Source organism: Streptacidiphilus melanogenes, from assembly GCF_000787835.1.
Taxonomy (GTDB): domain Bacteria; phylum Actinomycetota; class Actinomycetes; order Streptomycetales; family Streptomycetaceae; genus Streptacidiphilus; species Streptacidiphilus melanogenes.
In genome coordinates this window covers 73,315-188,657 of sequence record NZ_BBPP01000005.1, presented here as the reverse complement: position 1 = coordinate 188,657, position 115,343 = coordinate 73,315, and the positions used below count along the sequence as shown (strand labels likewise).

Here is a 115,343-nt window from a genome sequence, read left to right as displayed (position 1 = left end):
CCGCGCAGGGCCTCGGGGGCATGGCGGTTCCGCGCGGATCGGTGGACGTGCGGACCGGCGACAGCCTGCGGGCGGACGCCTTCGGCCGTCCGCCGCACGCGCCAGGGGCCGACGTCGTACTGTGCCACCCGCCGTTCAACGAGCGGAACTGGGGCCACGAGGAGCTCGCCTACGACTCCCGCTGGGAGTACGGCCTGCCGCCGCGCACCGAGTCCGAACTCGCCTGGGTGCAGCACGCGCTGGCGCATGCCCGCGAGGGCGGCACCGTCGTGGTGCTGATGCCTCCGGCCGCCGCATCCCGGCGGTCCGGCCGCCGCATCCGTGCCGACCTGCTGCGCCGCGGCACACTACGGGCCGTCATCGCCCTCCCGGCCGGAGCCGCCCCGCCGTACGGGATCCCGTTGCACGTCTGGATCCTGCGTCGCCCGACCGCCGCAGGCACCCCCACCGGGCAAGGCCTGCTGCTCGTCGAAACAGCCGCTCTCTCCTGGCCGGAGGCCCGCCACGCCGCGCTGACAGCCTGGCACGCGGCGGAGCAGGCGGCCGATGCCGGGGGCACGACCCACACGGGGCAGGCTGCACCGACCGGCGGCTCCGTCGCCCAGGCGGTGGCGCAGGCGGCCGGAGGGGCGGCACAAACCGGGGGCACGGCGCAGACCCAGGGCGCGACGCGCGCTCAGGACGCGGCGCAGGCCCAGGGCGCGACGCAGGCCCGGGGCCGCCGGGCACAGGTGCAGGGGACGGAGCCGACCGAGACGATGGGGGCCGCACCCGGGGTCGGGGCAGGCGCAGGTGCCGAACGACCGGGCGTCGAGCGGCCCGGCGTGAGCCGGGTGGTGCCCGTCGTCGAGCTGCTGGACGACGAGGTCGACCTCACGCCGGCCCGTCATCTGCCGCCGACCGCCGTGGACGGCGGGGCCGTCGGGCTCGACGGGCTGCGCGAGCAGCTCGTCGACGCGCTCGGGCGGGCGTCGCTGCTGCCCGCCACCGGTGAGGTCGTCGAGGCCGCCGTCGGCGGTGCGCGCCCCGGCGGGTGGCCCGCTACCAGCGTCGGCGAGCTCGCCCGCGCGGGCGCGCTCTCCCTGCTCACCGCCGGAGGCGGCACCTCCGGCACCGCCGCCGGCAACGCGCCGCTGACCCGCGCGGGGGACGTGGTCGTGCCGGTGCACGGCCAGGAGGGCGGCGGCATCCGCGTCGTGGCCGAGGCCGAAGCCGGGGTGCCCTTGGAGCGCGGCCACCAACTGCTGCGCCCGGCACCCGACGTGGTCGACCCGTGGTTCCTCGCCGGCTTCCTGCGTTCCACCGCGAACAGCCGCCAGGCGTCGACCTTCACGGGCACGTCCACCCGCCTCGACGCCCGCCGGCTCCAGCTGCCGCGCCTGCCGCTGTCCGAGCAGCGACGCTACGGCGCGCGCTTCCGCGCCGTCGCCGAGTTCGAGCAGGCGCTGCACCAAGCCGCGCGGCTGGGAGAGCAGTTCGCCCAGGGCCTCTACGACGGCCTGGCGGAGGGCGGTCCGGGCGGGGCGTGAACGCGGCGTGGGCCAGGCGTGGGCCAGGCGTGGGCCAGGCGTGGGCCTGGGCCAGGCGTGGGCCAGGCGTGGGCCTGGGCCAGGCGTGGGCCAGGCGTGAGTAGCAGCGCCCGACGAGGCGGAACCGGCCACGTGACGTGGCCAGGAGAGCCACCGGAGAGGCCTGCCGGGCCGGGCCCGGGCGACGGTACGCTACCGACGACCCGCGCCCGATCACAGGAGCTGCACATGTACGGCCCCGCCACCGGCCCGACGCCGCCGTACACGCCGCCCGCCACACCGCAGCCCTACGCGTACGGGTACCCGGGGCCCGGCCCCCACGCCGCCGCCCAGCCGAACGCCTACCCTCCCCCGCCCGGGGGCTGGATCGCCTACGGGCACCCCGTGGTACCGCCGGAGCGGTCCACCGCGGCCCGCGTCGGCCTCTTCCTGCTCAGGGTCTTCCTCACCTGCCTCCCGACCGTCTCGATCGGCATGCTGCTCTGGGTGCCGCTGGTGCGTGCCGCGTTGGTCCGACGGCGACCGGTCGACTGGGTCGTCCTGGTGGCGACGGTGCTGCTGTGGGCCCTGGGCGCCTACATGGTCATCTCGACGCCGGACAACGTCGACACCGGCGAGTCCGACGCCGGGATCCTGATCCTGATGCTGCTGACCGTGACCTCCACCGTCTACTACCTCGTGGCCGAGCACCGGCAGCCGGTGGCGTACGCGTCCCCCGCCCCGCACTGGCCCACCTCGGATCCGGCGGGTCCCTCGGGTCCCTCGGCCCTGGCGGGTTCGGCTGGCTCGGCGACCCCGGCAGAGCCCGCGGCGCAGCTCGGGCCGCTCGTCCCGCTCGGCCAGGTCCAGGCGGAGCTCGACGAACTGAGCGCGCTGCTCCACCGGCACGAGCGGCCCGCCCCGTGACCGCACCGGCCCCCTTCCCGACCCCCCGACCCGGCACCGGTGCCCGCACCCTCGGCCGACGGTACGAGCTGACCGCGCTCGTGGGCCAGGGCGGCATGGGCCAGGTCTGGACGGCCCAGGACCGGCTGCTCGGCCGGGAGGTCGCGGTCAAGCTGCTGCGCGCCGCCACGCCCGGCGGGACGCACACCGACGAGCTGCGCCGCCGGTTCGAGCGCGAGTCGCGGGTCACCGCGCGCGTGGACCACCCCGGGCTGGTCACCGTGCACGACGCCGGAACGGACGCGGACGAGCTCTACCTGGTCATGCAGTACGTCCGTGGCACCGACCTGGCCGACCACCTCGCCGAGAACGACCCGTATCCGTGGCCGTGGGCGGTGGCCGTGGCGGCGCAGCTGTGCTCTGTCCTGGCCGCCGTGCACGAGGCGGGGGTCGTCCACCGGGACCTGAAGCCGCGCAACCTGATGCTGCGCCATGACGGCACGCTGGTCGTGCTCGACCTCGGGGTCGCCACGGTGCTGGGCGCGGACACGACCCGCGTCACGGCGACCGGCTCCCCGGTCGGCAGCCCGGCCTACATGTCGCCGGAACAGGCCATGGGCAACGCGGTCGGGCCGGCCAGCGACCTCTACTCACTCGGCGTCGTACTGCACGAACTGCTCAGCGGCACCGTCCCGTTCGAGGGCTCGTCGGCGCTCGGCACGCTCCACCGGCATCTGTACGAGCCGCCGACCCCGCTGGGTCGGCTGCGGCCGGAGACGCCGACGGCGCTGGAGTCGCTGGTGCTGCGGCTGCTGGAGAAGGATCCGGCGCAGCGGCCCGCCGACGCGCACGCCGTCTACCGGGCGCTGGCGCCGCTGCTCCAGCTACCACCGGGGAACTCGCCCACCGGGCAGGGCCCGTGCGATCCGACGCGGCCCTTCCGGCTGCCCTTCGCGCCCTGGCCGGACCGGACCGCGTCGCCGACCACAGCCGCAGTCCCACCGCGGCCGGCACCGGCGTCGACGCCGCACTGGGCACCACACGCGCCGCCGCACTCGGCACCGGCGTTCGCAGCTCCGCCGCCTCCGCCCCGTCCTGCCCCTGGTTCCGCATCCGGGCCCATCGCCGGGCCCGCGGCCGGTGCGCCGCTCCCCGGTCCCGAGGCCGACCTGCTCGCCGCGACGGTGGACGAGGCCCGCCGTCTGCTCGCCGCCGGGCGGATCAGCCAGGCGCTCGGGCTGCTCGGCAGCGCGCTGCGCACGGCGGAGGCACGGCACGGCGCCGACTCGCCGGTCGCCGCCGCGCTGCGCCGCCAGTACGCGGCACTCCAGCCGCACGCCCAGGCACACGGAACGGCCGGTGCGAGTCCGCACCGGCCGTCGTGACCTGCCGCCCGAGATCCGCGCTCAGGCCCGGTTCCGGTTGGTGGCTCAGCCGACCGTCGTCGGCAGCGCGCCCGCCGCGCTGCCCGACAGCCAGGAGGACCAGCTCAGCGTGAAGGCGGCGTAGCCGTTGTCACCGTCGACGGTGGCCCGCGAGGAGCCGCTGATGGTGACCGGGTCGCCGGGCTGCGTGAGGTTGTAGAACCACTTCGAGTCGGCCAGCGACAGGTGCACGCAGCCGTGCGAGCCGTAGCTGTGGCCCGGGTACGGGTCGCCGGTGGAGTAGTGCACGTAGGTGCCCGACTGGGTCAGGTGGACATCCCAGGGCAGGGTGATGTCGTAGTAGTTGGGGCTGCTCTTGTCGCAGCTGATGCCGACGCTGCAGGAGGTCATGCGGACCTCGGGCTGCTTGTCCATCACGGCCATGGTGCCGTTCCAGGACGGGAAGGTCGGGCTGCCCGCGTCGATCGGCATCGTCTTGATCAGCGAGCCGTTGCGGTAGACCTTCATCCAGTGGCCGGGAACGCTGACCTTGGTCTCGATGTCGGCGCCGATGGTGAAGCTGTGGTGGTAGTCGTGCGTGCCCCAGCGGCCGTTGCCGTCGGTGACGTTGTTCAGGTCGGCGTCGACGGAGACCTTGGTCCCGGACGCCCAGTAGTTCTGCGGACGCCAGTCGACGCGGCGGTCCCCGAACCAGTGCCACGCACCGGTCATCGGCACGGAGGTGGTCACCTTCAGGGCCTGCTCGACGGCCTTGCGAGCCGAGGCGGCGACGGAGTGGGTGAAGACGATGGATATGGGCTGCGCCACGCCCACGGTCTCACCGCTGAGGGGGTAGATCGAGTCCAGCTGGACCGGGGGGCCCGCCGGGTGGGTCGGCGAGGGGCTCGCTGACGGGCTCGCCTTCGCGCCCACCGACGGGTCGCCGCCGTTCGCGACCGGCGACGAGTCCGATCCCTTGGCGGCCGTCGCTGAGGCCGTGCCCCCGCAGCCGCTCGCACCGAAAGCGACCGCACCTGCCAGCAGTGCTATGCCAATGCCGTTCCTGATCCGCCCCACGCGCCCCACGCCACCTGCTCCGCTCGCGTCACTTCGTCATCACTGGACGTTTTCAACAAGTCCAGAGAGTCCGAACCCTACGCAAGCGGTTGCAGGCGTCATGTAAAGGCAAGGTCAAGATTAGGACTCGGCGGAGTCGCCGTCCTCGGCGCCGCCGTCGGCCTCGTCGCCGGCCTGCTTGTCGTCCACGTCCTTGACCAGGCCGAGGCGCTCGTTGATCCACTGGTTGAAGGTGACGGCAGCCTGAACCCAGTTCACGACCATGGCCGCGAAGTAGTTGATGTTCACGCCCATGCCGACGATCATCTGCGTCTCGCCGACGATGCGCAGCTCACCCTCGTCGGTGGTCTGCGTGTAGACCTTCGGCCACAGGGTCTCGCGGTTCCACTCGTCCAGCGCCTCGAGCAGCGCGGTCTTCGCGGCGAGCTCGTGCGCGTGCTGGTAGAAGGCACGGACCGCGAAGAGCTCCTTCTGCTCCCCACGGAACATGAAGTAGACCTGGAACTCCTCCCAGGGCGCGACGATGTCGCCCTCGGCGTCCACGCCGTGCTTCAGCTGCATCTGGTCCAGCAGCTGCTTCACCAGCTCCGCGTCCGGAACGATCACCGGCGGCGGCCCCTGCGGCTGCGGAGGCTGCGGGGACTGCCCGCCGAAGTTGGGGATGGCGGACGGGTCGATGCTCACGACAGGGGTTCCCTTCGGGGATTACGGCTTGCCACCTCTCATCCTGCCTCACCCGGGGGTGCCGCGCCCAGTGTCGCCGCCCTCGGGCGTGCACTCACGGGCCGCGCGCCGCACGGGTCGGGCCGGGCGGCGACGAGGCGACGCGACCGGCTTCCGGGACGGCTGCCGCGCCGCCCCGGAAGCCGTGCCGGGAGCCGTTCCGCGGGCCGCCCCGGGGCCGCACCGACTACGAGCAGTTGATCAGCAGCGAGGTGATCACGGTGCAGCTGCGGCTCGCCGAGTCGTTCGCCGGGTTCAGGTCGACCGGGCTGCTGGCCGAGCGGCCGACCGTCACCGTGTAGGGGAGCCCCAAAGTGAGCAGGCCGACCGGCACGGTGAACTGCCGGGTCGCGCTCGCACCCACGGCCAGGGGGCCGACGGAGCAGCTGACGCCGCGACCGCTGACCGCGCAGTCGCCGGAGCTGCCCGCCATCGGCGTGGGCAGCAGCGCGCTGACCGTGCCCGAGGTCAGCGCGGAGGGACCGTGGTCGGTGACCGTGACCGTGTAGACGATCGAGCCGCCGAGGAGGGCGGGACGGGGGGTGGCCGCCAGGGTGACACCCACGTCGGCGGCGGTGTAGGCGAACTGGTCCGCCTGGCTGGTGGCGCTGGTCCCGCCGGGGGTGGTGACCCGGACGTCCACGGTCCCCACCGCGCCGGGCGGGGAGACAGCCGTGCAGCTCTGGTCACCGCAGGAGAAGGAGGCGGCGGGCTTGCCCGGACCGAAGTCGATCCCGGTCGCACCGGAGAGGTGGCTGCCCGCGACGGTGACGGCGGTGCCGCCTCCGGGCGGGCCCGAGGCCGGGCTGACCCCGGTCACCACGGGCGCGGGCACGGTCAGGGCGACGGCCACACCGGCCGGGTCCGCTCCGACCGGGGTGGCGCCCACCACCTGGTCGTCGCCGGCGTCGATGGTGGAGACCGAGGCCGCGCCGAGGTCGGTGACCAGCACCCGAGAGCCGTCCGGGGTCACCGCGATGCCCTGCGGATCGCCGCCCACGGGGATCGTCGTGGTCGTCCCGGACGCGGTGTCCAGCACGGCCACGCTGTTCGCCGGACCGTCCGCGAGGTAGAGCCGGGATCCGTCCGGAGACAGCGCGAGGGCGTACGGTGCGGCGGGGACGGCGACGGTGTCGACGACGACGGCGGCCCCGGTGTCGACCACGGAGAGCGAGGCCGCTCCCTGCTCCGCCACGTACAGGCGGGAGCCGTCCGGGGTCGGCGCGACGGCCACCGGGACGCCGCCCAACGGCAGCGTCCCGGTCACCGCGTCCGTGGCCGTGTCGATCACCGACAGCGCGCCGCCTCCGCCGCTGTCCGCGACGAAGACCCGGCTCCCGTCCGGGCTGACCGCGAGGGCGTCCGGACCGGCGCCGACGGTGACCGTGCCCACCACGGCGTCGCTCGTGGTGTCGATCACGGAGACCGTGTCGGTCCCCTGGTTCGCCACGTAGACCCGCGAGCCGTCGGGACTCACGACGGCGGCGGTGGGGCTCGCGCCGACGGCGACGTCGGCCGCCAGGGTGTCGGTCTCGGTGTCGATGACGGCGACGTTGTTGGAGCCGATGTTCGGCACGTAGACGTGCCCGCCGTCCGGCGCCGCGGCCACGCCCTGCGGGCCGTAACCCACGTCGGCGACGGTGGCCTTGAGCGCGCCCGTGGCGACGTCGACCACCGAGACGGAGTTGCTCCCCGCGTCGGCCACGAAGGCGGTGGTCACGCCGCCCGGCGTGGACGGGGACGCGCTCGCGGCCTGCGCGGCCGCCACGTTGCCGCCGAGCGCTCCGGCCAGTGCCAGGCCGACGACCGCCGACAGCGCGACGGTCCTGCGATGGCCCGTCGGCACGGGCCCGGTCCGCCTCCGGAGCGGCCCCGGTGCGGATAACGCCCGCGCGGCAGGGCCGGAGGGCGGCAGCAAGGGATACGACGAGGACATGAAGAGGACTCCCCCCTCGGCGCGCCCGCCACGGCGGGCACCGGTCGGAGCCCTGGGACCTCGGCGGTGCGGCATGCTGCGGGCGCCGACGGGCCCCCGACCCCCGGCGACGCCGCCGGGCAACAGGATTCCGGAGGACCCCACCCGCCACAAGAGAACGGGAGATGACCATGCATCAGCGGCCCGGCTGCCCCATACTCCGCGCGGACGGAAGGGCCGGGACAACGGGACGCCGCCGAACACGGAACGACTGGGCCCGGGACGACGGCGAACACGGCGAACGGGCCCGGCACGCGTGCGTGCCGGGCCCGTTCAGGCGTCGGTCGGGACGTCGGTCCCAGGCCCAGGGACCTCAGTCGCCCTCGCGGGAGACGGTGAGCTGGTCCGCTCCCTCGTCGGCGTCGACCAGGACGGTGTCGCCGTCGCGGACGTCGCCGGCGAGGATGGCGCGGGCGAGCTGGTCCCCGATGGCCGACTGGACCAGGCGGCGCAGCGGGCGGGCGCCGTAGGCCGGGTCGTAGCCGGTGATCGCGAGCCAGTCGCGGGCGGCCTCGGTGACGTCCAGGGTGATCCGCCGGTCGGCGAGACGCCGGTCCAGCGCGGCGACCTGGAGGTCGACGATGCGGCCCAGCTCGGCCGTGGACAGCGGCTCGAAGACCACGATGTCGTCGAGGCGGTTGAGGAACTCCGGCTTGAACGAGGCCCGGACCACTTCGAGGACGCGGTCCTTCTTGGCGGAGTCCTCCACCGTCGGGTCGACCAGGAACTGCGAGCCCAGGTTGGAGGTCAGGATCAGGATGGTGTTGCGGAAGTCGACCGTCCTGCCCTGGCCGTCCGTCAGGCGCCCGTCGTCCAGGACCTGCAGCAGGATGTCGAAGACCTCAGGGTGGGCCTTCTCGACCTCGTCCAGCAGCACCACCGTGTACGGGCGGCGCCGGACGGCCTCGGTGAGCTGGCCGCCCTCCTCGTAGCCGACGTAGCCGGGGGGCGCGCCCACCAACCGCGCCACGCTGTGCTTCTCGCTGTATTCGCTCATGTCGATGCGGACCATGGCCCGCTCGTCGTCGAAGAGGAAGTCCGCGAGCGCCTTGGCCAGCTCGGTCTTGCCGACGCCGGTCGGGCCGAGGAAGAGGAAGGAGCCGGTCGGACGGTCCGGGTCGGCGATGCCGGAGCGGGCGCGCCGGACCGCGTCGGAGACGGCCTGGACGGCGGCGAGCTGGCCGACCAGACGGCGGCCGAGCTCGTCCTCCATCCGCAGCAGCTTCGTCGTCTCGCCCTCCAGCAGCCGCCCGGCGGGAATGCCCGTCCAGGCCGCCACGACGTCCGCGACGTCGTCCGGGCCGACCTCCTCCTTGACCATGGACGAGGTGGTGGACTCGGTCCGCGCCGCGTCCTGGGCCTCGGCGAGCTCCTGCTCGGCGGCCGGAATGTCCGCGTACATCAGCCGGGACGCCGAGGCGAAGTCGCCGTCGCGCTGGGCGCGTTCGGCCTGACCACGCAGGCCGTCGAGGCGCTCCTTGAGCTCGCCGACCTTGTTGAGGCTGCTCTTCTCCTGCTGCCAGCGCGCTGTCAGCGCGCCCAACTGCTCCTGCTTGTCCGCTAGATCGCGGCGCAGCCGGGACAGCCGCTCGACGCTGGCCGCGTCGGACTCCTTCGACAGCGCCATCTCCTCCATCCGCAGCCGGTCGACGGAGCGCTGCAGCTCGTCGATCTCGACCGGGGAGGAGTCGATCTCCATGCGCAGCCGGGACGCGGCCTCGTCGACCAGGTCGATGGCCTTGTCCGGCAGGAAGCGGGAGGTGATGTAGCGGTTGGACAGGGTGGCGGCCGCGACCAGCGCCGCGTCCGCGATCTGCACCTTGTGGTGCGCCTCGTAGCGGCCCTTGAGGCCGCGCAGGATCGCGATGGTGTCCTCGACGCTGGGCTCGCCGACCAGCACCTGCTGGAAGCGGCGCTCCAGCGCCGCGTCCTTCTCGATCCGCTCGCGGTACTCGTCGAGCGTGGTCGCGCCGACCATGCGCAGCTCACCGCGGGCCAGCATCGGCTTGAGCATGTTGCCCGCGTCCATAGCCGAGTCGCCGCCGGCGCCTGCGCCGACCAGCGTGTGCAGCTCGTCGATGAAGGTGATGACCTGGCCCTCGCTGGACTTGATGTCGTTCAGGACGGCCTTGAGCCGCTCCTCGAACTCGCCGCGGTACTTCGCGCCCGCGACCATCGCACCGAGGTCGAGCGCGACCAGGCGCTTGCCGCGCAACGACTCCGGCACGTCGCCGGCGACGATGCGCTGGGCGAGACCCTCGACGACGGCGGTCTTGCCGACGCCGGGCTCGCCGATCAGGACGGGGTTGTTCTTGGTGCGGCGGGAGAGCACCTGCACCACGCGGCGGATCTCGTGGTCCCGGCCGATGACCGGGTCGAGCTTGCCGTCGCGGGCGGCCTGGGTGAGGTCGGTGCCGTACTTCTCCAGCGCCTTGTAGCTGCCCTCGGGGTCCGGGGAGGTGACCCGGGCGCTGCCGCGCACCTCCTTGAAGGCGTCGAGCAGCGCCTTGGGCGTGGCGCCCTCGGCCTTGAGCGCCTCGGCGGCCGCGCCGCCCTCCGCGGCGAGGCCGACCATCAGGTGCTCGGTCGAGACGTACTGGTCGTCCAGCTCGGCCGCGCGGGCGGCGGCCTCGTTGAGGACGGCGACGGTCTGCCGCGCCAGCTGCGGCGCGGCGACCGTCGAACCCTGCGCGCTGGGCAGCGCGAGGGCGAGCCGCTCGGCCGCGCCGCGCAGGCGCGCCGGGTCGGCCCCGACCGCCTCCAGCAGCGGCCGGGCGATGCCCTCGGGCTGCTCCAGCAGGGCGAGGAGGACGTGCACGGGCGTCACGTCCGGGTTGCCCGCGCCCGAAGCCTGCCGGATCGCTGCGGACAAGGCCTCCTGGGCCTTGGTGGTGAGCTTGCTGGCATCCACGTGTGTTCGGTCCTCCTCCGGTCGCACCCGGGCTCGCCTGTGCCTGCGCTATGTCTGCTCCGTCAAGCATGACATAAGTTGAGTCTATTCCACTCAACCTTTCGCGCAGGCGTCGGTACGCATCGGCTCACACCTCGTGCGGGTGCTCCTCCGCGTGCATGTGGTCCACGCACACCGCGATCGAGAGCAGCAGCGGCACGTCCTCGTCGTCGGCCACGTCGATCGCGTAGGTGTCGCGGATCGAGAACCACTTCTTGCTGACCTGGGCGATCCGGCGCCCGTCCTGCTCCATGGTGAACTCGTGGTCGGTGAAGTTGCCGTGGATCTCGATCTCGCCGCCGCCGACGGCGTCCCCCAGCTCGGCCAGGTACTTGTCGCGGAAGACGGTGATCAGCTTCTTCTTCACCGTGGCGATGCGCTCGTCGTCCCGCTCGACCATCATCGTGTCGCGGACCGCGATCATCTTCTTCTTGATCACGGCGACGATCTCGCCGGTGTGGTGGTCCTTGAGCTCGAACGTCTCCCGGATGCGCAGGGCCTTTCCGTCGACGAGGAACGCCTTGTCGCCGTGCTCGGTGGTGATCCAGTGGTCGTCGCCGATACCGAAGACCCGCTCGCGCATCAGAAACTTCATCGTGCTTTCCCTCTCTCGCATGTGCCGGGGCGTCATCGCACATGCTGCCACCCGCGGCGGGCCCAGCCCATGCGCGACGGCACGACGTCAGCGCGAACGCGGGGTGACCGGCCGGCCGGTGGTGGTGTCGAAGAGGCGGCGGCCGCCGAGCGGGGTGTGGAGGGTCGTGGTCACTTCGACGAGGGTCACGTAGGGCGGGCAGATCCCCGGCGGGCGGGACATCGTCAGGGTCAACCGGACCTCCGTGGACGACTCCTGGGCCTGGAGGGCGAGCCGGCGGCAGCCGCCGCCGAGGGCCTGGACGCCGAGCCTCCGTCCGCCGTCCGTCACCGCGACGGCCTCGATCGGGAGGTGCACCGCTGCGGGCGCGCTCACCGTCGGAGGGCGCACCGGCGTCGGCGAGCCGGTCCCGGGGGTTGAACCCGGACCCGGACCCGAGCCGGAACCGCAGGATGTCAACAGCAGGCCCGCGAGGACGAACCCCGCGACACGCACCGCTCGCTCACGTCCCATGTCCCTTTGATGTCCGCGCGGGCATCCCGGTTCCCCGGCCGAAAAGCCCGGACGAAAGAGCCCTGCCCTGCGCATCATGACCCCATGGGAAAGACGTATGAACGCATCGACGGTCGGCTGCGGGAGTTCATCGAGGCGCAGCACATGTTCTTCACCGCCACCGCACCGCTCTCCGGCGACGGTACCGTGAACCTCTCCCCCAAGGGCCTCAGCGGCTCCTTCGCGGTGATCGACGAGCGGACCGTGGCCTACCTCGACTTCGCCGGCAGCAACGCCGAGACCATCGCCCACCTGCGGGAGAACGGCCGCATCACGCTGATGTGGTGCGCCTTCGACGGCCCGCCGAACATCGTGCGCGTGCACGGGCGCGGCGAGCCCGTCTTCCGTGACGACCCGCGCTGGCCCGCGCTGGTCGCCCACTTCCCCGCGATCGACCCCGCCCCGCACGGCCCGCGCGCGATCATCGTGGTGACCGCGGAGCTGGTCCGCGACACCTGCGGGTACGCCGTGCCGTTCATGACCTACGACGAGGACCGCCCGCTGCACCGGTCCCGCTTCGAACGCGAGACGGACGAGAGCCTCGACGCGTACTTCCACAAGAAGGAGCACATCGAGCAGAGCATCGACGGCCTGCCGGGCCTCCCGCTCCCCCTGCCGCCCCTGCCGCCCCTGCCCGCCACAGCGTAGGCACGGGGCTGACTGAGATCCCAGAGCGGTCGGTAGTAGCCGATCCGCTCCGGGTCGGGCTCGATTCCTGTACTGCCTTCGGCCACAAGATCTCGCTCCGCCGAGAGGCAGAGCGCGGGCGTACTGCCCGACATGGAACGGATCCGCATGGTGCGCGCTGCGCAACGGGAACACCGACGCGATGAGCACGGACAGCCCGGTCTGCCGCCCGTCGCGTGGACCGTCCAGCCCAGGCTACGGACGGGCGACCTTGATCTGCGGGCGCCCTGACGCCTCCACAAGCTTGCCGATGTCGCCGAGGTCGTCGGTGAGGATGGGCGCGTCGAGATTCTCGACGGCCGCGAGGACGACGCTCGCGTCCACCACGTCGTGGCTGCCCGCTCGGCGGCAGAGCTCGGAGGCCGCCTTGGCGCGTTCCTCCGTCAGGGGCAGGATCTCGCAGCCGCGCAGGACCCGATGCAGAACGGCCGCCGAGGGACGCGTGCTCCACGCCTGTGCCAGCACTCCCGCCGGCACCACTGGGCGAACCCTTGCGGCGAGCAGCGTCTCGTGCTGCGCGACGAACGCGCGGTCGTTCTTCTCGGCTGCGATCAGGGCACCGGTGTCGTAGACGATCGCGTTCACGCGCTCTGCCGTCCGGCACCGGACGTCCAGCCCATCAGCTCGTCGACCCGCTCCGACGCCGCCCTCCGCTCGTCGGCGGTGAAGGCGCCGTGCTCGTGCTGGTACTCCGCCATGGCGGCGAGGCCGTCGAGCCGCCGCTGCTCGTGGGCGAAGTAGTCGACCAGGGCGTGCGTGACCACCGTGGAGATCTGCTCCTGGCGCTGCGCCGCGATCGCTCGAAGCGTGGCGCTGAGCTCTTCGTCGATGCTGATGCTCAGCTTGGCCTTGTCGCTCATATTCCAACTGTAATACGGAGCGTTGCTCATCGCTGTCGATCCGGATGAAAAGCCTCGCAGCAGGCCGCTACTCGACCGCCCGTGTTCTTCGGATGCTGCCCGCAATCGTGACCGCGCCGACGACCGTGACCGCCGCCCCGGAGCCCGCGAAGCAGAGCCCGGGGGCAGCTTTCCCCGTCCAGGCGTTCGTTGCCCACTGGGCCGCGGTCGTGGAGGTCGAACGCCGACCGGGGACTGCGAAGGCGTACCACCGAGCGAACTACCTGGCCAAGCAACGTCCAGGGACTGACTGGAATGCACCGACAGCCCGATGGGGTTGGATGAAGGTATGGCATCACGTGCACGCGTTCGCGCCCCCGAGCTGGTCGGCAAGGGCGGATGGCTCAACACCGGCGGCAAGGATCTGACCCTCGCGGATCTGCGGGGGAAGATCGTCGTACTCGACTTCTGGAAGTTCACAACGATGCACTGAACTTCCGGGAGAATCGACGCCATGCACCACCACGGCCTGTGTGACCTCTACCTGCGACTTTCGCTGGACCGCGACGGCAAGACCGCCATCGAGCGCCAGGAAGCCGACTGCCGAGCCTGGGCTGAGCGCAACGGACTGCACGTCCGAAAGATCCACATCGACCGAGGCCGCTCCGGATACAAGTCCGTCGAGCGCAAGGGCTTCGACGCCGCACTCCACGCCGTGACCGCCGGGGTCGTCGGGACCCTCATCGTCTGGAAGCTGGACCGGCTCAGCCGCAAGGGCATCGGCCAGGTCGGCAAGGTGCTGGACGGCATCGAGAAGGCCGGCGGGCGGCTGGTCTCCGTGATCGACGGTCTGGACACGTCGAACGACTCAGCCCGAATGATCGTCGCCATGCTCGCGGAGCTGGCTCGGTCCGAGTCCAAGAACCTGGGCACGCGTGTCGGGCACGCCAAGCAGTTCCTTCGGCGGCGGGGTCAGTGGATCGGAGGCCAGCCGCCCTATGGTCTGTTGCTGGACCCCGAGACGAAGAAGCTGGTGCACAACCCGGACACCTGCACATACGCCCGGCTGATCGCAGACGAGGCACTGGCGGGCAAGTCCCTGACCAAGATCGCCCGGTTCCTGAACGAGCACGAGATCCCGTCGCCGCGCGGTGGCCAGTGGAACGCCGCGAGCATCATGCAGTTGCTGCGCTCCCCCGCGTTCGCAGGGCTCATGCCCGAGACGGAAACCGTCGAGACGGACGACGGCGAGCGCAAGTACACAGCTCGGGTGTTCCCGTATCGCGATCCGGAGACGCTGGAGACGGTCAGCATCGGCGAGGGCATCATCACCGTCGGAGAGCGTGAGCTCATCATCCGGCAGTTGGAGTCCAGGACTTTCGAGCACGCTGGGAAGCGCCACGCGAAGCCGAGCGGAACTGCCCTGCTTACGGGGTTGATCTACTGTGCCGTGCCAGGGTGCGGCCGACGGATGCACAAGGTGGGCAACAGCTACCAGTGCATGGCGAAGCGTTCTGGGAATCTCTGTGCGGGTGCGTCGGCCATGGCCGAGAGCGTGGACAAGCACGTCACCCAGATGTTCCTGACGCGCCTGCCCGCGCTTGCTCCGACAGACCCTCTGCTCATCGCCATCGCCCAGCGGTGGGTTCAGCGTGCGGACCCGGAGAGCTTCGCGAAGCGCGACGCGATCACTGCTGAAATCCAGGAAGAAGAGGCCCGGTTGGCCGACCTGGAAGACGCGCGATACGTGCGAGGTGAGTTCAAGGGCCAGGACGCCGTCACTCGGTACGACCGACTGGCAGGACGGCTGCGGGGCCGCATTGAGGGTCTTCGAGCGGACCTGGCGAAGCTGCCCGCGCCCTCGATCGACATTCGGCCGATGCTGGACGCCGGGCAGCTACGGGCCGCCTGGGATGGCGCCACCGACGATCTCCGCCGGGACCGCCTGACGCTGGCCATCGACCGGATCGAGGTCACGAAGGGCCAGCGCGGGAAGCGCTTCGTGCCCGACGAGCGCGTGTCGATCAGGTGGGCGGAGCCGACGCCACAGCCGTGAGTCAGGCTGCTTGACTCAGTTCGGTTGCACTGCGGGATGGGAACGAGGCAACCTTCCCGCTAAGCGCCGCGAGCTGCACCAGCGGACGGCGGTACATCACCCGGAGACCGTCCGTGGAAGTGAACTCACTTTCGCTCAACACGAGTTCAGCCTTGCGTGCGCCCTCCGAGCCGACGAGCTGAGCAACCAGGTCTTCCGCGTGCTCGGCCATGTCCCACGCGCGGGACTCGAAGGCGAAAACGCCCAGCTCGGGCGCGTCGGCCAGCGTGAACCGCACCGTGGTCACAGGGCTTGCCCCCGTCCCTCGTGTGGCCATGGCCCTACGGTCTTCGATGGCCTGCGGGCATCCGCACGGCTCCCCCTCGGATGCCTGCCCTTCGGACTGGAAGAACGCGCCGTTGCACCGCCGTGCGGCTGCACGTGCCTTCCAATGCTCCATCTCGACGGTTACAGCAGCATCACTGTCCAGCGTGACCGGAAGTGCGGCGCATGGTGTGTCCACCTCGAAGTACCCACGGGGCGAGGCGATGCTCTCCCCGCCGAGAAGCTCAGCAACAGCTTCCGCCGCCCCCTGATCGCGGGTGGTGAAGCACCAGGTGGAGAGCGTCTGGGGAAGGCCCGCAACAAGCCGGCCGAAGTGGAACGCTCCGACGACGTCACCCGGCGACTTGGGAACGATTGTCATGCGGTCTCACCCCCTTCTCGTTTGTGCTGTTGAAGTACGGCGAGGTTGTGGCGGACGGTGTCGGCGATGAGCTGTTCGGCGGGGGTGTAGCCGGTGCCGAGGAACTGCCAACTGCTGACGACGAGGGTGGTGGTCTCGTCGATCGGGGGCAGACCGTGGTGGCTGCGGTTGGTCTCGGCGCGCCAACTGCGGCGGGCGTCGCGGAGCTGGCCCAGGGTGGTGGAGTAGCGGCGGGACTTGGTGGAGAAGTGGCCCTTGAAGCCGAGCATGTGGGCCCACTTCCAGAGCTTGAGGTCGGCGAACTCTGGGAGCGCTCCGAGGTCCCAGCAGGTTCGGATCATGGCGCGGACGTGGGTGGCGACGCGAAGGTCGCGGATGGGTTCGGCCTGTCCGGTGCCGTGGCAGTGCTTGCACTGGCGGACGTGTCCGGCGGGGTCGGCTACGTGGCCGCGCCCGTTGCAGGGATTGCAGTGGAGGGAGCGGTCCACGGTGCCGGAGGATTCGGCGCTCTTGGTGGCGTACTTGGCCACGTAGGCGGCGACGGCCTGTTCGGTCAGCTCGCGGTCGTCATGCGCGCCGCTGGTGGTGATGGGGCGCACGTCGAGCTGAGCACCCCAGCGCATCTCGCGTTCGCCGACCCTGTTGGAGATCACGGTGAGGGCGGTGCGCTCGTGGGCTTCGCGGATCGCGGCGTCGAGGAGTTCGGTGGTGGCCCAGGTCGGCGGGGTGGTGGTCGGGCCGTCGGGTCCGTCGATGCGGACGATGGCGTGGAAGTGGACCAGGCCGCGCTTTTGGAACTCGGCGACCTTGGCGAACGAGAGCCGGGCGTGGTCGGGCAGTTCCTTGACCTTGAGCCCGGCGGCCTTGGCGACGGCGCGGCGCAGGTAGGTGGTGAAGCGGGCCCAGAGCATTCCGGCGTGGGCGTTGAAGAGCACGGCCCCGGCGTAGTCGTAGGCGGCGGGAGTGATCGGGATACCGATGGCGGGGTCGGTGTCGAGGTGGTGGATGCCGCAGGCGCAGGGGCGTCGCTTGCCGCTTCGGGTGGTGGGCTGGTTGTGGACGGGGCCGAAGCTGGGCGCCGTGAGGGTGGCGAAGACGCGCGGGTGAGTGGTGACGGTGTCGGGGACGTTCTTGCCGCCCGCGAGTCCGGCGCGGATCAGGTGGAAGGTGTCAGCGGAGTAGAGGCGAGAGCAGGACGGGCAGCGGCTTTCGCGGCGGTTGCCACAGGGGACCAGGAGCCGCCCGAAGGGTTCGTCGCGGGTGTCGAAGTGGTGCAGCACCTCGCCGGTCGCGGCGTCGTGGGTGGTGGCGTGTCCGAAGAGCTGGATGGGCCGGGTGCAGCCGCGGACCGCTTCCACGGACGCGGTGATGCGGTCGAAGCGCGGGTGCTGGGCGAGGTGGAGCAGTTCCCGTGCGGCGGGGCTCAGGTCAGCGGTCATGGGCGGGTGCTCCTTCCTGGCGGAGGTGTCGGGGACGGGGCGGGGTTCGGGCGCGGTGGGCGTGGTTGCTCCGGGGCCGGTGGGATGGGGTGCTGCCGTGCGCCGACCGGTGCGAGCGGGAGTGCGCCGGTCGGCGCGCGGCGGGTGAGGATCAGGCGGTGATCAGCTCGGCGTGGACGGCGTTGGCCATGGGGCTGGGCAGTCCCATGCGGGTGCCGAGTTGGGTGGCGGTCATGGGGTGGCCGTGCTGCGCGCGGTGTTGCTGGTCGAGCTGACGGGCGGTGACCAGCAGTCCGGCCGGGACTGGAAGCGGCGCGGCCGGGGCCGGGTTGGGTTCGGGGGCCGGGGGTTCGGTGACGGGTTCGGGTGCGGGCGTCGGGTCGGGGCTGGTGGGGTGCGGCAGGGCCGTGGAGGTCTCGACTGGTGAAGGGCTGTGGGTTTCCGGACCAACAGGCCCCGTCATAGGCGCGAGGGGGGTTAGAGGTGTGTGGAGATGGCGAAGGAGGAGGGGGCCGACGGCGCCCCAGCCGAGCAGGAGGAGCGGGGCGACGGCGTCGAGGGCGGCGCGGCCCCAGTGGTGGAGGATCAGGGGTTCGGCGGTGTTCAGGGCGAGGGTGAGCAGGCCGGAGGTGTGCATGAGCCGGATCGCGGGTCGCAGTTCGCGGCGGTCGATGCCGGTCAGGGACAGGTGGCGCAGGGCGGCGAGGAGGCCGACGACGGACAGGTCCACCATCGGTGCGATGAGTGGGGCGATGGGGTGCGGGATGCCGAGGCGCAGGGCGAGGGCCCAGACGTTGCCGAAGCTGAACGTGAAGGCCAGGGCGGCGATCAGGCCCATGACGGCGGTCACGGTGACGCGGGTGACGTGCGGGTTCGGCATGAGCCGGGGTCTCCTTCCTTAGCGGCAGGGTGGTCAGGCCGCGTCGTCCAGGGCGTCGGTGACCAGGCGCGGCCCAGTGAGCTTGGTGAGGAGCTGGAAGGGGTCGGCGGTGAGGTGTCCGCAGTTCTGGGCGACCTGGGCGCACCGGTCGGGGTTGATGTAGGGGATGCGGACGCGCAGGAAGCCGGGCTTTCCCTGGCGGACCATGACGGCGACGCCGACGAAGCGGTCGTCCAGGAGGTTGATCGGGGAGGCGTCGGGCCAGTTGCGGATGTCCTCGCCCAGCGCGGCGACGGCGGCGTCGGTGGTCTTCTGGGCGAAGGACAGGGCGACCGAGCACACGTCGCGGATGAACGTGGGGATGGCGTCGCCGGTGGCCTTCTGGGTGGCCAGGAGGGTTGTGATGCCGACGCTGCGGCCCTTCTTGACCAGGTCTTCGACCAGGCGCGCGTTCTCGGCGGACAGGGCGGCGAGGCGCTTGGTCTCGGGGTCGTTGCCCTTGTAGTCGCGGAAGTAGGTGTGGGCCTCGTCCACGATGACGACCAGCAGTGGCCATGCGGGGGTGGGGCCCTTGTCCCACATGTTCGTGGTGCCCAGCACGCGGCGGATGGCCGAGGAGCGGTCGCGGCGCAGCTGCACGAGGCGCTTGAACAGCTGGTTGGCCGCGTCCAGGTCGTCGCCCACGAATTCGGCGATGCGGTCGATGACGTCGGCGTAGTCGCCCTCGTCGGCGCGGCTGACCTTGCCGTCCAGGACGATGAACTGGACGGCCGCCGAGGGGGCCAGACGCGCGATCAGGGCGTTGATGAGGGAGCTTTTCCCGTAGCCGGGGAGGCCGGCGACGGCCGCGCCGGGGACGTTGGCCATGCGCAGGGCGACGGCCTGGGCGTACTCGTCCACGCCGAGGTCCCACACGCCCAGGTCCTTGGTGGGCTTGCCGGTGGGCGTGTAGTGGATCGGGGTGTGCAGGGGTTCGTTGCGCACGGCGCGGAGCAGGAGCTGTCCGGGCTTGTCGACGTCGACGGAGACGCGGGTGCAGCCCCAGGCTTCGGCCAGGTGGTCGGCTTCGCGCTGGACTTCGGCCAGGCCCACCTTCGCAATGGTGCGCATGCGGATCTGGACTCCGAAGCGGTCCGCCGTGGTGGTGACCTTCGGGAACAGGATGCGCGGTTCCGGCTTGGGACGCTCGGGGGAGGTGCGGAGTTGCTGTGCCAGGGTCGGGGTCCGGTCGGTGGTGGTCAGGCCGAGGTTGCGGGCCAGGCGGGGCCAGGTCCGGCGGATGCGGAAGGCCTGGCGGATGCTGGCGCGGGTCTCGGTGTCGGCGCGGATGTAGGTCACGGTCTTGACGGTCAGCCAGACCAGGAGGACCAGGGCCACGGCGACGCCGAGGAGTGGCAGCCAGGAGGGGACCAGGTTCGAGGGGTCGAGCGAGGGCAGCGGGGTGCCGGTCGGGCTCGGGGACGGCGAGGGGGCCACGGCGGGCGTCATGCGGTCACATCCGATCGGATCTCGGGTCGGGGGTGGTGCGGGGCGGTGGGGGCCGGAGCCGGGCCCGCGTCAGCGATGAGGCGAGGGCAGCTCGGCGGTCTCACTTCGCGGCGGCTTCGGCCTTGGCCGGGGCCGCCGTGGGGTTGGCCAGTTCCAGGGACTCGGCGCGGTAGGCGAGACCCACGGTGACCTGACCGCCGAACGCGTTGCCCCACGGGGAGGCGATCAGGCCGACGGGGCGGACGATCGCGCCGAGGGCCAGGCCGTCGATCAGGCCCGTCTCGGGGACGGTGACCTTGATGACCTGGGCCTGGAGGCCGAAGGTCTCCATCAGCTGGACGGTGAACAGGCGGGTCTTGCCGTCCCGGTCAACGGCGATCTCGCCGGTCTCCATGTCCTTGACCTTGACGGTCGGGGGCACGGCGACGATGTGGGTCACGCCGGTCAGGTCGGGGCGGACGGTGATGCGAGCCATGAGGACTCCAAAGGGTTGGGCCGTGACGTCGGCGGGAGTGCCGACGCCGAGAACAGTACCTCTAGGGGAGCTAGAGGAGCAAGAGGGGTTTTTCGTTGGCGTGTCGCGGACTACTGGGCTATGGGGGTTAGAGGGGGCTACCCTGGTGCTATGACTGTGCCCCCCGCCGACGAGCGCCCCCCTTACCTGCGGGCCGCCGACGAGCTACGGGCGGACATCGCCAGGGGCCGCTACAAGGTCGGCGACCAGCTACCGGGAGCGCCGGAGCTGGAGAAGCGCTTCGGCGTCGCCCCGATGACCCTGCGCAACGCGATGCGTGTGCTGCGGGAAGAGGGCTTGATCTACGCCGTCCAGGGGCGCGGCACGTTCGTGCGCCAGACCCCGAAGCAGGCCCAGGGTGCGGGCCCGGAGGCCGGCGGCGAGATGGTGCAGGTTCCCGCCGCCGACCTCGAACGGCTCATGACGCTGCTTGAGAGCCAGCAGGAGCAGATCCAGCAGGCGTTGCAGCGTATCGACGCGCTGGAAGAGCGACAGTCGGGCAAGCCCCGCCGGTAGAGCGCTCCAAGCGGGTCATCCGCTCCTCCAGGTCCGCCAGCAGGCCCCCGTTGCGCGCCGCCTGAGCCAGGAGGCGGTCCATCCACTGAGTGCCGTTCATCTACTTCCCCGTTCCGGCGTTGCAGCCGCGTGCTTGATCGTTGTCGCTGCAATCAACCCCGCACCGGTCACCGCTACGGTCACCGGATTCACTCGGTTGGCATCGCATTTCGGCAACACCTGAAATAGCGTCACCACTGGTTACTTTCCGCAGGTCACCAGCGCAACGGCGAAGGTAACCAGCAAGGTCACCAGTCCCCCGGCGAAGGTAACCAGCAGGGTCACCAGCAGCTCTGTGAAAGTCACCAGGCCGCTCGGCTGCCGTTGCCATCCCGCCCCCTGCCAGTCCTCGCCGGTGTCTCTTGGAAGGAGCCTGCCGAGGACCGGCCGCGAGAAAAATCGCCGAGACTGTGCTACGTGCTCCACTCATGCCGTCCCCTTCCTGGCCGCGTCCGGAAGGACGGTCCGATGCCGCCCCCGCATGACCACGATGGGCACTCGTCGGCCGGATGCATCCGGCCGCAGGCGTGGTAGTGGCGTCGCCCATCCGGGCCCCCTTCTTCGTGGTCTGTGTCATCAGCAGCTTTGCGGAGGAGCTGGAAACGGCCGTTTCGAGATCTTGCGGTATAGCGCGCGCCCGCTTCCGGCTCATCTGCATCGCTCTCGCTCCTCTCTCGCCCGACGACGGTCCGGTCATGGTGCAGGCGAACCGCGGCTTGGACCGGCCGGAAATCCGTGGCACGATCCCGCCCACACGACGCCTCGAACCCGCCGCCGAGAGCTGGCCGGCGGGCCGGGAAAGTCATCCTGCACGGCTGAACGCCACCCGCCAACACCCCTATTTCGCAGGCGAATCCGCAGGTGAGACACGATGAACACGGATGAACACCGATGGACACCGATGGACACCGTGAGACCCCCTTAGCTGTGACGGAGATCACGGAGCGGACAGCGCGCGTGCCCAGGGACGAACGTTCTTCAAGATCTTTTGGCGCATGGGCATAGGAACCCCCAACTCGCATCTTTCAGGGCAAACCACCTTCGAAGCGGTCGAACAACATTCGAGCATCAACAGCCTGTGGACAGAGGCTTTGCTGTCGGCGCGCAAAGCAGCCTCTACTAGAAGAAACCGATTTTTTGGGGCGATCCGAACACGACCGTGATCGAGAACCCTCGATCGAAGGACAGACCAGCACGCGGGCAACCGGCAGACGGGCGACATTCAGCGTTGCCGTGGCGTGGATCGGTGCCGGTCGCCAGCGGAGCATCCGAGCGAAGCGAACGATCAAGGCGTCAGGTCGAGCAGCAGTCGCCCGCTCCGGATCGGCCAGGGGCAGAGCAGCGGTGTTCAGAGTTTCTCTACTGGATCAAGGCGGCCCGCCAGAGGCGGGCCGCGCGCCGCCGCCCGAGGACCGCCCCCCGCTCCTGTCTAGCGCCCCGCTCGGGGCGGCCCCCAGACTGGCGGCGCAGAAACGTTCCTGCGGGCCAGCAGGCCCAGCAGAGACCCGAATACGCTGCCCAAGTCTTGGCGAACCGTCACAGACGATGGTTACTCTCCGTACGGCCAGGCCCCCCGCTGCCCGATGATCCGGGGCGAACGGAACCCGTCAAGCCCGCGCCGCCCACCACCGCCGCACCCTCACCGCCGTACGCGCGGCCTTGACCGAACCCGCCCGCCCCTACACACCGGCAGCTATCGGGGGGCCCGCCCGGAGTGGTGGCACGTCGACGACCCCGACCACCCGCCACGGGAAGCGGGTCATCGGGGTCGTCCACGGCCCGGCCCCTCCTACCAGCAGGAGGGGAGGCGGGTCCATAGCCCTGCCCGCCGAGGCGGGACCGGGAGGCCGTCAGGCGAACGACGGCACAGGGTTGCTCCGGTCGGCTAGCCAGGGCCGCAACTCGCCCTCGGACGACACCGAGAGCCCGAAGCAGTCCAACGGCGGGCGCTGCTGGTCGGCCCACCAGCCGAGCGCGCGTTCCACCTCATCCCACAACCGTCTCGGACCATCCTGGTAGACGACCGGTTCTCCATCGTCGGGGAACTCGGCGCAGGCCCAGGCACGTTCGGTCGTGCTGAAGAGCCACACCGAGGAGCCGTCACCTGCCGGGGCGCGGTTGACCACGTGCGCGACATGGGGCACGGCCAGGCCCACGGCGAAGCGCTGCGCCGACCATCGGTCGCCGAGATCGGCCAGCCGCAGGTGTGTCGAGGATCTTGCCGCATTGCCGGGGTAGGGCAGGGTGACGTGGTCCTTGAAGCGGTCCCAGTCCAGCCGTTGGGCCCGCAGCTTCATGAACTCCACCGGCCGCAGGAAAGGGCCCGACGCGGAGCCGTCGTTTCCCACCGTGAGATTCACGAGCGCGTCCTCGTTGCTGTAGTGCGTGCCGAACGGGGCGAGGATGAGCCCTCCGGAGTCGGACTGCTCCAGCCACGCGCGGGGAATCGTGCGGACTCCGGCCGTGGCAATCACCCGGTTGTAGGGCGCCGCGTCCGGGTAGCCGAGCGCGCCGTCCGCGCACACAACGGTCGGATGCAGACCCGCGCGGGTGAGCGCGGTGCGGGCCCTCACCGTGACGGCCGCGTCGATCTCCAGGCTGACGACGTTCTCGCTGCCAAGGCGGTGGGTCAGCAGGCCCGCGTTCCAACCGGTACCGGTGCCGATCTCCAACACCCGCATGCCGGAGTGCACGCCCAGGTCCCGGAGCATGGAAGCGACCACGGACGGCATGGACGCGGAACTCGTCGGCACGGTGCCCGGCTCGGTGCCAGAGTGCCGGCCGTCGTCCCACTGGGTCACGATCGGCACGTCGGCGAACGCCTGGCGGGCCCACTCCTCCGGGTCCTCCTCCCGGCTCACCGCGACGTTGCGGCCGGTCGTCATGTCGTGGCTCCAGTACCGATCGGGCAGAAACCACGAGCGCGGCACCGCGTGGAAGCTCTCGGCCCAGTCGGGCGTCAGGGAGCCAGCGTTGAGAAGGGACCGCACCAGCTCGTCACTGGCGCGGCCCTCCTGCTCAGGTACGGTGCTCATCCCTTGCGGTGGTCCCCGTCTCCGGGAGGCGGGCCGCCGTCAGGGGAAGGCGGGTCCGGCGGCGGGGTCCACGGGGTGCCGGGAAGGCTGTCGCCGCCGTCGCCCCCGTTCTGCGAGATCGGGCCAACACGCATGCTGGCACCTCCTGTTCAGTCGCCTTACACGATGCCACCGGGAGGCTTGCCCGGCGGTTCTTGCGGCCCGCTCCGGTCCACGGTGGGGGAACACATGGCCGGAGCGGGTGTCGTTGGGTCGGCCACCCCACGGCGGCGAAGCGGACGTCAGGCACACGCGGGACGCGCGCTGGCAGCGGCGACACACCCGGCCGCTCATGAACCAGGTAGTCGCCGGGGTCGAACCACTCCAGGGCTTCCGCGGGCAGCCGCCGAGCCGCCTCCGCCCGGATCAGACGCAAGGCCTCCCGGCTCTGCCGCACGGTCATGACCCCGATCCGCATGCGTTCCGCACGCTCCCAGAGCTGTCGCCGCCGCTGCTGCGTGGTCGCGATCACAACCACACGCCCGCCTCAGCGCGAACGGTGGCGCGCTCCTGGCGCTCGAACAGCTCATGCTGGGTCTGCGCACAGTGCTCCGCGATCCAGCGCACCAGTTCCTCAGCGCTGTGCACCTCACCGGAGGAGGCACCGCAGTCGGCCTCTTCCCCGGTCACGCACACGGCGCTGAGCGTCGGCAGGCTGCACGGGTCGGCCACAGCACGCACGCTGTACTCACGGAAGCGGTAGCGGGTCGTCGTCCCCATCACCAACCCCGCCGACTGCGACGGTTGGCCGCTTCGACCTTCGCCCGCAACTCCTCTTCCCGGTCGGCCGGATACAGGTCCGCCAGTCGCGCGTCCCACTCGACCCCGCCCCCGACCGGCCGCAGCCAGTACCGGCCATCGTGCGGCGTCTTGCCTTGGAAGACGCCCACCCGGCCGGCTTCGCAGTCGTACAGGTGCGCACCAGGCACCGGAGGCACCGACCACGGATGCGCCTCGATACGTGCGGTCTTCACTGCCATGCCTCACCACCAATTCTGATCGGACATCGGATGTTGCCTTTGGTGTCCCCGAGTCCGAGGCCGCCAGAGAGCCGCAGCGCCGCAGGTCGGAGCCGCTGCTATTCAGTGAACCCAGCTGAAGCCACGGCGGGTACACTTCCCGCCACGTACAGTGGTTTACGCGGTTTACAGCTCCAGCTCGGGGGATCGATCGTGGCCACACGCAAGGAGCCCAATCACCGTTTCAGGCAGGCGATTTCAGACGGTGGATGGACGTATGAGTCGTTAGCCAGGGCCGTCCAGCGAATCGCGGCCGAGAACGGCGAGAGTCTGCTGACGAACAAGTCGGCAGTCGCCCACTGGGTCAGGGGAGCCGAGCCCACCGGTCAGACCGGCCAGTACATCTCTGAGGCGATGTCGAGGCGGGCCCGTCGCCCGATCACTCTGGCAGAGCTCGGCTTTGCCACGCCGGAAGCGTCGCTCGCTGCGAGCGCTGACCCGATCGAGGCCGCCGCGAACCTCGGCCGCGCTGATGTTGAACGCCGCACCTTCCTCGCTGTGGCCGCCTTCACTGCCGCTGGCGTGGCAATGCCGCTGCTGTACGACCCCGAGCCAGCCTCCCGACTCATGCGGGCCCGCACCGGGACCGCCGCGGTCGGGCGCGCAGAAGTCGAAGTCATCCGCCAGATCACCGCTGTGTTCAGCGCGGCGGACGAACGACTCGGCGGAGGGCACGGCTTGACCACGGTCACCGCCTACCTGGCCGACACTGCCGCACCAATGCTCACCGGACGCTTCTGCGACGAGGCCACACGGCGCGAGGCGTTCGGGACCGTGGCCGAGCTCGCCTACCTCGCCGGTTGGAAGCACCACGACCTCGGGCAAGAGGGCGCTGCGCAGCACTACTACCAGGTCGGATATCAGCTGGCCGTCGAGGCGGACCCCAAGGGTCACGCCGGGTGGATGATGCGGGCTCTGGCCCACCAGGCGCTGAGCCTCAAGCAGCCGCGCCACTGCGTGGACCTGATCGAGAACGCGCTCAGCCGCAGCCTCGGTCACGTGGATGGCCAGACCGAGGCCCTACTCCACATCACCCACGCACGTGCATTCGCGGCCACCTCCGACAAGGCCGCCGCAGCCCACGCCCTACTGGCCGCCGAGAACGCCCTCACCCGCACCACGGACGAGCAGCCCACGTTCTCACTCGTGACCGGCCCAGCGGCCGGCACTGTCGCCAGCCACACCGCCAGGACCCTGACGGACCTCGGTGACCACCGGGGCACCGAGCAGCAGCACCGGGCCGCACTGATCCGCTGGGACGCCGAGAAGTACAAGCGCGTCCACGCGCTCACCTACGCCGATCTCGGCGACAGCTTGGCCGCTCAGGCCCGAGCTGACGAAGCGATCGCGACTTGGGGTCGCGCGCTCGACCTCATGGACGGCATGTCATCCGATCGCACCAGAAAGGCGATCTCCTCGATCCGTCCTCACCTGGCCACCTACCGTAGACGCGGAGTCCCAGGAGCCACCGATCTGGAACGCCGCGCACGCGAGGCACTGATCTAACACCCTCACCGCAGGAAGGACCCACCGACGTGGCCCAGCAGACCACAGACCAGCCCACCCAGCTCCCGCCCGCCACGGAGTCGATGACCCTGCTGGTCGCCGCCGTCATCGTCCACGACGTCGAAGCTCAGCGCGTGGCACTACTCCGCCGCAGCCAGAAGGCGAAGTTCGCCCAGGGCATGTGGGACCTCCCCGTCGGCAAGAGCGAGCCGGGAGAACCGATCACGGAGACCGCAGTCCGCGAACTGAAGGAAGAGACCGGTCTCGTCGTCTCCCCTGAAGATCTTCGACTCGTCCACGTGATCCATGGAGCCCGGGGCGTCGAAGCTCCCAACGGCTTTCTCACCATTGTGTTCGCGGCGCACCGCTGGTCGGGTGACCTGACCAACGGGGAACCGGACAAGCACTCCGAGGTAGCGTGGATCAACACCGATCGCATCCCTCGCAATTTTGTGTCTACGACTGATGCTGCCTTGCTCAGCTACCTCAGCGACGGGCCAAGCGTCTCTCTGGATTCATGGGGGTAAGTCCGCTCCCTGGGCATCGCCACAGTCACTTGATTCCTGAAATTCTTGCAGCAATCTCAAGAACCAGATCAAGCAACGTGAGAATGGAACAGGCCAGAGGAAATGCATTCTGTGCATTTGCGCGCCGGTGATTCTTCTTGACAATCTTGCGCTGCCGCTTCTTTGACATGATTCAATCGTCGCGGCCCTGCTCGTCTCGTTTACATTATGGAGCAACCTTACAGAAAGCAATACAAGCAGCGACGGCGCAAAACGTCCGCGACTGTAACGTTTTACAAAATGAGACACCAACGCTGGGGGGCACAAGTGGCAGGAAATGACGCATCAAGGCAGGCCTTGGCCGCTCGACTCAGAGAGCTCCGCTTGGATGCGGGGCAACCGAGCGTCCGCGACATCGCCTCCAAGACCCTGGTCATCAGCCACAGCACCGTACATCAGGCGTTGTCTGGCAAGCGTCTTCCTCGCTGGGGGGCGATCGAACTCATCGTTGAGGCGATCAACGGGGACATCGAGGAGATACGGACGCTGTGGAAGCGTGCGCTCTTGGAGTCCTCGCGCGAGTTGAACACGGGTGAGATGGATCCTGATCGCGCCACGCCCGACGGGCATGCCGGCCGATACAAGATGCTTTCGAGCTACGATCCAAACCTCGGAGCAGACATGCTTGCTTTTCATGCAGCCAGGAAGCTGCGACAGGAAGGCAAGCACGAGGAGATTCTCGAATATTTGGCCCCACGAATAAAAAGTCGACGGCGCACCGGGCTCATCGAGCCATATCTAGACGCGCTGAATGAACTAGGACGCCGGGGGGAAATGGTCGAGATTCTCGAAGATCTTAGGGATTTGGAGATGGGGACGGCGCGCTCGGCAAATTACATCGCAGACATGCTTGCCAACCTACTGGAAGACTGGGACGGCGCGATTCAACACCAAAAGCGCGCCCTTAGGCTCGACCCGAACAATGCGACATACGCGTGGTTCGTCGGCCTCTATCTGGAGGAACTTGCACTCTACGACGAGGCCGAGATCTACCACCGGCGTGCAACCGAAATCGATCCCAGTCACAAGAATTGCTCGGAATCATATCTGGAGATGCTCATCGGGTCTGGGAAGTTTCAAACTGCAGAGTCATTCGCAAAGGCATCACCGCTAGTAAATGACTCCGATATTAGAATCCACCTAATCAGAGCGCTTAGCCTTCAGGGAAAACTTGAAGAAGCAGAGAGCCTGTGCCGCTCAATAGGGCAGCCAAACGACATTGAAGCGGGGGAATTTTCCAGAGTGCTCAGCGCCATGGGGAAATACGACGAGGCATTGAACGTGCTCCGGAAATTCTGGAGTCACGAAACCTACGGCGTCACTTTCCGCATGATGTCTGCGGACCTGCTTCGGCTGGCTGGGGACACTGCGCAGAGCGAGCAAGTAGTGGCGGAGGTTGAAGCTGAGCTAAGCGCAACCCCTGACTCCGTTGATTAGGCTGCTGCGCTCGCCGCGCCTGGGAAGGTCACGGTGTCGGCCGCAACACGCGCAGCTATCCTTCCTTGCCAAACCGGCTTGCCGACAGGATGGAGCTGACACCATGAGGAAGTGACGCGGCGTCCGAACCGTTGCCCCATGAACCGCCTACGGGGAATTGAGGCGTACGGGCAACAATCGTTTCAAGCAACGAAAGCGGGACCCTCGCCTCATACGCAATATCGCCCAGCTTTACGCCATCCTCTTCAAGCAAGCTGACCGCTTGGGCCATTAGGGACGGCTGCTCAAGCGCGGGCATCACCCCTGGCTCCTGTCGCCTCCACCCCTTCGCCGAAAGGTAAGTGATGGCGTTGCGGTACGTAACCTCACTCATAACGCCTAGGCTTCGGGAGCGATATAGGAGCGCCTGGAGACTAACACCCCATGTTTGTTTGATCTGAGAGAGCCGTGGCCAGTCCGCAGATGACGGCAAAATGTCCCTCATCTGCTCCGCAGGCATCAAGAATTCTGCCGCAAAGGCCTGCGCCTGATCTTCAATTTTTCGCCCCCCTGGCTCCGAGTCCGCATGCATCACCAGATGGCCGATCTCGTGAGCCACATCAAAGCGCTGGCGGAAGTAGTCTTGCTTGACCGGATTCAGCACAATCACCGGGCGCACACGACTATCAAACGAGTAGGCGTCCACGGAGGCGGCTTGAACAGGACTGAAGACCACCAAGATTCCTTGATTCTCGGCAATTCTCACCAAGTGCCCCACCGGCCCGTCAGGGATCTTCCAGTGAAAACGAAGCTCACGCGCGGCACGCTCTGGAAGCTGGATAATTTCCAAATCCACGTCTACCGGAAATGGCAATACATTAACTTCGGGAAATTCCACATGCCTTTCCAGTGAAGCAGCTGCATCAATCGTCGCCAGCCCATAGGCGGCTGCCTGATCCCGAGAGATCTGCGTTGTGGACCTTAGCGAGCGAAAGTGCGGGGACCGCTCGGAGAAATCAATTTCTCCGGGACCGGAGAGAAAAAATGCAGGCTCCACCCCAAGTGAGAGACAGAGCTGAGCCACTGTCGCGGCAGCTGGTCGCTTGGTGCCATTCTCATAGGAGGCAACAGCCGTGGGAGTCTTCCCGATCATCGCGGCGAGAGCATTCTTGCGGAGGCCCGCCAACTGACGGGCCAACCGAAGACGCCTGCCATCGAACAGGCGCGCTACATCACCGACCTGAGGTGCGGGACGGTGAACGAGGTGCATGACTATCCAATCGCCTCAGGGCCGGTGGCTTCCTGCGGCTTCTGACGCCTGCGCACCGGTGCATCGGGAACAACGTGGGGAGAAGGAGCGAGAGGTGCGGGCTGGGGTGAGACAGGGGCGAAACCACCAGCCCCAGGCGCACTGCTCAACAGGTCATACCTCCACCACCATGCCTTGCCACCGTCAGAGTTCATCCGCGGCCGACCGATGAAGAACTCCCGCACGCGGAACTCCGGGTGCACGCTGTGCGCCAAGACGAGAGTCCGCGCGATCAGATCGGCAGCGCCCGGCCCCTCGGGCTCAATCAGCGAGGAGAAGTCCTCGAACGCCTCCAACTCCTCGAACGGCAAGGTGGGTGCATCGGGGCTCGGCTGAGCCGCAACGCGGCGCTTCGTCGGACTCTTCTGCTGCCAACGGATCTTGTCCACAGTACCGTGCGGATACGAGGCCATGAGCCACCGCCACGTGCTCGACTGCCAGCCAGGCGACTTGTTGAGGTCCGCCAGGGCGACCGCCCCGGCAGGAATCCTGGGCATAGTCAGGTAGGTGTCGCCCAGGCCCGCAGCAACGACATCCAAGCCGGCCTGTGCATCCCCGCCACCGACGGCATAGGGCCCACACGAGAAGACGCGGTTCAAGCGATCCAACAGCAGCTTGTGGGCTGTGTAGCCGATCCAGCCCTGATCATGGCCCGTGGCCGGGTCATAGTCCTCAAGGAGGCGCCCATAAGCGGACTCCCCTGCCCACCGGATCCCTGCTAGGGCTCCGCCGTCCTCAAGATCGCCTACGGCGTCCTCTTCTTCACTCATGCGCGGAAGCCTACTCCACTCCAGTAATTTGCGCATGGAAATGAACCACAGACACCACCTAGCCGCGAGCAACTGAACCCCTTGCTCATAATCGAACGTTTACTCGAATCCTAGTTAGCCCTCTCGCCCCGCGCCAGAGCCAGGGAAGGTTTCGGCACGCGGATGCTGTTGGATTGGTGCATGGCATCACGTGCACGCGTTCGCGCCCCCGAACTGGTCGGCAAGGGCGGATGGATCAACACCGGCGGCAAGGACCTCACCCTCGCGGACCTGCGAGGTAAGTGCGTCGTTGTAGACTTCTGGACCTTCTGCTGCATCAACTGTCTGCATGTCCTCGACGAGCTCAGGGAGCTCGAGGAGGCGCATCGGGAGACGTTGGTGATCGTCGGGGTGCACTCGCCGAAGTTCGTGCACGAGGCGGAGCACCAGGCCGTGGTGGATGCCGTGGCGCGGTACGAGGTGGAACACCCCGTGCTGGACGACCCGGAGCTCGCGACGTGGAAGCAGTACGCCGTGCGGGCGTGGCCGACGCTCGTGGTGATCGATCCCGAGGGGTACGTCGTCGCGCAGCATGCCGGGGAGGGGCATGCGCATGCGATCGCCGCGCTGGTGGCGGAGCTGGAGGCGGAGCACGAGGCGAAGGGGACGCTGCGGCGCGGGGACGGGCCGTACGTGGCGCCGGAGGCCGTGCCCGGGGCGCTGAAGTTCCCCGGCAAGGCGGTCCGGCTGCCCGGGGGCGGGTACCTGGTGGCGGACTCGGGCCATCACAGCCTGGTCGAGCTGGCCGCGGACGGGGAGACCGTCGTGCGCCGGATCGGCAGCGGTGAGCGCGGGTTCACGGACGGGAAGGCCGAGGCCGCGCGGTTCAGCGAGCCTCAAGGGGTGGCCCTGGTCGAGGGCGAGAGCGGGGGTCGGCCGTACGACGTCGTGGTGGCCGACACGGTCAACCACGCGCTGCGCGGAGTGAACCTCAGCACCGGTGAGGTGACGACGCTCGCCGGGACCGGGCGGCAGTGGTGGCAGAACTCGGCGACGAGCGGTCCGGCCAGGGCCGTGGACCTGTCGTCGCCGTGGGACGTGGCCTGGTTCGACGGCCGGGTGTGGATCGCCATGGCCGGGACGCACCAGCTGTGGAGCTACGACCCGGACGCCGACACGGTCCAGGTCGAGGCCGGGACGACGAACGAGGGCCTGGTCGACGGGCCCGCCGCCGAGGCGTGGTTCGCGCAGCCGTCCGGGCTGGCGGTCGCCGCGGACGGGGGCCGGATGTGGGTGGCCGACTCGGAGACGTCCGCCGTGCGGTACGTCGAGGCCGGGACGCACGAGGTGCGGACCGCCGTCGGCACGGGGCTGTTCGACTTCGGGCACCGGGACGGCGACGCCGCGCAGGCGCTGCTGCAGCACCCGCTCGGGGTCACCGTCCTGCCGGACGGGTCGGTCGCGATCGCGGACACGTACAACCACGCGCTGCGCCGGTTCGATCCGGAGACGGGCGAGGTGAGCACGCTCGCCACCGACCTGCGGGAGCCGTCCGGGGCGGTGGTCGACGGGGACGAGATCGTGGTGATCGAGTCCGCGCGGCACCGGCTGACCCGGCTGCGGCTGCCGGAGGAGGCGGTGCAGGTGGAGGCCGCCGCGCACCGGACGCAGCGGCCCGCAACCGAGATCGCGGGCGGCACGCTCGCCCTGGACGTCGTGTTCACCGCGCCCACCGGGCAGAAGCTGGACGAGACCTACGGCCCGGCCACCCGTCTGCTGGTCAGCTCCACGCCGCCGGAGCTGATCCTCGCGGGCGGCGGCGCGGACACCGCGCTGCGGCGCGAGCTGACCCTGAACCCGGACGTGACCGAGGGCGTGCTGCACGTCTCGGCCATGGCCGCGTCCTGCGACGCGGACCCGGCGATCGAGTTCCCGACCTGCCACGTGCACCAGCAGGACTGGGGCGTGCCGGTCCGGGTCACCGCGCAGGGGACGGACCGGCTCGCCCTGGTGCTGGCCGGGATGGACGACCGGTAGGGCTCAGCTCTCGAGGAACGCCTTGAGAGCCGAGGCCAGCAGGAACGGGTCGTCAGCCCCGCACAGCTCGCGCGCGGAGTGCATGGACAGGGCGGCGACGCCGCAGTCCACCGTCGCGATGCCGAGGCGGGCGGCCGTGATCGGGCCGATGGTCGTGCCGCAGGGGACCGAGTTGTTGGAGACGAAGCTCTGCCAGGGCACGCCGGCCTTCTCGCAGGCGGCGGCGAAAACGGCGCGGCCGGTGGCGTTGGTGGCGTAGCGGTTGTTGACGTTGACCTTGAGGATCGGGCCGCCGTTCGGCATCGGGTGGTGGCCCGGCTCGTGGCGCTCGCTGTAGTTGGGGTGGACGGCGTGCCCCATGTCCGAGGAGAGGCAGATGGTGGCGGCCAGGGCCCGGGCTCGGTCCTCGTGGGTGCCGCCGCGGGCGTAGACGGAGCGGTCCATGACGTTGCCGAGCAGCGGGCCCTGGGCGCCGGTGTCGGACTCGCTGCCGTTCTCCTCGTGGTCGAAGGCGGCCAGCACCGGGATGTGGTCCGGCTCGGTGCCGGCGGCGGCGACGGCCGCGAGCGCCGCGGTCCCGGCGTGCACGGAGAGCAGGTTGTCCAGGCGCGGCGCGGCCAGCAGCTCGCGGTCGCGGCCCAGGTAGGACGGCGGCTGCACGTCGTGGACCATCAGGTCCCAGCCGACCACGTCGTTCGCGGCGACGCCCGCCGCGGCGGAGACGTAGGAGATGAGCGAGCCCTCGTCGACCTCGCCGAGGCCCCAGATCGGGGTGAGGTGCTTCTGCCGGTCGAGCGTCAGCGCCTCGTTGACGCTGCGGTCCAGGTGGATGGCCAGCTGCGGGACGCGCAGCAGCGCCTCGTCGATGCGGACCAGGACGACGCGGCCGTCGCGCAGCGCGAGCCGGCCGGAGAGGCCGAGGTCGCGGTCGAGCCAGGTGTTGAGCGGGACCCCGCCGTAGATCTCGACGGCGACCTGCCGCCAGCCGTCGGCCCCGGTGTCGGGGACGGGCTTGACCCGCAGGTTGGGCGAGTCGGTGTGGGCGCCGACGATGCGGAACCCGGTGGCCGGGGTGGCCCCCTCGGGCACGTACCAGGCGACGAGCGCCCCGCCGCGGATCAGGTAGCGACCGCCGGGGGTCGCGTCCCAGGCCGCCGTCTCCTCCACCTGCCGGAAGCCCGCCTTCTCCAGCCGTGCCGCCGCCTCGGCCACCGCGTGGAAGGGTGACGGGCTCGACTGCAGGTAGGCGATGAGGTCATCGGTGTGACTGCGGTCGAACGCAGGCGTGGCGGTGTGCGTGGAGGCGGCAGCGGGGGTCAAAGCGGGCTCCAGACGTGCTGAGAATTGCTGAGGGTGGCCGATCTCTGCGGTCGAGCATAGGGCCGACGCCGAGGGGCGCGCGTTGATCGCGCCTTCGTTCACCATGGCGAAGGGTGGCGAGCGACCTCGGCGACGGCCACCCCTGCGGCGCGCGGAACGCACGAGGGCCCGGACCCTTTACGGGTCCGGGCCCTCTGCGCCGAGACGGTGCTCGGGCATGTGCTCAGACGGTGTTCAGGCAGTGCTCAGACGGTTCCCGGCACGCGGCCGATCGGCTCGGGCGCCGATCAGAACGCCTCCTCCGCGAGGTCCATGATCGAGTTGTCGATGCCCTCGGCGATCAGGCGCTGCGTGTGCACGGCCGGCAGCACGTTGCGGGCGAAGAAGCGCGCGGCGGCGATCTTGCCCTGGTAGAACGCCACGTCCTTCTCGGAGGCGCCCTCCGCCAGCTTGGCCTGGGCGACGGCCGCGGCGCGCAGCAGCAGCCAGCCGAGGACCACGTCGCCGGAGGCGAGCAGCAGGCGGGTGGTGTTCTGGCCGACCTTGTACATGTTGCGGAGGTCCTGCTCGACGGTGCCGAGCTGGGCCAGCATGGTGCCGACCAGGGCCTCCAGGTCGCCCGCGGCGGCGGCCAGCGCGTCGCGCTCGGCGGCCAGCTCGTCGCCGCCGACGCCTGCGGCGATCGACTTGAGGATCTGCTCCGACAGGGCGGTCAGCGCCTGGCCCTGGTCCTTGACGATCTTCCGGAAGAAGAAGTCCTGGCCCTGGATGGCGGTCGTGCCCTCGTAGAGGGTGTCGATCTTGGCGTCCCGGATGTACTGCTCGATCGGGTACTCCTGCAGGAAGCCGGAGCCGCCGAAGGTCTGCAGCGACTGCGCAAGCTGCTCGTAGGACTTCTCCGAGCCGTAGCCCTTGACGATCGGCAGCAGCAGGTCGTTCAGGCGCTCGGCGGCGGAGGCGTCCTCACCGCGGGCCTTGAGCAGCTGCACCTCGTCCTGGACGGACGCGGTGAACAGCACCAGCGCGCGCATGCCCTCGGCGTAGGCCTTCTGGGTCAGCAGCGAGCGGCGCACGTCCGGGTGGTGCGTGATGGTGACACGCGGCGCGGTCTTGTCCAGGAACTGGGCCAGGTCCGGGCCCTGCACGCGCTCCTTGGCGTACTCCAGCGCGTTCAGGTAGCCGGTGGAGAGGGTGGCGATGGCCTTCGTGCCGACCATCATGCGGGCGAACTCGATGATGCGGAACATCTGGCGGATGCCGTCGTGCTTCTCGCCGACCAGCCAGCCCTTGGCGGGGTGCTTGGCGCCGAAGGTCATCTCGCAGGTGTTGGAGGCCTTGAGGCCCATCTTGTGCTCGACGTTGGTGGCGTAGGCGCCGTTGCGCTCGCCCAGCTCGCCGGTCTCCCAGTCGAAGTCGTACTTCGGCACGATGAAGAGCGACAGGCCCTTGGTGCCGGGGCCCGCGCCCTCGGGGCGGGCCAGCACCAGGTGGATGATGTTCTCGGACATGTCGTGCTCGCCCGAGGTGATGAAGCGCTTGACACCCTCGATGTGCCAGGAGCCGTCGGGCTGCTGGATCGCCTTGGTGCGGCCGGCGCCGACGTCGGAGCCCGCGTCGGGCTCGGTCAGCACCATGGTGGCGCCCCAGCCCTTGTCGACCATGAGCTGGGCGACCTTGGACTGCTCCTCGGTGCCCTCCTCGTGGATGACGCCGGCGAAGGCCGGGCCGGAGGAGTACATCCAGATGGCCGGGTTCGAGCCCAGGATCAGCTCGGCGTAGGCCCAGACCAGGGAGTTCGGGGTGGGCGTGCCGCCGATCGCCTCCGGGATGCCGAGACGCCAGTACTCGGAGTCCATGAAGGCCTGGTAGCTCTTCTTGAAGGTCGCCGGTATCGGGGCGGTGTTGGTCTCCGGGTCGAAGACCGGCGGGTTGCGGTCGGCGTCGGCGAAGGACGCGGCGAGGTCGTTCTCGGCGAGACGCGCGATCTCGGACAGGATGGACTTCGCCGTCTCGACGTCCATCTCGGCGAACGGCCCGGTGCCGTAGACCTCGTCACGACCGAGCACCTCGAAGAGGTTGAACTCCAGGTCGCGGAGGTTGGACTTGTAGTGACCCATAGTCGTGAACCCTCAACTCGATCGACGAGATCTACAGCGATCTACCAGTGAGACCTTCTACCTGCTACCAGCAAGTAGCTGCCATGATGCTACCCAAGGGTAACTTAGATCAACCCCCTGCGGCCCTGGCGTAGGTCACATCGCTCGCTAGCCTTGACCTGTGTACGGCTACGAGCAGCCCCAGCAGGGGCCGAACCCCGGCTATCAGCAGCCCTACCCGGAGCCCACTCCGCCCTCGCTGGCGGATGCGATCCGGGCCTTCACCTCGGGCGCCATGACGGTCGAGGACTTCCAGTCGATCTTCATCACCTCGAAGATCTACTGCCCGCGCGGGGACCGCCCCGGCTTCCTCGCCCTGCACAACACGCCCCAGCCGGTGATCCCGATGTTCAGCTCCCTCAAGGAGCTGCGCCGCTACGCGGGCAAGGACTCGAAGTTCTTCACCGTGACCGGCGCCGAGGTGCTGGATCTCCTCCCCACCGGCTACGGCTTCGCGATGGACATGGAGGGCGAGCACCGGATGGTCTTCGACGCGAAGGCCGTCGAACAGATGGTCGATTTCACCATGCGCAGGATGTACGGGTAGGGGAGCTCGCCACCAGGGTGGGAATTAGTTGACGCTTCAACTTGCTTAGAGATTCAACGTTCAACTATCTTGGACGTGTCGAAGCAAGAGCAAGGAGGCAGCCATGCCCGCTGTGACCGTAGAGAACCCCCTGGTCCTGCCGCGTGTGGAGACGCCGGACCCGGCCGCGACGACGGCGCGCCCGGTCCTGGGCGTGGTCACGGCTCCCGAGGGCTTCGAGGGCGAGGGCTTTCCGGTCCGTCGCGCCTTCGCGAAGATCAACACCAAGTACCTCGACCCGTTCATCATGATGGACCAGATGGGCGAGGTGGAGTACGCGGCCGGTGAGCCCAAGGGCACCCCGTGGCACCCGCACCGCGGCTTCGAGACGGTGACGTACCTGATCGACGGCGAGTTCGTGCACCAGGACTCGACGGGCGGCGGCGGCCACCTGGGCGGCGGCGACACCCAGTGGATGACGGCCGGCTCCGGCATCCTCCACATCGAGACCCCGCCGGAGTCGCTGGTCATGACCGGCGGCCTGTTCCACGGGATCCAGCTCTGGGTGAACCTGCCGGCCTCGGACAAGATGATCCAGCCGAAGTACCAGGACATCCACGGCGGCGAGGTCAAGCTGCTCACCACTGCGGACGGCGGCGCGGTCCTCCGGCTGATCGCCGGCGACGTCGGCGGCCACCAGGGCCCCGGCACGACCTTCACCCCGATCACGATGCTGCACGCCACGATCAGCCCCGGCGCGCGGATCACCCTGCCCTGGCGGGCGGACTTCAACGCGCTGGTCTACGTCCTCAACGGCGAGGGCACGATCGGCGGGGAGAACCGTCCGATCCACATGGGCCAGGCGGCGGTCTTCGGCGACGGCGACAGCATCGCGCTGCAGGCCTCCGCGATGCAGGAGTCGCGCTCGCCGAACATGGACGTCATCATCCTCGGCGGCGAGCCGATCAAGGAGCCGGTGGCGCACTACGGGCCCTTCGTGATGAACAGTCACCGCGAGCTGCAGCAGGCGATCGAGGACTTCAACGCCGGACGATTCGGGCAGATCCCCGTGACCAGGGATTAGTCGCCCCGCGACCGAGCCCCCGGGAGGACCCCGTTCACGAAGTGAGTGGACGGGGTTCTCACTTGGCTGTCACAGGCATGCACTAACGTTCACGTCATTCACACAGCACCACGGTGTGTGGAGCGACTGCAGCGCTCTGCCCGTGATCGCACATTCTTCGGCATGCGCTCCATCATGCGCGTGCTTTCTCTGGGGGTAGTTCTTCCGTGAAGTTCCGCACCGCTGTGGCCACCGCCGTGGCCGCCACCGCCGCCGTCCTCGCCGTCGGCGCCGCCCCGGCCAACGCGGCCACCGCCGCGAAGGTCAACCCGCAGCTGAGCCTCACCGCCAGCACGCTGAACGCGGTCGACGGCCAGACCATCACCCTGACCGCCCACCTGGGCAAGACGGCGTCCAACCGCACCGTCTCCATCTACCGCAGCCCGGCGGCCGAGGCCGCCAACCAGCTCGTCAAGGCCGGCAAGGTCGACAGCTCCGGCAACCTGCGCGTCTCCGTCTGGATGGGCCGCAACACCGGCTTCACCGTCAAGTTCGCGGGCGACTCCGGCGACAACGCGGCCAGCCGCAGCGTCTACGTCCACGACGCCGCCGTGATCAAGCAGAGCATGCAGAAGCCCGCGTACATCAACTCCGGATGGAACTACTTCCACAGCACCCAGCCGGTCATCGAGCAGTCCCAGGTGTACCCGAGCAAGGCCGGGAAGACGGTCTACTTCCACGTTCAGCAGTACTACAGCGGCGCCTGGCACAACGTCGGGCTGCAGTACTCCTCGGCCACGCTCGACGCAAACAGCTCCACCTGGTTCGGCTGGAAGTCGATCCCGGCCGGGATCACCCTGCGCTTCGCGACCACCTACAACGGTGACTCGCTGAACACCGGCTCGGGCTACCACTGGGTGTACGTCAAGACCGTGAAGTAGTCCGTCAGGCCGGGCTCAGCGCAGGGTCGCGTACAGGGCCGTGGCGTCGTCCTTGGCCTTGCCACGCGGCCAGCGCGCGCACGCCGGATCCGAGGCCTCGGTCTCGCGGACCCGGCGGAGCAGCTCGGCCGGGCCGCGCTGGTCCATCAGACGCATCGCGTCGGGCCAGCCGCCCAGGTCGAACCGGTCGACGAACCTCGCCGCCCCGTCGGTGAGCGCCGCGAACGCGCGGAGCTCGCCGAGCGGGGCGGCGCCCGTCTCCGCGTGCTCCGCGGCGCGCGGCAGCGCGGAGGCGACCCACGGGCCGTGGCCCGTGTTGCGCGCGGCCCGCACGGCCAACGCGTAGCGCATGTGCAGGGAGGCCCGCTCCGGACTGCCGTGCGCCGCCGCGTGGACCTGGCGCCGCAGCCCCTCGCCCGCCGGGAAGGGCTGGTTGTCCCCCACGACCGCGTAGGTGCCCTCCCGGTCCAGCACCAGCTGGGAGTCGCCGAGCACCAGGTACTGCAGGCTCGGCCCGTGCGCGCGGGCCGCCACCACCATGGCCGCGGGCGTGTTCGGATGCCCGAGGTCGCAGCGGGCGCCGTGCAGGGACGCGGTCTCGGCGATGGCGTCGCTCAGACACTGCGCCATCGACCGGTCCGGGCGGTCGACCAGACGGGCCAGCAGGTGCACGCCCAGCCGCCGGACGAACCAGGCCGTGCCGTGCTCGCAGCCGTTCTCCATCGCGACGGGCGAGCTGCAGCCGTCCAGCAGCACGAACGCGTCGCCGCTGCTGGCCACGAAGTCCTCCGAGGGGCGGTCGCCCCGTTGCGGTTCCCCCGCTATCTCCACGCGCATGCAGTCAGTGTGAGACGGCACGCCGGGCAATGGCAGTCGTTTGACGTACCATCACCCACAATTCGGCTTGTTCGTACACTTGTCCCGAAAGCTGCTGAACTCTCCCACCGACTCCGCCGCGAGCACGGCATGCCCGACGGCGCGGGTGACGGTGTCGGCGGCGGCCGCGTAGAGCTCGTTGAGTGCGCCCGCCTCCACGTGGACCGCGAAGGCCGGGTCGCCCTCCGGGACGGGCAGCGGGCGGGCGCCGGAGGCCAGAACGAACACGGTGTCGCCGTCCGAGAGCAGGTGCACCGGGCGCAGTGCGCGGGCCAGGCCGTCGTGGGCGGTGCCGGCGAGCTTGTGGGCCTGAGCCTTGGTGAGGGTCGTGTCGGTGGCCACGACGACGAGGGTGGTGTTCAGGGACGGCCCCTCCGCAGGCGCGGACGGCTCCGCGCGGAGCTCGGGGAACTCGCCCGGCCGCCCGAAGCGGGCGGCGTAGAGCTCGCCCGTCGCGGGGTCGACCGCTGACCCGACGGCGTTGACGGCCACGACCGCGCCGAGGGTCACTCCCGACGGCAGCCGGACCGAGGCCGAGCCGATCCCGCCCTTCAGCCCGCCCACGACCGCGCCCGTCCCCGCGCCGACGTTGCCCTGCGCGACGGGCCCGTCGGCTGCCGCGTCCGCGGCGGCACGGCCCAGCGCGGCGTCGGGCCGGGCCCGCCAGTCGCCACCGCGCCCGAGGTCGAACAGCGCGGCGGTCGGCACGACCGGCACGACCTGCGTGGGTTCCGCGCCGACGCGGAATCCGCGGCCCCGCTCCTCCAGCCACGCGACGACGCCTCCGGCGGCGTCCAGTCCGAAGGCGCTGCCGCCGGTCAGCAGGATCGCGTCCACGCGCTGCACGAGGTTCCGCGGGTCCAGCGCGTCCGTCTCCCGCGTCCCGGGGCCCCCGCCCCGCACGTCCACGGCCGCCACGGCCCCGCCCTCCGGCGCGAGCACGACGGTCACCCCGGTCAGCGCGCCGCCGCCTACGCGGTGGGCGTGCCCGACCCGGAACCCGGGGACGTCGGTGAGGGTGTTGGTCAGCGCGGTCTCATCTGCCATGCCGTCAGCTTGGCATCCCTTCCCGCTCACGGGCAGTTGCACGCTGCCCGGGGCCGCGGGGAACTGCGCGAGAACCACGCTGTGCTGACTGCCCTGCGCGTTGAGGACCATCCGCACGCCGGTGGCTTGTCGCGCAGTTCCTCGCACCCCTGAGCGGTGCGCCGTCGCGCTGGGGCGAACGTGCGCCCGGGTCGCACCCACGCGGCGGAGCCGCAAGTCGGCACAGCCCCGCGCCCTCGGGGAGTGCACCCACCTGCGGGAGCGAGTGTGCGGGCTGGTCCCGTCCCTGGAGGTGCAACCGCACGTGGGAGCGAACAGGCGGGCGGGGGTGTCCTGAGTACGATGAAAACCATGGTCTCCAGAGCCGCCGCGTCCGCGCACGACGCACCTGCCGCGCCCGCGCTCGACGCGGTGGAGGCCGAGCGGGTGGCCGGGACACTGCAGGCCCTCGCGACGCCGTCGCGGCTGCGGATCCTGTCGCGGCTGCGGCAGGGCCCCTGCACGGCCGGTGAGCTTGCCGCCGACGTGGACATGGAGCAGTCGTCCTGCTCCCACCAGCTGAGGTTGCTGCGCAACCTGGGGCTGGTGGTGCGAGAGCGACAGGGGCGGTCGGTGGTGTACGCGCTGTACGACGACCACGTCTCCGCGCTGCTGGACCAGGCCGTCTACCACGTCGCGCACCTGCGCGTCGGCGGCATCGGCGGCGTCGGCGGGGTCAGCGCCGGGGAGGAGTGAGCGGGCTGGGCTCACCGCGCCGGACGGCGCCCGGCGCGCGGCGGGCGGGTCCGCCCGCCCTGCGGGAGGACGCGAGCTGCCACGGGACGCTGATGACCATCACGCCCGGCATGAACAGCAGCCGGCTCTTGAGCCACAGTGCCGACTGGTTGTGCAGCGGCTGCTCCCACCAGTGGCCGACGACGTACTCGGGGATGAAGACCGCCACCGCGTCCCTCGGTGACTCCTTGCGCAGGCCGCGCACGTACGTCACGACGGGCTTGGTGATCTCCCGGAAGGGCGAGTCGAGGACCTTGAGCGGGATGTCGATGTCGAACTCGTCCCACTGCCGCTCCAGCTCGCTCGCCTCGTCGCGGTCGACGGCCGCGGTGACGGCTTCCAGCACGTCGGGGCGGAGCGCCTCCGCGTAGCCGATGGCGCGCAGGGTGGCCTTGTGCAGCTTGGACACCAGGACCACGCCGTGGACCCGGCCGGGCCGGGTGAACACCTCCGCCGGTGCGTCGACGGCGAGCTCGTCCGCGACCTCGTCGTAGTGGCGGTGGATGGCCTTCATGTTGACGAAGAGGAAGATCGCGGCGACCACGGCCAGCCAGGCGCCCTGCGTGAACTTGGTGGCCATCACGATGACCAGGACCAGCGCGGTGACGCACGCGCCGAAGCCGTTGATGATCCGGGAGCGCTTCGCCGCCGCGCGCGCCCGCTGGTCCGTCTCGGTGCGCAGCAGTTCGTTCCAGTGCCGGACCATACCGATCTGGGAGAGCGTGAACGAGGTGAAGACGCCGAGGATGTAGAGGTGGATCAGGTTGGTGACGTTCGCCTTGTAGGCGACCAGCAGGGCGACGTTCACCAGGGCCAGTGCCAGGATGCCGTTGGAGAAGGCGAGCCGGTCGCCGCGGGTGTGCAGCTGGCGCGGCAGGTAGCGGTGCTGGGCGAGGATCGAGGCCAGCAGCGGGAAGCCGTTGAAGGCCGTGTTCGCGGCCAGGACCAGGACCAGGGCGGTCGCGGCCTGGATGTAGTAGAAGAGCACGCTGTGGTCGCCGCCGAAGATCGCCGCGGCGAGCTGGGCGATGACGGTCTGTTGTGGCGCGGTCGAGCAGTTGGGGAAGCCGACGAGCTGGCAGCCGTCGTTGGTGATGTGGATCTTCGAGGTCAGCGACAGCACCGTGATGCCGGCGAACATCACCACGGCCGTGATGCCCATGGCCGCCATGGTCTGCGCGGCGTTGCGGCTCTTGGGCCTGCGGAAGGCCGGAACGCCGTTGGAGATCGCCTCGACGCCGGTCAGCGCGGTACAGCCGGAGGCGAAGGCCCGCAGCGCGAGCATCAGCAGGGCGAAGCCGGTGAGCGTGTTGTTGTGGTCCGTCGGCGTGATCGGGTACTTCGCGCTGGAGGCCACCGGGCTGTGACCGAAGGCCATCTTGACGAAGCCGGTGATGATCATGATGAGGATGCCGGCGATGAACAGGTAGGTCGGGGTGGCGAAGGCCTTGCCGGACTCGCGCACGCCGCGCAGGTTCACCGCCGCCAGCAGCACCACGAAGAGCACGGCCATCAGCACGCGGTAGGACGCCAGCGCGGTGAAGGCCGAGATGATGTTGTCGACGCCGGAGGCCACCGAGACGGCGACGGTCATCACGTAGTCGACGAGCAGCGCGGCCGCGACGACCAGACCGGAGTTGGCCCCCAGGTTCGTGGAGACCACCTCGTAGGAGCCGCCGCCGCTCGGGTAGGCGTAGACGACCTGACGGTAGGACAGCACCACCACCGCCATCAGCAGCACGACCCCGAGGCCGATCCACGGGGTCAGGTAGAGGAAGGCCGTGCCGCCGACGGTCAGGACCAGCAGGATCTCCTGGGTGGCGTAGGCGACCGAGGAGAGCGGGTCGGAGGCGAAGATCGGCAGGGCCACGCGTTTCGGCAGCAGCGTCTCGCCGAGCTCCTCGCTGCTCATCGCCCGGCCGATGAGCAGCCGCTTCACCACCTGAGGGATGTTCACCACGAACCGAGACTAGGCGAAACCCGGCATTTTGGCCGATTTCGGCGCGCGGCGCGGGGCTGCCGGGGTCAGCGTCAGGATCGCGTAGCGGAGCCGCCCGACGACGTCAGGAGATCGTCAGAACGTTCCCCCGGCCGCGTCAGGAAACGCCAGCATGGGGACTCGTCCGAGCGACGACCACCACGACGCAGCACGTCCCCGGGGAGGGGTCATGTCGGCAGCCACCGCCGCCACCGAAGAGTCCACACCGCATCCGATACCCGCGGCCGCCGACCCCGCGGAGAGGCACCGCCTCTCCGCGCTCGGCGGCCTGGCCGCGCTCTCCCTGGACGCCATGGCGTCCGTGGCGTACGGACCCGAGGCCATCGTGCTGGTGCTGGCCACCGCCGGTGCGCACGGGCTCGGCTTCACCCTTCCGGTCACGCTCGCGATCGCCGCGCTGCTGGCCGTGCTGACCTTCTCCTACCGCCAGGTCATCGCCGCCTTCCCGGACGGCGGCGGCTCCTACGCCGTCGCCAGGACCCACCTCGGCCGGCGCACCGCGCTGGTCGCGGCGGCGTCCCTGGTCGTCGACTACGTGCTGAACGTCGCCGTCTCCGTGACGGCCGGCGTCGCCGCGCTGACCTCGGCGTTCCCCTCCCTGTACGGGCAGCGCGTGTGGATCTGCCTGGCCGTGCTGGCGCTGATCACCGGAATCAACCTGCGCGGCATCGCCGAATCGGCCCGCGTCTTCATGATCCCGACGGTGCTCTTCGTGGCGTCCATCCTGGGCGTGGTGGTCGTCGGCCTCTTCCGTGACCACCCGGTCGCGCTGCTGGCCGCCGGGCACACCTCCGACGTCGCCTCCAACGCCACGTCCGTCGGCGTCCTGCTGCTGCTGCGCGCGTTCGCCTCCGGCTGCTCCGCGCTGACCGGCGTCGAGGCGATCGCCAACGCGGTCCCGTCGTTCCGGGTGCCGCGCGTCAAGCGCGCCCAGCACACCGAGATCGCGTTGGGCGGGCTGCTCGGCGTGATGCTGATCGGGCTGGCGGTCCTCATCGGCCGCTTCCACCTGCAGCCGGTCGAGGGCGTCACCGTGCTGGCGCAGCTGACCGACGCCTCGTTCGGGCACGGCTTCCTCTTCTACCTGGTCCAGTTCGCCACCATGGTGCTCCTGGCGCTCGCCGCCAACACCTCCTTCGGCGGCCTGCCGGTGCTGCTGCGGCTGCTGGCCCGCGACCACCACCTCCCGCACGTCTTCGCGCTCCGCGCCGACCACCAGGTCTACCGTCACGGCGTGCTCGCGCTGGCCGGCGCCTCGGCGGTGCTGCTGGTCGCCTCCGGCGGCGACGTGGACAGCCTCGTCCCGCTCTTCGCCATCGGCGTCTTCGTCGGCTTCACCATCGCCCAGGTCGGCATGGTCCGGCACTGGTGGCTCTCGCGCTGCCCCGGCTGGCGTGGCAAGGCGGCGACCAACGGCTTCGGCGCGCTGCTGACCACGGCGGCAGCGGTGGTCGAGACGCTGACCAAGTTCACCGAGGGCGCCTGGCTCGTCGTCACCCTGCTGCCGCTGCTGGTCCTGCTCTTCACCGCCGTCCGGCGCGGGTACACCCGGATCGGCGAGCAGCTGGAGCTGGGCGTCGTCCCGGCCGCGCCGGAGCCGAGGCACTCCCTGGTCGTCGTCCCCGTGGGCGCGCTGTCCCGCCTGACGCGCGAGGCGCTGTCCGCGGCGGTCTCGCTGGGCGACGAGGTCCTCGCCGTCACCGTCGTCCCCGGCGAGGCGGACGAGGAGGAACGCGCGGCGGCGGAGTCCCTGCGCCGCGACTGGGAGCTGTGGCAGCCCGGAGTCCCGCTGGTCGAGCTCCCCTCGGCCCGCCGCGAGCTGGCACGACCGCTGGTGCGGTACCTGCGCGAGCTGCGCGCGGAGGACGGCGGGCACGCCTACGACCGGGTGACGGTCCTGGTGCCGGAGGTCGAACCGGAGCACTGGTGGACCTGGCCCCTCCACAACCAGCGTGGCGCGCTGATCAGCCGGGCGGTGCGGCGGGGCACGGACGCGACGGTCTGCCGACTGCGGTTGCGACTGAACGGGTAGATGACCGTCCAAGAGGGGATGTGACACCGAAATCTGACCCTTCGGTGCAAGTGGCGCATGCTCAGAAAGGCCCTCACCGCAGGTCAGTGGCGACTGCTAGGCTCCGCCTGCGCCATGGGGGGAGCCCGAGACCGCCGCAGGCTCGCCCGCCAGGGCTCGAGCCCGGTACGCACCGCGCGGGGGCATCGGTTGGACCGTCTGTGCGCGTCTTTCGACGTTCCTCCCGAGGGAGAGCATGTGCTGTCCGACCGTTCCCGGGCACTGAGCGCGGCCGCCGCGGCCTTCACCGCGGCAGCCGTCGCCGTCGCCCTGACCGTGACCGGCAGTGCCGTCGCCACGGCCGCCGCCGCCACCGGGGCCACCCCGGCGAGCAGCGGCGCCGCGGGTGTCGGCACGCCGGTCGACTTCCCCGGCACCACCGCGTCCACGCCGGCCGCGGAGACCCTGATCAGCGCGGGGACCACCGGGTTCCTGCACCAGCGCGCGGGCAGCAACGACCTGTTGTGGACCCGGTACGACACCGGCGCGACGGTGACGGCGTTCACGCTGCCCCAGAACGTCACCACGTCGAACCTCCGGCTGACGATCCCCGGGGAGTTCGGCACCGGCTCCGACGTCGTCGCCGCGTTCGACTGGAGCGGCAAGGCCGCGGTCACCCTCTACGACATGGGCGCGGGCGGCGCCCCGAGCGTCGTGTCGCTCAACGGGCTGACCTACGACGGCACCTACGGCCGCACCGTGGTGGCGACGGGCGCCCTCGGCACCGCCGCCGTGCCGGGTGTCCATCTGCTCACCCCGGACGGCTCGGGCGGGACGAAGGACGTCCTGGTCACCGGCCTTCCGGCCGATGCCGCCGGGCGGCTGACCCACGTGCTGGCGGGCGACGCCACGTCAGTCGTGCTGCAGTACATGGACACCGCCGGCTACCACCAGGCCCTGGTCGACCTGGCCTCGGGCGTGGCCACCCCGATCAGTCTCAACGCCCCCGCCTCGTCCGTCTCCCCCGTCCAGGTGGCCCTCTCACCCACCTCGGTCCTTTTCACGGCCCGCGGCAACGGTGCCGTCCAGGTCTTCTCCCGCGCGAACCCCTCGGCCGCCCCCTCCACCGTGCAGACGCCGGCGAACTCGTTGAGCCAGCCTTCACCCTCCGTCGCCGAGGTCTCCGGGGCCGTCCTGACGGTGCAGAACCCGCGGGCGGCCGCTGCGAACGGCGGCGCGCTGACGGCGACGCCGGAAGCGGGCGGGACCGCCACCTCGCTGCTCACGGCGACCGACGACGCGTTGGTCCCTACCCCGGACGGCGGCGCGGTCATCGCAGGCACCCTCCAGGGCGGTGAGTGGGGCTTCTACCGGGTGGCCCCCGGCTCCTCCGGACCGACCGCCACCGAGATCACACCGCTGTACCGGGCGCCGTCGCCCGTCGCGGGCTTCGCGCTGGAGCGGGGCACGGCCACCGTGTGGAGCGCCGACAGCAGCACGATCTGGAGCCGTACCCTCACGGGCGGAGCCTTCGGCGCGCTGACGCACATCGCGACCACCGGCTCGCCGTCCGGGCCGCTCGTCGCGACCGGTGACGGCCAGGTGGCGTTCGACTTCAACGGGGAGCTCACGAAGGCGGGCAGCTCCGGCCCGACGGCCTGGATCAGTCAGTCGACCGGGCTCGTCGTCGACGCCGACGGACGCTACGTGCTCTCCGACAGCGGCGCGTTGACCGCCTCGGACTACCGGACCGGGTCCGTCCTCGGGCCCGTCGGGGCTCCGGCCAAGCCCGGCGGCCGCCCCGGAGCGGTATGGGGCGGCTTCGCCTACGTCGGCTCCGGCCGGACGGGCGCGGTCACCATCGAGGACCTGGCCAACCATCGCGTGGCCGGGGTCGTGGACAGCGGCGCGCCGTGCGTCGCTCCCGAGGTGCAGGTCGTCGGCCGCTGGCTGTACTGGACCTGCGACACCCACACGGCGGGCATCCTCGACATGGCCGACGGGGCCCGCTACCGCCTGCCCGCGAGCGGCAGCGGTTACGACGACGCCCTCCTCGGCGACGGCTTCGTCGTCCACCACGACGCGACGGCCGGGCAGCTGGTGCTCGACGACGTCCACACCGACGCGGACGCCTCGACCACGACGGTGGCCTCGCTGGGCGGCGGGACGGCCGCGCCCGACCGCGACCTGTCCTGGACCGTGGACCGCTACAGCGCCGAGCTCGGCTGGCACGACGCCGGCAACGTCTTCCACGTCGCGCCCGTCGTCGGCATCCCCGCCTCGGCTGCCTGGACCCCGGCCAGCAAGGCGCCCAGCGTTCCCGCCTGGGTGACACCGATGGCGTTCAGCTACGGCGCGGGTCTGTCGAACGTCCGCGCGTGCACAGGCGTCCGGATCGCGCCGACCCGCATCCTGGCCACGGCCGACTGCTACACCGGCCACGGCAGCACCAGCAGCGGCTGGGGTTACAACCGCTCCACCGGCGAGATCCAGGGCGGCGGCAGCAACCCGCCGTACCTGCTCGACCAGCGCTACAACGCGTCGTCCGGTCAGGACGACCTGAGCGTGAGCCGCTCCTACGACGCCGCGTCGAGCAACGTCGCCGTGCTGGCGGGGGCCGCTGACAGCGCGCTCTACCGACCGGGTACCACCGCGGTCTTCTACTCCTGGTCCACGCTGGGCTGGGACGGCGTCGACTTCCGCACCCCGCACGCCGAGACCGTGCAGGTGCAGTCCGCCGCGACCTGCGCGCAGCTGCTCGGCCACGCGCTGCCGTCCGGTTCCCTCTGCACGGCGCCGGCCCCGGGCGCGGCCTGGGCAGCCCCGCAGGACCAGTGCGTCGGCGACGCGGGCGGCGCACTCGTCGCGGGCGGCAAGCTGATCGGCACGTCGGCCACCCCGGCGGGCTCGTGCGCGTCCGCCTCGGTCCGCGTCTACACCGCGACGGCACCGAAGATCGCGCTGGAGCGCGGCTGGAGCCGCGACCTGGGCACGTGGGGCATCGGCACGAGCTTCGGCGGCATCACGGCGCAGGGCTCCGACCACGTCATCACGGCCTTCTGCTCGAGTGACATGCACGGCTGCTTCAACGGCGGCGTGGGCTCCATCAGCGACATCGACCAGCAGTTCAACCTCGTGCTCGCGGCCGGGGACATGAACGGGGACGGCAGCCCGGACCTGCTCATCCGCAGCAAGTCCGGTGCCCTGTACCGGTTCTGGGGCCTCGGCGTGGGCGTCGTCGAGCTGAACAGCAGCAAGAAGACACTGCTCGGCACCGGATGGAACCAGTACACCCGCATCCTCGCCCCGGGCGACCTGACCGGCGACGGGATCACCGACGTGGTGGGCATCGACCGCTCCGGGGTGATGTGGCTCCACCCCGGCACCGCGAACGGTGGCCTGGGCAGCCGGGTCCGCGTCGGCAGCGGGTGGAACTCCTTCAACCTCGTCGCCGGGCACGGTGACCTCACCGGCGACGGCATCGCCGACCTGGTCGCACGGGACTCCGGCGGCCACCTGTGGACCTTCGTGGGCAACGGCCACGGCGGGTTCGAGGCGCACCACGTCTACGTCGGCTCGGGCTGGGGCCAGTACAACGCCGTCGTCCTCGGCGGCGACCTGAACGGGCAGGGGCACCAGCAGCTGATCGCCCGCCTGCCCAACGGCCAGTGCTACCTCTACACCTCCAACGGCGCCGGCGGCTTCACCGCAGGCGGCGCGGTCGGCGGCAACAACTGGGAGCGCTACGCCCAGCTGAGCTGAGCCGGAGCGCGTGCGCGAGCACGGGTGCCCCAGGGTCGCGGGTCTCCCGCCCCTGGGGCGTCGCCGCGCTAGGGCGCCGTATGGATGCGCGTACCTCGCGTATGGAACCCGTCAAGATTGCACAACGCACCCGCCCGACGCGGGTGTGATGGCAGGGTGTTCGAGGATTCCGCTCCCGCGTCGATGCCGACGCCCCTGCTGTTCGTGGTCGCCTTCGGCGTCGCGTTGGCGGCGTCGGTCTTCGTGGGCGCGGTGACCACGCCCAAGCACGCCGTGGTGGGGCTGGTGATGGTCGGCGCCGTCTGTGTCGGCGTCGCGCGGCGGGGCAAGGACCTGCGGGCGGCATTGGTCGTCGCGCCGGTCTTCTGGCTCTGCTTCGACGGGTTCGTCGAGCACCGGGACGGCGTCCTCGGGTGGGACGGCTGGACGGAGGTCTGGCGGCTGACCGCGCTGCTCGGGGCGGCGCTGCTGCCGCTGCTCGCACGCGGGGTGCACGGGGTCTGGACGGCGCGGACGCGGTTCCGGCAGGCGTCGTTGGAGTGGTTCGAGCCGGAGATGCCGGAGCGGAAGCACCCCTCCGCCTGGAACTGAGCTCCGCCTGGAACTGAGCGCGGATCAGCCCACGCCGACGATGCGGGCCCGGCAGGACGCCGGCGTCCCCCAGGCGTCTCGGAGCGGACGGGCCTTGCGCAGCCACAGGGACAGGTCGAGCTCCTCCGTGTAGCCGATCGCCCCGTGCAGTTGGAGGGCCGCCCGCGCCGCCGTGCAGGCCGCCTCTCCGGCGGTGACCTTGGCCATGGCGATGTCGACCGGGTCGAGCGACAGGGCCGCCGCGTGGACCAGCGGCCGCGCGAACTCCAGCGCGAGCAGCACGTCCGCGAGGCGGTGCTTGACCGCCTGGAAGGAGCCGACGGCGACCCCGAACTGCCGCCGCTCCCGCACGTAGCCGACGGTCTGTTCGAGCAGCGCCCGGCCGACGCCGACCGCCTGCGCGGCCGTCGCCAGCGCGCCCCACGCCCGCGCCCGCTCGACGCCTGCGGCGACGCCCGGGCCCCGGGCGAGCAGCCGGCCGGCCGCGGCCGGGGTGAAGAGGCGCCGGGCGGGGTCGTGCGACGGCGCGGCCGGGCCGGGCTCAGCGGCCAGCCAGAGCTCCTCGCCCGTCTGCCCCGCGACGACGAGGACGACGTCCGCGACGTCGGCGTCGAGCGCGTAGCCGCCGTCCACGCGAAGCGTGGCCAGCGCGTCCCCTGACGCGAACCGCGACAGCAGGCCCCGGGCATACCCGGCGCCGTCTCCGGCGGCCGCCCCGGCCTCAGACCCCGGGCCGCCGCCCCGCGTGTCGCCGAGCTCCGCCCCGCCGGGCCCCGGGCCGTCGGGGCCCGCGTCGCCGAGTCCCAGGCCGTCGAGCCCGCCGTCGTGGAACCCCACGGCGTCGGGGCCCGCGTCGACCAGCTCGGAGAGCAGGACGGCAGCTGCGACCGTCTCGACCGCAGGGCCCGGGACGGCGTGGCGTCCGAGGGCCTCGAAGCCGAGCGTCAGTTCCAGCGGCAGCCGGCCCGCGCCGTCGAAGGCCTCAGGGACGGCGAGGGCGAAGACGCCCGCCTTCGCGAGGCGGTCCCACAGGGCGCGGCCAAGGGCGTGGTCGCCACGGGCCCAGGCGCGGGCGGCCGACGGGCTGTCGGCGGCGGCGAGCAGGGAGTCCAGGGTGCGGGCGAAGTCCCGCTGCTCGGCGTCGAGGAGGAAGCGCACCGTTACCGCCGTCCCTTGGGCAGGCCGAGCAGCCGCTCGGCGATGATGTCGCGTTGGATCTCGTTGGTGCCGGCGTAGACCGGGCCGGCCAGGGAGAAGACCCAGCCCTCCGCCCACGGGCCGTCCGCGCGCTCCGCCTCGGGGCCGAGCAGGTCGAGCGCGGTCTCGTGGAGGGCGATGTCGTACTCGGACCAGAAGACCTTGTTCAGGCTCGACTCCGCGCCGATGGTCGCGCCGGCCGCGAAGCGCGAGGCGCCCGCGTAGGTGAACAGCTGGTAGGCGCGCGCGCCGATCAACGCGTCCGCGACGCGGTCGCCGACGGCCGGGTCGCGGCCGGTGGAGCCCCACAGGGCGGCCAGTCGGCGCGCGGAGGCGAGGAAGCGGCCGGGTGAGCGCAGCGTCAGACCGCGTTCGTTGCCCGCCGTGCTCATCGCGACGCGCCAGCCCTCTCCGGGGGCGCCGATGACGTCCTCGTCCGGCACGAACACCTCGTCGAGGAAGAGCTCCGCGAAGGCGGGCTTGCCGTCGAGCCGGCCGATCGGCCGGACCGTCACGCCCGGAGCGCGCAGGTCGAACATCAGGTAGGTGAGGCCCAGGTGCGGTCTGGGCAGGCCGGGTTCGCTGCGGAAGAGGCCGAAGGCCCGGTCCGCGAAGGCGGCCCGGGACGACCAGGTCTTCTGGCCGCTGAGCAGCCAGCCGCCATTCGTGCGGACCGCACGGGAACGGAGCGAGGCGAGGTCGGAGCCGGACTCCGGCTCGGACCAGGCCTGTGCCCAGATCACCTCGCCGCGGGCCATCGGGGGCAGCACGCGGGCGCGCTGCTCCTGCGTGCCGTGGTCGAAGAGGGTGGGTGCGAGCAGGTTGATGCCGTTCTGGGAGACCCGGCCGGGCGCGCCCGCCGCGTAGTACTCCTCCTCGAAGGCGAGCCAGCGCATGATGTCCGCGCCACGGCCACCGTAGGGCTCCGGCCAGGAGACCACCGACCAGCGGTCGGCGGCCAGTTCGGCCTCCCAGGCGCGGTGGGCGGCGAAGCCCTCACGGGTCTCCAGCGAGGGGAGCGGCGCGGACGGGACATGGGCGGCCAGCCAGGCACGGGCCTCGCCGCGGAAGGCCTCGGTCTCCGCGTCGTGGGTGAGGTCCACGGTCTAGGCACCCGCCTGCTTCTTCATCGCGGCGACGTCCATGCCCCCGAGGGAGTCGGCGGCGACCTCCGCGTTGTGGGCGTGGGCGAGGTGGTGCAGGCCGAAGACGGAGTCCATCCCAGCGTGCAGGCCCTGCAGGTCCTCGGCCTGGTTGACGGCGCGCTTGGTGAGGGCGAGACCCAGGCGCGGCATCTGGGCGATGCGCTCCGCGAGTTCGAGGGTCTGCGTCTCCAACTCGGTGCGCGGGACCACCCGGTTGACCATGCCGACCTCGTAGGCGCGGCGTGCGTCGATCCGGTCGCCGGTGAAGAGGAACTCCTTGGCGATGCGCGGTGGCATCACCCAGGGGTGGGCGAAGTACTCGACGCCCGGGATGCCCATCCGGACGACGGGGTCGGCGAAGAAGGCGTCCTCGGCCGCGACGATCAGGTCGCAGACCCAGGCGAGCATCAACCCCCCGGCCACGCAAGCGCCCTGGACGCAGGCCAGGACCGGTTTCGGCAGCTCCCGCCAGCGTCGGCACATGCCGAGGTAGACCTCGGACTCGCGCGCGTAGCGGCTCTCCGCGCCCTGCTTGTCGGAGTGGTCCCACCACAGGCCGGCGCGCCGCTCGAAGGGCAGGTGCGCGTCGCGGCCCGGTGTGCCGATGTCGTGCCCGGCGGAGAAGTGCTGTCCCGCTCCCGCGAGGACGACGACCCTGACGTCGTCGTCCGCCGCGGCGCGGTAGAAGGCGGCGTCGAGGGCGTAGGTCATCGCCGAGTTCTGGGCGTTGCGGTAGCGCGGGCGGTTCATGGTCACCCACGCGACCGCGCCGCGCCGCTCGTAGAGCACCGGCGGCTCGCCGTCGGCGGCGTCGGAGGACTCGGGGGCGGCACTCATCATGGGACTCCTTCCCTAACAAGTGTTTGGTAGGTTAACGTACCCGCATGGGTGACGTCGACGGTCTCCGCACACCTCCTCCCTACCTGCCCGGGCACGGCCTGCTCGCCGGACGCAGCGCGGTGGTGACCGCCGCCGCGGGTGCCGGGATCGGCGGCGCGACGGCCCGGCGCTTCCTCGAGGAGGGGGCCAAGGTGCTGGTCAGCGACGCGCATGCGCGCCGGCTCAAGGAGTCCGCCGAGGCGCTGACCGCCGAGTTCGGCGCGGAGCGCGTCGCCGCGCTGCCCTGCGACGTCACCGACGAGGCCCAGGTGCGGGAGCTGTTCGCCGCCGCCGAACGCACGCACGGACGGCTCGACATCGTGGTCAACAACGCCGGGCTCGGGGGCACCGCGGAACTCGTCGACATGACCGACGACCAGTGGGACCGCGTCATCGACGTGACCCTCGGCGGCACCTTCCGCTGCACCCGGGCCGCGCTTCGCGCGATGAGGGCGGGCGGCCGGGGCGGGGTCGTCGTCAACAACGCCTCCGTGATCGGCTGGCGCGCCCAGGCCGGACAGTCCCACTACGCGGCGGCCAAGGCCGGCGTGATGGCGCTGACCCGCTGCGCGGCCCTGGAGGCCGCCGCGTTCGGCGTCCGCGTCAACGCGGTCGCGCCGAGCCTCGCCATGCACCCGCACCTGGCGAAGGTCACCACCGACGAACTGCTCGCCGAGCTCACCGAGCGCGAGGCGTACGGCCGTTATGCGGAGCCGTGGGAGGTGGCCAACGTGATCGTCTTCCTGGCCAGCGGCTACTCCTCCTACATGACCGGCGAGACCGTCTCCGTGAGCAGCCAGCACGCCTAGAGCCTTACCGCTGAAGGGAGTTCCGCCCACCATGGCCGAGGCCTACATCATCGACGCGGTCCGCACCCCCGTGGGACGCAAGGGCGGCGGCCTCGCCGCCGTCCATCCGGCGGACCTCGGCGCGCACGTGCTCACCGCGCTCATGGCACGCACCGGCGTCGACCCGTCGGCCGTCGAGGACGTCGTCTTCGGCTGCCTCGACGCGGTCGGGCCGCAGGCGGGCGACATCGCCCGCACCTGCTGGCTCGCGGCGGGCCTCCCCGAGGAGGTCCCCGGGGTCACCGTCGACCGGCAGTGCGGATCGTCCCAGCAGGCGCTGCACTTCGCCGCGCAGGGCGTCCTGTCCGGCACGCAGGACCTGGTCGTGGCGGGCGGCGTGCAGAACATGAGCATGGTCCCGATCGCCTTCGCCAGCCGCCAGGCCGGCGAACCGCTGGGCCTGACGGACGGGCCCTTCCACGGCAGCGCCGGCTGGCGCGCCCGGTACGGCGACGCCCCGGTCAACCAGTTCCACGGCGCGGAGCTGATCGCCGCCAAGTGGGGCGTCTCACGGCGGGACATGGAGGAGTTCGCGCTGCGGTCGCACCAGCGGGCCGTCCGCGCGATCGACGAGGGCCGTTTCGCGCGCGAGGTCGTCGCGTACGGGGACGTCACCGTCGACGAGGGGCCCCGGCGGGACACCTCGCTGGAGAAGATGGCCGGGCTGAAGCCCGTCCTGGAGGGCGGGACGATCACGGCGGCCTGCTCCTCCCAGGTCTCCGACGGCGCGGCGGCGATGCTGCTGGCGAGCGAGCGGGCCGTCCAGGAGCACGGACTGACCCCGCGTGCCCGCGTCCACCACCTCTCCGTGCGTGGCGAGGACCCGATCCGCATGCTGTCCGCGCCGATCCCGGCGACCGCGTACGCGCTGAAGAAGGCCGGGATGTCGATCGACGAGATCGACCTGGTCGAGATCAACGAGGCCTTCGCCCCGGTCGTGCTGGCCTGGCTCAAGGAGACGGGCGCGGACCCCGAGCGGGTGAACGTCAACGGCGGAGCCATCGCGTTGGGCCACCCGCTCGGTGCGACGGGCGTGAAGCTGATGACGACGCTGCTGCACGAACTCCAGCGCACGGGCGGCCGCTACGGCCTGCAGACGATGTGCGAGGGCGGCGGCCAGGCCAACGTGACGATCGTCGAGCGGCTCTACTGAGCCTGCCTCGGCGGGCGCGGGCCGTCGCCGGGGGCGGCGACCTCACGCACGGCCTCGGCGACGGCGCGGAAGTCCTTCTTCAGGATGGCCCCGTGGTTGCTGGGGACCTTGGTGCTGCGGATGTTGGGGTTGCGGGCGGTCACCGCGGCGAGGCTGCTGCGGATCTGTTCCTGCTCGTCCCCGCGGCTGCCGAAGGAGGTGCCCGACGCGACGACGAACCGCGCCGGGACGGTGATGCGGTCCAGCACCGGCCCGAGCTCGCGTTCCCGAGAGAGCCGGCCGAGCTCGATGTTGCTCTCCGCCTGCTGGGCCGCGCCCATCCGCGGCGTGAGCCCGGTCGGGCGCAGCAGCGGGGTGAACCAGCCCATCCGCTTGAACAGCTTGCGGATGCGCTGCTCCATGGCCTCGTCGAGCCAGTCGTAGGGGTAGGCGCCGTCGACCAGGACCGCGCCGACGGTGCGGTCGGGGTTGCGCTCGACCCAGTGCGCGGCGACGAGCGCCCCGTAGGACCAGCCGACCACGACGGCCCGGTCGACGCCCCTGGCGGCGAGGACGGCGTCGACGTCGCGGACGGCGGCCTCGAAGGAGTAGTCGGCCGAGGTCGTGGACTTCCTGCCGCGGGCTCGTTCGTCGTAGGTGATGTGCCGCCATCCGGTGCCGAGTTCGGCGAGGACCCGGCGCCAGTAGCCCTGGGTGGCGAACTGCCCGTTGAGAGACCACGGGGATGCCGGGGCCGCCGGTGTCGGTGACGGCCAGGGCGGCGTCGTCGACCGGCACCATGCCGGTCCACGGTGCGAGGGCCTGGGATGCGCTGTCGTCGGTCATGGTCTTTCCCCCTGGTTCGGTGGTCCGGTTTCTGCGGATCGCTTACTGCGGATCGGTGTCTGCGGATCGGTGTCTGCGGATCGGTTCGGCGGGCCGGTCGGTTCAGAGGCTGCGGGCGGTGATGTCGCCGTGGCCGGTGGTGGCGCGGATGTCGACTGCGGTGGTGCCGTCGTTCTTGAGGGCGTTGCTGACGCAGCCGTGGCCGGTGCCGGCGTCCAGGGCGGCGGAGACGCCGGTGGCGGCGCCGACGGTGATGTCGCCCATCTGGGTGCGGAGCACGACCGCGCCGCTCACGGCCTCCGCGACGCTGATGCTGCCCCGGGCGGTGCTGATCTGCGCGGGGCCGCCGAGGCGGCCGATCTCGACGTCGCCGTCGACGGCGGTGAGACGGACGCTCGCGGCTTCGTCGATCTTGCTGCGCCGGTAGGCGCCCTCGAAGACGACGTCGCCCAGGCGGCCGACGCCGCGCAGCTCGCAGGAGGCTGTGTGGGCCTGCAGGTGGGAGCCGGCGGGCAGTTGGACGGTGACCTCGACCGAGCCGGTCGGGCCGAAGTACTGGTTCTTGGGGTCGGCGGTGCGGATGCGCAGCACGCCGTCGGCGAACTCGACCGCGGTCTGCTCGGCCGCCCTGACGTCGCGGCTCTTGGCGGGGTCGGCGGGTCGCACCTCGACGACGGTGTCGGTGCGGTCGGCGGCGATGACCTGGATCCGTCCGGCGGCGACGTCCACGACGGCGGAGACCGGGGCGGGGGTGGCGAACTTCTGCATCGTTCTCTCCTTGCGCGCTGCTGTTTCCGACACCGAGAACGCTACGTTGCGTTCATGAACTAGGCAACATACTTGTTGCGTCGAATCCGCATAGCCGCAGGCCCATGCCCATATTTCGTTGCATCGAGCATAAATCTAACGCAACGGCAGATAGAGCTGCCGTTGCACTGATCTGAGAGTGAACGCTATGCTGGCGGCCCCGCAGCAGAGAGGGAGACCGGTGGCCGGAGGCAGACTCACCCAGCAGGAACGCCAGCAGATCGCGCTGGGGCTGGCCGACGACCTCGCCTACGCCGAGATCGCCCGACGCCTGGACCGCCCCACCTCGACGATCACGCGCGAGGTGGACCGCAACGGCGGCCCCACCGCCTACCGCGCCGACGTCGCCCACCGCGCCACCGAACGCCGCGCCCGCCGGAGCAGGCCCACGACGCCCCAGGGCCGGCGCGACGAAGGCCACGGGCGGGACGACGAGGCGCTGCGCGAGTACGAGGAGACGTTCACCACCCTGCTGATGAGCCAGGGCCTGCCCAGAATGACCGCCCGCGTGCTGACCAGCCTGTTCACCGCGGAGGCGGGCAGCCTGACCGCCGCCGAACTCGTCCGTCACCTCGAGGTCAGCCCGGCGTCCGTCTCCAAGGCGGTCACGTTCCTCGAAGAGCAGGGCCTCATCCGCCGGGAGCGCGACGCACGCCGACGCGAGCGCTACTTCGTCGACGAGGACGTCTGGTACCAGTCGACGATCGCCAGCGCCCACGGCATCGCCCAGGTCGCCCGGACCGCGCGGCAGGGTGTCACCGTCCTGGGCCGCGACAGCCCGGCCGCCGCACGCCTGGAGAACATCGCCCGCTTCAGCGACTTCATCAGCGAGAGCATGCTCCGCGCCGCCGAACAGGTCCGCGACGTCCTCCACACCAAACCCGAGACGACCGGGCGTCAGTGACGGGAGAGGCGGCCCAGCACCTCGACCGCCTCCGCCATCACCCGCTCCACCAGCTCCGCGCAGCTCGGCAGGTCCTCGATGACCCCGGCCACCTGGCCGGAGGCCATCACGCCGAGGTCCGTGCGGCCGTCCACCATCGACGCCTTGAGCAGCATGGGCGTGTTGGCCGCCAGCAGGACCTGGCTCCAGGAGAGCTCCTTGCCGTGCTTCATGGCGAGGCCGTCGCGGACCATCCGCGACCAGCTCATGCCGGAGAGCTTCCGGAAGCCGGCCGCGTGACGGACGGCCCGCACCAGGACGCGGACCCGGCCCGCGCTCTCGAGCGACGACACGAACGGCGTGCGGAGCATGCGGTGCGGCAGACCGTCCACCGCCCGCGTCACCGTGACGTCCTTGACCTGGGCCGCGAGGTACTGCGCCTTCACCGCGTCGGGGACGGTCGAGTCGGAGGTCAGCAGGAACCGGGTCCCCATCGCCACGCCCGCCGCGCCGTAGGCCAGAGCGGCGGCCAGCCCGCGGCCGTCGAAGAAGCCGCCCGCCGCGACCACCGGGATGTCGACGGCGTCCACAACCTGTGGAAGCAGCACCGTCGTCGCCACGTCGCCCGTGTGGCCGCCGCCCTCGCCGCCCTGGACGACGACCGCGTCCGCGCCCCAGGCGGCGACCTTCTCCGCGTGGCGGCGGGCTCCGATCGACGGGATCACGACGACGCCCGCGTCCTTGAGACGCGCGATCAGCTCGCGCGACGGGGCCAGGGCGAAGGACGCCACCCGGACCCCCTCGTCCACGATGATCCGCACGCGCTCGCCCGCGTCCCCCGCGTCGGCCCGCAGGTTGACCCCGAAGGGCGCCTCCGTACAGGACTTGACCTCCCGCACGGCCGAACGCAGCTGCTCGGGCGACATGGTGGCCGAGGCGAGGAGGCCCAGCGCGCCGGCGTTGGCGGTCGCGGAGACGAGGCGCGGGCCGGCGACCCAGCCCATGCCCGTCTGCACGATCGGATGGCGGACGCCGACGAGCTCGGTCAGCGGGGTGGTGAGGTCCGCGACCGGGGGCGGCGTCGTCACGACCGCACCTCCGTCTCCCGCTGGCCGCGCGGGTCGATCACCTCGCGGATCAACCGCCTTTCCTCCGGCGTCGGTTCACGGGTCACCGCCACGTCGTCGCCGATCGCCAGCGGGAAGCCCGTCGCCGCGACGACCTGCTCCACGCCGACGCCCGGGTGCACCGAGACCAGCCGCATCGAGCCGTCCGGCGTCGCGAAGTCGAAGACGCCGAGATCGCTCACCACCCGCCGCAGCGCATGGTAAGGCCCGACCGCGCGGTCGTTGCCGACACCGCAGACGACGTCCACGCGTTCGACGAAGACGCGGGCGCTGTGCCTGGGGATCCAGTAGCTCGTCGGGTTGTTCAGCGTGTTCGTGGGGGCGCCGCGGAAGCCGAGGAGCTGGCGGGTGGGGCGGGCCCAGTCGCCGATGCAGGAGATGTTCTGGTTGCCGTAGCGGTCGATCTGGCTCGCGCCCATCATCACGTGGCGGCGGCCGCCCATGGCCAGGCCGAGGTGCTGCCGGTAGGGCAGCCAGCCCTCGACGGTCTGCGGGCGCGCGCCCATCGGTGCGACGTCCGCGACGAGCAGCGCCTCGCCGTCGGTGAGCAGCAGGTCGGGGGCGAAGGTCAGCTTGGCCAGGCGGGCGCCCACCGCCGGGACGAGGCCCATGGGACTGGCCAGGATCTCGCCGTCGCCGCGCCAGGCCTCCGCGCAGGCGATGACGCAGTACTCGGCCCGGGTGGTGCCGCTCGTGACGGTCACAGCTGCTCCTCGTGCCAGGCGGCCACGGCGGACCGGTAGTCGAGCTCGCTCCCGCCGAGGAACCGCTCGGCGAAGGCGGACCACGGGGTGGTCGCGTAGTGGCGCTGGAAGGCCTCGTCCCGCTCGTGGTCGGGGTCGCAGGCGGTGAAGTGCGCGCCGTTCGGGGCCTCCACGACGCCCGCCACGGACAGGCGCTTGACCAGCAGCGTCTGCGGCCCGCCGGCCTTGGCCAGCTCCTCGGTGTCGACGACGCGTTCGCACGAGACGTAGGCGTGGTCGGCGGCCTCGCAGTACAGGTCGTCGAAGTACGGGTCCTGGCCGAGGTACTGGGCGTTGCCGTGCCGGTCGGCGCGGTTCAGGTGGACGAGTGCGGCGTCGAGCCGGAGGGCCGGCACGGCGACCAGCTCCTCGCCGTCGTCGTACGGCGAACGCACGGTTCGCAGCCGCGGGTTGACCCGCATGACGTCGGAGCCGAGGCCGGACCGGATCGGCAGGAACGGCAGCCGGTGGACGGCGGCGGTGAGGCCCCACATGAGCATCGCCTCGTCCAGCTCGACGAGCTCGAAGGCCCCGCTTTCGCGTGCCGCGCGGTAGTGGGGCTCCAACGGGATCGAGTCGAGGGTGCCGAAGGCCGTCACCAGGGTGCGGATCCGGCCCGCCGCCGCCAGCATGCCGACGTCGGGACCGCCGTAGGAGACCACGGTCAGGTCCGTCACGCCGGTCCGCAGCAGGGCGCGGACCAGCGCCATCGGCTTGCGCCGCGAGCCCCAGCCGCCGATGCCGATCGTCATGCCGCTGCGCAGCCGCGCGACGACCTCCTCGGCGCTCATCGTCTTGTCGCGAACTCCTTGGTTCGTCACGTCAGTTGCCGTCCTCACTGCCGAAGCCGTCACGAAGCCGGTCGGCGAGACCGCTCAGGTTCGCCTCGAAGGTGAAGCCCTGCTCGAAGCGGTAGCTGCGCCGCACGTCCACCGGGTCGATGCCGTTGATCGCCGCCTTGGCCATCCGGATCAGCGCCCCGTCCTTCGCCGCCATCTCGCCCGCCAACCGCAGGGCGGCCGAGGCGAGTTCGGCACGCGGGACGACCTCCCAGACCGAGCCGTGGCGGTGCAGCTCGGCGGCGGTGACGGTGCGCGAGGTGTAGTACAGCGTGCGCATCAGATGCTGCGGGACGAGCCGGGCCAGGTGCGTGGCGGCGCCCAGCGCGCCGCGGTCCAGCTCCGGCAGGCCGAAGTAGGCGTCGTCACCGGCCACGATCGCGTCGGCGTTGCCGACGAGGCCGATGCCGCCGCCCAGGCAGTGGCCCTGGACGGCCGCGACGACCGGCACCTCGCACTCGTAGACGGCCGCGAAGGCCTCGTAGCAACCGCGGTTGGCGCCGATGATGGCCGTCCGGCCCGGGTCGCGCCGGACCTCCTTGATGTCCACGCCCGCGTTGAACCCGCGCCCCTCTGCGGCCAGGACGACGCAGTGCACCTGCGGGTCCCGCCCGGCCGCGCGGACCGCCTCGGCCAGATCCCTCCAGCCCTGCACCGGAAGGGCGTTGACGGGCGGATAGGAGACCGTCACCACGGCGATCGACTTCTCGGGACGTGAGGTGGAGACACCCATCGGCGAATCAGCTACCTTTCCACCAAACGTTTGTTAGGTCCATCCTGGCATTGACGGTAGCAGCGGCAGCCGCGCCGCGGGAGACCGCAGGAAAACGAGGAGGGGTGTGACGGTATGAGCATCACCCTGGATCTCACCGGCCGCGTGGTCGCCGTGACCGGCGGCACGCGCGGCGTCGGCGCCGGGATCGCCCGAGCCTTCCTGCGGGCGGGCGCACAGGTACTGGTCTGCGCCCGCAGACCTCCGGCAGAGCCGGTCCAAGAGGCGGGCCGCAAGGCCGGGTTCACCGCCGTGGACCTGCGCGACCCGGCAGCGGTCACGGCGTTCCTCGACGCCGCGGCGGACCGGTACGGCCGCCTCGACGTGCTGGTGAACAACGCGGGCGGGACCCCGTTCCGACTGCTCGGCGCGGCCGAGGACGCCGCGCGCCACCTACGGGTGCTCGAACTCAACCTGCTCGCCCCGCTGACCGCCTCGCTCGCCGCCCTGCCCCACCTGCGGCGCAGCCGGGGCTCCGTGATCATGATCGGGAGCGTCAGCGGAACCCGCCCCTCCCCGGGCACCGCCGCCTACGGCGCGGCCAAGGCCGGACTGGCCAACCTGGCCGCTTCGATGGCCGTCGAATGGGCCCCCGACGTGCGGGTGAACACCGTCGTCCCGGGCATGGTGCGCACCGAGCTCTCGCACCTCCACTACGGCGACGAGGCCGGCGTCGCCGCCGTCGGCGCGACCGTCCCACTGGGGCGGCTCGCCGAGCCCGAGGAGATCGGCGCGGCCTGCCTCTTCCTGGCCTCCCCGCAGGCCGGCTACATCACCGGCGCCGCGCTCACCGTCCACGGCGGCGGCGAGCGCCCGGCCTTCCTGGCGGCTGCCACCGCGAACCATCCGGCCACCGACACCCACGACGCGTCAGGCACACCGGGCACCACCGAGGAGAACTGACCAGCGAAGGAGCACCGCCATGACCAACTCCCCCACGCCCGGCGGCCTCTGCGCCGGCCGGGTCGTCGCCGTCACCGGGGCGGGCCGGGGTCTCGGACGCGCGCACGCGCTCGCCTTCGCGGCCGAGGGCGCGCGGGTCGTGGTCAACGACCTCGGGGTGGAGCGCGACGGCGCGGGATCGTCGACGGCACCCGCGGATGAGGTCGTCGCGGAGATCCGCGGGAGCGGCGGCGAGGCCGTCGCCCACGGCGGGGACATCGCCACCAGCGAGGGCGCGGCCTCCCTGGTCGCCGCCGCACTGGACACGTTCGGCCGCCTGGACACCCTCGTCAACAACGCGGGCTTCCTGCGCGACCGGATGCTGGTCAACCTCGACGAGGACGACTGGGACGCTGTCATGCGGGTGCACCTCAAGGGCCACTTCCTGCCGCTGCGTCACGCGGCCGCGCACTGGCGGGCGGAGGCCAAGGCGGGCCGCAGGCCGGATGCCCGGGTGGTCAACACCAGTTCCGGAGCAGGCCTGTTGGGCAGCGTGGGCCAGGGCAGCTACAGCGCCGCGAAGGCCGGCATCCTCGGCCTGACGCTCGTCGCGGCCGCGGAGCTCGCGGGCTACGGCGTCCAGATCAACGCGATCGCGCCCGCCGCCCGCACCCGGATGACCGAGCAGGCCTTCGCCGCCGCCATGGCCGCGCCGGAAAGGCCGGACGCGTTCGACGCCATGGCGCCGGAGAACGTCTCCCCGCTGGTGGTCTGGCTCGGCTCGGCCGCGTCGGACGGGGTGACCGGCCGGGTCTTCGAGACGGAGGGCGGCCGGATCACCGTCATGGACGGCTGGCGCCCCGGCCCCACCGCGGACATTTCCGCACGTTGGAGCCCTGCCGCGGCCGGAGCGACAACGCGCGCACTGCTCGCCGCAAGCGAGCCGCCGCTCCCCGCGTACGGCTCCCGGTGAACTGTTGTTGGCCCTCTTAAGAATGAGACCCTTTTCGCTGAATTCCAGGTTTAATCCAAACAAACACGCAGGTCAGAGCGGGTCAAAGAAATTCTTACACCCCTCTTGCCCGGTCGCGGAGCTCTTATATGCTGTGCCCGCCGTGACCGCATTGCAGAAAAATCTTGTTTGCGATGCGGATACGCCTGTTACTTCATGCTTTCTGGAGAGGAAGCACAGGTGCCGGAGCAAGAAATGATCCAGATCGCCGTGGCCAAACCGTTGATCGGCGAAGCCGAGATCGAGGCCGCAGTCCGAGTCCTGCGAAGCGGGAACGTCGTACAAGGACCGGAAGTCGCCGGATTCGAGGAGGAGTTCTCCCGACTCGTCGGCGACCGCCACTGTGTGGCGGTGAACTCCGGGACGTCCGCGCTGCAATTGACGCTGCTCGCGATGGGCGTCGGTCCCGGCGACGAGGTCGTGGTGCCGTCCTTCTCCTTCGCCGCCACCGCCAACGCGGTGCGGCTCGTCGGCGCGGAGCCCGTCTTCGCCGACATCGAGCGCGACAGCTTCTGCCTCGACCCCGAGGCCGCGGCCGCAGCGATCTCGCCGCGCACCGCCGCCATCATGCCGGTGCACCTCTACGGCCACCCGGCCGCCATGGACCGCCTCGGCGCCCTCGCCGAGCGCCACGGCCTGGCCCTGGTCGAGGACGCCGCCCAGGCGCACATGGCCTCGCTCGGCGGCACGCCCGCAGGTGCCTTCGGCACGGCAGGCTGCTTCAGCTTCTACCCGACCAAGAACATGCACGCCCTGGAGGGCGGCATGGTCACCACGGCCGACGCGGAGCTCGCCCGCAGGGTGCGGCTGCTGCGCAACCAGGGCATGGAGCAGCGCTACGCCAACGAGATCGTCGGCGCCAACATGCGCATGACGGACGTCTCCGCCGCGATCGGCCGTGTGCAGCTCGGCCGGCTCCCGGAGTGGACCGAGCGCCGCCGGACCAACGCCAAGGCGCTGGACGCGGGCATCACCACGCTGGTGACCCCGCCGGTCGCCGAGGGCGCCCAGCACGTCTACCACCAGTACACGGTGCGCGTGCCCGAGGGCATCGACCGCGACGAGGCCCAGCGGGCGCTCGCAACGGTCGGCGTCGGCAGCGCCGTCTACTACCCGACGCCGATCCACCGGCTCACCCCGTACGCGACCCAGGGCCCCGCCAGCGAGCGGACCTGGGACCTGCCGGAGACCGAGCGCGCGGCGGCCGAGGTGCTGTCGCTGCCGGTGCACCCGTCGCTGACGGACCCCGACCTGGACCGGATCGTCGCCGCCTGCAACGCGCTGGACATCACGACGGGAGCCGAGAAGTGACCGCCGGGGACCGGCCGCTGCGGGCCGGACTGGTCGGCGTCGGCGCCATGGGACGTCACCACTACCGGGTGCTCGACGGCCTGGCCGGCGTGGAGCTGGTCGGCGTCGTGGACCCGGCGGCCGACCCGGCCGGTGTCGTGCGCGGCGTCCCGGTCGTGCCGGACGTGCAGCAGCTGATCGCGCTGGGCATCGACTACGCGGTGGTGGCCTGCCCGACCGCGCTGCACGAGCAGATAGCCGTGGCGCTCGCCGAGGCCGACGTCCACGTGCTGATCGAGAAGCCGCTGGCCGACACGGTCGAGGGCGCACGCCGCCTGGTCGAGGCCTTCGAGTCGCGCGGGCTGATCGGCGCGGTCGGCCACATCGAGCGGTTCAACCCCGCCCTGCAGAACCTGCGCGGGCGCCTGGAGGCGGGCGAGCTCGGCGAGGTCTACCAGGTGGTGACCCACCGCCAGGGCCCGTTCCCGCACCGGATCGCCGACGTCGGCGTGGTCAAGGACCTGGCCACCCACGACATCGACCTCACCGGCTGGGTGACCGGCCAGGAGTACGAGTCGGTGGCCGCGCACACGGTCTCCCGCAGTGGCCGACCGCACGAGGACATGGTCGCCGTGGTCGGCCGCCTCGCCGACGGCACCATGGTGAACCACCTGGTCAACTGGCTGAGCCCGCTCAAGGAGCGGCGCACCGTCGTCACCGGCGACAAGGGCTGCTTCGTCGCCGACACCCTGACGGCCGACCTGACCTTCTACGCCAACGGCGCGATCGACACCGAGTGGGAGGCGCTGCGCGCCTTCCGCGGCGTCGCCGAGGGCGACATGATCCGTTTCGCGATCCCGAAGCGCGAGCCGCTGCTGGTGGAGCACGAGAGCTTCCGCGACGCCGTCTCCGGCAAGGACGCCGACATCGTCACGCTGCGGCAGGGCCTGCGCACGGTGGAGGTCTCCGCCGCCGTCCTGGCCTCGGCCGAGTCCGGTGGGACGATCCGCATACCCTCGGCCCGGACACCGGCCGCGTGAACGCGCGGACGAACGTCGCCGAGCAGGACGCGACACCGGCCCCCGTGGGGCCGGCGGTCGCGGAGGCGGTCGGACGGGCGGTCGGACCGGCAGCTGGGAGCGCTCCGGTTACGACATCCCCGCCGACCGCCGCAGCCGAGGCGGCCACGGCCCTCGCGGCCTCCGAAGGGGGCGGGCCCGACGCGGGCGCCCACGTGCCCGCGCAGGCGGGCCCGTCCGGTCCGGCGCAACCGGACGTCACCGTCATCGTCGCGGTGTACAACACCATGCCGTACCTGACCACCTGCCTGGAGTCGCTGCTCGCGCAGACGCTCGGCACGGACCGGATGCAGATCGTCACCGTCGACGACGGCTCGACCGACGGCAGCGGCGCGGCGCTGGACGCGTTCGCCTCGGAGCACCCCGGCCTGGTCGACGTGGTCCACCAGGCCAACTCAGGCGGACCGGCCGCCCCGAGCAACCGCGGGCTGGAACTGGCCCGCGGGCGCTACGTCTTCTTCCTGGGCGCCGACGACCACCTGGGCCCCGAGGCGCTCGAACGCCTCGTCACCGCCGCCGACACCCACGGCACCGACGTCGTGGCCGGCCGGATGGTCGGCCTCAACGGGCGGTGGGTGCCCAAGGCCGCGTTCCAGCGGCAGCGTCACGACGCCACGCTCGGCAACTCCCCGCTGGCCTGGGCGCTGTCGAACACCAAGCTGTTCCGCCGCGCGCTGATCGAGCGGCTCGGGCTCCGCTACGACGAGGACCTGCCCGTCCTGAGCGACCAGCCGTTCACCCTGGCGGCGCTGTTCGCGGCCGGGCCGGTGTCGATCCTCAACGACTACGACTACTACTACGCGGTCCGCCGCTACAACGCCGGCAACATCACCTACCGGGGCGGCCCGGAGCCGCGTCTGCTCGGCACCGAGCGGATCATGGCGCTGACCGGGAAGCTCGCCGACTCCCCCGAGGCCCGCGACCGCGTGCACCGCCGCCACCTGGAGGGCGAGCTCGCGGACATCCTCGGCCCGGCGCTGCTGGAGCTGGACCGCGAGGTGCAGGAACGGATCGTCTCGCGTGTCGGGACGCTGGTCGGCGCGCACGCGAGCGAGGAGGTGCTGCTCAGGGTGCCCGCCGCGGCCCGGATCCGGCTGCTGCTGGCCCGCGCGGGCGAGGTGGACGCGGTGCTCGCCGCACTGCGCTTCGAGCAGGAGCACCCGCAGCCACCGCTGGTGGTCCGGGGCGAGCGCGCCCTGCTGGACCACCCGGCCCTGGGCGACGCCCGACTCCGCATCGACGACCGGTTCTTCGAGACGGACGAGTCGCTGACCCGCCTGGAAGGACTGACCGCCGAGCTGGCGCTGGACGCCCGCCGCCGTCCCTGCCTGACCCTCACCGCACGCAGCCCGCTCCCGGGCTACGGCGGGCCGGTCGCCCGCGCCTGGGTGGAGACCTTCCGTCCGGGCGGCTCCGGCCCCGCGGGCGAGCAGTTCGTCGCCCACCAGGCCTTCGTGTCGTACGCTGCCACGCCCGACGGCGGGACCTTGCTCACCGCGCGGGTCCCGCTCGGCCTGCTGCTGCGGCAGGCCCACCTCGGCGCGGCGAACGGGCCGTGGTCGGTGCGGCTGCGGCTGCACGGCCGGGCCACCACGGGCGGCCGCACGCACGAGGTGCAGCCCGTCCGCTGCGTCAGGCCCGCCAAGCTGCGCGCCTGGCGCGGTCCCCAACTCTTCCGGGTCTCCGCGACGGTCGGTCCCGAGGGCGAGATGCAGCTCTCGGTCGCCGTGCTGAGCCTGGTCCGCTCGTTGAAACGACGGCTGCGCCCCACCCCGCGCGCCGCCCAGGAAGGAACAACCGCGTGAACGTCTGCGTAGTCGCCCTCGGCAAGATCGGCCTCCCGCTGGCGGTGCAGTTCGCCGCGAAGGGCCACCGGGTCGTCGGCGCGGACGTGAACCCGGCCGTCGTCGAGCAGGTCAACGCCGGGAACGAGCCCTTCCCCGGCGAGGCCGAACTCGACCTGCGCCTCAAGCAGGCGGTCACCGCCGGCCTGCTGAGCGCGACCACGGACACGGCGGCCGCGGTGGCCGCGAGCGAGGTCGTGGTGCTCGTCGTGCCGCTCTTCGTCGACGGCAAGGGCACGCCGGACTTCTCGCTGCTCGACGCCGCGACCGAGGCGGTCGCCGCCGGACTGAAGCCGGGCACCCTGGTCTGCTACGAGACCACGCTGCCGGTCGGCACCACCCGCGACCGCTGGGCGCCGCTGCTCGAGCGCGGCTCCGGGCTCACCGCCGGACGCGACTTCCACCTGGTCTTCAGCCCCGAACGGGTGCTCACCGGACGGGTCTTCGCGGACCTGCGCCGCTATCCCAAGCTGATCGGCGGCATCGACGCCGCCTCCGCCGAGGCCGGCCGTGCCTTCTACGAGGCCGCCCTGGACTTCGACGTGCGCCCCGAGCTGCCGCGCCCCAACGGCGTCTGGGACCTCGGCTCGGCCGAGGCCGCCGAGCTGGCCAAGCTGGCCGAGACCACCTACCGCGACGTCAACATCGGACTGGCCAACCAGTTCGCGCGTTTCGCCGACCGGGTCGGCGTGGACATCGCCCAAGTCATCGCGGCCTGCAACAGCCAGCCCTACAGCCACATCCACACCCCCGGCATCGCCGTCGGCGGGCACTGCATCCCGGTCTACCCGCGGCTGTACCTGTGGAACGACCCGGAGGCCACCGTCGTCTCCTCGGCCCGCGCGGCCAACGCCGACATGCCCGCCTACGCGGTGGACCTGCTGGCCGAGGCGTACGGCGACCTGGAGGGCGCGCACGTGCTGGTGCTCGGCGCGGCCTACCGCGGCGGGGTCAAGGAGACGGCGTTCTCCGGCGTCTTCCCGACCGTGGCGGCCCTGCGCGAGCGCGGCGCGGTCCCCTACGTCAGCGACCCGCTCTACACCGAGACCGAACTGGTCGCCCTCGGCCTGCCGCCGCACCGCGGCGAGCCGGTGACGGCGGCCGTGATCCAGGCGGACCACGCCGAGTACCAGATGCTCGGCGCCGCCGACCTGCCCGGGGTCCGGGCGCTGATCGACGGCCGCCGCACCACCGACCCGGCGCGCTGGGAAGGTGTGCGCCGCGTCGTCATCGGCGGCTGACCGGCGGGCCGAACCGGCGGGGCCGGACCAGGCTCCGCCGGCAGGGGGGAACAGGCTGTGACTTCAAAGCGAGAGGCTCGACCGCAGGTGAACGCGGAGCAGCAGGACCAGGTGGAAGAGGTCGACGACCGGCCCCGGCTGGCCGTCATCGTGGGCAACGGCATCACCGGTGACTCCCGGGTGCAGAAGACGGCGATCGCCGCCGCCCGGGAGGGCTGGCGGGTCCTGCTGCTCGGGCGCAGCCGCAGCGGGCGCGTGGAGCGCTCCTGGATGGGCCCCGTCGAGGTGGTCCGGGTGCCGGTCTGGCACAACGTGCGCCGCCAGGTCGCCCACGACCGTGAACGCGGCCTGCGCAGTATGGTCACCCGCTTCCGCCTCGACGACAGCGAGGCGCTCAAGCGCTACCAGGCCGCGCACCGCACCTGGGACCGCGCGCAGAGCGCCGAGGTCGGCACGCTCCAGCGGGAGGGCCGGGCGGCACTGCGCCGCAACACCCTCAAGGCCGTGCTGCGCGCCCGCCGCACGGTCTACCGGGCGCGCAACTGGGCCTACCGCTGGGAGGGCCGCCACCAGTCGGACCCGGCCGTGCCGGTCGGCGAGTGGCGCCTGGACTGGCCCGAACTGCTCGACCTGGACCTGGCCTTCGGCCCGACGATCGAGAAGTTCCGCCCGCACGTCATCCACGCCAACGACGTCACCATGCTGGTCCCCGCCGCGCACAGCGCCGCCCGCCTCTGGGCCGCCGGACACCGCTGCTCCTGGCTCTACGACTCGCACGAGTACGTGGCAGGCGTCGAGTGGGGCAACCCGCTGCGTCACGCCGCCTACCCGGCACTGGAGTCGGAGTTCATCGGCAAGGCCGACGCGGTCGTCACCGTCTCCCCGGAGATCGCCACACTGCTGCGCGAGGCGCACCACCTGTCCGAGACGCCGCTGGTCGTGGCCAACACGCCGGTCCGCGAGGCGGTCGGGGTGGATGTGCCCGGCACCGGCGTGCGCGGGCTGTGCGGGCTCGACGACAGCGTCCCGCTGCTCGTCTACGCGGGCTGGGTGGACCGTCAGCGCGGCCTGGAGACCGTCGTCGCGGGCCTCGGCGAGCTGCCCGAGGTGCACCTCGCGCTGGTGACCAACCGCCAGAACCCGTTCGTGCAGGAGCTGCTGGACCAGGCGGCGGAGGTGGGGGCGGCCGACCGCGTGCACGTCCTCCCCTATGTGCCGCAGCACGCCGTCGCGGACTACATCGCCTCGGCCGACCTCGGCCTGATCCCGTTCCGGCGCACGCCCAACTGCGAGCTGTCGCTGCCGACGAAGATGGCCGAGTACCTGCACGCGGGCCTGCCGGTGCTGGCCAGCGACGTGAAGACGGTCCGCGCCTTCACCGAGGAGCACGGCATCGGCGAGATCTTCACCGCCGGCGACGCGGTCTCCTTCGCGGAGGCGGCCGCCAAGGCCGTCGCCTCCCGCGACACCCTCGCGGAGCGGATCACCGAGCCGCTGCTGGCCGAGCTCTCCTGGGAGGCCCAGTCCGGCGCGCTGCTCGACCTCTACCGCCGACTGGCCGGCACCGGCCCCGAGATCGCCCGCCCCGACGTCCCGTGGACGATCACCGAGCAGGTCCAGCGCCCCGCGCAGAGCGAGGACGGCACGGCGTCGTACAACCGCTGGCGCCCTCTGGCGGCCTCGGACGACGAGGGCGTCCGGCTGGGCATGGGCATCGCCAACTACGCGGGCCAGCTGGCCGCGTTCGCCTCGGCGGTCAGCCGCGAGCGGGAGGACGTCTCCTGCGAGGTGGTGATGGCCAGCAGCGCGACCGGCTTCGGCTACCCCGCGGACGCCTACCTCGACAACGGCCGGCTCGGTTCGGTGGAGGTCCAGGTCGAGCAGGTCCGCAGGGTCCTCTCCGGCCGGTACACCCACCTCCTGGCGGACGCCTTCCGCCCGGTCCTCGGCACCCTCAACGGCGACCACATCGGCGCGGACCTCCCCGCGCTGCGGTCGGCCGGGCTGAAGGTGGCGCTGCTGGCCCACGGCAGCGAGATCCGCCACCCCGGCCGCCACCTCGAGCGCCACGCGGAGTCGCTGTTCCGCGACGCCCCCGAGGACCAGGTCGCCCTGATGACCACGATCGCCGAGCGGAACCGCAGGACGGCCGCGGACTCCGGCCTCCCCGTCTTCGTCACGACCCCCGACCTGCTGGTCGACCTGCCGTGGGCGACGTGGACCCCGCTGGTCGTCGACGTCGAGTCCTGGGCGAGCGACGCACCCGTGCTGGAGCGCAGGCGCCCCGTCGTGGTGCACGCCCCGTCCAAGCGCTGGACGAAGGGCAGCGGCCGCATCCTCCCCGTCCTGCAGGAGCTGCACGACAAGGGCGCGATCGACTTCCAGTTGCTGGAGGGCGTCCCGTGGGAGGAGGTCCGCCGCAGGATCAAGACCGCGGACATCGTGGTCGACCAGTTCGCGATCGGCGCCTACGGCACGTTCTCCTGCGAGGCGATGGCGGCCGGGCGGCCGGTCCTCTGCTACATCTCCGACGAGGTCTCCGCGCTCACCGGCCCGCTGCCGATCGTCAACGCGACCAGCGCGACGCTCCGCGAGGCGGTGGAGTCCCTCCTGGACGACCGCGCGGCAGGCGCCCGCATCGGCGCGGAGTCCCTCGCCTTCGTCCGCGAGAACCACGACGGCCGCCGCACGGCCGCTGCGCTGAGCAGCTTCCTGCAGTAACGCCGAACCCCCGCTCCCGCGCGCGGCTGCACCGCCTCCGCGCGCGGGGCTGTACCCATCTGCGCCTCCGGCGCGTCGGCGCGACCAGGCAGACCTGCGCTCCAAGGCGCGGCTGCAACACCCAGGGGCGCGAGGAGCGGCGCGAGCAACCCATTGACGTGCGGATGGCCCTGTTGCCGGGGGACCATCTGCACGCCGTTGGCTCGTCGCGCGGTTCCCCGCGCCCCTTTGGTGGTTCAGCGATCTCAGAGCTCGAAGAGTGCCCCGTCGCGTTCGGTGTAGCGGGAGCCCGTCCGGGGGCAGACCCACTCGTTCGTGGCCGGGTCCTGGTCGAGGCGGAGGCCGGCGCGGCCGACCCAGCCGATGCGGCGGGCGGGGACACCGGCCACGAGGGCGAAGTCGGGGACGTCGCGGGTGACGACCGCGCCCGCGGCGACGAGGGCCCAGCGGCCCACCCGCACGGGTGCCACGCAGACGGAGCGCGCGCCGAGCGACGCGCCCTCGGCGACGGTGACGCCCACCGGCTCCCAGTCGCCGCCGCGCTTCAGCTTGCCCTCGGGGTCGACCGAGCGGGGGTAGTGGTCGTTGGTGAGCACGACCGCGGGACCGACGAAGACGCCGTCGGCCAGCTCCGCCGGCTCGTAGACCAGCGCGTGGTTCTGCAGCTTCACGTTGTTGCCGATGCGGACGCCCGGGCCGACGTACGCGCCGCGGCCGATCACGCAGCCGGTGCCGAGCTGGGCCTTCTCGCGGATCTGGGCGAGCTCCCAGACAGTGGTGCCGTCGCCGAGATCCGCCGTGGGGTCGACCTGGGCCGTGGGTTGGACGCGTGCGTTCATGCGCCGACCGTACGGCCTTCCGGTGACGAGCAGGGGAAGTCAGGCCTTCAAGCGGGTGACGAGGTTCCGCGTCGCGAGCTGCACCTGCGGCTTCTCCAGCGCGGCCCCGCCGCCCAGCGCCAGCGCCCAGCCGAAGGTGCCCGCGTTGAAGACCCAGCCGCCCGCCGTGGACCGGTACAGCGTGGTGTTCTGCTGCTGCGGGCGGTTGCGTCCGGCCGCGCGGAACTGGGAGTCGGAGAGCAGCAGGTACTGCCTCGCCGCAGGCAGCGCGACGCCCTTCTGCCGTCCGTCGGCCTCGCCGCTGATCAGGTCGGGGACGAGGTCCCCGTCGATCAGGCCGGTGCCCTGCCAGAACCAGTGCGCGCTCTCGGTCACCACGAGCGGGGACGACCCGACCACCGCGCCGGTGTACTGACCGCCGAGGAGCCGCTGCTCGGCCCGCGTCGAGTTGGGCGCGGCCCGGCGCCAGAACGTGCTCGGGCCGGTGGGGTCGTGGACCGGGTCGGGATCGGTCTTGTAGCAGGTCATCAGCGGGTAGCCGGACGGGTCCCGGTCGATGCGGACCTTCCAGTAACAGTCGTTGGCCGCGAACGTCGCGAGCGAGAGGCCCCCGGCGACGGCCTGCTCGACGGTCTGCCGTATCTGCGCCGACCAGTACTCGTCGTGGCCGCTGAACAGCAGGGCCTGGTGCCTCGTCGGCGCCACGCGGCCCTCGTGCAGGTCGAGGTTGGTGGCGTAGGTGACGTCCATGCCCTCCCGCTCGGCCCAGGAGACGAAGGCCAGGTCGAGTGCGAACTCCGCCGGCATGCCGTCGTGCTGGTAGGGCCGCTGGAAGCTCACCGCCCGGGAGCGCTGCGGGTAGTGGCGGACGTACTGCTCGTGCGGGACCGGCTCGGCCGGGTACGCGCGGCCGTCCGGCGCCTTGGCACGCGCCGCGGGGTCGGCGGCCGAGGGCAGGAAGCCGTAGTAGAGGCTGCGGCCGAGCACGCCGTCGAACGGATACTGGTTGTAGGCCTGGTAGGTGTTGAACGGCAGCACCACGAGGAAGGTGCTCGCCCGGCTGTCGTCGCGCACGGCGAACGGCACGGCGGTGCGCTCGCCGTGCTCGGTGGTGAAGGAGGCGAGGTACAGCCCGCTGACCCAGTCCTGCGGGATCTCCAGCGACCAGCCGGGCTCCCATTCGGTGCGGACCGTGGCGGTCGGCCCGTCCACCTGCGGGGCGGACTGTCGATTCCCGCGCTGCGTCGGGCCGGTCGTCAGCAGTCGCCCGCCCGCACCGCCGTAGTGGCCCATCCGGAAGATCGCGACGGAGTAGGACTGCGGTTCGGCGGTGGCGACGTGGAAGGTGATCCGCTCGCCGTGGGCGACGCTGGTGGTGTCGGCGAAGGCCTTGATCTGGCTCAGGTCGTCCGTGACGGGCTTCGCGCCGCGGTCGTTCGACACCCAGGCCCGGCTGCCGGCCTCGCCGTTCTCGCGGATGATCGGGTTCCCGGTCCGGACGTCGGCGGGCCTGGCCGTCGCGGGACCGCCTCCGCCGTCGTCGCTGTCGCCGGCACAGCCGGCCAGGCTCGCCAGTCCGGCCGCACCGGCGGCCACCCCTGCGGTCGCTGCGGCGGCTCGACCCACTCCGCGCAGCAGGCCGCGTCTCGTGACTTCCCGCATCCGCAGGTCCCTCGTCCTCGCAGGCATTGCAGTCTTCCGGCGGGGAGTCTAGGCCGACGGCATGATCTCCCAGCGGCCCGTGGGGCCCTCGGCGGGCACTGTGACGCGATTGCGTCCGCGCGGCCCCTCGGAACTCATGCCCTGTCCAACTGGCGTTCAGTTGTGGGGCCGGTCACGGCTCGAAGCGGTAACCCATCCCGGGCTCGGTCAGCAGGTGCCGGGGGCGGGCCGGTTCGCGTTCCAGCTTCCGTCGCAGCCCTGCGAAGTAGACGCGCAGGTAGTTGGTGTGCTCCTCGTGCCCCGGCCCCCAGACCTGGCGCAGGATATGACTGCCCGTCACGAGTCGGCCCGGGTGCTGCAGCAGCACCGTGAGGATCCGCCACTCCGTCGGCGTCAGCCGGGGCGAGGAACCGCCCTCCTCGGCCGGGGCGACCACACAGCGCTCCAGGTCGACGACGTGGTCGCCGATGCGCACGGGTGCCGCGAACGGTTCCTCGCTGGTGGGACGGCGCAGCGCCGCCCGCACCCGGGCGAGGAGTTCGTTCATGGCGAAGGGCTTGGTGACGTAGTCGTCCGCGCCCGCGTCCAGCGCGGAGACCTTCTCGCGGGAGTCGGCGCGACCGGAGAGGACGATGACCGGGGCCGAGGTCCACGCACGCAGCGAGTGCAGGACCTCCATGCCGTCGAGCCCGGGAAGCCCGAGGTCGAGGATGACGGCGTCCGGCGGGTTCTTGGTGGCCTCCTGGAGCGCGCGGGGGCCGTCGGACGCGGTGGACACCTCGTAGTGCCGGGCCCGGAGGTTGATCTGCAGGGCCTTCAGCATCTGGGGCTCGTCGTCGACGACCAGAATCCGGCTCATACCGGCTCGTCCTCCTTCTCGTTCGGCTCCACCACGTCGTCGACGTCCGCCACGGCCCCGTCCGCCACGTGCTCGTCCGCCATGGGCTCCTCCGCGGCGGCCGGAAGCGACACCACCATGGTCAGACCCCCGCCGGGCGTGTCCTCGGGCTGCAGGGTGCCGCCCATCGCCTCGGTGAGGCCGCGGGCCAGCGCCAGGCCAAGGCCGACGCCGGTGGAGTTGTCGTTGTCGCCGAGTCGCTGGAAGGGCTGGAACATCTCCTCGCGGTTCGACTCGGGCAGGCCGGGACCGCGGTCGACGACGCGCAGCTCGACCCGGTCGCCGAGTGCGCTCGCGCTGAGCAGCACCGGATGGCCGGAGGCGTGGCGCAGGGCGTTGCCGACGAGGTTGGCCACGACGCGTTCCAGCAGCGGACCGTCGACGACCACGTCGGGGATCCCGTCCAGACCCAGCGTCTCGACCGGCACCTCGGCCTCGGCGGCGTCGGGGCCGAGCGAGTCCAGGGCGGTCGCCAGCACCTCCTCCAGCGCGGTCGGGTGCAGCTGGAGCGAGAGCGCGCCCGCCTGCAGGCGGGACATGTCGAGCAGGTTCTCCACCAGGCGGGTCAGCCGCTCCAGCGAGACCTCGGCGGTGCCCAGCAGCTCGCGCTGGTCCTCACGGCTGAATTCGACGTCGTCGCCGAGCAGCGAGGAGACCGAGGCGAGCGCCACCGCGAGGGGGGTGCGCAGGTCGTGGCTGACGGCGGCGAGCAGCGCGGTGCGCAGTCGGTCGGCGGCCTTGACGGGCTCGATCTCGGCGGCGGCCTCGGCCAGCCGGGTCCGTTCCAGGGCGACGGCGACGTGCGCGGCGAAGGCCGCCAGCACACGCCGGTCGGAGGCGGGCAGCGGGCGGCCGCGCAGCACGAGCGACGCGCTGCCGCCGACCGGGACGACCTCCGCGCCCGGCTGGTCCGCCAGTTCCTCGGGCGCGACCACGCGGTCCACGAGGTCGACGCGGTCGAAGGCGAAGGTCTCCCGCAACCGGGCGAGCAGCGCGGGAACGGCCTGGTCGCCGCGGAGCACGCTGCCGGCGAGCGCGGAGAGCGTCTCGGCCTCGGCGGTGGCGCGCGCGGCCCGGCCGGCGAGCTTGGTCGCGGTGTCGACGATCCCGGCCACGAGCAGGCCCACCAGTGCGAAGACGGCCAGTGCCAGGACGTTGTTGGGCTCGGCGATGGTGAACCGGTGGATCGGCGCGATGAAGTAGTAGTTCAGCAGCACCGAGGCGGTGACCGAGGCGACTAGCGCGGAGACCAGGCCGCCCAGTGTGGAGATGCCGACGACCAGGGCGAGGAAGAGCAGGGTCTCGCTGGTGAGGTTGATGGTTCCCCGGGTCTGGCACAGGATCGCGGTCAGCACGAAGGGCAGCACGAGCCCGCACACGAGCCCGGCCCGGCGGCGCGTCGTCGACCGGCCGTAGCGGGGCCGTGCGCCGCCAAGCCCCTCGGGCGTGTGCCGCCCGCGTCCGGAGCCCTCGTGGGTGACCATGTGGACGTCGATGTCGCCGGAGAGCTCGATCGTGGTCTCGCCGATGCCGCGTCCGCCGGTCAGCGCGCGGCGCAGCACTCCGCGGCGGCTGGTGCCGAGCACCAGCTGGGTGGCGTTCGCGGCACGGGCGAAGTCGAGCAGGGCGGTGGGCACGTCGTCGCCGACGACGGAGTGGTAGCTGCCGCCGAGCGACTCGACCAGGTGCCGCTGGGAGGCGAGCGCGGCGGGATCCGCATCGGCCAGGCCGTCGCTGCGGGCGACGTGGACGGCCAGCAGCGCGCCGCTGCCCGCGCGGTCGGCGATCCGCGCGGCGCGGCGGATCAGCGTCTCGCCTTCCGGCCCGCCGGTCAGGGCGACGACGACGGTCTCGCGGGTCTCCCACACCTTGTGGATCTCGTGCTCGGCCCGGTAGCGACGCAGGCCCTCGTCGACGCGTCCGGCCAGCCACAGCAGCGCGAGCTCGCGCAGGGCGGTGAGGTTGCCGATGCGGAAGTAGTTGGACAGCGCGGCGTCGACCTTCTCCGCCGCGTAGACGTTGCCGTGGGCCATGCGCCGGCGCAGGCCCTCCGGGGCCATGTCGACCAGCTCGATCTGGTCGGCGCGGCGCACCACCTCGTCGGGGACGGTCTCGCGCTGCGGCACACCGGTGATCTTCTGGACCACGTCGTTGAGCGACTCCAGATGCTGCACGTTGACGGTGGTCAGCACGTCGATCCCGGCGTCGAGGAGCTCCTGGACGTCCTGCCAGCGCTTGGCGTTGCGGCCGCCGGGGACGTTGGTGTGCGCGAGCTCGTCGACGAGCACCACCTCGGGCCGCCGGGCCAGCACGGCGTCGAGGTCCAGCTCCTCGAACCGCCCGCCGCGGTACTCGCGACCGACGCGGGGGACCAGCGGCAGGTCGGCGACCCGCTCCTCGGTGTGCTGGCGCCGGTGGCTCTCGACGTACCCCACGACGACGTCCTGGCCGCGCTCCACCCGCCGGTGGGCCTCGTCCAGCATCTTGCAGGTCTTGCCGACTCCCGGCGCTGCGCCGAGGAAGACCTTCAGCCTCCCGCGACCCGTACCCGTGCTTCCCGCCATCGCGCCGTGCCTCCTTGCCGCTCTGCCCGGCGTCCACCGTTCACACAAACGCACGCCGAGCCCGCGACGGGTCGCCTTGACGGCTCCTTGCCGGTCCGGGCCGCCTCCCATACGGATTCTTGACGCGGCCCGCGCCCGGGCTCCGTCCGTCGATCCGGAGGTGAACAATGCATGGATGCCATTAAAACTGATGCATGAAAGCCACATAACTTGCTAATGTGAAGGCACTAAGCCGCAGAGGCCTGCGATTCACGGAAAGAACCGATACGCCATGCCCGAGACCGCCACCGCAGCAGTGACCGCCCGTGTCATCGTCGGTGTCCGCGACTCCGCGAAGGGCCGTGCGCAGCTGCGCCGGGCCGCGGCGGAGGCCCGCCGCACGGGCGCGGTCCTGGTCCCGGTCCTCGCCTGGTCCCCCACCGGCGGCGAGCCGCTGTACCGCACCCGCCCCTGCCCCGAGCTGGCCCGGGTCTGGGAGCAGCGCGCCTGCACGACGCTCGACGCGGTCGTCCGGGAGACGCTGGCTTCGGAGCAGCTCCCTGCGGCGGTCCGCCCCGTCACCGTCCGCGCGGCCTCCCTGAGCGACGCCGTCACCGCGACGGCGACCGCCCCGACGGACCACGTCTTCGCCCCCTCGGTCCGCCCCGCCTTCCTCACCCGCCTCGGCCTGCAGCACCGCCCGGCCCTGGCCCACTGAGCGACCCGAGGGCTACCGGTCAACGGAACTCCCGCAGGCGCGGCCGCACGCCTGCGGCCAGCAGGACGAGAGCTCCGGCGACGCAGCCCAGCTGCACCCACAGGGCTGCGTCCGCGTGCCCCGCGCCCGCCGTGGAGGCGGAGACGTAGGCCTGCTGGTTGATGTCGATCAACCGGCGCAGCGCCGCGTCGTGGGCGTCGAAGTCGGCGTTCGAGCCGCCCGGGGCGAGGCTCGTGCAGTAGGCGATCGCGTCCTCCAGGCGGCCGGAGGCGACCAGGGCGCGGATCCTGCGGTCGTCGGCCTGGTACGCCTGGAACGCGAGGAGCGTCCTCATCGCCGCCGCGCCCTCCCCCGGGAAGGTGATGTTGTGGAACTCCCGCCCGTACTCCCCGCCGAAGCGGATGTCCGCGGGGTTCTGCTTCACGGCCGCCACCGCCGACGCCAGCGCGGTGTCGTACGCGCCCAGCTGCGCGCCGTCGAGCGAGAGGATCCGGTCGGTGTCCGTGACGAAGTCCGCCTGGTACTGCGTCCGGCGGTCCGCGTCGAGCACGTAGCGGCTCTCCGCCGCATTGGAGTCGGCCACGGTCGCGCGAGCCTGGGTCAGGGCGACGACCGAGTCGTACGCGTCCTTGCGCGCGGTGAAGAGGTCCTGCCGCTCGCCGTCGAGGAACGAACCGGCCGTGGAGAGCAGCACCGCGAACAGCACGGTGGCCGCCGCCAGGGCGGGGTTGACGATGCGTCGGAAGCGGATCGTCAGCCAGACCTGGGTGCCGAGCAGCGCCGCCACCAGCGCACCGCCGAGCAGCACCAGCCACAGGCCGGCCGTGTCGAGCGCGCCGCGTTCGTCCGTGTAACTCTGCTCGAAGGCCTGGTCGTTGGCCTGGACGAGCGAGTGCGCGGCGGGCAGCAGCTGCCCACGCATCAGGTCCGTGGCCTGGCGGTACTCGGCGAGCGCCGACGGGTCCGGGTGTCCGGCGGGGGCGTTCGCGTGGGTGTTGAGCTCCAGCGCACGGGCCGCGAGATCCTGGTAGCGGCCCATCCCGTCGAGGATCGCGGCGAGTGCCGTCTGCGCGGCGGCGTTGCCGGACGCGTCGAGGGTGGCCTGCTGCAGGTCCTTGTCGGCGTCGGTGCGGTCGGTGACGTACTGCTGCCGCGCGGTGGCGAGGTTCCCGGCCAGCTTCGGGTCGTCGCCGAACATCAGCTGGTTCGCCGCCTGTGCGTCCAGGTCGGTCAGCGACTGGTAGAGCGCACCGGCGTCGGTGACCTGCGGCGCCTCGTGCTGCGCGATCCGGTCCCAGGCGCCGCGGGCTCCGGTCGAGGCCCCGGCGAGCACCCCGCCCAGCAGGACCGCGAGCAACGCGCACCCGGCGGTCGCCCAGCGCAGGCGTGCGGGCGTCGTGAGCGGCTCACGGACGCGACCGCGCCCGGGCGAGCGCGCCGGATCCCGCGGCCGCGCACCGTCCCCCGCTCCCGCTCCCGCTCCCGACGCGTCCTGTCCCTGCGGCCGCTCGACAACCGCGACCCGTTCCCCCACCGTCGTCATCCCCGCCGAGCCTTCTCCCCGTCTCCGACCTGTCGGCCTCGGGCGTCAACTCTCCTGCGGAGCAAGGGCGTGGGCCGTCTTCCTGACGCGCTCTTAGCGCCGGGCCAACGGTTCTTGACGACTTGTTGTCGTTGCCTGCGGCCGGTGGCTCCCGAGCGGCCGCGCCCTCAGGCGGGCACGCTCTCCGGCATCGGCAGGTGCCGTCCTCCGGTCAGCAGCGTGCAGACCGGGGTGTGCGGGCGGTGCCCGCCGTGGTGGGGGTGGTCGATCCGGACGCTGATCGGCGTCGGCGGGTCACCGGGCAGCTCGGCCTCCAGCACGGTCGTGCCGGTGCCGCGCTGGTGGTGGTAGCCGACCTCCTTGCCGTCGACGAGGAGGAGCAGGTCCTCGGTGCGCCAGGTGAAGCCGGTGCGCAGGTCGAGGGAGACGGAGTGGCCGTCGAGGTCGAGGTGGTAGTGGTGCCGCGTGCTCATCCTGGCCTCCCGGGCCGCCGGAGACGCCCCCCTCAGCTACCACGATAAGCCCGGGGTCCGGCGCCTAGCCCTGGCGCTTGTGGCGCCGCCAGGCCCACACCCCGACGACGAGCAGGACGATCCCGGCGATCACTACGGCCACCACCTGACCGGCCTGCTTCTCGACCCGCTGGTAGGCCTGACCGGCCAGGTATCCCAGCAGGGTGAAGCCGATCCCCCAGGTGATCCCGCCGAGCGCGTTGAAGAGGAGGAACCGGCGGTAGGGCATCTTCGAGATGCCGGCGAGGGCGGGCATCACCGCACGGAAGAAGGCGATGAACCGGCCGAAGAAGACCGCGGCCGCCCCGCGGTCCCGGATCATCTCCTGCGCCGCCCCCAACCGCTCCCGGTGCCGCTGGAGCGGCCGGATGCCGAGGATCCGGTCCCCGAAGTGGTGGCCCACCTCGTATCCCACGCTGTCGCCGAGGATGGCGGCGAGGACGACCACCAACGCGATGCCCCAGTACGTCACGTGCCCCTGGTTGGCCAGCACCCCGCCGAGGACGGCGGCGGTCTCGCCCGGCAGCACGAAGCCGACGAAGAGCGCGTCCTCGAAGAAGACCAGCGCGCCCACGACCGCGTACACGACCGGCCCGGACAGGCCGGCCAGCCAGTTGGTGATCGCTCCCATGGCCCCCAGTCTGCTCCACGCGTCCGGCGCAGGGGCGGCACTGCGCGCGGAAGTCCTCCCGGTTTGCACCTCGGGAAGCGCCTCCGGCGGCCTGCCTACAGTGGCCTCATGAGGATCTTTCTTGCCGGGGCGGGCGGAGCCATCGGGCGGCGGCTGGTGCCGATGCTCGTGGACGCGGGGCACGAGGTCGTGGGGACCTCCCGGAGCGAGGCGGGCGCGCAGCGCGTCCGCGCGCTCGGCGCGGAGGGCGTCCTCGTGGACGCGCTCGACGCCGACCGGCTGCGGGGGGCGGTCGCGGCCGCCGCGCCGGAGGCGGTCCTGCACCAGCTGACGGACCTGTCCGCGGCCGACGGTGCGGCCAACTCGCTTCTGCGCCGCGCGGGGACGCGCAACCTGGTCGACGCCGCGCGGGCGGCGGGCGTGCGCAGGATCGTCGCGCAGTCGATCAGCTGGGTGTACGTCGGAGGCGACGCACCCGCCGACGAGGGCGAGCCACTGGACCTGCACTCTCCCCAGCCGCGCGGTGGGATGGTGGGCGCCGTCGCGGAGCTGGAGCGGATCTCCGCGGAGCTGCCCCACGCGGTCGTCCTGCGCAACGGACTGCTCTACGGGCCGGGCACCTGGTACGCGCCCGGCGGGCCCGTCGCCGCCGCGCTGCGCGGCGAGGAGGGCGGTCCCTACCTGGCCGGGCTCACCGCCGACGCGGGCGTGAGCTCCTTCGTGCATGTCGACGACGCGGCCACGGCGGTTCTCGCCGCGCTGGAGTGGCCCTCCGGGCCGGTCAACATCGTGGACGACGAGCCCGCGCCCGCCGCCTCCTGGCTGCCCGTGCTCGCCGCGGCCCTCGACGCACCCGCTCCCGCTCCTTCGGACGCCGAACCCGCCGCCTGGGCCCGCGGCGCTGCGAACTCGCTGGCCCGCAGCCGCGGTTGGACGCCACGCCGGCGCTCCTGGCGCACCGGCTTCGCCGACCGGCTCGACTGAGCGGACTCGGGAGAGGCAGAAAGGACGAGGCGCGAGGGGTGGACAGTCACCCTCGCGCCCCGTCAGCTCATGCGGTCAGCGCCGCTTCTGGAGCCGCCTAGCGCCGGGCCAGCGCGTCGACGAAGAGCGGGCCGTTGATGGTGCCCCAGCCGCTCGCCAGGTCATAGCCCTTGGTGGCGTTGTAGCCGGTGACCTTGTTGAAGGAGTTGTTGCCGGAGGTCACGTCCACGATGCCGTTGCGGGCCGCGTTGTGCTGGCCCATCCAGTACAGCTTCGGGGTGATCAGGCCGAGGTCGTGGCCCGCCTTCTGGTCCGCCATCGCGACGATGCCGGAGAAGATCGGGGTCGCCTCGCTGGTGCCGCCGACCAGGCCCCAGCCGTCGTTCTTCGGGTTCGGGTCGAAGGTCTGGTAGACCCAGGCCGCGCCGTTGACCGCCGCGGTCATGCTGATGTCCGGGGTGCCGCGGTGATTGCCGGTGACCTTGGCCTCGCCGTTCTGGAAGAACGGCCGGCTGAAGACACCGGAGACGCCGCCGCCGCCCGCGCCGTAGCCGTCGTTCCACACCACGTCGGGCTTGAGGCGGTTGCCCTTGTCGTCCAGCGTCAGCTGGGTGCCGCCGACGGAGGTGACCATCGGGTCCGCGGAGGGCCACGAGTCGACCCGCTGGGTGTAGAGCTGCCCGGCCGCGTTCGAGTCGGTGGCGCCCGCGTCGCCGGAGGCGCCGAGGACGGTCACGCCCTTCTTGTAGGCGTCGGCGAACGCGTAGCGCAGCGCCTGCAGCGAGGGCGTGCCGTTCTTGCCGTAGCCGGGGAAGGTGTTCTCGGTGGCGCCGAAGCTCTGGGATATGACGTCACCCCAGTGGTGGTCGATCGCGTACTTCTCCGCCGCCATCATCTCCGGGAAGCCGGTGGTGCCCTCGGTCTCGGCGACGCCGGTCTCGATCAGCATGATCTTGGCGCCAGGGGCGATCGCGTGCGCGTACTCGACGTCCAGGGTGGTCTCGCCCGCCCAGCCGAGCTGGTCGGGGGTGCCGGTGAACTTCGGGACGCTGCCCCACTGCTTCACGTCGACCTTGGTGTCGGGCAGGCCGAAGGACTTGTCGAAGGCGGTCAGGTCCTTCTGGATCGTCGGCGAGCCGAAGGAGTCGACGATGACGATGGTGCGGCCCTTGCCGGTGATGCCGGACTTGTACAGCGGGGCCAGGTCGTAGGCCTTGCGGTACTGCGTCGGGGTGTAGCAGCGGATGTGGATCTTGCTGAGGCAGGTGCTCGTCGGCAGGACCGAGCTCATGCCCGACGCGAGCAGGTGGCCCTGCGAGGCCGGAACCGGCTTCGGCAGCGCGGCCTGCGCCGTCGCCCCCGAGGCGAGGGCGGTGCCGGGCGCGACGCCGGTGAAGGTGAGCAGTGCTGCTGCCCCCGCGGTCACCGCGGACGCCGCACGGAGAGTGCGCGAACGTGCGATGGAACGACCCATGCTTCTCCTCAGGCTCACAGTGGCGTGCACGCGAGCACCGGGGGACATACGAAACACCTGAAGAACACGTCACCCCCACCCCCGAGCCGCGGCACCGCCGCAACAGTGCGGACGATGCTGCCGCATGGCCGACCGGTCCCACCACCCCCCGACCGGGGGGTGTAACCCCGCCCAGGGGTGTGATCTTCGAGAGACCCGACGCTCCGTCAGTCACCCCGCGTCACAAGGCCTGGCCGGCCGGCTGGAGTCCGGCGCTCACCGGGCGAGCACGACGGCAGAGGCGAGGTGCAGCACCGCGAAGGTCCCGGCCCCGAGCGTCATGCCGCGGTTCCGGTGCCGCGCTCCGATCGCCGCGTCGCCGACCTGTGCCATCCCGGCCACCAGCAGCATCGGCCGGACGGCCGCTGCGGACGTGCCGGCCAGCAGCATGACCGCCGTGGTCAGGCCCAGCGGGACGGCCCGCACCGCGTAGGCCCGCGCGTAGAGACCCGTCCCCGCCGTGACGGGCTCACCCTGCGCCAGCAGGATTCCGGGCCGGGCCACCCCGGCGACACTGGACCCCGCGCTGACCAGCGCCGCCAGCGCGTTGGCGATCAACAAGACCGTCATTGGCCATCTCCCTGAATCATTCTAGCTCTGAACGATATGCCCGAACGTATCATTCACAGCGCGAGCGATGTCAAGGCCCGTCCCGCCGACCGAGCGAAAGGCGGTCGACCCCGGCGCACCCTCCTCCGGGCGGTCGACTAGGCTCTCCGAACTCATATGAAATGCCCATCGAGCTGTGAAGGACCTGTCGCATGCGGCTCACGGTGATCGGCACCGGCTACCTGGGCGCCACCCACGCGGCGTGCATGGCGGAACTGGGACACGAGGTCCTCGGCGTCGACGTCGAGCCCGACCGGATCGCCGCCCTCCGCTCCGGCCGACTCCCCTTCTACGAGCCGGGGCTGGACGAGCTCGTCGCCAAGCACGTCGCATCCGGCCGGCTGCGCTTCACCACCTCCTACGAGGAGGCCGCGGCCTTCGCCGACGTCCACTTCTCCTGCGTGGGCACCCCGCAGCGCGCGGACGGCGACGGCGCGGACCTGCGCTACGTCGACGCCGTCGTGGAGACCCTGGCTCCCTTCCTGGAGCGCCCGGCGCTCGTCGTCGGCAAGTCCACGGTCCCGGTCGGGACCGCGGCCAGGCTCTCCGCGCGGCTCGCCGAACTCGCGCCCGCGGGGGCGGCCGCCCGGCTCGCCTGGAACCCCGAATTCCTGCGCGAGGGCTATGCGGTGGAGGACACGCTCCGCCCGGACCGGCTGGTCTTCGGCATCGACCCGGCCACGCCCGAGACGGAGTCGCTGCTGCGCGAGGTCTACGCGACGCCGCTCGCCGAGGGGGTGCCGGTCGTCGTCACCGACTTCCCGACCGCCGAGCTGGTGAAGACCGCAGCCAACGCCTTCCTGGCCACCAAGATCTCGTTCATCAACGCCATGGCCGAGGTCTGCGAGGCGACCGACGCCGACGTCACCGAGCTCTCCCGGGCGCTCTCCTTCGACACCCGCATCGGCGGCCGGTTCCTGAACGCCGGCGTCGGCTTCGGCGGCGGCTGCCTGCCCAAGGACATCCGGGCGTTCCGGGCCCGAGCCGAGGAGTTGGGCGCGGGCCCGGCCCTCGCCTTCCTCGGCGAGGTCGACGCGATCAACCTCCGCCGCCGCGACCGCGTGGTCGCGCTCGCCGAGGAGCTCTGCGGCGACGAGCTGTCGGGGTGCCGGGTGGCCGTCTGGGGCGCCGCGTTCAAGCCGGAGTCGGACGACATCCGCGACTCGCCCGCACTGGACGTCGCCGCGCGCCTGCGTCGCCGCGGCGCGCTGGTGAGCGTCCACGACCCCAAGGCGCTGGACAACGCGCGCAAGCGCCACCCGGAACTCGACTACGCCACCGGGGCGTTGGAGGCGGCCCAGGACGCGGATCTGGTCGTCCACCTGACCGAGTGGGCGGAGTACCGCGCCCTGGACCCCAAGGCGGTCGCCGAGGTCGTGGCCACACCCCGGCTCATCGACGGCCGCAACGCCCTGGACACCACCGCCTGGCGCGCGGCCGGCTGGACCGTCCGCCCCCTCGGCCGCCCCTGACCCGGGCACCGGCCGAAGCGCAGGGCCGCCGCCGGGGCATCGACGCGCCCCGGCCGCGGCCGTCCGGTCAGCTGTTCTGTTCGATCTTGAGCAGCGAACTGAGCACGTAGCTTGCGGCGGCGTGCCCGGCGGTGTTCGCCAGGGCGTCCGGCGTGCTCGCCGAGGCGCCGGTCAGCCCGGACTCGGCGAGGTACAGGAACCGGCCGCTGACCGCGTGCGTCACGGCACAGCCCGCCTTGCCGACGCAGAACGAGTCCACGTTGTCGCCGTAGAGCGGCGTCACCTTGCCGGTGAACGCGGCGCCCGCGGCCTGCGCGTCGGACTTGCTGTGGAAGACCACCACCGCCACGGTGACCGCGTGGTTGCCCGAGGCGTAGGTGCCCCGCAGCACCTGGGCGCACCCGTTCTTGGTGAGCACGGTGCCGAGCCCGTCCATGCTGGCCTTCCAGCACGGGTCGGTGTTCTCGTCCTCGGTCCTCGTGAAGGTCTTGCCGTCGATCGTCAGCGTCTTCTTGGCGAAGACGTCGGCCGGGGCGAGCGGGGGCGTGTGGCTGGGCGAGGGGTCGGACGAGGCCGTGGCCGGGGCGGACGGACTCGCCGAGGCCACGGGGGCGGGCGAGGTGGACGGACCGGCGTTGGTGTGGCCCTTGGAGCCGGAGAGGCCGAACCAGACCACACCGCCGATCACGGCCAGGCTCGCGACGAGCGCCCCGGAGAGGATCATCCGCCGCTTGCGCCGGCCGTTGCGCTCGTAGTCGGCGGCCATGCCGGCCCAGTCCGGCTCCCCCTGCCCGCCAGGCCCGCCCTGCGGGGCCGCGTACATCTGCTGCGGAGGCGGGTTGGTGGGCTGCTGCGGCTGCGGGTAGCCGTAGCCGGGCGCGCCGAACTGCTGTGCCGGGGCGCCCGCCTGTGTCGGGGCGCTGTGCGGCGAGGGCTGGGCGGGAGTCGCCGGCTGGACCCGCTGCGTGGGTATCGGCTGCTGCGGCGCGGGCTGCACGTACTGCTGCGGCGGCGCCGGCGGCGGGACGGGCTGAGGCTGCACCGGCTGAGGCTGTACGGGCTGAGGCTGCGCCGGCACCGGCGGCTGCTGCGGGTAGAGCCGCGGGTCCTGCGGAGAGGACGAGCCTGACGAGGCTTCGGACATGGCGGGTTCCTCCATCGATGACTTTCGGTGCCAGGACGAGTCTGACTGATCCCGCCCTTGATGGAGGCGGTCGGGGAGCGATCGGGCCACACATCCGGACCCGTCAGCGAGCGCGCGCCGCCGCCGTGCCCGACGGCCGTTCCTGGCTCGTGTTCTGACGGACTGTCCGCGTCGGAGCGGAATTGACAGGAAAGAGCGGCAGGGGTCCTGGTCCCACCAACTTCATTCCGAAATCGAGTACTGACCCTTCATCACCGATGCATAACAGTTCGCTGAATGACCGTTGTTCTGCACGTATTTGTCCAAGTTTGCCACACGTCACCGTCATACCATCCTCTGGTGCCGCCGGTCGCGGCTTCGGACTCAATGCGGTCAGCCGCAGGCAAGAACGGACGGACATGCTGGCCTTCCTGCTCGAACTCGGCAGGTGGTGGACCGACGGCTCGGTCTACCCGTTTGCCCTGTTCATGGCACTCATCTGGTTTCTATGGGTCGTCAGGATCGTGCTGGCACGCCGATACAAGCCGTGGAAGCGGCCGTACTCCGCGACCACATCCGTGATCATTCCGGTGGTCGACGAGCCGGAGGAGCTCTTCCGCGACGTGCTGCGGCGGATCCTGATCCAGCGTCCGACCGAGATCATCGTGGTCATCAACGGGCGCCGCAATCCCGTGCTCGAGAAAATCTGCGCGGACGTCGGCGTGCACTGGGTCTGGACGGAGATCCCGGGCAAACGCAACGCACTGAAGATCGGCCTCGAGGAGTCAAGCGGCGAGATCGCCGTCCTCGTCGACTCCGACACCATCTGGACCGACAACACCCTGAGCGAGCTCATCAAGCCCTTCCGCGACGCCGAGGTGGGCGGGGTGACCACCCGTCAGCGCATTCTCGAGCCGAGTCGCGCCGTGCTGACGCGCTGGGCCGACTGGCTCGAGAGCGTCCGATGCCAGTACTCGATGCCCGCGATGAGCGTCCTCGGCACCGTCGGCTGCCTGCCCGGCCGCACCATCGCCTTTCGCAGCAGCATTCTCTTCGACTGCCTCGACGATTTCCTGTCCGAGAAGTTCCTCGGCGTCTTCCTCGAGGTGAGCGATGACAGAACGCTGACCAACTACACGTTGAAGCGCGGATACCGGACCGTTTACCAGTCCACCTCCCTGGTCTACACCGACGCTCCGTTGCGCGTGACCAAACTCGCCAAGCAGCAGTACCGCTGGGCACGCGGCTCGCAGTACAACACGCTGCGGATGCTGCCCTGGATGCTGCGGCACGCGAAGGTGCTCTGCCTGTTCTACCTGACCGACATCGCCGTGCCCTTCGTCCTGCTCGGCACCTTCGGCTCCTGGGTGGCCGCGGCCTTCCACCGGTCCCGGCCCGGCATCTACAACGCCCTGCCCCTGCCCGGCGACCCGACCAGGTCCCTGGTGCTCGTCGTCGTGCTGGCGACCGTGATGTCGCTGCTGTCGATCGCCATCCGCTTCGGCCGCCACTTCGCCTACCGGCCGCAGGACCTGCTGTTCCTGCCGACCTTCATGCTCATCAACACGCTGCTGCTGCTCCCGGTGCGCCTGCTCGGTTTCTTCCGCTGCGCGCACAACGCGAGTTGGGGCACCCGGAAGGACAGCTTCGCCGGTGAGAAGAGCCACAGCCCGCTCGTTCTCGTGCCCTATGTGATCGGAGCCGTCATGCTGGCAGGGTCGGTGATGATGAGTGTCTAGGTCCGTCCAACGCCGTACCAAGCGACTGCACTGGTGGAACCGGGGCAGCGGCATCCGGCTCCGGATCTGGATGGCGGTCAACGTGCTGCTGCTGGCCACCATCAGCTACGGCGTCTACGCCGCCGTCCAGACCAAGGCGGAGGGGACGTCCTTCGCCGGTCTCGGCGTCACTCCCACCGCGCCCGGACTGCTCGGGCGCCTCGGCGGGGGCGGAGCCAAGCCCCGGAACACGGTCCCCGACAAGTCCCTCTTCCTCGACCCCAAGGGCGTCTACTTCGGGGCGGCGACGCCGGGCGCGCCGTACAGCTCGAGCGAGGTCTCCGCCGTGGCCGCGGCGGCCGGTGGGGTACGTCCCACGATGACGGAGTTCTTCGTCAACTGGACCCAGTCCTTCCGGCCCGCGATGCTCACCTCTGCCTACGACCACGGCACGCTGCCGGTGATCTCGTGGGAGCCCTGGGCCGGCGGCCAGGAGAACAACATCGGGGTCGGCCAGGTCCCCAAGAACAACGCGGACCAGCCCAAGTACCGGTTGGCGAACATCATCGACGGCTCCTTCGACTCGTACATCACCGCTTTCGCCCAAGGCGTCGCCGCCGCGAAGTGGCCTGTCGCGCTGCGCTTCGCGCACGAGATGAACGGCGGTTGGTACCCGTGGTCGGAGAAGACCAACGGCAACAAGGCAGGCCAGTACGTCGCCGCCTGGCGGCACGTCCACGACCTGTTCGAGAAGGCCGGGGCCACCAACGTCATCTGGGTGTGGAGCCCGAACATCATCCGGCCGGTGCCGCACACGAAGCTGAGCAGCCTCTACCCCGGTGACGCGTACGTGGACTGGGTCGGCCTGACCGGCTACGGCGTGCGCGAGAGCACGCCCGCGACGACCTTCGACCCGACGCTGCGCCAGGTCCGGGCGCTGACCAGGAAGCCGATCCTGATCACCGAGACCGGCGCCGAGCCGGACCACGACAAGGTCTCCTGGGTGCAGTCCTTCTTCCCGTGGCTGAAGCAGAACCGCGACGTCATCGGCTTCGTGTGGACCGAGAAGAACAAGAACTCGGGAGCCCTGTCCGACTGGCGCTTCGACGGCGACCCGCGGAGCGAGGACGCGTTCCAGGCCGGCATCAGCACAGCGCCGCTGGTCACCGGGCTGGGCAGCCTCACCCAACCTTCGAGCGGGAGCACCCGATGACCCCCGAGTCCGAGGACGGGTGGTTCACCCCCGCCCGTGCGCACCAGATCCCACCTCAGTCGCAACCGGTGCAGCAGCGCGAGTACGCCGCACGGCCCGCCCCCGCTGCCGGGTACGCGTCCGAGGCGCCGGCGCAGGACCCCTACCTCGCCATCGGCACCGAGAGCTCCGCGGGCTCCATGGCCGGCGACGAGTACATGTGGACCCACCCGGAGGAGGAGCCGCTCTACCCGGTCTCGGAGTCGGAGCCGGAGCCGGAGCCGCTCGACGAGAACGACGCCGAGGACCGGGGCGCCACCGGCGGCGCCGCCCGCGCCTGGCGCACCGCCGCGCTGCTGCTCGTCCCCTCGGCGGTCACCCTGGTGGTCGCCGGCTACCAGCTCGGGCACCGGCAGCTGTGGCAGGACGAGTCGGCCTCCTGGTGGGCGGCCACCCTCTCCTGGTCCCAACTGCTGCACCTGCTCGGCAACATCGACATCGTGCTGGCGCCGTACTACGCGCTGATGCACCTGTGGATCTCGGTCGCCGGCACCTCGGTGGTGGCCCTGCGGATCCCCTCGCTCGCGGCCATGGGCCTCTCGGCCGGACTGCTCGCGCTGCTGGGCCGCCGGATGTTCAACTCCCGGGTCGGCATGGTGGCGGGGCTGATCTTCGCGGTGCTCCCGGCGACCAGCCGGTACGGACAGGAGGCACGTCCCTACGCCCTCACCGTACTGGCCGTGCTCGCGGCGACGCTGCTGCTGTACCGGGCGCTCGACGACCCCCGGGCGGACCGCTGGGGCGGCTACGCGCTGTCCCTGCCGTTCACGGGCATGTTCCATCTGGTCGCCGCGCTCGTCCTGGCGGCCCATCTGGTGCTGGTCCTGGTGGTGGCGAGGAAGCGCTGGGGCGCGTGGGCGGCGGTGGTCGGCTTCTGCGTGGTCCCGGTGCTGCTGATCGCGCTGCTCGGGCACGGCCAGTCCGCGCAGGTCTCCTGGATCTCCACCGATCTGAAGGATCTCCCGCAGTTCCCCGGCCAGTTCTTCCTGTCCACCGACGGGATGTACGTCACCGTCGGTGCGGCGCTGCTCGGCCTGCTCTTCGCGCGGCGGTACTCCTTCGTGCTGCTGACCTGGGCGCTGGTGCCACCGGTGCTGCTCTTCCTGTCGCGTTCGGTGCTGAACCTGTTCCTGCCGCGGTACCTGCTCTTCACCCTGCCCGCCTGGGCGTTGCTCGCCGCCGTGGGCGTCTGCGGGCTGGCCGGGCTGGCCGGTCCGCGACGGAAGGGCCTGGTCGCCCGCCAGTTGGTCGCCGGGGTGGCGCTGGTCGGGGCGCTGGTCGCGGTCTGCCTGCCGGACCAGCGCGCGGTGCGGGTCAACCCACTCGCGGGTCAGCCGGACTTCCAGAGCGCGGCCGCGTGGCTGCTGCACCACCAGCAACCGGGCGACGGGGTCGCCTTCGCCGGCACCCGCGGGGTGCCGATCCGCACCATGGCCTACGCCATGCGCGGGTCGAGCGCGCAGCCCTCGGACGTCTTCCTGGCGCAGTCCCCGGCCGCCTCGGGAACGTACGAGGGCAAGCCGTGCGCGGTTCCGGCCACCTGTGCGGTCGGGGTGCAGCGGATCTGGCTGGTCTCCACCTCCACCACCGCGTCGTTCTACGACGGCTTGCCGGACAAGCAACGGGCGGTGCTGACACAGCAGTTCCGGGTGGTGTCCGAGCAGCGTTTCACCGGGGAACTGCGGGTGGTGCTGCTGGAGCGCCGCCCGGCGAGGGTCAAGCCCCCGACGGTGAAGCCCCCGACGGTCAAGAAAGCCCGTACCGCGGCCAAGCGCTGACGCCCGGTGCCGCCCTCAGCCGCTCGACGCGGCGGCCGAGGGCAGTACCGAGGCCACCGGCCACGAGCGCAGCGTCATCCCTGCCAGGCCCGCCCGGAACGCGGCCTCCGTCGCCGGATCGACGGTGAAGCGGTAGTCGTGCCAGGCGCCTTCGGCGACGCTGTGCTCGAACCAGACGAACCCGACGACCTGCGGATGCCGGTGCAGCCAGGTGAACAGACTGGCCGTCCACCCCGCCTGCTCCGCACCGGGCTGGGCCCCCGTTTCGGCGATCAGGATCGGCTTGCGGGTGAGCGCCTGCAACTGCACCACCGTCGGGTCGAGCACCTCCTGCGCGGTCTTCTCCCCGAATCCGTACGCGTCGACGCCGACCATGTCGACGTAGTCGACACCCGGGAAGTACGGCTGCACCGACTGCTCCGGGGTTCCCCGGACGGTGTTCGGGCTCCACAGCCAGATCGCGTTGGTGACACCGGCGTTGGTGAAGACGTCGTGCACGTGGCGCCACGCCCTGACGTAGTCGCCGGGCGCGTTCCCGCTGTTCTGCTCGGACCAGGGGTACCAGTTGCCGTTCATCTCGTGCGCGAAACGGATGATGACGGGGAGTCCGACGGCCTTCACCGCCAGGGCGTACTGGGTGACGTAGGTGTCGAACGCGCCGTCGGCGATCCGCTTGAGCGCGTACTGCGGCTGGTCCGCGGCCTTGGACTGCGACGCGGGTTCCCACGTCAGCAGCGGCACGGCGCCCTCGTGCCAGCTCTCCCGTACGGCGTCGGCGTCGAACGGCTGGGTCCAGTTCCGGAAGTACTCCAGGATCGTCGGATGCTGCCCGGCCGCGGCGACCACGGACGCCGTCTCCTGCGGCTGCGGTGAGCCCACGGTGCTCACGCCGAAGTAGTCCCCGTCGGGATGCAGCAGCTGCGCCACCGTCGGCACGTCCGGCTTCGCCACCGTCGCACCGGCCGTGGGCCCGGCGCCCCATGTGCCGCCCGCGCCCCGAGCCGCCCCGTCCGCGGACTGGGTGCAGCCCGCGCAGAGCACGAGCAACAGCGCGAGCAACGCCGCACGGGTGGTGCGCAAGAAAACCCCCAGGATCTCCGTTTTCGCGGGGGAGTCTAACGCTCCGACCAATGAACCGACGGGGCGGAAACGAGCCCTGGAACGACAAGGGCCCAGGGTAGGGATCATGTCCCTGACCTGGGCCTTTACTGCTGGAGCGGGCGACGAGAATCGAACTCGCGCTCTAAGCTTGGGAAGCTCATGTTCTACCATTAAACTACGCCCGCCTGATCACCCGTCAGAAACGGCCGATCCATCTTCACTCTACCCCATCGTGCACCTCACGTGCAGCGGTGGTGTCCCCGTGTGCCGTGGGCGTACTGTGACGCCCTGGGCGGCCGGGGGACGGGTCGGCGAGCCTGTGGGCGGTATGTCCGGAAGATCCCCTAATGTGGCATGGCTGGCCTACGGCTTGGGGAGAGGATGCAATGGAGCGCACTGTCGTCCGTTGTGCCGAAGGGCACCTGTTCAGCACCGCGAGTTTCCCGCTGCAGAATCTGCGACCCGCACGGATCGGCCCTGGACGGCTGATGCGGTGTCCTCAGTGCGCACGACTGCGCAGCGCGGTACCCGCGGACCTGGCGGTGCTGTCGACGGAGCAGATCACGCGGGCGCTGCGGCGGGAGGCTGTGGACTTCCTCGCGTAGCGAGAGGGAGAAACGAGAAACGGACCCCCGTGCCGGATTGGGCGGGGGTCCTGCCATGCACGTAGTCTCGACCCGTGCTGCTCTCAGACAAGGACATCCGGAACGAGATCGAGTCCGGTCGGGTGGTCATCGACCCCTTCGACCCGGAGATGATCCAGCCGTCCAGCATCGACGTGCGTCTCGACCGGCTCTTCCGGGTCTTCGAGAACCACAAGTACCCCCACATCGACCCGGCGGTCGAGCAGCCCGACCTGACCCGGCTCGTCGAGCCGGACGGGGACGAGCCGTTCATCCTGCACCCCGGCGAGTTCGCGCTGGCCTCCACCTACGAGGTGGTGACGCTGCCGGACGACATCGCGTCGCGCCTGGAGGGCAAGTCCAGCCTCGGCCGGCTCGGCCTGCTGACGCACTCCACCGCCGGCTTCATCGACCCGGGGTTCAGCGGCCACGTGACGCTCGAGCTGTCGAACGTCGCCACGCTGCCGATCAAGCTCTACCCGGGCATGAAGATCGGCCAGCTGTGCATGTTCCGGCTGACCTCGCCGGCCGAGTTCCCGTACGGGTCCGAGCGCTACGGTTCGCGCTACCTCGGCCAGCGTGGTCCGACCCCGTCCCGGTCCTACATGAACTTCCACCGCACGAAGGTCTGACGAAGGTCCGAGCACCGGAACGGCCGACGCCTCAGGCCCGCTTCGGCGTGGTGGTGACGGTCAGCTCGGTGCCGTCCTCGTTCAGGCGGAGCTCCGCGCTCAGGGCGGCGAGCTCGCCGAGGTGGTGCAGGTGGGTGCCGCCGCAGAAGATCGAGGCGTGGCCCTCGGGCAGTTCCGCGTGCCACTCGCGGCGGGCGGTGAGCTCCGGGCCGGGGGCCTCGATGCGGACGGAGGAGTCGGCCGCGACCCAGGCGGCCAGACGCGCGTTGACCGCCTCGGTGATCGCCGGGAGGTCCTCGGCGAGGCCCTCCGCCGTGAAGCCCTTCTTCCGCAGCGACTTGCCGATCCGGTACACGTCGTAGCTCGCGGCGGTGTCCATCCGCGAGGTGTCCATCGCCAGGGAGTCGAAGTCCGGGTTGCCGTGCGAGTCGCTGCGGCCCGGGTCCTTGCGCCAGCGCGGTGCCAGCGCCGCGTTCAGGGCCAGCGCCAGCAGGTGGCAACCGGTGTGGGAGGCGCTCAGCGCCGCCCTGCGGTCGGCGTCGACCAGCAGCTCGACCTCCTCGCCCACCGCGACGGGCTCGGCGATCACGTGGACGACCAGCCAGGCCCAGTCGTCGTCGCCGCGTCGCACGGGGATGTCCGCACCGAGCGCGAACTCGCCCTCGGGGCCGACCCCGCCGGTGACGCAGTCCAGGACGGCCCGGCCGCCGAGCGTGCCGGTGTCGGCGGGCTGGTCGGGCCAGGTGTGGTCGAGCGGGTGGAACGGCGTTCGCTCGACCACGACGCCGTGGCGGCCGTCGGGCAGCGGGAAGCAGGCCACGACCGTGGACCGGTCCGCCACGCCTCCGGCGGGGAAGGTCACCTGGGTGGAGGCGGCGGGAAGGGACGGCGCGGTCATGAGCGGGCTCCGTTGCACGGTCGGGTACGTCGGCACGGTCGCGGCCGCACGGACGGGGTCGCCGCCGTGCGATCGAACGATCGAGGGTCTGCCGACCATTGAACAACAAACCCCGCCGACCGGGCGGCTCCGGCCTCAGCCCAGGGTCGGCAGCTTGATCAGCACCAGCAGCATGACCAGCTGCAGTGCGCCCGCCGTCAGCGCCTTGCCCCAGGGCAGGTCGTGCAGCTGCCGGACCATGGCCGCCAGCAGCCACGCGCAGAGCGCCCAGGTCGCCCAGCCGAGCAGCTGCACCACGCCGTTGCCGGTGCCCAGGAAGACCGCCAGCACCAGCCGCGGCACGTCCGTGAGCCAGGAGATCAGCATGGCCAGGGTGACCGTCGGCGCGAAGGCGCCGTCGCCGCCGAGACGACGGGCCAGCGCGTGGGTGACGGACCCGAGCATCAGCCCGCACAGGACGAAGCCGACGGCGCTGCTGAACAGGATCATCAGGGCGACGGTGAAGGTCGAGTGCAGCACGTCGTCACTGGTGCCGCCGAACGCGAAGCCGGCCAGCAGGCCGTAGACCGCGGAGACGGTCACTGCCGGGCCCCACGCCTGGTGGGTGCGCATCTGCGCGAACGTCCGGGTCGGGTGCCGCAGGATTCCGCGCAGCAGCTCCCGCCACGGCAGCCGCTCCGAGCCGACCTGCGGATGCGGCTGCCCGGCGCGGTAGACGGCGACGTGCTCGTCCGACTCCTGCCCCTCGTAGCCGTCGTAGCCGCCGTTCGGGCCGTAGCCTTCGTACCCGGCCGCCGGCATCTCGGGCACGGTGAAGGCGCGGGTGTGGCCGCGCTCGTCGGCCGGATCGACCGCGACCGGCTGCGTGGCGGGCTCGGCCTGCGGCCGGCGATCGCCCCCGCCGATCTTCATTCCTCGTAGACGCACAATCCGACGGTACCCGCCCGCGCGACGGCCGAACGATCATGTGATCACCCGGAACAGAGCTGTGACACGGGCGGGACGGCGTGTCCGGACCTTCAGTTGACCAACCAGGAGTGCACCGGCTTCACGCCGGAGGCGTCGTGCACGGCCGCCGCCACCTGGCTCGCACTCAGCGCCTGGTCCCAGATCTGGACGTGGGCGACGGCCCCGTCCCAGTTGTTGCCCCACACGTTCTTGTAGCGGATCCGGCCGAGCTGGAGGGCCCCGTCGTTCTGCCAGATGCCCGGCGCCGGGCTCGTGTCGGCGAGCTTGCCGTTCACGTACAGGTCGAGGGTGTGGTGACCGGCGTCGTACGTCCCGGTCAGGAAGACCCAGGAGTCGAGCTTCGCCTCGCCGGGGCTGTAGGCGGCACGCGTGTACGCGTCCGAATTGCCCGCCCGCGTCTGGACCTTGAAGACCCAGCCGTGGTGGCCGGGCCAGTAGTCGCGGCCGAGCGCGAAGGTGTAGTAACCGCCCGCCCCCTGACTGAGCACCATGGCCGCTCCCTGGGCCTGCTTCAGCAGCACCCACGCGGAGACGGTGAAGCTGTGGGCGGTGTCCACCACGGGCCCCGGAGCGGTCGCGTAGGCGTCCGGGGAGCCGTCCAGCCACAAGACCCTGCTGCCGTTGCCCGGACGCACATGCGCGCCGCCGGCGTACGTCAGCGGCACCCCGCCGAGCGAGTCCTTGAGGACGGGGGCGGCGGGAGCCGCGCTCGCCGACGCGCTCGGTGCGGCGCCGGCCGACGCGGACGCGCGCACGGGGGCCTGGGACGCCGACGCCACGGGCGTGCTGCCGCCGCCGCCGTCCACGGCCTTCACCCCCGCCCCGCCGACCACCGCGCCGAGCAGGAACGCCCCGCCGACACCGCCGATCAGGCGCAGGCGGTTGCGCCGCTTCTCCTCGTCGTGCCGGTCCGCAAGCGCGTTCCAGTCCGGCTCCGGAGGGCGAACGGGGGGAGGGGGCTGATAACCGCCGTAACTCATGGGGAAGATCCTAACGAGCCATCACGAACACATGGACGGCCCCCGACCGCGCAAGCGATCGGGGGCCGTCCATGGTGCGAGCGGAGTGCTCCGGGCTCAGGACGAGACCGGCTCCGGCGTCTCGGCCTCCGCCTCCGGCGCGGCCGGGTCGGCCTTGACCGACTCCAGCAGCAGCTGGGCGACGTCCACGACGCGCAGGTTCTCCTTGGCCGCGCCCTCGTTCTTCTTGCCGTTGACCGAGTCGGAGAGCATCACCAGGCAGAACGGGCAGGCGGTGGAGACGATGTCGGGGTTGAGCGACAGCGCCTCGTCCACGCGCTCGGTGTTGATGCGCTTGCCGATGCGCTCCTCCATCCACATCCGCGCGCCGCCGGCGCCGCAGCAGAAGCCGCGCTCCTTGTGGCGGTGCATCTCCTCGTTGCGGAGCCCGGGAACCTTCTCGATGATCTCGCGCGGCGGCGTGTAGACCTTGTTGTGGCGGCCCAGGTAGCACGGGTCGTGGTAGGTGATCAGGCCCTCGACGGGGTTGACCGGCAGCAGCTTGCCCTCGTCGATCAGGTGCTGCAGCAGCTGGGTGTGGTGGATGACCTCGAAGTGGCCGCCCAGCTGCGGGTACTCGTTGGCGAGGGTGTTGAAGCAGTGCGGGCAGGTGGCGACGATCCGCTTGACCGGCGCGTCCTCCAGCGCCGCGTTCAGCGTCTCGACGTTCTGCGCGCCGAGCATCTGGAACAGGAACTCGTTGCCCAGGCGGCGCGGGGAGTCACCGGTGCAGGTCTCCTCCTTGCCGAGGATGGCGAACTTGACGCCCGCGGTGTGCAGCAGCTCGGCGAAGGCCTTGGTGGTCTTCTTGGCCCGGTCCTCCAGGGCGCCGGCGCAGCCGACCCAGTAGAGGTACTCGACCTCGGCGGGGTCGATGTCCTCGCCGATGACCGGCACCTCGATGCCGGTCTCCTTCTTGAGCTCCTTGACCCAGTCCAGGCGGGCCTTGGTGGCCAGGCCCCACGGGTTGCCCTTGTTCTCCAGGTTCTTGAGCATCGTCCCGGCCTCGGTCGGGAAGTTGCTCTCGATCATGACCTGGTAGCGGCGCATGTCGACGATGTGGTCGATGTGCTCGATGTCGACCGGGCACTGCTCGACGCAGGCGCCGCAGGTGGTGCAGGACCACAGCACGTCCGGGTCGATGACGCCGTTCTCCTCGGCGGTGCCGATCAGCGGACGCTCGGCCTCGGCGGCTGCGGCGGCCGGGACGTTCGACTTGTCCTCACCAGCGAGCAGGTAGGGCGCCTTGGCGTAGGCGTGCTCGCGCAGGTTCATGATCAGCAGCTTCGGCGAGAGCGGCTTGCCGGTGTTCCAAGCCGGGCACTGCGACTGGCAGCGGCCACACTCGGTGCAGGTGGAGAAGTCGAGGATGCCCTTCCAGGAGAACTCCTCGACCTGGGAGACGCCGAAGACGGCGTCGTCGGCCGGGTCCTCGAAGTCGATCGGCTGGCCGCCGGAGTGCATCGGCAGCAGCGCGCCGAGCGCGACCTCGCCCTTGGCGTTGCGCTTGAACCAGATGTTCGGGAAGCCGAGGAAGCGGTGCCAGGCGACGCCCATGTTGGTGTTGAGCGAGACGACGATCATCCAGATGAACGAGGTGGCGATCTTGATCATCGCGACCAGGTAGACCAGGTTCTCCACCGTGCCCGTGGACAGGCCCCGGAAGGCGGCCGTCAGCGGGTAGGAGAAGAGGAAGTTGACCTCGTAGGAGTGCACGCCGCGGAGCACGCCCTCCAGACCGCGCAGGGTCAGGATGGCGAGGCCGATGATCAGCACGATCGACTCGACGAAGTAGGCCTGGCCGGCGTTGGAGCCCGCGAAGCGGGACTTGCGGCCCGGCTTGTTCGCCTTGCTGAGCTGGCGGATCACGATCAGCACGATGATGCCGAGCGTGGTCAGCACGCCGATCAGCTCGGTGAAGACCTCGTAGGGGGCCCACTTGCCGATGATCGGGAGGGTGAAGTCGGCCGAGAAGAGCTGGCCGAAGGCGTTCACCAAGGTCAGCACCAGCGTGTAGAAGCCGACGGCGACGAACCAGTGGGCGACACCGACGATGCCCCACTGGTTCATCCTGGTGTGGCCCAGGAACTCGCGGACGACGGTGACCGTTCGGTCCTTCCAGTCGTTGGTGCGCGAGCCGGCGGGCACGTTCTGACCGAGCCGGACGAAGCCGTAGATCTGGAGGAACGCGCGCGCGAAGAGCGCCACGCCGACCACGGCCAGGACCAGCGACACGATGATCGCGGCGATTTGCATGCGGGCTCCTCAAAGGACCACGGAGCGACAACTACCCATTAGTAACTTATCTCAGTTCATGCCGAGCGTAGCGATTCGCGTACACGATCCACAGCTGAAGCAGGGGTGACATACGGCACCACCGCCCATGCGGCGTAGGGGCGACATAAAGTTGAGTCGTGCCCACTCATGTCTGTTGACGAAGCCGAAGGCGTCAGGCACTCTTGAGTCTGTTCAGCTCAACTTCCTCTCTTGGAGGGTTCCACGATGGCTCGTGCGGTCGGTATCGACCTCGGTACGACGAACTCTGTCGTCAGCGTCCTCGAAGGCGGTGAGCCCACCGTCATCACCAACGCCGAGGGCGCCCGGACCACACCGTCCGTCGTCGCCTTCGCCAAGAACGGCGAGGTGCTCGTCGGCGAGGTCGCCAAGCGACAGGCGGTCACCAACGTTGACCGCACCATCCGCTCGGTGAAGCGCCACATGGGCACCGACTGGAAGATCAACATCGACGGCAAGGACTTCACGCCGCAGCAGATCTCGGCCTTCGTGCTGCAGAAGCTGAAGCGCGACGCCGAGTCCTACCTGGGCGAGAAGGTCGCCGACGCGGTGATCACCGTGCCGGCGTACTTCAACGACTCCGAGCGTCAGGCGACGAAGGAGGCCGGTGAGATCGCGGGCCTCAACGTCCTGCGCATCGTCAACGAGCCGACCGCCGCCGCCCTGGCCTACGGTCTCGACAAGGACGACCAGACCATTCTGGTCTTCGACCTCGGTGGTGGCACGTTCGACGTGTCGCTGCTGGAGATCGGCGACGGCGTCGTCGAGGTGAAGGCCACCAACGGTGACAACCACCTCGGTGGTGACGACTGGGACCAGCGGGTCGTGGACCACCTGGTCAAGCAGTTCCAGAACGGCCACGGCGTCGACCTGTCCAAGGACAAGATGGCCCTCCAGCGCCTGCGCGAGGCGGCGGAGAAGGCCAAGATCGAGCTGTCGTCCTCGAGCGAGACCTCGATCAACCTGCCCTACATCACGGCCTCCGCCGAGGGCCCGCTGCACCTGGACGAGAAGCTCACCCGCTCCCAGTTCCAGCAGCTGACCTCGGACCTGCTGGACCGCTGCAAGACCCCGTTCCACAACGTCATCAAGGACGCCGGCATCCAGCTGTCCGAGATCGACCACGTGGTCATGGTCGGCGGCTCCACCCGTATGCCGGCCGTCGCCGAGCTCGTCCGCGAGCTGACCGGCGGCAAGGAGCCCAACAAGGGCGTGAACCCGGACGAGGTCGTCGCCATCGGCGCGTCCCTCCAGGCCGGTGTCCTCAAGGGCGAGGTCAAGGACGTCCTGCTGCTCGACGTCACCCCGCTGTCCCTCGGCATCGAGACCAAGGGCGGCATCATGACCAAGCTGATCGAGCGCAACACCACGATCCCGACCAAGCGCTCCGAGATCTTCACCACGGCCGAGGACAACCAGCCGTCCGTGCAGATCCAGGTCTACCAGGGCGAGCGCGAGATCGCGGCGTACAACAAGAAGCTCGGCATGTTCGAGCTGACCGGTCTGCCGCCGGCGCCGCGCGGCGTCCCGCAGATCGAGGTCACCTTCGACATCGACGCCAACGGCATCATGCACGTCTCCGCCAAGGACCTCGGTACCGGCAAGGAGCAGCGCATGGCCGTCACCGGCGGCTCGGCCCTCCCCAAGGAGGACATCGAGCGGATGATGCGCGAGGCCGAGCAGTTCGCGGAGGACGACCACCGTCGCCGTGAGGCCGCGGAGACCCGCAACACCGCCGAGCAGCTCGTCTACTCGACCGAGAAGTTCATCAAGGACAACGAGGACAAGGTCCCGGGTGACATCAAGGACGAGGTGGGCGCCGCCGTCGCCGATCTCAAGGAGAAGCTGAAGGGCGAGGACAGCGCGGCCATCCGCGAGGCCTCGGAGAAGCTCTCCACCGTCTCCCAGAAGCTCGGCCAGGCCCTGTACGCCCAGGCCGGCGAAGGTGCGGCCGCGGCCGGCGGCCCGCAGGACGCCCCGCACGCCGACGCCCACGTCGAGGACGACGTCGTGGACGCCGAGATCGTCGACGACGAGAAGCGCGAGGGCGGTGCCAAGTGACGGAAGAGACGCGGGGCAACACTGAGGAGCCCGGCGCCGCTTCCGGCAAGACCGCCAAGGGCCGCGGCGCGGCGGGCGACAAGCCCGCCGCGGCCGCGGCCGCGGCGGAGGAGACGGAGGCGGGCACCGAGTCCGTCGCCGACCTGCGCAAGCAGCTGGCCGAGCGCACCGCTGACCTGCAGCGGCTCCAGGCGGAGTACCAGAACTACCGCAAGCGCGTCGAGCGCGACCGGGTGACGGTCCGTGAGATCGCTGTCGCGGCGATCCTGGAGAACCTCCTGCCCGTCCTCGACGACATCGGCCGCGCCCGCGACCACGACGAGCTGACGGGCGGCTTCAAGTCCGTCGGCGAGTCGCTGGAGACGGTCGTCGCCAAGCTGGGTCTCCAGCAGTTCGGCAAGCAGGGGGAGATCTTCGACCCCCAGCTGCACGAGGCGCTGATGCACAGCTACTCGCCGGACGTCGAGGAGACGACGTGCGTGCAGATCCTCCAGCCCGGGTACAAGATCGGCGACCGGATCATCCGCCCCGCGCGGGTGGCCGTCGCCGAGCCGGAGCCGGGCGGCTCCTCCGTCACGGAGGGCGCCAAGGAGGAGAAGACGGACGCGAAGAGCGAGAACTCCGTCGCAGCCAAGGACTCCGAGAGCGCCAAGAGCGCCAAGGGCTCCAAGGACGAGAGTGACGCAGAGAAGTAGCCGACCGGGGTCGGCCGCGGGCGCGCGTGAGCGGGCGTCCCGGCCGGCCCCGGACCGTACGAACACGATCAGCAGCGGTGAGGAGGGAGCGCGTTGAGCGGCAAGGACTACGTGGAGAAGGACTACTACAAGATCCTGGGCGTGCCCAAGGACGCCTCCATCGCTGAGATCAAGAAGGCCTACCGGAAGCTGGCCCGGGAGAACCACCCCGACGCCAACAAGGGCGACAAGGCCGCCGAGGAGCGCTTCAAGGAGATCTCCGAGGCCAACGACGTCCTGTCCGACCCCAAGCGCCGCAAGGACTACGACGAGGCGCGCGCCCTCTTCGCCAACGGCGGCTTCCGCCCCGGCGGCGCGGGCGGCGGCTTCAACTTCGACCTCGGCGACCTCTTCGGCGGCACCGGCCAGACCACGACCCAGAGCGGCGGCGGCTTCGGCGGCGGCGTCGGGGACCTGTTCGGCGGCCTCTTCGGCGGCCGCGGCCGGGGCACCACGACGCAGCCGCGGCGCGGCGCGGACGTGGAGTCCGAGGTGACGCTCAGCTTCGTCGAGGCCGTCGAGGGCGCCACCGTCCCGATCCGGATGACCAGTCAGGCGGCCTGCAAGGCCTGCGCGGGCACCGGCGCGAAGGCGGGCACCACCCCGCGCGTCTGTCCGACCTGCGTCGGCACCGGCTACGTCAGCCGCGGCCAGGGCAACTTCGCCCTCAGCGAGCCCTGCCGGGACTGCAAGGGCCGCGGGCTGCTGGTCGACGACCCGTGCGAGGTCTGCCACGGCAGCGGGCGGGCCACCTCGGCGCGCACCATGCAGGTGCGCATCCCGGCCGGTGTCGGCGACGACCAGCGGATCCGGCTCAAGGGCAAGGGCGCCCAGGGCGAGCGCGGGGGCCCCGCGGGCGACCTGTACGTCACGGTCCACGTCACCGCGCACCCGGTCTTCGGGCGGCGCGGCGACAATCTGACGGTGACGGTGCCGGTCTCCTTCCCCGAGGCGGCGCTCGGTGGCACGATCCGGGTGCCGACGCTCGGCGGTCCCCCCGTGACCATGAAGCTCCCCGCGGGCACGTCCAACGGCCTGACCATGCGGGCCCGCGGCAAGGGCGCGGTGCGCAAGGACGGCACGCGTGGCGATCTGCTGGTGACGGTCGAGGTGGCGGTCCCCCCGAAGACGGAGGGCGAGGCCAAGGAGGCCCTGGAGAAGTACCGCGACGCGACCTCCGCGGAGGACCCGCGGGCGGCGTTGTTCAAGGCGGCGGAGGAGGCGTGAGATGCCAGGCATGACCGACGGGCCCGGCGGCGGCCGGCGAGCGGCGTACCAGCTGACGGAGTACACCCCGGTGTACGTCATCTCCGTGGCTGCGGAGCTGAGCGGTCTCCACCCGCAGACCCTGCGGCAGTACGACCGGCTCGGCCTCGTCTCCCCCGACCGCACGGCCGGTCGGGGCCGGCGCTACTCGGCCCGGGACATCGAGCAGCTGCGCGAGGTCCAGCGCCTCTCCCAGGAGGAGGGCATCAACCTCGCCGGCATCAAGCGCATCATCGAACTGGAGAACCAGGTCGCCGCGCTCCAGGCGCGCGTGGCCGAGCTCCAGGGCGCCGCGGAGGCCGCGGCCGCAGCGGTGCACGCCTCGTACCGGCGCGACCTGGTGCCGTACCAGCAGAGCTCGGCTCTGGTCGTCTGGCGCCCCAAGCCGCGCCCGGACGGCACACGCTAGACGTGCAGGCGACAGGCATGCAGAACCGAGGGACCGTGTCCGGGGAGGCACGGTCCCTCAGTTTTTGCAGACCCCGGTCGTCGAGGAGGATCGACCGGGGAGACTCTTGGACCTAGCGGTTTGCGGTGGCGGTCATGTGGCCGCCGTCCCACACGCTGTCCGCAGAAGCCGTGGCGACGCCGGTGAACAACACCGCAGCCCCCAGGGACAACGCCACAACAGCAAATCTCAAACCGCGACGCGTGGAACGCATGACACAACTTCCTTCCGAGCGCAGGTCACCGGATCATACGATGCTTGACCAAAGCTGCTCCCCCGAGACCGTCATCCATCACAATGGGGCACGAACGTGACAGGACGGGCTGCGGGTCAGTGGCAACAAGTGGCAGGTCTTGAAATGGCCAGAGGAGATTCCGGGATCAAAGTGGACGAATCAACGTCGCCCAGTGGAATGCTTCCCCCGGAGCTCAGTCCGGCCGCGGTGAACGTCTACCGGCGGGCCCTCGAGGAAGGAGAATTCCGCTTCGAGGCCGCCGTGGCCGCGTCCGGTCTGCCCCATGACCAGGTCGTCGAGTGCCGGGACGCCCTCTTGGCCTGCCAGCTGCTCCAGCCGTCCTCCGAGAACCCGGGAACCCTGGTGCCGGTCAATCCCGAGCTCGCCATAGCACGATTGGCCGAGCCGATCGAGAGCACGATCCGCTCCTACCGCCAGGCCATGGAGAGCACCCGGGAGCGACTGCTCCAGCTGATGCCCGCCTATCTCGGCCGGACCGCGTCCGGCTCCGCGTCGGGCGGCCTGGAGATCATCACCGAGGCGGCCGAGGTCCAGCTCCTGGTCAACCACGCCGTCGACACCTGCAGCAAGGAGTGGCTGTCCGTCCAGCCCGGGGGCGCCCGCGACCCGATAGCGCTCCAGCAGGCCCTCCCGCGGGATCTGGAGGCCGTCCACCGCGGCGTCCGGGTGCGCTCGCTCTACCAGCACACCACCCGTACCCAGCTCAGCATCCGCTCCTACGTCTCCGCGATGGCCGAGGCCGGCGCCCAGATACGCACCGCCGACCAACTGGCCGAGCGCATGTTCATATTCGACCGCGAGCTCGCCTTCATTCCACGACGCAGCCAGCCCGGCCAGCCGCCGGGCGCCGTCGTGGTCCGCGAGCCGGTCCTCATCTCCTTCCTGTGCACGCTCTTCGACCAGTTCTGGGCGAACGCCATGCCCTTCATCACGGACGGTCCGGGGTACCAGAACGTCTCCAGCGAGCTCCGGGTCGCCCTGCTCGGCCTGCTCGCGCAGGGCCTCAAGGACGAGGTGGTGGCCAAGCGACTCGGCATGTCCGTCCGCACCTGCCGCCGTCACATCGCCTCGATCATGCAGGAGCTCGGCGCGGAGAGCCGGTTCGAGGCGGGGGTCAAAGCAGCACAGATGGGACTGCTCACAAGCTCAGAGCTCGAGTGACCGTGCATCTCATGCCACTACCCGGCAGTTTGATGTCACAGGCGGAATCTGGACGCTCACGTGTTCTCCCCAGCACCATCGAAGCATCCCCCCAAGGGTTGCCGGCGCCGGCACCTGATTCCCCCGTCTGACTGCGCAGCACTCATCCCGCAACGTACGGGAGTTGTCGTTGCGCGGTCAACCATGTCGATGGAGCCGATCGTGATGACCGAGCTGTCCGACGCGGAGCTCGCGGCTGACGCACGCCGCACCATGCGCGTCTTCCTCGCCGCCCCGTCGCTGCGCCTCACCGGTCCCGCCGACGGCGTCTTCAGCCTGGCACTGCGCGGCAAGATCTCCTCCCTGCGCGAGGCCCTGCTCGACGCCGGCGTGAGCGTGTTCAGCACGCACCACGACGACGTGTGGACCACCCGCGGCGTCGGAGTCGGGCTGCGCGTCCCCTCCGCGTTCCGCGCCATGCAGTCCGCCGACCTGGCCATCGCCTACGTCGGTTCGCCCCTCTCCGCCGGGGTCGGCATGGAGCTGGGCTGGGCCACCGCGCTGCGCAAGCCGGTCGTGCTGCTGGTCGACAAGGCCGTCGCCCACAGCCCGATGATCTCCACGCTGGAGGAGGTCTCGCCGGTGCTTCCGCTGGAGTTCGACACCACCTGGACCGACCAGCAGCTGCGCCACACGATCATCACCGCGCTCGACTGGGCCGACACGTCCCTCACCTACCCCGAGGCGTCCTGACGAACGCCGGCAGCGACCGGGCCGTGCGCAGCGCCGCCACGGCCCAGGCCGCGACCAGCAGCGCGTAGAGCGCCGCCGACACCACCGCGAAGGCATCCGACCCGGTGCGGGCGTAGAGGCCGGCCGCACCGGTGACGCAGGTGCCGACCGGGAACGTGTACGCCCACCAGGTCATCGCGAACGGCATGCCCTGGCGCAGCCCGCGCACCGTCGCCGCACCCGCCACCGCCAGCCAGAGCAGTGCGAAGCCGAGCACCGGCACGCCGTAGAGCAGGGCGAAGCCCGCGAAGACCGCGGGGCCGTGCGCCGCGAACTGCGTCACCGCGGTGACCGACTGACCGAGCGGGCCGAGCACCAGAAAGAGCGTGGGGACCAGCACCGGCGGCAGCGGGCCCTCGTGCGCCAGCCGCGCGAAGAGCGTCGGCAGCAGCATCAGCACGGCGACCAGGCTCATGCCGAACATCGCCACACACGCGAACAGCATGGTCTGCTGCGCCTGCCCTGCCGGCAGATGGGGAACCAACGCCGGGCCGAGCGCGGCGGAGACCATCGGCGCGACGACCGGCAGCAGCCAGGTGGGCACGGCGTCCGCGCGGGTGACGCGGTACCGCGTCACCAGCCCGAACATCACCGTCCCCGCCGCCCAGAGCCCGTAGAGCGTCCCCAGGGTCCACAGCACGGCGTCCACGGCCAGGCCCACGCCCGGGCCGAGCAGCGGCTCGCCCGCGCCCAGGGCGCCGAAGCCCACGGCCATCAGCGCCATCGGCGGGCAGCCGAGGAAGACGGCGACCGAGGGGTCGTCCAGCGGCCGGACCCGGGCGCGGTCCAGACGGCCGAGCAGCCGGATTCCGGCGAGCGTGAGCAGCCCCGCGAAGCCGAGCACCCAGAACAGCTCCGCCCACACCGCCGGCAGCCCGCCCGGCAGGACGTGCGCGCCGTTGGCGACGATCGCCGTGCCCATCACCGCGGCGTACCAGTTGGGCCCGAAGCGGCCGGCGGCCGCGATCACGGGGTGGTCGGCGAACCGGTCGGCGAACCTGTCGGTGACCCGCGTGGTGAGGGGCAGGGTGAGGGTGCTGGAGGCCATGTCTCCATGCTCGTTCCGGCCCGTGCCCGTCAGTAGGGACCGATCTTCGGTGGGGACATAAGCTGGATCTATGAGCTCGACCCCAGGCCCGGTCACCACCCCCCTCTCGCCGCACGTGCCCGAGCTCGGCGCGCTGGAGCTGCTGCTGGCCGTGGTCCGGCTCGGGAGCCTCGGCCGGGCCGCCGCGGAGCTGGGCGTCACCCAGCCCGCCGCCTCGGCGCGGATCGCCGCCATGGAGCGGCAGATCGGCGTCACCCTGCTGGAGCGCTCCCCGCGCGGCTCCCGGCCGACCGAGGCGGGCGCGCTGGTCGCCGAGTGGGCGGCGCAGGTGGTCGGCGCCGCGCGGGCGCTGGACGCCGGGGTCGCCGCACTGCGGGAGCGCCGGGACGCGCGGCTGCGGGTGTCGGCCAGCCTGACCGTCGCCGAGTACCTGATGCCGGGCTGGCTGCTGGCCCTGCACGCGGCGCTGCCCGGCACGGCCGTGACGCTGCGCGCGGCGAACTCCACCGAGGTGGCCGCGCAGGTGCTGGACGGGGAGGCGGATCTCGGCTTCGTCGAGGGCGTGCGGATCCCGACGGGACTGGACGGCGTGGTCGTGGCACGCGACCGACTGCTGCTGCTGGTCGCCCCCGCGCACCGCTGGGCCCGTCGGCGCGCCCCGCTCTCGCCCGCCGAGGTGGCCACCACGCCGCTCATCCTGCGTGAGCAGGGCAGCGGCACCCGGGAGGTGCTGGACGCGGCTCTCGCGCCCGCGGGCGGCCTCGCCGAGCCGCTGCTCACCCTGGCGTCGACGACCGCGCTCAAGTCGGCGGCGACGACGGGGGCGGGACCCGCCGTGCTGAGCGAGCTCGCCGTGGCCGACGACCTGGCCTCCGGCCGCCTGGTGGCCGTTCCGGTCACCGGCCTCGACCTGGAACGACCACTGCGCGCGGTGTGGCCCAAGGGCGCGAAGCCCAAGGGCCCGGCCCGCGAGCTGCTCTCCCTGATCCGCGCCACGCGCGCTCCGCGACCGGACCGGCAGGGCTGACACCTCGTCCGCGGACGCTCAGCTCTCCGGGATGTCGCGCCAGCCCCGCAGCGGGGAGGCGAGGAGCCAGAGGCCGGTGGCGGCGAGGAAGCCGGTGGCGAACCAGAGGGCCGTGTGCAGGCCCAGCCAGGTGCCGACGATGCCACCGAGCAGCGCGCCCAGCGGCATCGTGCTCCAGACGACCCAGCGGATGCCGGCGTTGACGCGGCCGAGCAGCTCCCTGGGGATGTTCGACTGCCGGTAGGCCATCTGCGCGGTCTGGTAGACCGCGCCGCCCGCGTTGAAGACGGCCCAGCCGAGCGAGTAGAGGATCAGGCCGTATCCGGGGGTGGCCAGCGGCATCATCAGCGCGAAAGGGGCGCAGACGATCAGCGACAGCCACATCACCCGGGCGTTGCCCACCCGGACGGTCAGCGGCTTGGCGAGCAGGCTGCCGACGAAGCCGCCCAGCACGCCCGCGCCGAGCACGACGCCGACCACGGGGGCCGCCGCGTGCAGGCTGCGCACGAGGTAGACGACCTCCAGGCTGCCCACGGCGACGATGCCGAGGTTGGCCGTCGCGGTGCAGCAGGCGATCGCGCGCAGCACCGGGTTGCGCCAGGCGTAGCGCAGGCCCACCGTCATCGCCACGCGGAAGCTGACCGGCGTGGTCCGGCTGCGGTCCGGCTCCGGCGCGGGGTCGGGGGATCGCATCAGGACCAGCGTGGCGGCGGCGATCACGTAGGAGACCGCGTCGACGGCGAGGGCCCGGGCCGCCGTCACCACACCGGCGAGCAGCGCGCCGAGGGCCGGGCCTGCGGCGTCGGAAGCGGTCTCGGTGGCGTTCAGCTTCGCGTTGCCGTCGACGAGCTGGTCGCGCGTCAGCACGCCCGGCAGGTAGCTGAGGTCGGCGATGCCGAAGAAGACGCCGACGCTGCCCACCGCGGCGGTCACGACGTAGAGCTGCCAGAGGTGGACGTGTCCGAAGAAGGCGACGGCCGGGACGGAGCCCATGGCCACCGCGCACAGGACCTGACACCAGATCATCAGCCGGCGCTTGCGCAGCCGGTCCACGACGACGCCCGCGGGCAGGGAGAGGACCGCCGCGGGGAGCCGGCGGGCGAGGCTCAGCATGGCGATCTGGAACGTGGTCGCACCCACGTCCTGAACGGCCATCAGCGGGATCAGCAGGGTGGAGACGGCCGAGCCGAGGTCGCTGGTCGCGCCGCCGCCCCAGAGCAGCAGGAAGTCCCTGTCGCGCCACAGCGATGTACGCGCCTGTGAGGGGAGAGGCGTCGCCGTGGACGCTGTTTTGTCAGGCACTCATCACATTTACCGCATACCGTCGTGCAGGCCAACCAGAATGCGGTGTGAGCGCTGATCATCATGTCTGCTTTACGGAACCCTCACCAGATCTGCCACCACGAGCATCGGTGACAGCTTCCTGCCAAGGCCGGATTTACCGCTTCCGGCCACCGCGCCGACACTTCACCGACTCAGCAGGTCACCACTTCTGACGGTCCCGCAGCACCGGGAAGTCGGTACGGGTGCGCTCGACCACAGCCGGGTCGAACTCGACCGTCAGCACGTCCTCCACGCTGCCGCCCTCGCCGCCGTTCGCCTCGCCCAGCACGGTCCCCCACGGGTCCACCACGACGCTGAGCCCCGCCTGCGCCACGCCGCCGTGCGTGCCCGCGTTGTTGCACGCGAGAACGAACGCCTGCTCCTCCACCGCCCGCGCCCGCGCCAGCAGCGACCAGTGCGCGGCACGGCGGGCCGGCCACGCCGCCGGGAGCACGAACAGTTCCGCGCCCTGGTCGAGCATGGCCCGGAACAGCTCGGGGAAGCGCAGGTCGTAACAGGTGGCCAGGCCCATCCGCCCGAACGGCGTGTCCACCACGCACAGTTCCTGCCCGGCCGCCATCAGCGCGGCCTCACCGCTGTCGAAGCCGAAGCGGTGGATCTTCCGGTACCAGGCGTGCAGTTCGCCGTCCGGCGCGAAGAGCAGCGAGGTGTTGCAGAGCGGCCCCTCCGGGTCCCGTTCCACGATCGAGCCGGCGTGCAGCCAGACGCCCGCGTCGCGCGCGGCCGCGGACATCGCCTCGGCGGTCGGGCCCTCCAGCGTCTCCGCACCGGTCCCCCACGCCTCGTACGCGAAGCCGCCGAGGGTCCACAGCTCCGGCAGCACCACGAGATCTGCGACGCCGCGCTGCGCGCGCACCAGCTCGGCGATCCGGGCCCGGCGGTCGTCCGCCGACTCGCGCTCGTTCACATCGATCTGGACAAGAGAAGCGCGCACGGTACCACCCGTTTCGTCAAGAGCCCTACGATCAACACCGGAAAGCGCTGCCTGGGGACACCAGGCAGCGTAACGTGCCGATAGCGAAGTTGGCTGCTCCGCCTGAGGGGTCGTGAACGTGACCGACAAGCAGACCGTCCAGGCGTACGCCGATGCCTGGACCCAATCCATCGAGGCCATATCCGAGCTGGTCGCCCCGCTCCCGGAGGGAGCGTGGAACCGGCCTACCGAATGCCCGGGGTGGTCGGTGCGGGACGTCGTCTCGCACATCATCGCCATGGAGTCCGAGCTGCTGGGCGATCCACGCCCCATCCACACGCTGCCACGCGATCTGCGGCACGTCGTGGACGAGTTCAGCCGCCACTGCGAGGTGCCCGTCGACAAGCGGCGTTGCCACACCGCGGTGGAGATGGCCTCCGAGCTGGAGTACACCATCATCCGCCGCTCCCGCGCGCTGCGGAGCGACCGCTACACGCCGACGGACGAGGTCCGCTGGCCGATGGGCCCCTACAGCCGCGAGGTCCCCTTCCACCAACTGCTGCGCACCCGCGTCTTCGACGTGTGGACCCACGAGCAGGACATCCGCAGGGCCCTCGGCCGGGCGGGCGATCTCGACTCCGCGGCGGCCGCCATCACCCGCGACTACCTGATCGAGATGCTCCCCCGCGCCGTCGCCAAGCTGGCCGACGCGCCCGCCGGCACGACGGCCGTCTTCGACGTCCACGGCGAGCAGGAGTTCATGCGCACCGTCCACGTCGACGCGGACGGCCGCGGCCGCGTCGACGGCGAGGTCCTCCTCGCCCCGGCAGTGGCCCTCAGCACGGACTGGGAGACCTTCTCCCGCCTCGCCTGCGGTCGGATCCCGGCCAACGCGGCGGACGTCAAGGTGGAGGGCGACGAGGAGCTCGCCCGCCTCATCCTGGACAACTTCGCCGTCACACCGTGATGCCGGGGTCCGCTCCGGCGGACCCCCAGGGGTGAGGGCAACCCCGGGTGGGCTCTAGCCCGCGGCGCGGGGGACGGGGACCGTGGCGGTGAGTTCGCGTTCGCGCGCGAGCGCGCGCTTGCGGAGGCGGAGGATCTGGAAGATGCCCATCGCCATCGGCAGGTACAGCATCGCGAACGCCGCACGGAAGCCGTTCGCGGTGTAGTTCGTGCCGCCGCCCGGGGTGTTGAGGTCCAGGACGAGGCCGATCAGGAAGAGCGCCAGGACCGCGGCGACGAAACCGCCCATGTTGACGATGCCGGAGGCCGTCCCGACCCGCTCCGGCGGGTTCACGGGGCGGGCGTAGTCGAGGCCGATGAGGGACGCGGGGCCGTTGCTGCCCATCACGACCGCCAGGGCGACCAGCAGCCACATCGGGACGTGGCCCGGCTGCGGCCAGGCCAGCACCACGGCCCACGCCGCGCCCGTGGTGAGGACGACCGCGAAGACCGTCGGCGTCCGCCAGCGCGGCCTGCGCGACATCAGCTGGCCGAAGAGGACCGCGAAGCCCATGCCCGCGACGATCACCAGGCTGAGCAGCGCGCCGGAGAGGGCACGCGAGAGGTGCTGGCCGGACATGAGGAACGGCATGCCCCACAGCAGCAGGAAGCTGGATGCGGGGAACGCCGTGGTGAAGTGGACCCACATGCCGAGCCGGGTGCCGGGCTCACGCCAGGAGGCGTGGATCTGGTCGCGGAGCGAGAAGCCCGGTGCGGGCACGGGTGCGTCGGGGACGCGTGCGCTGCGGCGCGCGAACAGCGGTTCGCGCGGGGCGCTGTCCGGCGTCTCGCGCAGGACCAGCACCACCAGGGCGAGCACGCCGAAGCCCAGCAGGGCGGTGGTGCCGAAGGTCGCCGTCCAGCCAGCGCTGTGCAGGACCTGGGAGAGCACCAGCGTCGAGACGAGGTTGCCGACAGTGCCGACCAGGCCGGTGAGCTGGGCGATGAAGGGGTTGCGGAAGATCGGGAACCAGCGGGAGCCGATCCGCAGCACGCTGACGAAGGTCATCGCGTCGCCGCAGCCCAGCCCGCCGCGGGCGAGCAGCGCGGGGGTGAAGGAGGTCGCCAGCGCGAAGCCGAGCTGTCCGGCGGTGAGCAGCACGAGGCCCGCGCTGAGGATCCGGCGCGGGCCGTGGCGGTCGACCAGGAGGCCGACGGGTATCTGCATCCCGGCGTAGACCAGGACCTGCAGGATGGAGAAGGTGGACAGCGCCGAGGCGTTGATCCCGAACCGGGCCGCCGCGTCGACCCCGGCGACGCCGAGGCTGGTGCGGTGGACGACGGCGAGGACGTAGACCGTGACGCCGATGCCCCATGCCAGCCAGGCGTCCCTGCCGCCCGGCGGCTCACGCCGCGCCGGGGCGGGAGGTGTGGCGGTCTCGGCGGCACTGGTGGCGGGGTCGGCAGTCATCGTGGCGGCATCCTAATTGGTAGGACGAATCATCCCGGCCCGTGTCCACCGTGTGAAACTTGCAGGCACCAACTAGTGAGACTCGGCCCAGTTGAACAGCGTGTCGATCCGGCTGTCGAAGAACGGGCTGTAGCTGGTCCAGCTGTTCGGGCCGCCCTCCTCGTAGCCGCCGGTGATGCCGACCAGGTAGCCGGTGTTCCCGTTGAAACCGAGCAGCCACGGGCCGCCCGAGGTGCCGCCGAAGAACCCGGTGCAGTACAGCACCATCTGGCGGTAGCCCGAGAGCCGGCTGGTCGGGTAGTTCGGGTGACAGCGGATCGCCTGGTCCGCGGAGTCGGCGGTGATCTTCGGGTAGCCGAGGGCCGTCACGTTCATGGTGTAGGTCGTCGGATGGCTGAGCCAGTTGCCGCCGGTGACCTTCTGGATCTCCTGGCCCTTGCTGTTGGGGGCCACCTGGGCGAAGGCGTAGTCGTAGTCGCTGGTCGCGGCGGTCCCGGTGTAGTGCGAGTCCTTGAAGATCTTGGTGACGGCCCAGATCCCGTAGGGCTGCTGGGAGGCCCCGTGCTGGTACTTCGGCACGTACGCCATCCAGCTGCCCGGGTTGCAGTGCGCCGCCATGATGATCAGGTTGCCGTGGGTGCTGTCCACGACGCTGGCGGTGCAGTAGTGCGTGGTCATGTCCTTGGCGGCGTAGAAGATGATGCCCGTGCTCGACGCGCCCGCGAAGTGGGACGAGCGGGCGATCGAGGTGCTGGTCGCCGCACGGGAGCCGGCCGTGGTGGGCGTCCGCGGAGCGTCGCCCGGGGTCGCCGCGTCCAGCCGCGCCGCGGTCCAGAACCTGGCGGCCGCGGCGGCGTTCCAACTGGCGGCGGAGGTGGCGGCGACCCGCGGGGACACCGCCATGGATCCGGTCCCGGGCGCCCCCGGCGCCGCGGACGCGGACGGCTGGGCCGAGGCCCCGGTGGTTCCGCTGCTCCCGCTGATCTCGGCCAGCGCGGACGGGGCGAACACGGCCCCCAGCACGCCCACCGCCACCAGCGCCGCGACCCCTGTCCTGACCCCTCCGAAGCGGCGGCGCCTGCGCTCACCCACGTGGAACTCCCCACCCTCTGATTTTCGTCTTTACACACTCTCATATGACAGGTCGTCCGCCGATCACGTCACCGGTCGCCGTTAGCAGGACGTGACCTGTGCGTTTCCTCTGCGGATCATGAGAACCGGCCCTGCGTGCGGTGCCTCGCCGGGCTTCAGAACCGGCCGACCGGCCACGCCGCCTGCCCCCGCATCCGCGTCCCTCGGAAGGCCTCGTCGCGCACCCATGACGACTCGTCGGTGACGACGGCCCGGACGACGACGCGGGCGTGCCGGTGCAGTCCGAGCGCACCGGTGTCCAGCGCCAGGCCGCCCTCCCGCAACGCGCGCCAGGGCGCGGGGCGGCCGTTCACCGACCAGCTGACGGAGAGTCGGCGACCGCCGCCCGGCAGCAGCAGCGGCCGGACCCGCAGGACCCCGCCCGCCCGCACCGGTCCGGCCTGCGGCGCCGGGTCCGCGCCGTCCAGCAGTCGCAGCTTCCGGTAGAGGGACTCGATGATCGCCTCACGGCAGGGCAGGTTGTAGACGCCGCCGAGGGTCCGCATGATCGAGTCCCGGGTGGGCCGGTACAGCCCGTTGGCACTCCGGTACGCCCCGACCACTCCGCCCGAGGGGTCGGCCGCGCCGAGCCAGCGCCACCACTTCACGTGCGCGGACACCATCGCGTCGGCCCCCTGGTCGGACAGGTTGGGGTAGTCGGCGTCGCCGCCCGGCGCGGAGTCGTACTCGTCACCGAGACCGCCGACGGTGTGCCCCATCTCGTGCTCGATGATGCGGGCCGCGTCCGCCGCCCCCGCGGACAGCGTGGTCACGCCCCTGCCGCCCGCCCCGCCGTAGTCCGTGGAGTCGGCCAGTGCGATCACGTACCGCGGCCCGGCGGCCGGACCGATCCAGTGCTCGACGGCGTCGTCGTCGGCGCAGAGCAGACGCGGCGTGCCGCCGCAGCCGAAGTGCATGCCGAGCGGCGAGCCGTGGCCGATCCCCGAGTGCGGCGAGACCATGTCCACCCGCCGGACGTCGAAGAACCGGGCGTAACTGCGGAACGGCTCCACGGAACTGATGGCTCGCCAGGTCGCCGCCGCCTGCGCGCGAAAGCGCGGAAGCTCCGCGGGGGTGTAGCCGTCGCCGATCAGCACGACGGTGATCCGGTTGCCGGCCGGGCCGTTGTCGACGAGGTCGACGGTGTCCACGACGTGCGGCTCGCACGCCGAGGCGGGGACGGGGGTGGCGCCGAACAGCAGCGTGAACAGCAGCAGGAGTGCGGCAGAGAGCTTCACTCAATGCAGAACGAAGGCGCCGCGGAACCGTTGTTGCACCATTCGGGCACTTCTGGACAGGGTGGCAAGCCGGACCGGCGGCGAGCCGGACAAAGCAAGACGCGGGGAACGGCGTCGTGCCGTTCCCCGCGTCGCGGCCGGCTACTGCCAGCTGATCAGCTTCTTCGGGTCCTGCAGGATCGCCGCGGTGTCGGCGAGCACCTTGGAGCCCAACTCCCCGTCCACCATGCGGTGGTCGAAGGAGAGAGCCAGCGTCGTCACCAGACGCGGGACGACTCGGCCCTTGTGGACCCACGGCAGCTCCCGCACCTGGCCGAAGGCCAGGATCGCGGCCTCGCCCGGGTTCAGGATCGGGGTGCCGGAGTCGACGCCGAAGACGCCCACGTTGGTGATCGTCACCGTCCCGCCCTGCATCGCCGCGGGCGAGGTCTTGCCCTCGCGGGCCACCTCGATCAGCCCCGTCAGCGCCTGGGCCAGCTCCGGGAGCGCCATGCTGCCCGCGTCCTTGATGTTCGGGACGATCAGGCCGCGCGGCGTGGCCGCGGCGATGCCCAGGTTGATCGCGCGCTTGTAGACGATCTCCTGGTTGGCCTCGTCCCAGCTCGCATTGACCTCCGGGTGGCGCCGAATCGCGATCAGCAGAGCCTTGGCGACCAGCAGCAGCGGGCTGACGCGGACGCCCGCACCCAGCTCGCCGGTCTCCTTCAGCTTGGCGACCAGCTTCATCGTGCGGGTGACGTCCACCTGGACCCACTCCGTCACGTGCGGGGCCGTGAAGGCGGAGCTGACCATCGCCGCCGCCGTCGCCTTGCGCACGCCCTTGATCGGCACGCGGGTGTCGCCCAGTGCCCCGGCCCCGAGCGCGGAGCCGACGGGCTCGGCCGGAACCGTGGCGACCGCGGCGGCCGGAGCCGGCGCGGCGGGCGCGGTCGCCGCGGCGACGTGCGCATGCACGTCCTCGCGGCTCACGGTGCCGTGCGGACCCGTCGGCGTGACCGCGGCGAGGTCCACGCCGAGGTCCTTGGCGAGCTTCCGGACCGGCGGCTTGGCCAGCGGACGCTCACCGGGGACCGCGACGGGCGCGGCCGGGACCGCGGGGGCGACCGGCGCGGGGGCGGGCGCGGCGGCCGGAGCCGGCGCGTAGTACGTCGCCTCTCCACCCGACTGCACCACCGTCGGCGCGGCGGCCGCAGCGGCGGGCTTGCGGGCGCGGCGGCGGGACGAGCCCGAGCGCGGGCCGTAGCCGACCAGCACCTCGCGGCGCTCCGGCTCCGGCTCCTCCTCGGCGGCGGCCGCCGGAGCGGGCGCCGCCTCGGCCGGGGCGCCGCCCGCGACCGCGACGCTGATGATCGCCGTGCCTACGTTGACCGTCGTT

97 protein-coding genes, 1 tRNA gene and 2 pseudogenes (1 of these 100 running past the window's edge) are annotated in these 115,343 nt (G+C 71.3%); 44 read left to right on the top strand and 56 right to left on the bottom strand.

Going from position 1 to position 115,343, the window contains the following annotated elements; genetic code table 11:
• The 3 genes and pseudogenes from TR49_RS08245 to TR49_RS40750 form a co-directional block, all read left to right on the top strand.
• Nucleotides 1–1,529, top strand: the 3' portion of a protein-coding gene (locus TR49_RS08245) for an N-6 DNA methylase (protein ID WP_042378855.1). 640 nt of this gene lie to the left of the window's left edge; the window shows 1,529 of its 2,169 coding nt (coding positions 641–2,169); the start codon falls outside the window, past its left edge; it ends in the stop codon at nt 1,527–1,529.
• A 228-nt stretch (nt 1,530–1,757) separates the two neighbouring features.
• A complete protein-coding gene (locus TR49_RS08240; protein ID WP_042378854.1) occupies nt 1,758–2,435 on the top strand; it encodes a hypothetical protein in 678 nt (225 codons plus the stop codon).
• Between the two features lie 68 nt (nt 2,436–2,503).
• Nucleotides 2,504–3,739: pseudogene (locus tag TR49_RS40750) on the top strand (serine/threonine-protein kinase); the annotation flags it as partial.
• A 105-nt stretch (nt 3,740–3,844) separates the two neighbouring features.
• Here TR49_RS40750 and TR49_RS08230 read toward each other — a convergent pair.
• The 6 genes from TR49_RS08230 to TR49_RS08205 all read right to left on the bottom strand — a co-directional run bounded on the left by TR49_RS08230 (nt 3,845) and on the right by TR49_RS08205 (nt 11,473).
• Nucleotides 3,845–4,855: a L,D-transpeptidase gene (locus TR49_RS08230; protein ID WP_042378853.1), complete on the bottom strand. Its 1,011-nt coding sequence runs from the start codon at nt 4,853–4,855 to the stop codon at nt 3,845–3,847.
• Nucleotides 4,856–4,975: 120 nt separating this feature from the next.
• Nucleotides 4,976–5,539: a type III secretion system chaperone family protein gene (locus TR49_RS08225; RefSeq protein WP_042378851.1), complete on the bottom strand. Its 564-nt coding sequence runs from the start codon at nt 5,537–5,539 to the stop codon at nt 4,976–4,978.
• 226 nt (nt 5,540–5,765) lie between these two features.
• The gene (locus TR49_RS08220; protein WP_052434108.1) at nt 5,766–7,424 is read right to left on the bottom strand and encodes a YVTN family beta-propeller repeat protein; all 1,659 of its coding nucleotides are present in this window, start codon (nt 7,422–7,424) and stop codon (nt 5,766–5,768) included.
• A 442-nt stretch (nt 7,425–7,866) separates the two neighbouring features.
• Nucleotides 7,867–10,464 carry an ATP-dependent chaperone ClpB gene (gene clpB / locus TR49_RS08215; RefSeq protein WP_042378849.1) on the bottom strand — a complete coding sequence of 866 codons (2,598 nt, stop codon included), beginning with the start codon at nt 10,462–10,464 and terminating at the stop codon, nt 7,867–7,869.
• Between the two features lie 127 nt (nt 10,465–10,591).
• Nucleotides 10,592–11,098, bottom strand: a complete 507-nt coding sequence (locus TR49_RS08210) for an LURP-one-related family protein (protein ID WP_042378846.1) — start codon at nt 11,096–11,098, stop codon at nt 10,592–10,594.
• An 87-nt stretch (nt 11,099–11,185) separates the two neighbouring features.
• On the bottom strand, nt 11,186–11,473 hold the full coding sequence (locus TR49_RS08205; RefSeq protein WP_152627125.1) for a hypothetical protein: 288 nt from the start codon (nt 11,471–11,473) through the stop codon (nt 11,186–11,188).
• A gap of 222 nt (nt 11,474–11,695) precedes the next feature.
• On the opposite strand from TR49_RS08205, the gene TR49_RS08200 reads away from it, so the two are divergent.
• Nucleotides 11,696–12,298, top strand: coding sequence for a pyridoxamine 5'-phosphate oxidase family protein (locus TR49_RS08200; RefSeq protein WP_042378842.1), 603 nt, complete (start codon nt 11,696–11,698; stop codon nt 12,296–12,298).
• 234 nt (nt 12,299–12,532) lie between these two features.
• On the opposite strand, the gene TR49_RS08195 is transcribed toward TR49_RS08200, so the two are convergent.
• Together TR49_RS08195 and TR49_RS08190 are read right to left on the bottom strand one after the other, a co-directional pair.
• Nucleotides 12,533–12,922, bottom strand: a complete 390-nt coding sequence (locus TR49_RS08195; RefSeq protein WP_042378839.1) for a hypothetical protein — start codon at nt 12,920–12,922, stop codon at nt 12,533–12,535.
• Complete coding sequence (locus tag TR49_RS08190) at nt 12,919–13,197, bottom strand: hypothetical protein (RefSeq protein WP_042378837.1); 279 nt, start codon at nt 13,195–13,197, stop codon at nt 12,919–12,921. Before TR49_RS08190 ends, TR49_RS08195 begins: the two co-directional genes overlap by 4 nt.
• Before the next feature lie 328 nt (nt 13,198–13,525).
• On the opposite strand from TR49_RS08190, the gene TR49_RS43625 reads away from it, so the two are divergent.
• Together TR49_RS43625 and TR49_RS08185 are read left to right on the top strand one after the other, a co-directional pair.
• Nucleotides 13,526–13,669, top strand: a complete 144-nt coding sequence (locus tag TR49_RS43625) for a thioredoxin domain-containing protein (RefSeq protein WP_160311554.1) — start codon at nt 13,526–13,528, stop codon at nt 13,667–13,669.
• Between the two features lie 21 nt (nt 13,670–13,690).
• Nucleotides 13,691–15,232, top strand: coding sequence for a recombinase family protein (locus tag TR49_RS08185; RefSeq protein ID WP_042378832.1), 1,542 nt, complete (start codon nt 13,691–13,693; stop codon nt 15,230–15,232).
• A 1-nt stretch (nt 15,233) separates the two neighbouring features.
• On the opposite strand, the gene TR49_RS39740 is transcribed toward TR49_RS08185, so the two are convergent.
• The 5 genes from TR49_RS39740 to TR49_RS08160 all read right to left on the bottom strand — a co-directional run bounded on the left by TR49_RS39740 (nt 15,234) and on the right by TR49_RS08160 (nt 20,199).
• A complete protein-coding gene (locus TR49_RS39740; RefSeq protein ID WP_052434107.1) occupies nt 15,234–15,917 on the bottom strand; it encodes a recombination directionality factor in 684 nt (227 codons plus the stop codon).
• Nucleotides 15,914–17,356, bottom strand: coding sequence for a zinc finger-like domain-containing protein (locus TR49_RS08175; protein WP_042378828.1), 1,443 nt, complete (start codon nt 17,354–17,356; stop codon nt 15,914–15,916). The genes TR49_RS39740 and TR49_RS08175 overlap by 4 nt, the downstream gene beginning before the upstream one ends.
• A gap of 151 nt (nt 17,357–17,507) precedes the next feature.
• Complete coding sequence (locus TR49_RS08170; RefSeq protein ID WP_042378819.1) at nt 17,508–18,236, bottom strand: DUF2637 domain-containing protein; 729 nt, start codon at nt 18,234–18,236, stop codon at nt 17,508–17,510.
• A 33-nt stretch (nt 18,237–18,269) separates the two neighbouring features.
• Entirely contained in the window at nt 18,270–19,724 is a 1,455-nt protein-coding gene (locus TR49_RS08165; protein WP_084724679.1) for an FtsK/SpoIIIE domain-containing protein, read from the bottom strand.
• Nucleotides 19,725–19,824: 100 nt separating this feature from the next.
• Nucleotides 19,825–20,199, bottom strand: coding sequence for an SCO3933 family regulatory protein (locus tag TR49_RS08160; protein WP_042378815.1), 375 nt, complete (start codon nt 20,197–20,199; stop codon nt 19,825–19,827).
• A 150-nt stretch (nt 20,200–20,349) separates the two neighbouring features.
• Here TR49_RS08160 and TR49_RS08155 point away from each other — a divergent pair, with 150 nt between their 5' ends.
• Nucleotides 20,350–20,754, top strand: coding sequence for a GntR family transcriptional regulator (locus TR49_RS08155; protein ID WP_042378811.1), 405 nt, complete (start codon nt 20,350–20,352; stop codon nt 20,752–20,754).
• Between the two features lie 1,889 nt (nt 20,755–22,643).
• Here TR49_RS08155 and TR49_RS08145 read toward each other — a convergent pair.
• The 3 genes from TR49_RS08145 to TR49_RS08135 form a co-directional block, all read right to left on the bottom strand.
• Complete coding sequence (locus TR49_RS08145) at nt 22,644–23,828, bottom strand: methyltransferase domain-containing protein (RefSeq protein WP_042378804.1); 1,185 nt, start codon at nt 23,826–23,828, stop codon at nt 22,644–22,646.
• A gap of 507 nt (nt 23,829–24,335) precedes the next feature.
• Nucleotides 24,336–24,587: a DUF7848 domain-containing protein gene (locus TR49_RS08140; RefSeq protein ID WP_042378801.1), complete on the bottom strand. Its 252-nt coding sequence runs from the start codon at nt 24,585–24,587 to the stop codon at nt 24,336–24,338.
• On the bottom strand, nt 24,587–24,847 hold the full coding sequence (locus tag TR49_RS08135) for a hypothetical protein (RefSeq protein WP_052434106.1): 261 nt from the start codon (nt 24,845–24,847) through the stop codon (nt 24,587–24,589). The genes TR49_RS08140 and TR49_RS08135 overlap by 1 nt, the downstream gene beginning before the upstream one ends.
• A 192-nt stretch (nt 24,848–25,039) precedes the next feature.
• Here TR49_RS08135 and TR49_RS08130 point away from each other — a divergent pair, with 192 nt between their 5' ends.
• A complete protein-coding gene (locus TR49_RS08130) occupies nt 25,040–26,392 on the top strand; it encodes an NsdA family TPR-like regulatory protein (RefSeq protein WP_042378797.1) in 1,353 nt (450 codons plus the stop codon).
• A gap of 29 nt (nt 26,393–26,421) precedes the next feature.
• Nucleotides 26,422–26,919 (top strand): NUDIX domain-containing protein, encoded by a 498-nt coding sequence (locus TR49_RS08125; protein WP_042378793.1) that lies wholly within the window; start codon nt 26,422–26,424, stop codon nt 26,917–26,919.
• Nucleotides 26,920–26,944: 25 nt separating this feature from the next.
• Here TR49_RS08125 and TR49_RS43620 read toward each other — a convergent pair whose 3' ends face one another.
• The gene (locus TR49_RS43620) at nt 26,945–27,088 is read right to left on the bottom strand and encodes a hypothetical protein (protein ID WP_160311553.1); all 144 of its coding nucleotides are present in this window, start codon (nt 27,086–27,088) and stop codon (nt 26,945–26,947) included.
• A gap of 137 nt (nt 27,089–27,225) precedes the next feature.
• Here TR49_RS43620 and TR49_RS08120 point away from each other — a divergent pair, with 137 nt between their 5' ends.
• On the top strand, nt 27,226–28,395 hold the full coding sequence (locus TR49_RS08120) for a tetratricopeptide repeat protein (protein ID WP_152627124.1): 1,170 nt from the start codon (nt 27,226–27,228) through the stop codon (nt 28,393–28,395).
• Nucleotides 28,396–28,450: 55 nt separating this feature from the next.
• On the opposite strand, the gene TR49_RS41230 is transcribed toward TR49_RS08120, so the two are convergent.
• A complete protein-coding gene (locus TR49_RS41230; protein WP_084724677.1) occupies nt 28,451–29,644 on the bottom strand; it encodes a helix-turn-helix domain-containing protein in 1,194 nt (397 codons plus the stop codon).
• 2 nt (nt 29,645–29,646) lie between these two features.
• The gene (locus TR49_RS08115) at nt 29,647–30,453 is read right to left on the bottom strand and encodes a hypothetical protein (RefSeq protein WP_042378786.1); all 807 of its coding nucleotides are present in this window, start codon (nt 30,451–30,453) and stop codon (nt 29,647–29,649) included.
• Between the two features lie 180 nt (nt 30,454–30,633).
• On the opposite strand from TR49_RS08115, the gene TR49_RS08110 reads away from it, so the two are divergent.
• Complete coding sequence (locus tag TR49_RS08110; RefSeq protein WP_042378784.1) at nt 30,634–32,469, top strand: NHL domain-containing thioredoxin family protein; 1,836 nt, start codon at nt 30,634–30,636, stop codon at nt 32,467–32,469.
• 3 nt (nt 32,470–32,472) lie between these two features.
• Here the strand turns inward: TR49_RS08110 and TR49_RS08105 are convergent, their stop codons facing one another.
• A complete protein-coding gene (locus tag TR49_RS08105) occupies nt 32,473–33,789 on the bottom strand; it encodes a M18 family aminopeptidase (protein WP_042378783.1) in 1,317 nt (438 codons plus the stop codon).
• Nucleotides 33,790–34,076: 287 nt separating this feature from the next.
• Nucleotides 34,077–35,906, bottom strand: a complete 1,830-nt coding sequence (locus TR49_RS08100) for an acyl-CoA dehydrogenase (protein WP_042378781.1) — start codon at nt 35,904–35,906, stop codon at nt 34,077–34,079.
• A 160-nt stretch (nt 35,907–36,066) separates the two neighbouring features.
• Here TR49_RS08100 and TR49_RS08095 point away from each other — a divergent pair, with 160 nt between their 5' ends.
• From TR49_RS08095 to TR49_RS08085, 3 genes are all read left to right on the top strand, one after another.
• Nucleotides 36,067–36,492: an SseB family protein gene (locus TR49_RS08095; RefSeq protein WP_042370143.1), complete on the top strand. Its 426-nt coding sequence runs from the start codon at nt 36,067–36,069 to the stop codon at nt 36,490–36,492.
• A 103-nt stretch (nt 36,493–36,595) separates the two neighbouring features.
• The gene (locus tag TR49_RS08090; protein WP_042378769.1) at nt 36,596–37,555 is read left to right on the top strand and encodes a pirin family protein; all 960 of its coding nucleotides are present in this window, start codon (nt 36,596–36,598) and stop codon (nt 37,553–37,555) included.
• A gap of 206 nt (nt 37,556–37,761) precedes the next feature.
• On the top strand, nt 37,762–38,475 hold the full coding sequence (locus TR49_RS08085; protein ID WP_042378762.1) for a hypothetical protein: 714 nt from the start codon (nt 37,762–37,764) through the stop codon (nt 38,473–38,475).
• A gap of 15 nt (nt 38,476–38,490) precedes the next feature.
• On the opposite strand, the gene TR49_RS08080 is transcribed toward TR49_RS08085, so the two are convergent.
• Both TR49_RS08080 and TR49_RS08075 read right to left on the bottom strand, forming a co-directional pair.
• The gene (locus TR49_RS08080; RefSeq protein WP_042378759.1) at nt 38,491–39,312 is read right to left on the bottom strand and encodes a protein phosphatase 2C domain-containing protein; all 822 of its coding nucleotides are present in this window, start codon (nt 39,310–39,312) and stop codon (nt 38,491–38,493) included.
• A gap of 51 nt (nt 39,313–39,363) precedes the next feature.
• Entirely contained in the window at nt 39,364–40,398 is a 1,035-nt protein-coding gene (locus tag TR49_RS08075) for a P1 family peptidase (RefSeq protein WP_042379119.1), read from the bottom strand.
• Nucleotides 40,399–40,749: 351 nt separating this feature from the next.
• Between TR49_RS08075 and TR49_RS08070 the strand changes: the two genes are divergently transcribed.
• Complete coding sequence (locus tag TR49_RS08070) at nt 40,750–41,133, top strand: ArsR/SmtB family transcription factor (protein ID WP_042378757.1); 384 nt, start codon at nt 40,750–40,752, stop codon at nt 41,131–41,133.
• Here TR49_RS08070 and TR49_RS08065 read toward each other — a convergent pair.
• Nucleotides 41,114–43,084 (bottom strand): APC family permease, encoded by a 1,971-nt coding sequence (locus TR49_RS08065; RefSeq protein ID WP_152627134.1) that lies wholly within the window; start codon nt 43,082–43,084, stop codon nt 41,114–41,116. The two genes, TR49_RS08070 and TR49_RS08065, sit on opposite strands and share 20 nt — an antisense overlap.
• Nucleotides 43,085–43,340: 256 nt before the next feature.
• Between TR49_RS08065 and TR49_RS08060 the strand changes: the two genes are divergently transcribed.
• The 3 genes from TR49_RS08060 to TR49_RS08050 all read left to right on the top strand — a co-directional run bounded on the left by TR49_RS08060 (nt 43,341) and on the right by TR49_RS08050 (nt 49,535).
• Nucleotides 43,341–45,203, top strand: coding sequence for an APC family permease (locus TR49_RS08060; RefSeq protein ID WP_042378751.1), 1,863 nt, complete (start codon nt 43,341–43,343; stop codon nt 45,201–45,203).
• A gap of 237 nt (nt 45,204–45,440) precedes the next feature.
• Nucleotides 45,441–48,944: an FG-GAP-like repeat-containing protein gene (locus TR49_RS39735; RefSeq protein ID WP_052434105.1), complete on the top strand. Its 3,504-nt coding sequence runs from the start codon at nt 45,441–45,443 to the stop codon at nt 48,942–48,944.
• A 156-nt stretch (nt 48,945–49,100) separates the two neighbouring features.
• The gene (locus TR49_RS08050; RefSeq protein ID WP_152627123.1) at nt 49,101–49,535 is read left to right on the top strand and encodes a hypothetical protein; all 435 of its coding nucleotides are present in this window, start codon (nt 49,101–49,103) and stop codon (nt 49,533–49,535) included.
• A 24-nt stretch (nt 49,536–49,559) separates the two neighbouring features.
• On the opposite strand, the gene TR49_RS08045 is transcribed toward TR49_RS08050, so the two are convergent.
• Genes TR49_RS08045 through TR49_RS08035 form a run of 3 tightly spaced genes read right to left on the bottom strand, consistent with a single transcriptional unit; the run spans nt 49,560 to nt 52,714 of the window.
• Nucleotides 49,560–50,693, bottom strand: coding sequence for an acyl-CoA dehydrogenase family protein (locus tag TR49_RS08045; protein ID WP_042378744.1), 1,134 nt, complete (start codon nt 50,691–50,693; stop codon nt 49,560–49,562).
• Between the two features lie 2 nt (nt 50,694–50,695).
• Nucleotides 50,696–51,835 carry an acyl-CoA dehydrogenase family protein gene (locus TR49_RS08040; protein WP_042378743.1) on the bottom strand — a complete coding sequence of 380 codons (1,140 nt, stop codon included), beginning with the start codon at nt 51,833–51,835 and terminating at the stop codon, nt 50,696–50,698.
• 3 nt (nt 51,836–51,838) lie between these two features.
• Nucleotides 51,839–52,714 carry an enoyl-CoA hydratase gene (locus tag TR49_RS08035; protein ID WP_042379114.1) on the bottom strand — a complete coding sequence of 292 codons (876 nt, stop codon included), beginning with the start codon at nt 52,712–52,714 and terminating at the stop codon, nt 51,839–51,841.
• Nucleotides 52,715–52,761: 47 nt separating this feature from the next.
• On the opposite strand from TR49_RS08035, the gene TR49_RS08030 reads away from it, so the two are divergent.
• Nucleotides 52,762–53,565, top strand: coding sequence for an SDR family oxidoreductase (locus TR49_RS08030; RefSeq protein WP_042378740.1), 804 nt, complete (start codon nt 52,762–52,764; stop codon nt 53,563–53,565).
• A gap of 31 nt (nt 53,566–53,596) precedes the next feature.
• A complete protein-coding gene (locus TR49_RS08025) occupies nt 53,597–54,757 on the top strand; it encodes an acetyl-CoA C-acetyltransferase (RefSeq protein WP_042378738.1) in 1,161 nt (386 codons plus the stop codon).
• On the opposite strand, the pseudogene TR49_RS08020 reads toward TR49_RS08025, so the two are convergent.
• Together TR49_RS08020 and TR49_RS08015 are read right to left on the bottom strand one after the other, a co-directional pair.
• Nucleotides 54,751–55,407, bottom strand: a pseudogene (locus tag TR49_RS08020) (alpha/beta fold hydrolase); the annotation flags it as partial. The gene TR49_RS08025 and the pseudogene TR49_RS08020 overlap by 7 nt on opposite strands.
• 277 nt (nt 55,408–55,684) lie before the next feature.
• Entirely contained in the window at nt 55,685–56,350 is a 666-nt protein-coding gene (locus TR49_RS08015) for a DUF4097 family beta strand repeat-containing protein (RefSeq protein ID WP_042378735.1), read from the bottom strand.
• A 220-nt stretch (nt 56,351–56,570) separates the two neighbouring features.
• Here TR49_RS08015 and TR49_RS08010 point away from each other — a divergent pair, with 220 nt between their 5' ends.
• Nucleotides 56,571–57,293: a MarR family transcriptional regulator gene (locus TR49_RS08010; RefSeq protein WP_042378732.1), complete on the top strand. Its 723-nt coding sequence runs from the start codon at nt 56,571–56,573 to the stop codon at nt 57,291–57,293.
• On the opposite strand, the gene TR49_RS08005 is transcribed toward TR49_RS08010, so the two are convergent.
• The 4 genes from TR49_RS08005 to TR49_RS07990 are packed head-to-tail and all read right to left on the bottom strand — an operon-like array spanning nt 57,287 to nt 60,714.
• Complete coding sequence (locus TR49_RS08005) at nt 57,287–58,360, bottom strand: NAD(P)H-dependent flavin oxidoreductase (RefSeq protein WP_084724674.1); 1,074 nt, start codon at nt 58,358–58,360, stop codon at nt 57,287–57,289. The two genes, TR49_RS08010 and TR49_RS08005, sit on opposite strands and share 7 nt — an antisense overlap.
• Nucleotides 58,357–59,103 carry a CoA-transferase subunit beta gene (locus TR49_RS08000; RefSeq protein ID WP_042378729.1) on the bottom strand — a complete coding sequence of 249 codons (747 nt, stop codon included), beginning with the start codon at nt 59,101–59,103 and terminating at the stop codon, nt 58,357–58,359. The genes TR49_RS08005 and TR49_RS08000 overlap by 4 nt, the downstream gene beginning before the upstream one ends.
• Nucleotides 59,100–59,933 (bottom strand): CoA transferase subunit A, encoded by an 834-nt coding sequence (locus TR49_RS07995; protein WP_042378727.1) that lies wholly within the window; start codon nt 59,931–59,933, stop codon nt 59,100–59,102. Before TR49_RS07995 ends, TR49_RS08000 begins: the two co-directional genes overlap by 4 nt.
• A gap of 31 nt (nt 59,934–59,964) precedes the next feature.
• Nucleotides 59,965–60,714, bottom strand: a complete 750-nt coding sequence (locus TR49_RS07990) for an enoyl-CoA hydratase family protein (protein WP_042378724.1) — start codon at nt 60,712–60,714, stop codon at nt 59,965–59,967.
• 114 nt (nt 60,715–60,828) lie between these two features.
• On the opposite strand from TR49_RS07990, the gene TR49_RS07985 reads away from it, so the two are divergent.
• From TR49_RS07985 to TR49_RS07955, 7 genes are all read left to right on the top strand, one after another.
• The gene (locus TR49_RS07985; RefSeq protein ID WP_236653265.1) at nt 60,829–61,656 is read left to right on the top strand and encodes an SDR family oxidoreductase; all 828 of its coding nucleotides are present in this window, start codon (nt 60,829–60,831) and stop codon (nt 61,654–61,656) included.
• Between the two features lie 19 nt (nt 61,657–61,675).
• Nucleotides 61,676–62,608, top strand: a complete 933-nt coding sequence (locus tag TR49_RS07980) for an SDR family oxidoreductase (protein ID WP_042378723.1) — start codon at nt 61,676–61,678, stop codon at nt 62,606–62,608.
• 234 nt (nt 62,609–62,842) lie between these two features.
• Nucleotides 62,843–63,958 (top strand): DegT/DnrJ/EryC1/StrS family aminotransferase, encoded by a 1,116-nt coding sequence (locus tag TR49_RS07975; RefSeq protein ID WP_042378720.1) that lies wholly within the window; start codon nt 62,843–62,845, stop codon nt 63,956–63,958.
• Between the two features lie 47 nt (nt 63,959–64,005).
• Complete coding sequence (locus tag TR49_RS07970) at nt 64,006–64,977, top strand: Gfo/Idh/MocA family oxidoreductase (RefSeq protein ID WP_236653271.1); 972 nt, start codon at nt 64,006–64,008, stop codon at nt 64,975–64,977.
• Entirely contained in the window at nt 64,974–66,821 is a 1,848-nt protein-coding gene (locus TR49_RS07965) for a glycosyltransferase (protein WP_052434104.1), read from the top strand. The genes TR49_RS07970 and TR49_RS07965 overlap by 4 nt, the downstream gene beginning before the upstream one ends.
• Nucleotides 66,818–68,101 (top strand): nucleotide sugar dehydrogenase, encoded by a 1,284-nt coding sequence (locus TR49_RS07960; protein ID WP_042378714.1) that lies wholly within the window; start codon nt 66,818–66,820, stop codon nt 68,099–68,101. Before TR49_RS07965 ends, TR49_RS07960 begins: the two co-directional genes overlap by 4 nt.
• Nucleotides 68,102–68,158: 57 nt before the next feature.
• Nucleotides 68,159–70,822 (top strand): glycosyltransferase, encoded by a 2,664-nt coding sequence (locus tag TR49_RS07955; protein WP_236653264.1) that lies wholly within the window; start codon nt 68,159–68,161, stop codon nt 70,820–70,822.
• Between the two features lie 245 nt (nt 70,823–71,067).
• On the opposite strand, the gene TR49_RS07950 is transcribed toward TR49_RS07955, so the two are convergent.
• The 4 genes from TR49_RS07950 to TR49_RS07935 all read right to left on the bottom strand — a co-directional run bounded on the left by TR49_RS07950 (nt 71,068) and on the right by TR49_RS07935 (nt 76,785).
• Nucleotides 71,068–71,661 carry an acyltransferase gene (locus TR49_RS07950; protein ID WP_042378712.1) on the bottom strand — a complete coding sequence of 198 codons (594 nt, stop codon included), beginning with the start codon at nt 71,659–71,661 and terminating at the stop codon, nt 71,068–71,070.
• Nucleotides 71,662–71,700: 39 nt separating this feature from the next.
• Nucleotides 71,701–73,323, bottom strand: a complete 1,623-nt coding sequence (locus TR49_RS07945; RefSeq protein WP_152627122.1) for a N,N-dimethylformamidase beta subunit family domain-containing protein — start codon at nt 73,321–73,323, stop codon at nt 71,701–71,703.
• A 172-nt stretch (nt 73,324–73,495) separates the two neighbouring features.
• On the bottom strand, nt 73,496–74,182 hold the full coding sequence (locus TR49_RS07940) for a response regulator (RefSeq protein ID WP_042378709.1): 687 nt from the start codon (nt 74,180–74,182) through the stop codon (nt 73,496–73,498).
• On the bottom strand, nt 74,179–76,785 hold the full coding sequence (locus tag TR49_RS07935; RefSeq protein WP_084724673.1) for a sensor histidine kinase: 2,607 nt from the start codon (nt 76,783–76,785) through the stop codon (nt 74,179–74,181). Before TR49_RS07935 ends, TR49_RS07940 begins: the two co-directional genes overlap by 4 nt.
• Nucleotides 76,786–77,056: 271 nt before the next feature.
• Here TR49_RS07935 and TR49_RS44705 point away from each other — a divergent pair, with 271 nt between their 5' ends.
• Nucleotides 77,057–77,482 carry a hypothetical protein gene (locus TR49_RS44705; protein WP_052434102.1) on the top strand — a complete coding sequence of 142 codons (426 nt, stop codon included), beginning with the start codon at nt 77,057–77,059 and terminating at the stop codon, nt 77,480–77,482.
• A 19-nt stretch (nt 77,483–77,501) separates the two neighbouring features.
• On the opposite strand, the gene TR49_RS07925 is transcribed toward TR49_RS44705, so the two are convergent.
• From TR49_RS07925 to TR49_RS07915, 3 genes are all read right to left on the bottom strand, one after another.
• The gene (locus TR49_RS07925) at nt 77,502–79,025 is read right to left on the bottom strand and encodes a GlnX family signal transduction membrane protein (RefSeq protein ID WP_152627121.1); all 1,524 of its coding nucleotides are present in this window, start codon (nt 79,023–79,025) and stop codon (nt 77,502–77,504) included.
• A 167-nt stretch (nt 79,026–79,192) separates the two neighbouring features.
• Nucleotides 79,193–79,498: a hypothetical protein gene (locus tag TR49_RS07920; protein ID WP_042378705.1), complete on the bottom strand. Its 306-nt coding sequence runs from the start codon at nt 79,496–79,498 to the stop codon at nt 79,193–79,195.
• A 64-nt stretch (nt 79,499–79,562) separates the two neighbouring features.
• Entirely contained in the window at nt 79,563–80,168 is a 606-nt protein-coding gene (locus TR49_RS07915; RefSeq protein WP_042378702.1) for a DedA family protein, read from the bottom strand.
• A gap of 108 nt (nt 80,169–80,276) precedes the next feature.
• Between TR49_RS07915 and TR49_RS07910 the strand changes: the two genes are divergently transcribed.
• Nucleotides 80,277–81,152, top strand: coding sequence for an NAD-dependent epimerase/dehydratase family protein (locus TR49_RS07910; protein WP_042378700.1), 876 nt, complete (start codon nt 80,277–80,279; stop codon nt 81,150–81,152).
• Between the two features lie 97 nt (nt 81,153–81,249).
• On the opposite strand, the gene TR49_RS07905 is transcribed toward TR49_RS07910, so the two are convergent.
• The gene (locus tag TR49_RS07905; protein WP_042378698.1) at nt 81,250–82,626 is read right to left on the bottom strand and encodes a S53 family peptidase; all 1,377 of its coding nucleotides are present in this window, start codon (nt 82,624–82,626) and stop codon (nt 81,250–81,252) included.
• A 255-nt stretch (nt 82,627–82,881) separates the two neighbouring features.
• Nucleotides 82,882–83,235, bottom strand: coding sequence for a hypothetical protein (locus tag TR49_RS07900; protein ID WP_042378697.1), 354 nt, complete (start codon nt 83,233–83,235; stop codon nt 82,882–82,884).
• Nucleotides 83,236–83,426: 191 nt separating this feature from the next.
• On the opposite strand from TR49_RS07900, the gene TR49_RS07895 reads away from it, so the two are divergent.
• Nucleotides 83,427–84,746, top strand: coding sequence for a UDP-glucose dehydrogenase family protein (locus TR49_RS07895; protein WP_042378695.1), 1,320 nt, complete (start codon nt 83,427–83,429; stop codon nt 84,744–84,746).
• A 67-nt stretch (nt 84,747–84,813) separates the two neighbouring features.
• On the opposite strand, the gene TR49_RS07890 is transcribed toward TR49_RS07895, so the two are convergent.
• The gene (locus TR49_RS07890; protein ID WP_152627120.1) at nt 84,814–85,788 is read right to left on the bottom strand and encodes a hypothetical protein; all 975 of its coding nucleotides are present in this window, start codon (nt 85,786–85,788) and stop codon (nt 84,814–84,816) included.
• Between the two features lie 500 nt (nt 85,789–86,288).
• Here TR49_RS07890 and TR49_RS07885 point away from each other — a divergent pair, with 500 nt between their 5' ends.
• The 3 genes from TR49_RS07885 to TR49_RS07875 are packed head-to-tail and all read left to right on the top strand — an operon-like array spanning nt 86,289 to nt 90,617.
• A complete protein-coding gene (locus TR49_RS07885; protein WP_042378692.1) occupies nt 86,289–87,608 on the top strand; it encodes a glycosyltransferase family 2 protein in 1,320 nt (439 codons plus the stop codon).
• A complete protein-coding gene (locus tag TR49_RS07880) occupies nt 87,601–88,800 on the top strand; it encodes a glycoside hydrolase family 26 protein (RefSeq protein WP_201776163.1) in 1,200 nt (399 codons plus the stop codon). Before TR49_RS07885 ends, TR49_RS07880 begins: the two co-directional genes overlap by 8 nt.
• Complete coding sequence (locus TR49_RS07875) at nt 88,797–90,617, top strand: glycosyltransferase family 39 protein (protein ID WP_052434100.1); 1,821 nt, start codon at nt 88,797–88,799, stop codon at nt 90,615–90,617. The genes TR49_RS07880 and TR49_RS07875 overlap by 4 nt, the downstream gene beginning before the upstream one ends.
• Before the next feature lie 15 nt (nt 90,618–90,632).
• Here the strand turns inward: TR49_RS07875 and TR49_RS07870 are convergent, their stop codons facing one another.
• A complete protein-coding gene (locus tag TR49_RS07870; RefSeq protein WP_052434099.1) occupies nt 90,633–91,697 on the bottom strand; it encodes a glycoside hydrolase family 26 protein in 1,065 nt (354 codons plus the stop codon).
• Between the two features lie 132 nt (nt 91,698–91,829).
• Nucleotides 91,830–91,903 (bottom strand) — tRNA-Gly (locus tag TR49_RS07865).
• A 201-nt stretch (nt 91,904–92,104) separates the two neighbouring features.
• Between TR49_RS07865 and TR49_RS45350 the strand changes: the two genes are divergently transcribed.
• Both TR49_RS45350 and dcd read left to right on the top strand, forming a co-directional pair.
• Nucleotides 92,105–92,323, top strand: coding sequence for a hypothetical protein (locus tag TR49_RS45350; RefSeq protein WP_042416094.1), 219 nt, complete (start codon nt 92,105–92,107; stop codon nt 92,321–92,323).
• 74 nt (nt 92,324–92,397) lie between these two features.
• The gene (dcd, locus tag TR49_RS07860) at nt 92,398–92,973 is read left to right on the top strand and encodes a dCTP deaminase (protein ID WP_042378691.1); all 576 of its coding nucleotides are present in this window, start codon (nt 92,398–92,400) and stop codon (nt 92,971–92,973) included.
• A gap of 31 nt (nt 92,974–93,004) precedes the next feature.
• Here dcd and TR49_RS07855 read toward each other — a convergent pair whose 3' ends face one another.
• The 4 genes from TR49_RS07855 to TR49_RS07840 all read right to left on the bottom strand — a co-directional run bounded on the left by TR49_RS07855 (nt 93,005) and on the right by TR49_RS07840 (nt 98,115).
• Nucleotides 93,005–93,871, bottom strand: coding sequence for an alanyl-tRNA editing protein (locus TR49_RS07855; protein WP_042379082.1), 867 nt, complete (start codon nt 93,869–93,871; stop codon nt 93,005–93,007).
• 135 nt (nt 93,872–94,006) lie between these two features.
• Entirely contained in the window at nt 94,007–94,798 is a 792-nt protein-coding gene (locus TR49_RS07850; RefSeq protein WP_152627119.1) for a Yip1 family protein, read from the bottom strand.
• A 92-nt stretch (nt 94,799–94,890) separates the two neighbouring features.
• Nucleotides 94,891–95,820, bottom strand: a complete 930-nt coding sequence (locus TR49_RS07845; protein WP_042378690.1) for a LamG domain-containing protein — start codon at nt 95,818–95,820, stop codon at nt 94,891–94,893.
• A 96-nt stretch (nt 95,821–95,916) separates the two neighbouring features.
• Nucleotides 95,917–98,115 (bottom strand): (Fe-S)-binding protein, encoded by a 2,199-nt coding sequence (locus TR49_RS07840; protein ID WP_042378688.1) that lies wholly within the window; start codon nt 98,113–98,115, stop codon nt 95,917–95,919.
• A 246-nt stretch (nt 98,116–98,361) separates the two neighbouring features.
• On the opposite strand from TR49_RS07840, the gene dnaK reads away from it, so the two are divergent.
• From dnaK to TR49_RS07810, 6 genes are all read left to right on the top strand, one after another.
• Nucleotides 98,362–100,215 (top strand): molecular chaperone DnaK, encoded by a 1,854-nt coding sequence (gene dnaK / locus TR49_RS07835; RefSeq protein WP_042378686.1) that lies wholly within the window; start codon nt 98,362–98,364, stop codon nt 100,213–100,215.
• Nucleotides 100,212–100,910 (top strand): nucleotide exchange factor GrpE, encoded by a 699-nt coding sequence (grpE, locus tag TR49_RS07830; protein WP_042378685.1) that lies wholly within the window; start codon nt 100,212–100,214, stop codon nt 100,908–100,910. Before dnaK ends, grpE begins: the two co-directional genes overlap by 4 nt.
• Before the next feature lie 93 nt (nt 100,911–101,003).
• The gene (dnaJ, locus tag TR49_RS07825) at nt 101,004–102,176 is read left to right on the top strand and encodes a molecular chaperone DnaJ (protein WP_042378683.1); all 1,173 of its coding nucleotides are present in this window, start codon (nt 101,004–101,006) and stop codon (nt 102,174–102,176) included.
• Nucleotide 102,177: 1 nt separating this feature from the next.
• Nucleotides 102,178–102,624: a heat shock protein transcriptional repressor HspR gene (locus tag TR49_RS07820; RefSeq protein ID WP_439654088.1), complete on the top strand. Its 447-nt coding sequence runs from the start codon at nt 102,178–102,180 to the stop codon at nt 102,622–102,624.
• Nucleotides 102,625–103,048: 424 nt separating this feature from the next.
• Nucleotides 103,049–104,080 carry a LuxR C-terminal-related transcriptional regulator gene (locus TR49_RS07815; protein WP_160311552.1) on the top strand — a complete coding sequence of 344 codons (1,032 nt, stop codon included), beginning with the start codon at nt 103,049–103,051 and terminating at the stop codon, nt 104,078–104,080.
• A gap of 204 nt (nt 104,081–104,284) precedes the next feature.
• Entirely contained in the window at nt 104,285–104,812 is a 528-nt protein-coding gene (locus TR49_RS07810) for a hypothetical protein (RefSeq protein WP_152627118.1), read from the top strand.
• Here TR49_RS07810 and TR49_RS07805 read toward each other — a convergent pair.
• A complete protein-coding gene (locus TR49_RS07805) occupies nt 104,790–105,899 on the bottom strand; it encodes a TDT family transporter (RefSeq protein ID WP_084724670.1) in 1,110 nt (369 codons plus the stop codon). The two genes, TR49_RS07810 and TR49_RS07805, sit on opposite strands and share 23 nt — an antisense overlap.
• A gap of 70 nt (nt 105,900–105,969) precedes the next feature.
• Here TR49_RS07805 and TR49_RS07800 point away from each other — a divergent pair, with 70 nt between their 5' ends.
• Nucleotides 105,970–106,926: a LysR family transcriptional regulator gene (locus tag TR49_RS07800; RefSeq protein WP_042378680.1), complete on the top strand. Its 957-nt coding sequence runs from the start codon at nt 105,970–105,972 to the stop codon at nt 106,924–106,926.
• Between the two features lie 18 nt (nt 106,927–106,944).
• On the opposite strand, the gene TR49_RS07795 is transcribed toward TR49_RS07800, so the two are convergent.
• On the bottom strand, nt 106,945–108,228 hold the full coding sequence (locus TR49_RS07795; RefSeq protein WP_042378678.1) for an MFS transporter: 1,284 nt from the start codon (nt 108,226–108,228) through the stop codon (nt 106,945–106,947).
• 181 nt (nt 108,229–108,409) lie between these two features.
• Nucleotides 108,410–109,204 (bottom strand): carbon-nitrogen family hydrolase, encoded by a 795-nt coding sequence (locus tag TR49_RS07790; RefSeq protein ID WP_042378675.1) that lies wholly within the window; start codon nt 109,202–109,204, stop codon nt 108,410–108,412.
• A 118-nt stretch (nt 109,205–109,322) separates the two neighbouring features.
• On the opposite strand from TR49_RS07790, the gene TR49_RS07785 reads away from it, so the two are divergent.
• The gene (locus TR49_RS07785; protein WP_042379071.1) at nt 109,323–110,150 is read left to right on the top strand and encodes a maleylpyruvate isomerase family mycothiol-dependent enzyme; all 828 of its coding nucleotides are present in this window, start codon (nt 109,323–109,325) and stop codon (nt 110,148–110,150) included.
• Between the two features lie 54 nt (nt 110,151–110,204).
• Here the strand turns inward: TR49_RS07785 and TR49_RS07780 are convergent, their stop codons facing one another.
• From TR49_RS07780 to TR49_RS07765, 4 genes are all read right to left on the bottom strand, one after another.
• The gene (locus TR49_RS07780) at nt 110,205–111,599 is read right to left on the bottom strand and encodes an MFS transporter (protein ID WP_042378673.1); all 1,395 of its coding nucleotides are present in this window, start codon (nt 111,597–111,599) and stop codon (nt 110,205–110,207) included.
• Nucleotides 111,600–111,671: 72 nt separating this feature from the next.
• A complete protein-coding gene (locus tag TR49_RS07775) occupies nt 111,672–112,691 on the bottom strand; it encodes a trypsin-like serine peptidase (RefSeq protein ID WP_152627117.1) in 1,020 nt (339 codons plus the stop codon).
• Nucleotides 112,692–112,846: 155 nt separating this feature from the next.
• Nucleotides 112,847–113,968, bottom strand: coding sequence for a M64 family metallopeptidase (locus tag TR49_RS39725; protein ID WP_052434096.1), 1,122 nt, complete (start codon nt 113,966–113,968; stop codon nt 112,847–112,849).
• Between the two features lie 141 nt (nt 113,969–114,109).
• Nucleotides 114,110–115,343, bottom strand: a 1,234-nt coding sequence (locus TR49_RS07765; RefSeq protein ID WP_042379066.1) for a dihydrolipoamide acetyltransferase family protein, incomplete at its 5' end; no start/stop codon positions are given.

Bases quoted from the DNA above. Each gene is read 5' to 3' on its own strand.
- TR49_RS08240 (WP_042378854.1), top strand. From the start codon at position 1,758: ATGTACGGCCCCGCCACCGGCCCGACGCCGCCGTACACGCCGCCCGCC.
- TR49_RS08210 (WP_042378846.1), bottom strand. From the start codon at position 11,098: ATGAAGTTTCTGATGCGCGAGCGGGTCTTCGGTATCGGCGACGACCAC.
- TR49_RS08200 (WP_042378842.1), top strand. From the start codon at position 11,696: ATGGGAAAGACGTATGAACGCATCGACGGTCGGCTGCGGGAGTTCATC.
- TR49_RS08190 (WP_042378837.1), bottom strand. From the start codon at position 13,197: ATGAGCGACAAGGCCAAGCTGAGCATCAGCATCGACGAAGAGCTCAGC.
- TR49_RS43625 (WP_160311554.1), top strand. From the start codon at position 13,526: ATGGCATCACGTGCACGCGTTCGCGCCCCCGAGCTGGTCGGCAAGGGC.
- TR49_RS08185 (WP_042378832.1), top strand. From the start codon at position 13,691: ATGCACCACCACGGCCTGTGTGACCTCTACCTGCGACTTTCGCTGGAC.
- TR49_RS39740 (WP_052434107.1), bottom strand. From the start codon at position 15,917: ATGACAATCGTTCCCAAGTCGCCGGGTGACGTCGTCGGAGCGTTCCAC.
- TR49_RS08175 (WP_042378828.1), bottom strand. From the start codon at position 17,356: ATGACCGCTGACCTGAGCCCCGCCGCACGGGAACTGCTCCACCTCGCC.
- TR49_RS08170 (WP_042378819.1), bottom strand. From the start codon at position 18,236: ATGCCGAACCCGCACGTCACCCGCGTCACCGTGACCGCCGTCATGGGC.
- TR49_RS08165 (WP_084724679.1), bottom strand. From the start codon at position 19,724: ATGACGCCCGCCGTGGCCCCCTCGCCGTCCCCGAGCCCGACCGGCACC.
- TR49_RS08160 (WP_042378815.1), bottom strand. From the start codon at position 20,199: ATGGCTCGCATCACCGTCCGCCCCGACCTGACCGGCGTGACCCACATC.
- TR49_RS08155 (WP_042378811.1), top strand. From the start codon at position 20,350: ATGACTGTGCCCCCCGCCGACGAGCGCCCCCCTTACCTGCGGGCCGCC.
- TR49_RS08145 (WP_042378804.1), bottom strand. From the start codon at position 23,828: ATGAGCACCGTACCTGAGCAGGAGGGCCGCGCCAGTGACGAGCTGGTG.
- TR49_RS08140 (WP_042378801.1), bottom strand. From the start codon at position 24,587: ATGGGGACGACGACCCGCTACCGCTTCCGTGAGTACAGCGTGCGTGCT.
- TR49_RS08135 (WP_052434106.1), bottom strand. From the start codon at position 24,847: ATGGCAGTGAAGACCGCACGTATCGAGGCGCATCCGTGGTCGGTGCCT.
- TR49_RS43620 (WP_160311553.1), bottom strand. From the start codon at position 27,088: ATGTCAAAGAAGCGGCAGCGCAAGATTGTCAAGAAGAATCACCGGCGC.
- TR49_RS41230 (WP_084724677.1), bottom strand. From the start codon at position 29,644: ATGCACCTCGTTCACCGTCCCGCACCTCAGGTCGGTGATGTAGCGCGC.
- TR49_RS08115 (WP_042378786.1), bottom strand. From the start codon at position 30,453: ATGAGTGAAGAAGAGGACGCCGTAGGCGATCTTGAGGACGGCGGAGCC.
- TR49_RS08110 (WP_042378784.1), top strand. From the start codon at position 30,634: ATGGCATCACGTGCACGCGTTCGCGCCCCCGAACTGGTCGGCAAGGGC.
- TR49_RS08100 (WP_042378781.1), bottom strand. From the start codon at position 35,906: ATGGGTCACTACAAGTCCAACCTCCGCGACCTGGAGTTCAACCTCTTC.
- TR49_RS08090 (WP_042378769.1), top strand. From the start codon at position 36,596: ATGCCCGCTGTGACCGTAGAGAACCCCCTGGTCCTGCCGCGTGTGGAG.
- TR49_RS08080 (WP_042378759.1), bottom strand. From the start codon at position 39,312: ATGCGCGTGGAGATAGCGGGGGAACCGCAACGGGGCGACCGCCCCTCG.
- TR49_RS08075 (WP_042379119.1), bottom strand. From the start codon at position 40,398: ATGGCAGATGAGACCGCGCTGACCAACACCCTCACCGACGTCCCCGGG.
- TR49_RS08070 (WP_042378757.1), top strand. From the start codon at position 40,750: ATGGTCTCCAGAGCCGCCGCGTCCGCGCACGACGCACCTGCCGCGCCC.
- TR49_RS08065 (WP_152627134.1), bottom strand. From the start codon at position 43,084: ATGAGCAGCGAGGAGCTCGGCGAGACGCTGCTGCCGAAACGCGTGGCC.
- TR49_RS08060 (WP_042378751.1), top strand. From the start codon at position 43,341: ATGTCGGCAGCCACCGCCGCCACCGAAGAGTCCACACCGCATCCGATA.
- TR49_RS08035 (WP_042379114.1), bottom strand. From the start codon at position 52,714: ATGAGTGCCGCCCCCGAGTCCTCCGACGCCGCCGACGGCGAGCCGCCG.
- TR49_RS08030 (WP_042378740.1), top strand. From the start codon at position 52,762: ATGGGTGACGTCGACGGTCTCCGCACACCTCCTCCCTACCTGCCCGGG.
- TR49_RS08025 (WP_042378738.1), top strand. From the start codon at position 53,597: ATGGCCGAGGCCTACATCATCGACGCGGTCCGCACCCCCGTGGGACGC.
- TR49_RS08015 (WP_042378735.1), bottom strand. From the start codon at position 56,350: ATGCAGAAGTTCGCCACCCCCGCCCCGGTCTCCGCCGTCGTGGACGTC.
- TR49_RS07995 (WP_042378727.1), bottom strand. From the start codon at position 59,933: ATGAGCGCCGAGGAGGTCGTCGCGCGGCTGCGCAGCGGCATGACGATC.
- TR49_RS07990 (WP_042378724.1), bottom strand. From the start codon at position 60,714: ATGGGTGTCTCCACCTCACGTCCCGAGAAGTCGATCGCCGTGGTGACG.
- TR49_RS07985 (WP_236653265.1), top strand. From the start codon at position 60,829: ATGAGCATCACCCTGGATCTCACCGGCCGCGTGGTCGCCGTGACCGGC.
- TR49_RS07980 (WP_042378723.1), top strand. From the start codon at position 61,676: ATGACCAACTCCCCCACGCCCGGCGGCCTCTGCGCCGGCCGGGTCGTC.
- TR49_RS07975 (WP_042378720.1), top strand. From the start codon at position 62,843: ATGATCCAGATCGCCGTGGCCAAACCGTTGATCGGCGAAGCCGAGATC.
- TR49_RS07970 (WP_236653271.1), top strand. From the start codon at position 64,006: ATGGGACGTCACCACTACCGGGTGCTCGACGGCCTGGCCGGCGTGGAG.
- TR49_RS07950 (WP_042378712.1), bottom strand. From the start codon at position 71,661: ATGAACGCACGCGTCCAACCCACGGCCCAGGTCGACCCCACGGCGGAT.
- TR49_RS07945 (WP_152627122.1), bottom strand. From the start codon at position 73,323: ATGCGGGAAGTCACGAGACGCGGCCTGCTGCGCGGAGTGGGTCGAGCC.
- TR49_RS07940 (WP_042378709.1), bottom strand. From the start codon at position 74,182: ATGAGCCGGATTCTGGTCGTCGACGACGAGCCCCAGATGCTGAAGGCC.
- TR49_RS07935 (WP_084724673.1), bottom strand. From the start codon at position 76,785: ATGGCGGGAAGCACGGGTACGGGTCGCGGGAGGCTGAAGGTCTTCCTC.
- TR49_RS44705 (WP_052434102.1), top strand. From the start codon at position 77,057: ATGCCCGAGACCGCCACCGCAGCAGTGACCGCCCGTGTCATCGTCGGT.
- TR49_RS07925 (WP_152627121.1), bottom strand. From the start codon at position 79,025: ATGACGACGGTGGGGGAACGGGTCGCGGTTGTCGAGCGGCCGCAGGGA.
- TR49_RS07920 (WP_042378705.1), bottom strand. From the start codon at position 79,498: ATGAGCACGCGGCACCACTACCACCTCGACCTCGACGGCCACTCCGTC.
- TR49_RS07915 (WP_042378702.1), bottom strand. From the start codon at position 80,168: ATGGGAGCGATCACCAACTGGCTGGCCGGCCTGTCCGGGCCGGTCGTG.
- TR49_RS07910 (WP_042378700.1), top strand. From the start codon at position 80,277: ATGAGGATCTTTCTTGCCGGGGCGGGCGGAGCCATCGGGCGGCGGCTG.
- TR49_RS07905 (WP_042378698.1), bottom strand. From the start codon at position 82,626: ATGGGTCGTTCCATCGCACGTTCGCGCACTCTCCGTGCGGCGTCCGCG.
- TR49_RS07900 (WP_042378697.1), bottom strand. From the start codon at position 83,235: ATGACGGTCTTGTTGATCGCCAACGCGCTGGCGGCGCTGGTCAGCGCG.
- TR49_RS07895 (WP_042378695.1), top strand. From the start codon at position 83,427: ATGCGGCTCACGGTGATCGGCACCGGCTACCTGGGCGCCACCCACGCG.
- TR49_RS07885 (WP_042378692.1), top strand. From the start codon at position 86,289: ATGCTGGCCTTCCTGCTCGAACTCGGCAGGTGGTGGACCGACGGCTCG.
- TR49_RS07875 (WP_052434100.1), top strand. From the start codon at position 88,797: ATGACCCCCGAGTCCGAGGACGGGTGGTTCACCCCCGCCCGTGCGCAC.
- TR49_RS45350 (WP_042416094.1), top strand. From the start codon at position 92,105: ATGGAGCGCACTGTCGTCCGTTGTGCCGAAGGGCACCTGTTCAGCACC.
- TR49_RS07855 (WP_042379082.1), bottom strand. From the start codon at position 93,871: ATGACCGCGCCGTCCCTTCCCGCCGCCTCCACCCAGGTGACCTTCCCC.
- TR49_RS07845 (WP_042378690.1), bottom strand. From the start codon at position 95,820: ATGAGTTACGGCGGTTATCAGCCCCCTCCCCCCGTTCGCCCTCCGGAG.
- TR49_RS07840 (WP_042378688.1), bottom strand. From the start codon at position 98,115: ATGCAAATCGCCGCGATCATCGTGTCGCTGGTCCTGGCCGTGGTCGGC.
- dnaK (WP_042378686.1), top strand. From the start codon at position 98,362: ATGGCTCGTGCGGTCGGTATCGACCTCGGTACGACGAACTCTGTCGTC.
- TR49_RS07820 (WP_439654088.1), top strand. From the start codon at position 102,178: ATGCCAGGCATGACCGACGGGCCCGGCGGCGGCCGGCGAGCGGCGTAC.
- TR49_RS07810 (WP_152627118.1), top strand. From the start codon at position 104,285: ATGACCGAGCTGTCCGACGCGGAGCTCGCGGCTGACGCACGCCGCACC.
- TR49_RS07805 (WP_084724670.1), bottom strand. From the start codon at position 105,899: ATGGCCTCCAGCACCCTCACCCTGCCCCTCACCACGCGGGTCACCGAC.
- TR49_RS07800 (WP_042378680.1), top strand. From the start codon at position 105,970: ATGAGCTCGACCCCAGGCCCGGTCACCACCCCCCTCTCGCCGCACGTG.
- TR49_RS07780 (WP_042378673.1), bottom strand. From the start codon at position 111,599: ATGACTGCCGACCCCGCCACCAGTGCCGCCGAGACCGCCACACCTCCC.